General features: G+C 38.9%; 89 protein-coding genes, 19 tRNA genes, 3 rRNA genes, 3 pseudogenes and 1 riboswitch. Of the genes and pseudogenes, 22 read left to right on the plus strand and 92 right to left on the minus strand.

Annotation, left to right across the window (positions count from 1 at the left end):
- Nucleotides 1-601 precede the first annotated feature (601 nt).
- Entirely contained in the window at nt 602-1,741 is a 1,140-nt protein-coding gene (locus B7E07_RS17825; protein WP_080848164.1) for a zinc-dependent alcohol dehydrogenase, read from the plus strand.
- A 397-nt stretch (nt 1,742-2,138) separates the two neighbouring features.
- Here B7E07_RS17825 and B7E07_RS17830 read toward each other — a convergent pair whose 3' ends face one another.
- From B7E07_RS17830 to B7E07_RS17845, 5 genes are all read right to left on the minus strand, one after another.
- Nucleotides 2,139-2,987, minus strand: coding sequence for a PRD domain-containing protein (locus tag B7E07_RS17830; protein WP_080848167.1), 849 nt, complete (start codon nt 2,985-2,987; stop codon nt 2,139-2,141).
- A gap of 116 nt (nt 2,988-3,103) precedes the next feature.
- Nucleotides 3,104-4,507: a glycoside hydrolase family 1 protein gene (locus B7E07_RS17835; RefSeq protein ID WP_080848170.1), complete on the minus strand. Its 1,404-nt coding sequence runs from the start codon at nt 4,505-4,507 to the stop codon at nt 3,104-3,106.
- Nucleotides 4,508-4,533: 26 nt separating this feature from the next.
- The gene (locus B7E07_RS17840; RefSeq protein WP_080848172.1) at nt 4,534-6,411 is read right to left on the minus strand and encodes a beta-glucoside-specific PTS transporter subunit IIABC; all 1,878 of its coding nucleotides are present in this window, start codon (nt 6,409-6,411) and stop codon (nt 4,534-4,536) included.
- A gap of 660 nt (nt 6,412-7,071) precedes the next feature.
- On the minus strand, nt 7,072-7,197 hold the full coding sequence (locus B7E07_RS23965; RefSeq protein ID WP_306807580.1) for a hypothetical protein: 126 nt from the start codon (nt 7,195-7,197) through the stop codon (nt 7,072-7,074).
- Nucleotides 7,198-7,290: 93 nt separating this feature from the next.
- Nucleotides 7,291-8,175 carry an AraC family transcriptional regulator gene (locus B7E07_RS17845; RefSeq protein ID WP_139785656.1) on the minus strand — a complete coding sequence of 295 codons (885 nt, stop codon included), beginning with the start codon at nt 8,173-8,175 and terminating at the stop codon, nt 7,291-7,293.
- Nucleotides 8,176-8,447: 272 nt separating this feature from the next.
- Here B7E07_RS17845 and B7E07_RS17850 point away from each other — a divergent pair, with 272 nt between their 5' ends.
- A complete protein-coding gene (locus B7E07_RS17850) occupies nt 8,448-8,723 on the plus strand; it encodes an Atu4866 domain-containing protein (protein ID WP_080848175.1) in 276 nt (91 codons plus the stop codon).
- The gene (locus tag B7E07_RS17855; protein WP_080848178.1) at nt 8,723-9,454 is read left to right on the plus strand and encodes an SDR family oxidoreductase; all 732 of its coding nucleotides are present in this window, start codon (nt 8,723-8,725) and stop codon (nt 9,452-9,454) included. Before B7E07_RS17850 ends, B7E07_RS17855 begins: the two co-directional genes overlap by 1 nt.
- Nucleotides 9,455-9,685: 231 nt before the next feature.
- Here the strand turns inward: B7E07_RS17855 and B7E07_RS23970 are convergent.
- The 4 genes and pseudogenes from B7E07_RS23970 to copZ all read right to left on the minus strand — a co-directional run bounded on the left by B7E07_RS23970 (nt 9,686) and on the right by copZ (nt 12,941).
- A pseudogene (locus B7E07_RS23970) lies at nt 9,686-10,131 on the minus strand (alpha/beta fold hydrolase).
- Between the two features lie 147 nt (nt 10,132-10,278).
- A complete protein-coding gene (locus B7E07_RS17865; protein ID WP_080848181.1) occupies nt 10,279-11,706 on the minus strand; it encodes an MFS transporter in 1,428 nt (475 codons plus the stop codon).
- A 143-nt stretch (nt 11,707-11,849) separates the two neighbouring features.
- On the minus strand, nt 11,850-12,539 hold the full coding sequence (locus B7E07_RS17870; protein ID WP_139785657.1) for a hypothetical protein: 690 nt from the start codon (nt 12,537-12,539) through the stop codon (nt 11,850-11,852).
- Nucleotides 12,540-12,734: 195 nt separating this feature from the next.
- Nucleotides 12,735-12,941 carry a copper chaperone CopZ gene (gene copZ / locus B7E07_RS17875; RefSeq protein ID WP_080848184.1) on the minus strand — a complete coding sequence of 69 codons (207 nt, stop codon included), beginning with the start codon at nt 12,939-12,941 and terminating at the stop codon, nt 12,735-12,737.
- Between the two features lie 335 nt (nt 12,942-13,276).
- Here copZ and B7E07_RS17880 point away from each other — a divergent pair, with 335 nt between their 5' ends.
- The gene (locus tag B7E07_RS17880; protein WP_080848186.1) at nt 13,277-13,516 is read left to right on the plus strand and encodes a hypothetical protein; all 240 of its coding nucleotides are present in this window, start codon (nt 13,277-13,279) and stop codon (nt 13,514-13,516) included.
- A gap of 78 nt (nt 13,517-13,594) precedes the next feature.
- Here the strand turns inward: B7E07_RS17880 and B7E07_RS17885 are convergent, their stop codons facing one another.
- Nucleotides 13,595-14,005 (minus strand): Lrp/AsnC family transcriptional regulator, encoded by a 411-nt coding sequence (locus B7E07_RS17885; protein WP_080848189.1) that lies wholly within the window; start codon nt 14,003-14,005, stop codon nt 13,595-13,597.
- A 127-nt stretch (nt 14,006-14,132) separates the two neighbouring features.
- Between B7E07_RS17885 and B7E07_RS17890 the strand changes: the two genes are divergently transcribed.
- Nucleotides 14,133-14,894 (plus strand): MBL fold metallo-hydrolase, encoded by a 762-nt coding sequence (locus tag B7E07_RS17890; RefSeq protein ID WP_080848192.1) that lies wholly within the window; start codon nt 14,133-14,135, stop codon nt 14,892-14,894.
- Nucleotides 14,895-14,934: 40 nt separating this feature from the next.
- Nucleotides 14,935-15,342, plus strand: a complete 408-nt coding sequence (locus B7E07_RS17895; RefSeq protein WP_080848195.1) for an ester cyclase — start codon at nt 14,935-14,937, stop codon at nt 15,340-15,342.
- A 107-nt stretch (nt 15,343-15,449) separates the two neighbouring features.
- On the opposite strand, the gene B7E07_RS17900 is transcribed toward B7E07_RS17895, so the two are convergent.
- Complete coding sequence (locus tag B7E07_RS17900; protein WP_080848198.1) at nt 15,450-15,863, minus strand: YfmQ family protein; 414 nt, start codon at nt 15,861-15,863, stop codon at nt 15,450-15,452.
- Nucleotides 15,864-16,081: 218 nt separating this feature from the next.
- On the opposite strand from B7E07_RS17900, the gene B7E07_RS17905 reads away from it, so the two are divergent.
- Nucleotides 16,082-16,891 carry an AAA family ATPase gene (locus B7E07_RS17905; RefSeq protein WP_080848201.1) on the plus strand — a complete coding sequence of 270 codons (810 nt, stop codon included), beginning with the start codon at nt 16,082-16,084 and terminating at the stop codon, nt 16,889-16,891.
- Nucleotides 16,892-17,177: 286 nt separating this feature from the next.
- Nucleotides 17,178-17,495: a hypothetical protein gene (locus tag B7E07_RS23385; RefSeq protein ID WP_218970435.1), complete on the plus strand. Its 318-nt coding sequence runs from the start codon at nt 17,178-17,180 to the stop codon at nt 17,493-17,495.
- A 246-nt stretch (nt 17,496-17,741) separates the two neighbouring features.
- On the opposite strand, the gene B7E07_RS17915 is transcribed toward B7E07_RS23385, so the two are convergent.
- Together B7E07_RS17915 and B7E07_RS17920 are read right to left on the minus strand one after the other, a co-directional pair.
- Entirely contained in the window at nt 17,742-17,954 is a 213-nt protein-coding gene (locus B7E07_RS17915; protein WP_080848207.1) for a hypothetical protein, read from the minus strand.
- Nucleotides 17,955-18,162: 208 nt separating this feature from the next.
- On the minus strand, nt 18,163-18,426 hold the full coding sequence (locus tag B7E07_RS17920; RefSeq protein ID WP_080848210.1) for a CPCC family cysteine-rich protein: 264 nt from the start codon (nt 18,424-18,426) through the stop codon (nt 18,163-18,165).
- A 368-nt stretch (nt 18,427-18,794) separates the two neighbouring features.
- Here B7E07_RS17920 and asnA point away from each other — a divergent pair, with 368 nt between their 5' ends.
- The 3 genes from asnA to B7E07_RS17935 all read left to right on the plus strand — a co-directional run bounded on the left by asnA (nt 18,795) and on the right by B7E07_RS17935 (nt 22,570).
- A complete protein-coding gene (gene asnA, locus B7E07_RS17925; RefSeq protein WP_080849256.1) occupies nt 18,795-19,757 on the plus strand; it encodes an aspartate--ammonia ligase in 963 nt (320 codons plus the stop codon).
- A gap of 324 nt (nt 19,758-20,081) precedes the next feature.
- A complete protein-coding gene (locus B7E07_RS17930; protein ID WP_080848213.1) occupies nt 20,082-20,780 on the plus strand; it encodes a YetF domain-containing protein in 699 nt (232 codons plus the stop codon).
- 116 nt (nt 20,781-20,896) lie between these two features.
- Nucleotides 20,897-22,570 (plus strand): ribonuclease J, encoded by a 1,674-nt coding sequence (locus B7E07_RS17935; RefSeq protein WP_080848215.1) that lies wholly within the window; start codon nt 20,897-20,899, stop codon nt 22,568-22,570.
- Nucleotides 22,571-22,690: 120 nt separating this feature from the next.
- On the opposite strand, the gene B7E07_RS17940 is transcribed toward B7E07_RS17935, so the two are convergent.
- On the minus strand, nt 22,691-23,068 hold the full coding sequence (locus B7E07_RS17940; protein WP_080848218.1) for an SET domain-containing protein: 378 nt from the start codon (nt 23,066-23,068) through the stop codon (nt 22,691-22,693).
- Between the two features lie 241 nt (nt 23,069-23,309).
- Between B7E07_RS17940 and B7E07_RS17945 the strand changes: the two genes are divergently transcribed.
- Together B7E07_RS17945 and B7E07_RS17950 are read left to right on the plus strand one after the other, a co-directional pair.
- Nucleotides 23,310-23,792: a hypothetical protein gene (locus B7E07_RS17945; protein WP_080848221.1), complete on the plus strand. Its 483-nt coding sequence runs from the start codon at nt 23,310-23,312 to the stop codon at nt 23,790-23,792.
- A gap of 159 nt (nt 23,793-23,951) precedes the next feature.
- Nucleotides 23,952-25,031 (plus strand): aldo/keto reductase, encoded by a 1,080-nt coding sequence (locus B7E07_RS17950; protein ID WP_080848223.1) that lies wholly within the window; start codon nt 23,952-23,954, stop codon nt 25,029-25,031.
- A 57-nt stretch (nt 25,032-25,088) separates the two neighbouring features.
- Here B7E07_RS17950 and B7E07_RS17955 read toward each other — a convergent pair whose 3' ends face one another.
- The 5 genes from B7E07_RS17955 to B7E07_RS17970 all read right to left on the minus strand — a co-directional run bounded on the left by B7E07_RS17955 (nt 25,089) and on the right by B7E07_RS17970 (nt 28,004).
- Nucleotides 25,089-25,562, minus strand: a complete 474-nt coding sequence (locus tag B7E07_RS17955) for an SRPBCC domain-containing protein (protein WP_176215240.1) — start codon at nt 25,560-25,562, stop codon at nt 25,089-25,091.
- A gap of 92 nt (nt 25,563-25,654) precedes the next feature.
- Nucleotides 25,655-26,161, minus strand: coding sequence for a DUF1648 domain-containing protein (locus B7E07_RS17960; protein WP_080848230.1), 507 nt, complete (start codon nt 26,159-26,161; stop codon nt 25,655-25,657).
- Nucleotides 26,162-26,398: 237 nt separating this feature from the next.
- Nucleotides 26,399-26,575, minus strand: a complete 177-nt coding sequence (locus tag B7E07_RS23825; protein ID WP_176215241.1) for a hypothetical protein — start codon at nt 26,573-26,575, stop codon at nt 26,399-26,401.
- Between the two features lie 329 nt (nt 26,576-26,904).
- The gene (locus B7E07_RS17965; protein ID WP_080848234.1) at nt 26,905-27,369 is read right to left on the minus strand and encodes a hypothetical protein; all 465 of its coding nucleotides are present in this window, start codon (nt 27,367-27,369) and stop codon (nt 26,905-26,907) included.
- Nucleotides 27,370-27,497: 128 nt separating this feature from the next.
- Entirely contained in the window at nt 27,498-28,004 is a 507-nt protein-coding gene (locus B7E07_RS17970; RefSeq protein WP_080848235.1) for a CBO0543 family protein, read from the minus strand.
- A gap of 368 nt (nt 28,005-28,372) precedes the next feature.
- On the opposite strand from B7E07_RS17970, the gene B7E07_RS17975 reads away from it, so the two are divergent.
- Together B7E07_RS17975 and B7E07_RS17980 are read left to right on the plus strand one after the other, a co-directional pair.
- On the plus strand, nt 28,373-29,323 hold the full coding sequence (locus tag B7E07_RS17975) for an arsenic resistance protein (protein ID WP_080848236.1): 951 nt from the start codon (nt 28,373-28,375) through the stop codon (nt 29,321-29,323).
- A 298-nt stretch (nt 29,324-29,621) separates the two neighbouring features.
- The gene (locus B7E07_RS17980; protein ID WP_176215242.1) at nt 29,622-30,083 is read left to right on the plus strand and encodes a DUF2628 domain-containing protein; all 462 of its coding nucleotides are present in this window, start codon (nt 29,622-29,624) and stop codon (nt 30,081-30,083) included.
- A gap of 51 nt (nt 30,084-30,134) precedes the next feature.
- Here the strand turns inward: B7E07_RS17980 and B7E07_RS17985 are convergent, their stop codons facing one another.
- The 8 genes from B7E07_RS17985 to B7E07_RS18025 form a co-directional block, all read right to left on the minus strand.
- On the minus strand, nt 30,135-30,428 hold the full coding sequence (locus B7E07_RS17985) for a putative quinol monooxygenase (protein ID WP_080848238.1): 294 nt from the start codon (nt 30,426-30,428) through the stop codon (nt 30,135-30,137).
- Nucleotides 30,429-30,441: 13 nt separating this feature from the next.
- Nucleotides 30,442-31,086, minus strand: a complete 645-nt coding sequence (locus B7E07_RS17990) for a nitroreductase family protein (protein WP_080848239.1) — start codon at nt 31,084-31,086, stop codon at nt 30,442-30,444.
- On the minus strand, nt 31,070-31,537 hold the full coding sequence (locus tag B7E07_RS17995) for a MarR family winged helix-turn-helix transcriptional regulator (protein ID WP_080848240.1): 468 nt from the start codon (nt 31,535-31,537) through the stop codon (nt 31,070-31,072). The genes B7E07_RS17990 and B7E07_RS17995 overlap by 17 nt, the downstream gene beginning before the upstream one ends.
- A 240-nt stretch (nt 31,538-31,777) precedes the next feature.
- Nucleotides 31,778-32,248: an SRPBCC family protein gene (locus B7E07_RS18000; RefSeq protein ID WP_080848241.1), complete on the minus strand. Its 471-nt coding sequence runs from the start codon at nt 32,246-32,248 to the stop codon at nt 31,778-31,780.
- Nucleotides 32,223-33,287, minus strand: a complete 1,065-nt coding sequence (locus tag B7E07_RS18005) for a serine hydrolase domain-containing protein (protein WP_080848242.1) — start codon at nt 33,285-33,287, stop codon at nt 32,223-32,225. The genes B7E07_RS18000 and B7E07_RS18005 overlap by 26 nt, the downstream gene beginning before the upstream one ends.
- Nucleotides 33,288-33,641: 354 nt before the next feature.
- Nucleotides 33,642-33,956 (minus strand): DUF4181 domain-containing protein, encoded by a 315-nt coding sequence (locus B7E07_RS18015; protein WP_257391492.1) that lies wholly within the window; start codon nt 33,954-33,956, stop codon nt 33,642-33,644.
- Nucleotides 33,957-34,040: 84 nt separating this feature from the next.
- Nucleotides 34,041-34,253, minus strand: coding sequence for a PF20097 family protein (locus B7E07_RS24525; RefSeq protein WP_080848245.1), 213 nt, complete (start codon nt 34,251-34,253; stop codon nt 34,041-34,043).
- Nucleotides 34,254-34,403: 150 nt separating this feature from the next.
- Complete coding sequence (locus B7E07_RS18025; RefSeq protein WP_080848246.1) at nt 34,404-35,231, minus strand: TrmB family transcriptional regulator; 828 nt, start codon at nt 35,229-35,231, stop codon at nt 34,404-34,406.
- A gap of 139 nt (nt 35,232-35,370) precedes the next feature.
- On the opposite strand from B7E07_RS18025, the gene B7E07_RS18030 reads away from it, so the two are divergent.
- Nucleotides 35,371-36,000, plus strand: a complete 630-nt coding sequence (locus tag B7E07_RS18030) for a homoserine/threonine efflux transporter (protein WP_066451714.1) — start codon at nt 35,371-35,373, stop codon at nt 35,998-36,000.
- A 317-nt stretch (nt 36,001-36,317) separates the two neighbouring features.
- Here the strand turns inward: B7E07_RS18030 and B7E07_RS18035 are convergent.
- From B7E07_RS18035 to B7E07_RS18045, 3 genes and pseudogenes are all read right to left on the minus strand, one after another.
- Nucleotides 36,318-36,539: pseudogene (locus tag B7E07_RS18035) on the minus strand (cupin domain-containing protein); the annotation flags it as partial.
- 11 nt (nt 36,540-36,550) lie between these two features.
- The gene (locus B7E07_RS18040) at nt 36,551-36,943 is read right to left on the minus strand and encodes a DUF6979 family protein (RefSeq protein WP_080848248.1); all 393 of its coding nucleotides are present in this window, start codon (nt 36,941-36,943) and stop codon (nt 36,551-36,553) included.
- A gap of 170 nt (nt 36,944-37,113) precedes the next feature.
- Nucleotides 37,114-37,593, minus strand: a pseudogene (locus B7E07_RS18045) (GyrI-like domain-containing protein); the annotation flags it as partial.
- Between the two features lie 292 nt (nt 37,594-37,885).
- Here B7E07_RS18045 and B7E07_RS18050 point away from each other — a divergent pair.
- Complete coding sequence (locus tag B7E07_RS18050; RefSeq protein WP_257391554.1) at nt 37,886-38,503, plus strand: YdhK family protein; 618 nt, start codon at nt 37,886-37,888, stop codon at nt 38,501-38,503.
- Nucleotides 38,504-39,537: 1,034 nt separating this feature from the next.
- Here B7E07_RS18050 and B7E07_RS18055 read toward each other — a convergent pair.
- The 4 genes from B7E07_RS18055 to B7E07_RS18070 all read right to left on the minus strand — a co-directional run bounded on the left by B7E07_RS18055 (nt 39,538) and on the right by B7E07_RS18070 (nt 44,140).
- A complete protein-coding gene (locus B7E07_RS18055; protein ID WP_080848250.1) occupies nt 39,538-40,371 on the minus strand; it encodes a metal ABC transporter permease in 834 nt (277 codons plus the stop codon).
- The gene (locus B7E07_RS18060) at nt 40,317-41,030 is read right to left on the minus strand and encodes a metal ABC transporter ATP-binding protein (protein ID WP_373886059.1); all 714 of its coding nucleotides are present in this window, start codon (nt 41,028-41,030) and stop codon (nt 40,317-40,319) included. The genes B7E07_RS18055 and B7E07_RS18060 overlap by 55 nt, the downstream gene beginning before the upstream one ends.
- Nucleotides 41,031-41,371: 341 nt before the next feature.
- Nucleotides 41,372-43,042 (minus strand): metal ABC transporter solute-binding protein, Zn/Mn family, encoded by a 1,671-nt coding sequence (locus B7E07_RS18065; protein WP_080848251.1) that lies wholly within the window; start codon nt 43,040-43,042, stop codon nt 41,372-41,374.
- A 108-nt stretch (nt 43,043-43,150) separates the two neighbouring features.
- Nucleotides 43,151-44,140: a metal-binding protein ZinT gene (locus B7E07_RS18070; RefSeq protein ID WP_080848252.1), complete on the minus strand. Its 990-nt coding sequence runs from the start codon at nt 44,138-44,140 to the stop codon at nt 43,151-43,153.
- Between the two features lie 343 nt (nt 44,141-44,483).
- Between B7E07_RS18070 and B7E07_RS18075 the strand changes: the two genes are divergently transcribed.
- A complete protein-coding gene (locus B7E07_RS18075) occupies nt 44,484-45,323 on the plus strand; it encodes a YitT family protein (RefSeq protein ID WP_080849260.1) in 840 nt (279 codons plus the stop codon).
- A gap of 586 nt (nt 45,324-45,909) precedes the next feature.
- Here B7E07_RS18075 and B7E07_RS18080 read toward each other — a convergent pair.
- Nucleotides 45,910-46,347: an OsmC family protein gene (locus B7E07_RS18080; RefSeq protein WP_080848253.1), complete on the minus strand. Its 438-nt coding sequence runs from the start codon at nt 46,345-46,347 to the stop codon at nt 45,910-45,912.
- Nucleotides 46,348-46,610: 263 nt separating this feature from the next.
- On the opposite strand from B7E07_RS18080, the gene B7E07_RS18085 reads away from it, so the two are divergent.
- Complete coding sequence (locus B7E07_RS18085; protein ID WP_080848254.1) at nt 46,611-47,291, plus strand: GntR family transcriptional regulator; 681 nt, start codon at nt 46,611-46,613, stop codon at nt 47,289-47,291.
- A 79-nt stretch (nt 47,292-47,370) separates the two neighbouring features.
- Here the strand turns inward: B7E07_RS18085 and B7E07_RS18090 are convergent, their stop codons facing one another.
- The 12 genes from B7E07_RS18090 to B7E07_RS18145 form a co-directional block, all read right to left on the minus strand.
- On the minus strand, nt 47,371-47,604 hold the full coding sequence (locus B7E07_RS18090; protein WP_080848255.1) for a glutaredoxin family protein: 234 nt from the start codon (nt 47,602-47,604) through the stop codon (nt 47,371-47,373).
- A gap of 27 nt (nt 47,605-47,631) precedes the next feature.
- Complete coding sequence (locus B7E07_RS18095; protein WP_080848256.1) at nt 47,632-47,931, minus strand: rhodanese-like domain-containing protein; 300 nt, start codon at nt 47,929-47,931, stop codon at nt 47,632-47,634.
- A gap of 15 nt (nt 47,932-47,946) precedes the next feature.
- Nucleotides 47,947-48,306 (minus strand): rhodanese-like domain-containing protein, encoded by a 360-nt coding sequence (locus B7E07_RS18100; RefSeq protein WP_080848257.1) that lies wholly within the window; start codon nt 48,304-48,306, stop codon nt 47,947-47,949.
- Nucleotides 48,307-48,352: 46 nt separating this feature from the next.
- Nucleotides 48,353-48,649, minus strand: a complete 297-nt coding sequence (locus tag B7E07_RS18105; RefSeq protein WP_080848258.1) for a rhodanese-like domain-containing protein — start codon at nt 48,647-48,649, stop codon at nt 48,353-48,355.
- 66 nt (nt 48,650-48,715) lie between these two features.
- Nucleotides 48,716-48,976 carry a metal-sensitive transcriptional regulator gene (locus B7E07_RS18110; RefSeq protein WP_080848259.1) on the minus strand — a complete coding sequence of 87 codons (261 nt, stop codon included), beginning with the start codon at nt 48,974-48,976 and terminating at the stop codon, nt 48,716-48,718.
- Nucleotides 48,977-49,048: 72 nt separating this feature from the next.
- Nucleotides 49,049-49,828, minus strand: a complete 780-nt coding sequence (locus B7E07_RS18115) for a sulfite exporter TauE/SafE family protein (RefSeq protein ID WP_080848260.1) — start codon at nt 49,826-49,828, stop codon at nt 49,049-49,051.
- Between the two features lie 63 nt (nt 49,829-49,891).
- Nucleotides 49,892-50,119, minus strand: a complete 228-nt coding sequence (locus tag B7E07_RS18120; RefSeq protein ID WP_080848261.1) for a sulfurtransferase TusA family protein — start codon at nt 50,117-50,119, stop codon at nt 49,892-49,894.
- A 51-nt stretch (nt 50,120-50,170) separates the two neighbouring features.
- Nucleotides 50,171-51,301: an MBL fold metallo-hydrolase gene (locus B7E07_RS18125; protein WP_080848262.1), complete on the minus strand. Its 1,131-nt coding sequence runs from the start codon at nt 51,299-51,301 to the stop codon at nt 50,171-50,173.
- A gap of 82 nt (nt 51,302-51,383) precedes the next feature.
- A complete protein-coding gene (locus B7E07_RS18130; RefSeq protein WP_080848263.1) occupies nt 51,384-51,779 on the minus strand; it encodes a DsrE/DsrF/DrsH-like family protein in 396 nt (131 codons plus the stop codon).
- 12 nt (nt 51,780-51,791) lie between these two features.
- Entirely contained in the window at nt 51,792-52,343 is a 552-nt protein-coding gene (locus B7E07_RS18135) for a sulfurtransferase TusA family protein (RefSeq protein WP_080848264.1), read from the minus strand.
- Nucleotides 52,344-52,746: 403 nt separating this feature from the next.
- The gene (locus B7E07_RS18140; protein ID WP_080848265.1) at nt 52,747-53,064 is read right to left on the minus strand and encodes a DMT family transporter; all 318 of its coding nucleotides are present in this window, start codon (nt 53,062-53,064) and stop codon (nt 52,747-52,749) included.
- Nucleotides 53,065-53,415, minus strand: coding sequence for a DMT family transporter (locus B7E07_RS18145; protein ID WP_080848266.1), 351 nt, complete (start codon nt 53,413-53,415; stop codon nt 53,065-53,067).
- 40 nt (nt 53,416-53,455) lie between these two features.
- On the opposite strand from B7E07_RS18145, the gene B7E07_RS18150 reads away from it, so the two are divergent.
- Nucleotides 53,456-54,292 (plus strand): LysR family transcriptional regulator, encoded by an 837-nt coding sequence (locus tag B7E07_RS18150; protein WP_080848267.1) that lies wholly within the window; start codon nt 53,456-53,458, stop codon nt 54,290-54,292.
- A 134-nt stretch (nt 54,293-54,426) separates the two neighbouring features.
- Here B7E07_RS18150 and B7E07_RS18155 read toward each other — a convergent pair whose 3' ends face one another.
- From B7E07_RS18155 to B7E07_RS18185, 7 genes are read right to left on the minus strand one after another with little or no spacing between them, the layout of a single operon-like run.
- Nucleotides 54,427-55,020: an SCO family protein gene (locus B7E07_RS18155; RefSeq protein ID WP_080848268.1), complete on the minus strand. Its 594-nt coding sequence runs from the start codon at nt 55,018-55,020 to the stop codon at nt 54,427-54,429.
- Nucleotides 55,021-55,051: 31 nt separating this feature from the next.
- Nucleotides 55,052-58,726, minus strand: coding sequence for a multicopper oxidase domain-containing protein (locus B7E07_RS18160; protein WP_080848269.1), 3,675 nt, complete (start codon nt 58,724-58,726; stop codon nt 55,052-55,054).
- A 19-nt stretch (nt 58,727-58,745) separates the two neighbouring features.
- Nucleotides 58,746-59,054: a hypothetical protein gene (locus tag B7E07_RS18165; protein ID WP_257391493.1), complete on the minus strand. Its 309-nt coding sequence runs from the start codon at nt 59,052-59,054 to the stop codon at nt 58,746-58,748.
- 14 nt (nt 59,055-59,068) lie between these two features.
- On the minus strand, nt 59,069-59,389 hold the full coding sequence (locus B7E07_RS18170; protein WP_080848270.1) for a hypothetical protein: 321 nt from the start codon (nt 59,387-59,389) through the stop codon (nt 59,069-59,071).
- A gap of 21 nt (nt 59,390-59,410) precedes the next feature.
- A complete protein-coding gene (locus B7E07_RS18175) occupies nt 59,411-60,196 on the minus strand; it encodes a hypothetical protein (RefSeq protein ID WP_080848271.1) in 786 nt (261 codons plus the stop codon).
- Nucleotides 60,197-60,229: 33 nt separating this feature from the next.
- Nucleotides 60,230-60,700, minus strand: coding sequence for a hypothetical protein (locus B7E07_RS18180; protein WP_257391494.1), 471 nt, complete (start codon nt 60,698-60,700; stop codon nt 60,230-60,232).
- 16 nt (nt 60,701-60,716) lie between these two features.
- Nucleotides 60,717-61,130, minus strand: coding sequence for a hypothetical protein (locus B7E07_RS18185; protein WP_080848272.1), 414 nt, complete (start codon nt 61,128-61,130; stop codon nt 60,717-60,719).
- Nucleotides 61,131-61,308: 178 nt separating this feature from the next.
- On the opposite strand from B7E07_RS18185, the gene B7E07_RS18190 reads away from it, so the two are divergent.
- Nucleotides 61,309-62,148 (plus strand): hypothetical protein, encoded by an 840-nt coding sequence (locus tag B7E07_RS18190; protein ID WP_080848273.1) that lies wholly within the window; start codon nt 61,309-61,311, stop codon nt 62,146-62,148.
- Between the two features lie 96 nt (nt 62,149-62,244).
- Here B7E07_RS18190 and B7E07_RS23390 read toward each other — a convergent pair whose 3' ends face one another.
- The 7 genes from B7E07_RS23390 to solA all read right to left on the minus strand — a co-directional run bounded on the left by B7E07_RS23390 (nt 62,245) and on the right by solA (nt 68,989).
- Entirely contained in the window at nt 62,245-62,940 is a 696-nt protein-coding gene (locus B7E07_RS23390) for a hypothetical protein (protein WP_139785660.1), read from the minus strand.
- 161 nt (nt 62,941-63,101) lie between these two features.
- Nucleotides 63,102-63,833, minus strand: a complete 732-nt coding sequence (locus B7E07_RS18200) for a LytR/AlgR family response regulator transcription factor (protein WP_218970455.1) — start codon at nt 63,831-63,833, stop codon at nt 63,102-63,104.
- Nucleotides 63,834-63,850: 17 nt separating this feature from the next.
- Nucleotides 63,851-65,149, minus strand: coding sequence for a sensor histidine kinase (locus B7E07_RS18205; RefSeq protein ID WP_080848276.1), 1,299 nt, complete (start codon nt 65,147-65,149; stop codon nt 63,851-63,853).
- Nucleotides 65,150-65,240: 91 nt separating this feature from the next.
- Nucleotides 65,241-65,981, minus strand: coding sequence for an ABC transporter permease (locus tag B7E07_RS18210; protein WP_080848277.1), 741 nt, complete (start codon nt 65,979-65,981; stop codon nt 65,241-65,243).
- Nucleotides 65,982-65,996: 15 nt separating this feature from the next.
- Nucleotides 65,997-66,716: an ABC transporter ATP-binding protein gene (locus B7E07_RS18215; protein WP_080848278.1), complete on the minus strand. Its 720-nt coding sequence runs from the start codon at nt 66,714-66,716 to the stop codon at nt 65,997-65,999.
- A 266-nt stretch (nt 66,717-66,982) separates the two neighbouring features.
- Complete coding sequence (locus B7E07_RS18220) at nt 66,983-67,819, minus strand: MetQ/NlpA family ABC transporter substrate-binding protein (protein ID WP_080848279.1); 837 nt, start codon at nt 67,817-67,819, stop codon at nt 66,983-66,985.
- 30 nt (nt 67,820-67,849) lie between these two features.
- Nucleotides 67,850-68,989 (minus strand): N-methyl-L-tryptophan oxidase, encoded by a 1,140-nt coding sequence (solA, locus tag B7E07_RS18225; RefSeq protein WP_080848280.1) that lies wholly within the window; start codon nt 68,987-68,989, stop codon nt 67,850-67,852.
- Nucleotides 68,990-69,100: 111 nt separating this feature from the next.
- A riboswitch (SAM riboswitch) is annotated at nt 69,101-69,199 on the minus strand.
- Between the two features lie 225 nt (nt 69,200-69,424).
- On the opposite strand from solA, the gene B7E07_RS18230 reads away from it, so the two are divergent.
- Complete coding sequence (locus B7E07_RS18230; RefSeq protein ID WP_080848281.1) at nt 69,425-70,366, plus strand: hypothetical protein; 942 nt, start codon at nt 69,425-69,427, stop codon at nt 70,364-70,366.
- Between the two features lie 394 nt (nt 70,367-70,760).
- Here B7E07_RS18230 and rhaD read toward each other — a convergent pair whose 3' ends face one another.
- The 31 genes from rhaD to B7E07_RS18390 form a co-directional block, all read right to left on the minus strand.
- Entirely contained in the window at nt 70,761-71,588 is an 828-nt protein-coding gene (gene rhaD, locus B7E07_RS18235; protein WP_080848282.1) for a rhamnulose-1-phosphate aldolase, read from the minus strand.
- 58 nt (nt 71,589-71,646) lie between these two features.
- A complete protein-coding gene (gene dhaL / locus B7E07_RS18240; protein WP_080848283.1) occupies nt 71,647-72,276 on the minus strand; it encodes a dihydroxyacetone kinase subunit DhaL in 630 nt (209 codons plus the stop codon).
- Nucleotides 72,273-73,277 carry a dihydroxyacetone kinase subunit DhaK gene (locus tag B7E07_RS18245; RefSeq protein WP_080848284.1) on the minus strand — a complete coding sequence of 335 codons (1,005 nt, stop codon included), beginning with the start codon at nt 73,275-73,277 and terminating at the stop codon, nt 72,273-72,275. The genes dhaL and B7E07_RS18245 overlap by 4 nt, the downstream gene beginning before the upstream one ends.
- Nucleotides 73,278-73,511: 234 nt before the next feature.
- Nucleotides 73,512-74,888 (minus strand): PTS galactitol transporter subunit IIC, encoded by a 1,377-nt coding sequence (locus B7E07_RS18255; RefSeq protein ID WP_080848286.1) that lies wholly within the window; start codon nt 74,886-74,888, stop codon nt 73,512-73,514.
- A 26-nt stretch (nt 74,889-74,914) separates the two neighbouring features.
- Nucleotides 74,915-75,202 (minus strand): PTS sugar transporter subunit IIB, encoded by a 288-nt coding sequence (locus B7E07_RS18260; protein ID WP_080848287.1) that lies wholly within the window; start codon nt 75,200-75,202, stop codon nt 74,915-74,917.
- A gap of 30 nt (nt 75,203-75,232) precedes the next feature.
- Nucleotides 75,233-75,709 carry a PTS sugar transporter subunit IIA gene (locus B7E07_RS18265; protein ID WP_176215243.1) on the minus strand — a complete coding sequence of 159 codons (477 nt, stop codon included), beginning with the start codon at nt 75,707-75,709 and terminating at the stop codon, nt 75,233-75,235.
- A gap of 11 nt (nt 75,710-75,720) precedes the next feature.
- A complete protein-coding gene (locus B7E07_RS18270) occupies nt 75,721-76,743 on the minus strand; it encodes a zinc-dependent alcohol dehydrogenase (protein WP_080848289.1) in 1,023 nt (340 codons plus the stop codon).
- Nucleotides 76,744-76,788: 45 nt separating this feature from the next.
- A complete protein-coding gene (locus B7E07_RS18275) occupies nt 76,789-78,864 on the minus strand; it encodes a BglG family transcription antiterminator (protein ID WP_080848290.1) in 2,076 nt (691 codons plus the stop codon).
- A gap of 639 nt (nt 78,865-79,503) precedes the next feature.
- Nucleotides 79,504-79,584: transfer RNA gene (locus tag B7E07_RS18280), tRNA-Leu, on the minus strand.
- Between the two features lie 30 nt (nt 79,585-79,614).
- A tRNA-Leu gene (locus B7E07_RS18285) sits at nt 79,615-79,700 on the minus strand.
- A gap of 15 nt (nt 79,701-79,715) precedes the next feature.
- Nucleotides 79,716-79,789, minus strand: a tRNA-Cys gene (locus tag B7E07_RS18290).
- Between the two features lie 9 nt (nt 79,790-79,798).
- A tRNA-Gly gene (locus B7E07_RS18295) sits at nt 79,799-79,873 on the minus strand.
- A 3-nt stretch (nt 79,874-79,876) separates the two neighbouring features.
- A tRNA-Gln gene (locus tag B7E07_RS18300) sits at nt 79,877-79,951 on the minus strand.
- 10 nt (nt 79,952-79,961) lie between these two features.
- Nucleotides 79,962-80,037: transfer RNA gene (locus B7E07_RS18305), tRNA-His, on the minus strand.
- 44 nt (nt 80,038-80,081) lie between these two features.
- Nucleotides 80,082-80,157: transfer RNA gene (locus B7E07_RS18310), tRNA-His, on the minus strand.
- Nucleotides 80,158-80,168: 11 nt separating this feature from the next.
- Nucleotides 80,169-80,239, minus strand: a tRNA-Trp gene (locus tag B7E07_RS18315).
- Nucleotides 80,240-80,244: 5 nt separating this feature from the next.
- Nucleotides 80,245-80,328, minus strand: a tRNA-Tyr gene (locus B7E07_RS18320).
- An 18-nt stretch (nt 80,329-80,346) separates the two neighbouring features.
- Nucleotides 80,347-80,422: transfer RNA gene (locus tag B7E07_RS18325), tRNA-Thr, on the minus strand.
- A gap of 5 nt (nt 80,423-80,427) precedes the next feature.
- Nucleotides 80,428-80,503, minus strand: a tRNA-Phe gene (locus B7E07_RS18330).
- 25 nt (nt 80,504-80,528) lie between these two features.
- Nucleotides 80,529-80,605, minus strand: a tRNA-Asp gene (locus tag B7E07_RS18335).
- Nucleotides 80,606-80,608: 3 nt separating this feature from the next.
- A tRNA-Met gene (locus tag B7E07_RS18340) sits at nt 80,609-80,682 on the minus strand.
- 16 nt (nt 80,683-80,698) lie between these two features.
- A tRNA-Val gene (locus tag B7E07_RS18345) sits at nt 80,699-80,774 on the minus strand.
- A gap of 8 nt (nt 80,775-80,782) precedes the next feature.
- A tRNA-Glu gene (locus tag B7E07_RS18350) sits at nt 80,783-80,857 on the minus strand.
- Nucleotides 80,858-80,874: 17 nt separating this feature from the next.
- A tRNA-Ser gene (locus B7E07_RS18355) sits at nt 80,875-80,967 on the minus strand.
- Nucleotides 80,968-80,970: 3 nt separating this feature from the next.
- Nucleotides 80,971-81,045: transfer RNA gene (locus B7E07_RS18360), tRNA-Asn, on the minus strand.
- Nucleotides 81,046-81,065: 20 nt separating this feature from the next.
- Nucleotides 81,066-81,182: ribosomal RNA gene (gene rrf / locus B7E07_RS18365) — 5S ribosomal RNA — on the minus strand.
- A gap of 117 nt (nt 81,183-81,299) precedes the next feature.
- Nucleotides 81,300-84,233: ribosomal RNA gene (locus B7E07_RS18370) — 23S ribosomal RNA — on the minus strand.
- 111 nt (nt 84,234-84,344) lie between these two features.
- Nucleotides 84,345-84,420 (minus strand) — tRNA-Ala (locus B7E07_RS18375).
- Nucleotides 84,421-84,431: 11 nt separating this feature from the next.
- Nucleotides 84,432-84,508 (minus strand) — tRNA-Ile (locus tag B7E07_RS18380).
- A 106-nt stretch (nt 84,509-84,614) separates the two neighbouring features.
- Nucleotides 84,615-86,164: ribosomal RNA gene (locus B7E07_RS18385) — 16S ribosomal RNA — on the minus strand.
- Together the 16S, 23S and 5S rRNA genes with 19 tRNA genes alongside form the textbook arrangement of a ribosomal RNA operon.
- A 643-nt stretch (nt 86,165-86,807) precedes the next feature.
- A partial coding sequence (locus B7E07_RS18390) for a glucose PTS transporter subunit IIA (protein WP_176215244.1) occupies nt 86,808-87,626 on the minus strand: 819 nt, incomplete at its 5' end.

Consider the following 87,626-nt stretch of genomic DNA (forward strand, 5'->3'; position numbering starts at 1 on the left):
CAACTCCCTGTCAACCATCGAACTATATAGTAACAAGCCGTAATCGTGTGAGTCTAGAGAAACCTTTTTGACCGTTTTTATAAAAGATAGGAGAAGGTAACTAAGTTGGTTGAGGTCAAAACTGCTTATGTCAGAGTTTTTAGGGACAGGTTCCTCGGTTCATTCATATTAGTATCCATTTCAAGTTAAATAAGCGGAGATTTTCCGCCTATTTGCCATTTGGAGCTCTTTTTGGCGAAAATAAGCGGAGATTTTCCGGTTAAGTCTAGTAAAACCGGTCATTTTCACATATTTTGAGGAAATAGTCGGAATCCCTCCCTCTATTTTGGCTATTTTTTGAGCTTTCTTAGAAATAAGGGGAATTTCTCCGCTTATCGACAAAATCTCTATGTTTTTGTATTTTCGTGGACAGGTTCCCACGTTCATCCCACTTCTGCTCTAACTTCATCACTATTACAAATATAAAAAGTAGCCCTTCAATTAATTCCCCTTTAATTATTTGAATCATTTCAGTAGTTGATTACCTTGCGAAAATAAGGGAAGTAAGTGTTATAAGTTTCTATTTTATTAAAAATCACTTACATCAGGAGGAATTTTTAATATGAAAGCTGTTACTTTCCAAGGTGCAAAAGATATTCAGGTTAAAGAGGTAGCGAATCCAAAGATTGAAAAAAGTGATGACCTTATTATTCGAGTGACATCTACAGCTATTTGCGGATCAGATCTTCATATTTATCAAGGAGCTCTTCCGGCATCCAAAGATTATGTGATTGGTCATGAACCGATGGGAATTGTTGAAGAAGTGGGTCCAAGTGTGGAGAAAGTAAAAAAAGGCGATCGTGTTGTACTTCCTTTTAATATCTCCTGTGGACACTGTCATTATTGTGCCAATGATATGGAAAGTCAGTGTGACAACTCTAATACAAATGCGCATGTGGACACAGGCGGTTATTTTGGATTTACAGAACGATATGGAGGCTATCAAGGCGGACAAGCCGAATTGCTCCGTGTGCCATTCGGTAATTTTGTACCCTTTGTGATTCCTGAATCTGTCGAGCTTGAAGATGAGTCCCTGCTCTTTATGTCGGATGTGCTCCCGACAGCGTATTGGAGTGTTGAAAGCGGCGGTGTCAAAAAAGGAGATACCGTTGTGGTTTTAGGGTGCGGTCCAATCGGCTTAATGACACAAAAGTTCGCATGGATGAAAGGTGCAAAACGTGTCATTGCTGTGGATAATGTAGCGTATCGCTTAAATCATGCCAAGAAAATGAATCAAGTCGAAGTTATTAACTTTGATGACCATGAGGACACAGGTGCATATATTGCGGAAATCACAAAAGGTGGAGCAGATGTTGTCATTGATTGCGTCGGAATGGATGGCAAAAAGAATCCTCTGGAAGTGGTTGAGCAAAAATTAAAACTTTCAGGCGGTACAACAAGTGCAATTCGAATCGGAATGAAGGCCATTAAAAAGTTCGGCACCTTGCAGGTTACGGGTGTATATGGTTCCATGTACAACCACTTCCCGCTCGGCAATCTGTTTGAAAGAAATATTACCCTTAAAATGGGACAGGCTCCTGTCATTCATTACATGCCAATGCTCTTTGACATGATTAAGGAAGGCAAGTTTGACCCAACGGAAATTATTACACATAATCTGCCATTACACATGGCCAGTGAAGCCTATAAGACATTTAATGACCATGAAGATGAGTGTATTAAAGTGGTGCTGAAGCCTTAACTGATTTTATATTCAAGTATGTTTGTTCCATCTGGCTTTTGACTCTCAATATCAACGGGATTAGGCTTTTCCCTTGGCAACCCATCGGCGGATTAGGCTTTTCCCTTGGCAACCCATCGGCGGCTCAGCCTTTCCACTATTCCATCGTGTATTAATTGATAATAATTTAAAAATAGTAAGAGCCTTGCTGCAGTTAATGCAGCAAGGCTCTTACTAATATTTGCACCCCTAATAAATTTAGCTATAACTATTTATACATAGGGTCAGTATAACTGCTCAATGAAATATTTATTATTGAACTTTCTTAGAAGAAAGTCAGATTTTTAAATTAATTAATAGATCGATACTTTTGTCTTTCCTCAGTAATAAAAAAATTCTAATCGCTGCACAATGTCTTTTAAAGTTCATTATAATTAATTAACCGATGAATATGGACAGCTAAATACGCTAATTCCTCGTTAGGGATTGTTTTTTTATTTACTTGCTCAATATATTCTTTAATTTTAAATGCTCCTGACATTGCTTCCGGGTACAAAGTTGCTATTTGTTCAAATAGTACATTATCTTTGTCATCAATCATCTTATTTGCATAAAAACGTTCTACAAAAAATTTAACATGAGTAATAAATCTCGTATAATGTATATTTTCATTGTTTGTATTAATATTAAATGTATATCGGACTAAGTTAACGATGCTTCCAATCATCTTAGCAATTCTCATTCCATTGTTAGAGGAATCCTTTTTTTCTCCTTGAGCATTAATTAAATGAAAGGCGATATTCGCTGCTTCTTCTATAGGCAGTTCAAGTTCCAGTCTTTCGTTCAATAGATTAAGGGCAAATACACCAATTTCAAACTCCTCAGTATAATAATTTTTGATCTCCCAATAGACACGGTTCGTAATATTTATATTTTTGTTAAACCTTTCTACCGCAAAATTCAAGTGATCCATTAGGGTAAAATATATACCCGTATTAAGATTGGTATTCAATTTCTTTTCAGCATAAGACACAATTTGCTGAGTCAGTTCGATAAAAACTGGTGGAATAGAGTCCAATAAACCCAAAAATTCTTTTGCCTTTAGGTTTTCAATCGGAATAAACATTTGATCAACTTCTTGATCCGAAATTACGCTGCCAGCTTTCTTTCCATAACCAATCCCTTTTCCAAAGAGAATCGATTCTTTCTTATGTTCATCTTCTACTAGCACAACACTGGAATTCAACACTTTTTTTATTGTTATCATGGTATTCTCCTTTCAGTGGAAGGATTTCATAGTCGGTCCCTTAAGAACGGGGAAAAAGCAGCTATTAGCACAATTTTTCAGATCATACTAATAGCTACTTGCCTATGATTTTAGATTTATTCTAAATTCTCACCGTTTGTTTCAATCACTTTTTTGTACCAATAGAAGGAATCTTTCTTAATTCTTTTAAAAGTACCTTTACCTTCATCATCTATATCAACATATATGAATCCGTACCTTTTTTTCATTTCCCCCGTACTTGCTGCAATTAAATCGATAGGTCCCCACATTGTGTACCCCATGACTGGAACTCCGTCAATCTCAATTGCTTTCTTTATTTCACTAATATGTTCTCTTAAATATTCAATCCGATATGGATCATGGATACTTCCATCTTCAACTTTATCTACTGCGCCTAATCCATTTTCAACAATCATTAAAGGGATTTGGTAGCGGTCATATAAAAGATTTAATGCATAGCGAAGGCCCATAGGATCAATGGTCCATCCCCATTCAGTTGTTGGAAGGTGAGGGTTTTTATAGCCTGTCTTTACACCATTTAAACCTTCGAAGTTTAAATTTGTTTCCTTCCCAACCACGTGAGTTGCATAATAACTAAATGATAAGAAATCGACTTTTCCTTCTAATAATTCTTCTAGATCACCATCTTGAATTGGTAATACGATTCCTTTGCGTTCAAATTCCTTCAGTTTGTATGCTGGGTAATACCCGCGACACTGAACATCACAATAAAACAGCATTTTGTGCATAAAATCATTAACTGTCTGCATATCTTCCGGATCAGGGCTATTTGGGTAAGCAACATGTCCAGCATACATCATTCCAACCTGATTATCCGGATCCATTTCATGAGCTAGATGTACAGCTTTTGCACTTGCTAAAAATTGATGGTAGGCAGCGGTCATTCTTACTTGCTCATCATTTGACTTGATAGCACCAGCCATCCAAGGCTTCGTTGACATGACATTAATCTCATTAAAAGTAAGCCAATATTTCACTTTGCCTTTATATCGGTTAAAGAGAGTTTGGCAATAGCGAACATAAAAATCAACAACTTTTCGATTTTCCCATGACCCGTACTTTAGTAAACCTAATGGTGTTTCAAAATGCGATATGGTTACTAAAGGCTCAATTCCATATTGCTGGCACGTATCAAAAACCTCATCATAGAATTTTAATCCTTCTTCATTTGGTAATTCCTCATCTCCATTTGGAAAAATACGTGACCAGTTGATTGATAACCGATAGCATTTAAAACCCATTTCAGCAAACAATGCGATATCTTCCTGAAAACGATGGTAATGATCAATGGCATTGTGACTAGGATAGTATGTTCCTTCGATTACACCATTTGTGACTTCTCTTGGCACTCCATGCACACCAGTTGTCATGACATCAGCCGTACTTAATCCTTTCCCACCACTAAGATAAGCACCTTCAACTTGATTGGCGGCAGTTGCACCACCCCATAAAAAATTTCTTGGAAATCCTTTTGACATGTCTCTGTTCTCCTCCTACCCTGTGCCTATTTTGAAGCTACAGTCATTAACATTTCTTCCTTACCTGCATTTTCTGTTTCTGGAACGATTACTGAATAACGATCTTGATTCGTTACAACAATTACAGTCGTTGGATCGTAACCTTCTTCAATGATCTTTTCTATATCAAATTTCACTAATAAATCTCCAGCTTTCACTTCATCATCGACCTTTACCTGAGCTTCGAAATATTTACCGCCTAATTGAACTGTATCTATTCCAATATGGAATAATAGCTCAGCACCATTTTCCAACTCCATGCCCAGCGCATGGTTTGTATCAAATATCATTTTAATAACACCGTCAGCAGGAGCATATAATTCACCTATTGATGGGATTACAGCCATTCCATCCCCCATAATTTTTGTAGAAAACACAGCATCATCGACTTCTGATAGTGGGATAACTTTCCCTTGAACTGGTTGATTTAAAATCACTTCTTCACTAATATTTACACTTTTAATGGGTGTATTTTCCTTGTCTTGCTCTTTGCTGCTTGCTGTATGTTCGGGAAGTTCCTTATCTTTCCATGATATAAGAGTAATCAGAAAAGATGTTGCAAATGAGATAATCAAGCCAATAATTGCAAAAAGGATATTTTTTGGATTATCAGGCTGTACGAATATTGTAATGCTGGCAATACTAGGATTTGCTAATGCATAAGCTGCTACGCTTAATACTCCCAAACTAAGACCACCAATTAAACTTGAAATGATTACTCCAATTAATATTGGTTTTCTCTGCAGAGTTACACCATACAATGCTGGTTCAGTGATACCAAAGAATGCAGATATCCCCCCAGATAATGAGATAGATTTTAATGATTTGTTTTTTGTTTTAAAAGATAAAGCAAGGTTCGCACCTGACTCAGCCATATTGTGTGCTAATAAAGCAGGAATCACAAGTCCTTCGCTTCCTGATGAAGAAAGAGATGAAATACCATATGGAACAAGAACTTTATGCATGCCTGTGGCAATCATAAAAGGTAGAAGAGCTGCCACAAGGCCTACTGTGATCCATCCGATTTTTGCATATATGAATAAAATTCCTGAAGTCATAGCCGTTCCGAGTTGAAAACCTAATGGTCCTAATACTAATAATGTTAACGGAACTGTAACAAGCAGAGACATCATTGGTACAAAGAAGACACGAATTGGCTTCGGTGAAATTTTTGTAAAAAGTCTTTCCATAAAAGCATAAAGAATGACACCTAATATAGATGGAAAAATCTGTGATGAATAGTTAACATTTGTTATAGAAAAAGATAAGAAACTAGCTCCTTCTTGCATTAGGGTTAACATATTAGGAAATAAAAGCATACTCATTGCCGCCATTGCTGCAGTTATATGATCAACTTTTAAAGCTTTAGCTACAGTAAAAGCAACTAATATGGGTAAAAAGTAAAAAACAGAATCACTAATGTAAGTTAAGATTAGATATGTCTGCCCTTCAGCATTGACAAGATTCAGCGTTGAAAGCATAAGTAAAATAGCCTTTAAGATACCCGCACCAGCCATTGCAGGAACTAACGGCTGAAATACATTAACAATAAAGTCTAATACAACAGGTCCAATTTTTTTCTTTTTACTTGGAGAATTATTATTATCATTCTCCTGTTGTCCAAATTTACCCATTTTTATTAATTCATCATAAACTTCAAGAACATTGTTCCCTATTATGACTTGGAACTGACCTTTGTTTACTACCTCTAATACTCCTTGAACTTTTTTAAGTTCATCTATATTCACTTTGCTGTCATCAGCAAGTGTAAAGCGCAATCTCGTTGCACAATGACCTAAGTGAACCACATTATTCTCTCCACCAACGGACTTCAGTATGTCGGCTGCTGTTTTTTTGTAATCCATTTAAATTTCTCCTTTATTAAAAGCAAATTAATAATACGCTTACATTCTTAACAAAACAAAAAGGCAGGATCCAAAAAAGACATACATAAGAATATCATATAAGAAATATGATTATTCTAGTCTTTTAAAGGATCCTGCCTGCATTACCAGTCACATGTCCAGTTATTTAATTTGTTTTGTTAATTGTATTATATTTTATTTATGTTAAAAATACAATAAAAAAATAAAGCCCTTTCATTGGAAAATTTTCATATAACTTTCATACTCCTTATATAAATATCTTTCTCTTCATTAGCCAAATACCTACTTCGTATTTAGAATAAACCTCTAAGTTAAAACCTTTTTATTCAACAGACCTGCTGCATTTTTCAAATCGAAGAAGCTGCCTGATTGTCAGCTAAGTTTTAATTGTTTTCATGCTTGAAATAAAAAAATAATGTTTATCCCATTAAACAGTATGAGTAGGAGTTAATTTTTTCTTTTTCCTTTTTTTCATCCTGATTATTGAAATATACAGGACTCGGGTCTTCAGTTTCATTTAGGTTATGATCATTAAAATATATAGATTTAAACATAAATATCCGAATGATTAGGATTATTTAATTCCCATCCATTCGGATATATCATTAAATTTAATTCTTATGTCCGAGCCTCACTGGATTACCATTTAATCTTATATTTCCTAACAACCGGAATCCACATCTCACCATATACCAACCCATCCTTTTGTTCCATCACAACAGCTGCATTGGGACCTCCAACATAGGATACATCCGTTACTTCCATCAACACTTCTCCAAAAGCAATTCCTTCGCCCAAGGGGCAGTCGTTTTAAAGGTTTTCAAGTCAAAGACTTCTTATTCTGTACATGTATTTCTTTTACTGAAGCATTTTCCTCAGTTGGCGGATGTCTCTGATTGGGGACTGGCCAAACCTGCGGCTGTATTCCCTGCTGAAATGGGACGGACTTTCATATCCTACTTGGAATGCAGCCTCTGCTGCTTCCATATTTTCTGTTAATAGCAATCGGCGTGCTTCCTGCAATCGCAGCTGTTTCTGATACTGTATGGGACTCATGCCTGTAACATCCTTGAAGTGACTGTAAAACGATGAGGAGCTCATTCTAGCTTCTTTCGCCAGTTCTTCCACCTTTATAGGCTTTGCGAACTCCCGATTCAGAACTCCAATCACATCTGCGATCCTCTGGCCTTGACTGCCTACTAGTGCAAAGTGCTTCAATGAATTATTCTGGTCATTTTGCAGAATACGGTAAACAATTTCACGTTTGATATTGGAGGCTAGGACTGGTATATCCTGAGGAGTTTCAAGAAGCTTAATCAGCCGCAATACAGCTTCAAGAAGCGAATCATCCACCCGATTAATTTCCAGACCAAGACCAGGAGAACGGTTTGGTATTTCTTGATTTGAAGATTGTATAACTTCAAAAATCTGATTCATGTCAAGCTGCAGACTTATACATAGATATGGTTCTTCATGCGAGGCCGATACAACCTGCCCTTTGATCGGCAAATGAACGGAAGCAGTCAAATAGCTTGCCGAATCATATATAAAACTCTCTTTTTCGAGCATAACCAGTTTCGAACCCTGCGCAACAACACATAGGGAAGGCTCGTAAATAGAGTATATAGGTTCAGAGATTTGTGAAGCACGAATAATCTGCAAGCCTTGGATCGCCGTCTCATGTGTGCCATCACTTGCTGCTTCCCTATTCAGTAAATGAGCTAATTCCTTAACCTGGTCCATGAACAACCCCTCCATATTTTCCAATAACTGTTCATTCACTCTTTTTCTTCATCCTATCTCTTATTGGAGGATTAGGCAATAATTATATATCTTCCGGCTACCTCCTTCTGTTAGCTGCAGTTCATAATTAACTTATGGTCACACACTTCAATTGGAGGGAGTGAATTTGATCAGGTTTCTATTAGTGGCTTTCTTGTTCATCCTATCTGTCATTCCAATTCTGCCAAGATTGGACTGCAAGCCCTCTTGTAAACCTAAAAGGAGATGGAGAAATGAAAAAAGAAAATATGAATTCACATCCTTATGTGGGCATGTGGGTAACAGCGGACGGGTTTATTCGGCATGAATTGCTTCCAAATGGGAGATATGACGAAGCCCGCGGTAACCGCAAAAGCGCCTATCAAGGCGGATATACAGTCACAGGCAATCATATCGATTATATCGATGATACAGGCTTCACTGCGGACGGTGATTTTATCAACGGCGTTTTGTATCATGCCGGTATGGTGCTCTATCGAGAAGAACTGAAGGAAGGGAGCCAGGAATAATGTCTTTACTTAATGGAAAAGTGGTTGTAATAACTGGTGCTAGCAGCGGAATTGGTGAAAATGCTGCACGAATGCTCGCAAATCAAGGTGTTCATCTTGTGATTGGAGCAAGGCGCGTGGATAGACTAGAAGCATTGGCATCAGATATTCGTGCTGATGGCGGTTCTGTAGCTGTTCAGCTTCTAGACGTTACAGATTTAGAACAGATGCAGGCATTGATTGAACTAGCCAAAAATCGTTATGGACGAGTGGATGCGGTTATTAATAATGCTGGTGTGATGCCGCTCTCACCGCTGGAAGCATTGAAGATCGAAGAGTGGAATCGTATGATTGATGTGAATATTCGTGGTGTACTCCATGGCATAGCTGCAGGTCTTCCTGTTATGAAAAAACAGGGTTTTGGGCATTTCATTAATATTGCTTCCATCGGCGCCTATGAAGTATCGCCAACAGCAGCTGTTTATTGTGCAACCAAATATGCTGTACGCGCGATAACAGATGGATTACGTTTAGAGACTGCAGCTCAAGGCATCCGTGTTACTCTCGTATCGCCCGGAGTAACAGAATCCGAATTAGCCGAAAGCATTACAGACAATGAAGCAAAAGAAGTCATGAAGGAATATCGGCGTATCGCTCTGCCAGCCGCGGCTATAGCCAGCGCAATTGTCTATGCGCTGGAGCAGCCAGAAAATGTCGATGTAAGTGAAATGATCATTAAACCGGTTGTATGAGGAATGGCTTAGAGAGTGAAGGACAATATAGAAATAATATGTATCTGTGAGAATTTATAAGAGTAAAATAGATATAGTAACCAATACAGAATTGAGCTTTTTTAAGCACTGAAAATCATAATGAAGGTTTCCGTTATGATTTTCAGTGCTGTTTTCATATACTTTGTACAATCTTTGAAAATGAAATCCTATATATGTTAGTAACCATTAAGTACACTAGTCACTTTAAATTTATAACATCCGAACGTTTTCCAGCTCCAGTCTGTTTAACCAGTTAAGAACAAGTGCATGAAAGAGGTCCGGTTATTCAATTTGCAGATTGTGGCCAGCCATATCAAGCACGGCAAACGCTGCTCTTGGGTATTCCTCCATCAGCTCCCATGTATCCTGATATCCAACTATATGGTCCTGAAGGCCAGTGATGATTAGAGTGGGGTATTCCAATTTAAATGAAATGTAGAAACTAAAACCATATCCATTCTGTTGTATTTCGTGGCTTCTAACATATCATCCGAGTTTTGAATAGATGGCTGTGACGCGGACTTCCCCATCCCTGGAAAGTCTATGTATATTCTCTTCCACCCGGTTCGTTGATCAAATAACGGCTCCATTGCATGAAACATCACCTGATGATTCATACAATGGAGCTTTATAAATTCACCTGTATATTTTCGCATAAAAAGGATAAAAAGTTTTTTTGTTAAAAGTAAACAAGAATAAATTTTTTTTAAAAACCTTGTTTATATTATACTTTCTGAAGAAAGAAAAGACAGCTGAAGAAGAAGATCTTCTCATCAGCTGCCTTTAATAATCTTAATATCTGCTTAACCGTTCGGCTCAGTTTGCTTCCTTGAGCGAATAAATAGTAATGCTACAAGCGCACCAGCAAATGCCACGATTCCTAAATAAAAGAATGCTTGCTGATAGCCTTCATTAAGACTGGCTACAGTAGTTCCTCCTGTTGTTGAGGAAGCTGCAGCTGCAAGGGAAACCATGATGGCTAAGCCTACTGCAGAGCCAATTTGGTAAGTGGTATTGTATAATCCAGATGCAAGTCCTGATTCCTCTGACTTTGCCTCAGACACAGCCGCTGTAGTTGCCGGAAGATAGGCAAGTGCATTACCAAGTGCAGCCAATAACAGCGCAATAAACACATCACTCCAATAATCCCCGTTGACTGTATTCCCTGCAAGCAGCAGCCCGGACACTCCAAGGATGATAAAGCCTGCAGCCATTGTGATTTTCATGCCAAACTTCGCCATTACCTTTTCTGCTAGTACAATCATAAAAATAGCCATAAGAATTGGTGCAGGCAGCATGCCCATCGCAGCCATGAAAGGTTCAAACTTCAGCACCTGCTGCAAATACAGGATTAGAAAATAGATTAGCGGAAACCATGAAGCTGATAGCAAAACAAGTGAAATATTCCCTGCAGACAGGTTAGGTGTTTTAAAGATCCTGAAAGGAACGAGAGGTTCTTTTCTAGAGACCTGGATAAAGATAAAGATTATGAATAATACAGCTCCAATGACCAATGGCCATATAGTAGAGGCTGCCTGCCAGCCGCTATGCTCAGCAGTTACGATCCCATAAACGAGCAGCACTAGTGATGCTGTAATAGAAATAGCACCCGCATAATCGATGCGGCCCGCTTTAGGTGTACCTTTTTTCAAGAGCTTAGGAGCTAGTAAGAAAACGATAATACCGACAGGAACATAAAACAGCAATGTCCAGCGCCAGCTAAGCAGCTGCGTAAGAACTCCTCCAAGAACAATTCCCAGTGAACCTCCAGCAGCGCCGGAAAGTCCCCAGAAAGCTAACGCTTTGCCCAGTTCTTTCTTATTAGCTGAAAACAAAAGCATAATAATAGAAAGAGCGGCAGGTGCAATTAAAGCAGAACCGGCACCTTGGATCCCTCTTGCTATATTTAGTGACATCTCATTCCATGCTAAACCAGCGAATAAGGAGGATATTGTTAAAATTGTTACCCCCCACATAAAAATGCGGCGCTGACCCAGCAGATCGGCAAGCTTACCTCCCAATAATAAAAGACCGCCAAACATGATTAGAAATGCATTCATTACCCATTGCAAGTCAGCTTCTGTATAGCCTAGCGCATCTTTAATGGACGGCAAAGCGACTTGGATAATCGCAGAATCCATCATTACTAAGAAATTAGCAAAACATAGCAGAGCAAGTGCCTTCCAACGGTTAGGATCTGGCTGTGCAAGTGATTGTGTATGTGTTGACATGATTATTCCTCCTGTTCAAATTTACTAATATAAGATTTAAAGTTTGCTTCCGCTCACCACATACCGTATAGGGGTATATATATTCCAAAAAACTACTGCTTATATGAAAATAAGCAGTCTGGCATAAAGATAACTTTTTATTATTATTTGCTATTTCTCACTTCGATTACGTATGGATATGCATGAACTTGACCGCCAAATTTAAATTCCGCCCAAAGCTTATATAAACCCGGCTCATCAAACTGTGTCTGAAATACCGCTTTATCGGCTGAAGCTGGATGGACATGGATATACTTCTCTCCTGCTTCGTCTAAAATGACCACATGACCTAATGCACCTAAATACGCTTCTGGTTTCTCATCCTTTACATCAAAATGAAAAGCAATCTCTTTGTTGACTTCAAATGTGTGCGGTGTTAATTCAACGGCTTTCCCATTGATCGTCTTCACAAAATCTGTATCTGCAGCAAGCTTAGATTCACTATGACCATGGTGCCCTTCCCCTGCATGAAATTCAATAGGAGTTACTTCATATTGAAGTTCTGCTGGAGCAATATCAACAAATGCTTTATACGAATTGGGAGCTAAATGGACCTCCTTTTTATATACCCCTTCCCCTGCCTGCTGAGGATGCAAGTGATGATATTGTTCTAAATCTGAGCTTACAACAATCAGATGCATGTATTTTTCATGAGAAACCTCTAACTTTGGAATTTGGTTATGCCGATCCCTCAACTCAATTATAAGCTCACCGTTCACATAAGAAACCTTTGGCACAACTTCACTGCCAGTGCCCGTCTTATGGTTATGATTATGATGATGTTGATGATCCATGTTATTTTCCTCCTGATTATAGTTTGTATGTTTAGCGTTTTCCTGGGCTGTGCATTTATACCTGCAGAATCAGAAATAAAGCATTGATTTTAAAAAAATAGCTGCAGAGATATTCCCATTAACACACTTATATACCACCCACAGGTATAAATATTTGTTTTTGAAAACGTGCCACAAGCACGTTCCAAACCAATATTATTCAACTGTATATCCTTGTTCTTCTATTGTTTCTTTTATTTTACTAGCTGAAACCTCTGACGAGTTATATTCAATATCAACATTTCCTTCAGCTAAATGAACCTTTACATTATTTACACCCTGCAGATCTCCTACGCTGCCTTGAATTGATTTTACACAGTGACCGCAAGACATTCCATTTACTTTTAAAGTTGCATTTTCCATTTTGATAACGCCTCATTTTTTTTATAAGGTTTCCGTCCAGCTTCGCGATGCATGGTTCGAAATGAGAATGATGATTAGAAGTTTTGCTGTAACTTCTACACCAACAATATACCATACCCCCCCACCCTATGTAAAGAGCAAAAATAATTCATTAAATGAATACTTCAATTTAGCATTATTAAACACAATTGTTGGGTTCTTACCTTCTATTACAATAAAATACCCGCAAATTTTGTTTTTTAACTTCACTGAAAAATGAGATTTTCACCAAGAGGAGCTGACTGGAAGGAGATTACCATATGGCCAAGTAGGGTATTGAAGAATGGGTATTAAGTATGATGAAGGAGAAGGACATCATACAGTGTGAAATTCGCTCAGATTATGCTCATAAAGCGACCTCACAAACTTATGCTTTATCTAAAGAAATTTGTGAAGAATGCAGAAAGCGTAAAATTCATTGTGATGAAATGGTTTTTAAAACAGACGTTTGCAGTGTGACCATGCTGCATTGTTTTAACAGAGGGGACCTTAAAGATTGCAGCAAACAAAACGGATTGAAATTCATCAATGTATAGTGTGTTTTGCAGTTGTATCTCCAAGTTCTTCCCCCATTTTTTTAGAGATCGACCGTAAAACGACTCCTTTACGGTCCATTATTTATTTATAATGATGGATAATTTATAGTTCACATGTTTATTCAAACCCACCAAAAATTCATCCAATACTTCAGTAGAAGGAAATCTGCATTCTAAAAGATAACAGCTGTCACCGCTAATCTTATAATTATGGATAACAAATTCTTTTTGTGTATCTAAATATGTAAGATAAGGGTCATGGAACGGGCTATTTGTAATAATACTTATCATGGTATGGACAGGATAACCTAACTTATCTTGATTTATTTTAATGGTGTAACCTTCAATGATTCCTCTATCCTCTAATTTTGCCACTCGAGAAGAGGTGGCGGGTCCGGTCAAATGAACTTTCTCACCCAGATCCTTCATTGTTATCCGACTGTTCTTACAAAGTTCATCTAGGATTAGTCGATCTGTATTATCTAACATCTGTCTAATTCCTTTCATTATTAAAGTCAAACAAGCAAAAGACTTTATTTAATCCATGTATCGATTCTAACCCATAGTATAGAATAAATGTTGTTGAAATGAAACTAATACAAAAGGAGATAATAAAATGAATATAAAACACATTCGTAACGCAACCCTTGTAGTTGAATACGCGGGAAAGAAATTCTTAGTAGATCCAATGTTAGCGGATAAAGGTACAATTCCTCCATTCCCAAATTCACCAAGACAAGATCAAAATAACCCATTAATCAGCTTGCCTACATCTATTGAAAGCATTATTGAGAACATCGATGCAGTGATCGTTACTCATCTGCACTATGACCACTGGGATGATGCAGCAAAGAATGCACTGCCAAAAGATATTAAACTATTTGCTCAAAATGAAGATGACGCTGCAGAAATCGGCAAAGATGGCTTTACAAATATTGAGGTTCTAACAGAAGATACTGTGTTCGAAGGCATCCAATTGGTTAAAACAAAAGGTGAACATGGACGCGGTGAAATCCTTAAGCTTGCTGGTCTTGTATGCGGAGTTGTGTTCAAACACTCTTCTGAGAAAACTTTATATGTTGCTGGAGACACTGTATGGTATGATGCGGTTCAAGAAGTTATTGATACACACAAACCAGAAGTGATTGTTGTTAATGCTGGCGATAACCAGTTCTTCCAAGGCGGTTCTTTAGTAATGGGCAAAGACGATGTATATGAAGTATGCCAAGCTGCTCCAAATGCAAAAGTAGTTGCTGTCCACATGGAAGCTGTAAACCACTGGGGACTATCCAGAGAAGACTTAAAGAGCTTCTTAAATGAAAAAGGACTAACAGAAAATGTTCTTGTTCCAAATGATGGAGATGCTTATTCATTCTAATTGTAGAAGTTACTAAGACTTCCATGAAAGAAGGATCAATATGTCAGTTGAAGCAAATAAAGCACTAGTTCGCCGATTTTATGAAAATATTGAACTAGAAAATTATGATGCATTAAAAGAGTTTTGCCATGAAAAATTTGTGTTTTATCCACAGATAGATACACCTTTTCCTGGTTTAGAAGGTTTGGTAGAATCTGAAAAGAAAAACTTTGATGCATTCCCAGGCTTTAAAATGCCCATTCAATCGATAATTGCTGAAGATGATCAAGTAGCCGTATATCTGATTTTTGAAGGAACTCACACAGGTATCCCGTTTTTAAATGTTCCTGCCAGCGGGAAGGCTGTTCGATTCTCACTTATGATGAAACTGCGAATTGAAGACGGCAAAATTATTGAGAAAAGATCACATGTTGACGTGAACGATATTTTACGTCAGATAAAAGCATAATGAATTTAAATAGTTATAAAAATAAAGACCCTTTTTGGGTCTTTATTTATTAGGCAAATAGCTGTCTTCTAAACAAAGGCAGTTAGTAAGGTGATTTACCTTTATTTTCATAATATATTTTTATAGTCATTATTCTGTATTGAAAATGTTTGCAAGTTATTGGAACTAACCCGGTATGGAATCACTTTCTTTTTGTATTGCTTCACTACATCAATGTGCTCATTGTAACAATAAAGATTAAACTTTAATTCATCTTTTCCTCTTTTAGTCTGAATAACAAACGGTGTAATATTAGTCTCTGAATGTAATAATACTTTTTCAGTGCCCGTAATAAAAAAATACTTATTTAAAAAAGTAGCTTTATTAAAACCATCAATAAATTCTAGTTTCTCTCTCTCTTCTAATAACTTACCATTATATGTGACATTAACATCTTTTGGACTAAGCTTTGGCTGAAGCTCGAATTTCCTTAGTACCCATGCAACAATAGCACTCGGAGGATTTGTTGCAAATTTTAGGATTCAGGCAAGTATGATTGCAATTAAATACCAAATCATTTATATCAACCTCTTTTACTTGATGTATATAGTGATAGATGTGAATTTCTTCTTTATTATACCTCATAAACTAAGTAATCCTGAACTTAAGTTCAAGCTTACATTTACCCTTCACTCTATATTTGGGCAAATGTGGTAAAATAATGATAGCTTTTCATTTTACCAAAGGAAGGTTTCCCCATATGATCTATTTAAAAAGCTTTAAACTTTCCCCTCATACAGCCAGGAATCCCAATGCCTATCCATACAATGTGTTTAGGAAAATAACTGGAGAGGTGTTTGTCTTTAAAAATATTACAGTATTGTATGGCAATAACGGTTCTGGTAAGTCGACACTCTTAAATTTAATGGCAAACAAGCTGAATATTTCTGGAGCTGAAGAGCTTACGAATAATGGGTATAATACATATCCGACAGATTATATGATGGAATGTTCGTACAGTCTAGGTGAAATGATGAGTGACGGAGAGTCCGATCAAATACCGGCTAATAGCCAGTACATCAAAAGTGAAGATATTTTATATGAGATTAAGAAGATTCAGCAGGAAGCAGTTCTTAAGGAAGGCTACCTGTACCAGCATTCTAAATTGGGATATACAAAGGAAAACTTGGAAATGCTGAAAGACTCTTCAAAAATGTACAAAGAAATCGAGATTAGGAAGTTTGCTAATGAGAAGTATTCTAATGGTGAAACATCCATGCAAATATTTGATGAATATCTTGCACCTGATGGATTATTTCTGCTCGATGAACCTGAAACATCTCTTTCGCCTACAAATCAAATTCTGTTAGCTGAGGAAATCAATAAACTGGCTAGATTTTTTAACTGCCAGTTTATTATAGCAACACATTCGCCTTTTATGCTGGGAACACTAGATACTAAAATATATAATCTCGACGCTCCCCTTTTAAGAACCGATAGTTGGACGGAACTTGAAAATGTAAGGTATTTCTACGATTTTTTCAGAGAGCGGAAAAGTGAATTTGAATAAATGACCAAACTAATTTCGGAAGAAAAATAATAAAGGCACCTGCAAATTACTTTTGCAGGTGCCTTTTAATTAAGAATAGAATTTGAGAACTACTGCAGACTAAATAAAAACTAAAAGGAATGATAAAATGTCACAGCTTTTAATAAAAATTTCTCTATTTTTAATTTCGTGGTTTTCGGTCATCTTTTTCCCTCATAAAAAAAGAATATTAATTAAATACCTTCCAGTTGCCTTGTTTTCTTCTTTAAATTTAATGTGTATCATTTTTTATTTTACGAATCACAAATTGTGGAAAGTAAAAGGCGGGCGAAGAAATGTGACACATACTGCTTTCTTAGTTTTATTTGGACCTTACTTAGTTATGACTGTATGGGTTTTTTACTTATCAAAAGGAAAATTTCTTTTATACGCATTGATTAACATAATTGCAGATTTCATCTATGCTTATCCTTTAGTGGCTTTGTTAAAAAAGTTTAAGATTTATCATATTAAAGTGAAATCCTTTGTGTTTTTCTTAGTCATCTTTGCTGCAGCATTGTTGAACTATTCCTTTCAAAAAGCTGTTGAAAAATTATACCCGCAAACGAAAGATACTTTCGTTTAAATTCCAAAGTTTTTTTTTATGATTTTCCCTCCATAATTTAGGGCAAAATCATTCCTTAGTTTTTTATGTTTAAGTGATCGTGTATTCAGTTAGAAACAATTGATCCATTTGGTCGGTCAGCAGTGCGATCAACAGTCAAGAATTTCAAATAAAAAAGAGGAGAATGCGTTTGGACACGCTATTTTCTCCTCTTTTTTGTGTGCATTATTAACTGCTTTTTCTGCTAAATAAGCACAGAAAATCAGATCAAGTACAACCTTCACACTCATAATAAGTGTCTTTTAGTTCAATAGCTTTTAGTAATCTTCCTAATTTTATATCCTCTACATCAGTAAATTCTATATCTGCAATTCGCTCCACTGCTACATTTTTTGCATCAGCTTCATCCTTTGCTACTATGCTATGCTCCCTGGAAATACCGCTTGAGATAATTTCATATTCAAACAAGAACCTTTGCATGTCATTTAACCTCCCTTATGTCAACTGAAGATTTTCCCGTTTAATCTGTCATTAAAGGGATATGTCAATCTATCATTATGATATTTCTTAGAATATCATGGTTACATCATATGAAGCCAAAAATCAGCTTAAACTCTCCCCATTCCTTCAAATTTGAGACGAGATTACCGAATGAGATTCGAAATAGACATCCGCACCACTTTTTACATTATGGTTTTTTCCAAGCTGGATCTTTTAATTCTGAACCATTTGGGACTCTAACTGACTTTAAGTAGTCACAGTCACTCGCTCCAAATTTTATAAAATTTCGTTGACCTTGCCTTAAGGATACTATGTTCGCTCCTCCTTCATAGTCTGGATCTTCAAATTGAATGTGATCATCTTCCCAATAGCAAATTTCACATATAGTAAACGTTCCTGGCGGTTCTTCATATAGTGTTTTATACCCGCAGCATGGACAAGTAAATCTCATTTTTGCACCTCATGATGAAAACGTCTTACTACTCGGACGATTTCCAATTTTTATAGCATCTCCCCCCATAAAACAATGAGGGTTTCAGTAGCCATATTATATGATTTCTCTTCTATATTTTAATACCTTTATATCGAATGCTGCAGCATTTTTATTAAATGGTCTTTTGTCACAATTTTAATTCTTAGTTCATAATGTAATTTAGTTATTTGCATTAGTGCTTCTTTGTATTAATACATTAAAAATTAGAAACATATGGCGTATTAGACATTAAGAATTAATGTGGACGCTAATCATTTTCTGGGGGAGATTATGTGACTAAGACATTGGGAGTTCAAAAAGGTGGATATCGTTCTAAACTTAATTTAATGCATACTGAAATTGCCATTAATGAGGTCAAAAACTGCTTTGAGAATAAACTTTCGGAAGCTTTAAACCTAATAAAGGTATCCACACCTTTAGTGTTAAGTGAAGGCAACGGAATAAATGATAATTTAAACGGAGAAGAACGGATTGTTTCCTTTGATGCTTTAGATATTAAGCATAAACAAATTGAAGTTGTTCAATCTTTAGCAAAGTGGAAAAGAATGGCTCTTGGCAGGTATGGATTTACCATTGGCGAAGGACTTTACACGAATATGAATGCTATACGAAGAGATGAGGTTTTAGATAACCTTCACTCTATGTACGTTGATCAGTGGGACTGGGAGAAAGTCATTTCCAAAGAACAGCGCAATTTGGACACCTTAAAATCGGAAGTAAAGAAAATTTATGAGGCTATTAAAATGACTGAGGAATATATGTACGAATTTCATTCTGAATTAGAGCCTGTGTTACCAAATGACATTTATTTTATTTCTGCCCAGGAACTTGAAATCATGTTTCCTCAGCTCAATCCAAAGGAACGGGAAGATGCTATTACAAAGGAACATGGAGCTGTTTTTATTATGCAAATTGGTGATGTGCTAGCCTCGGGTGAAAAACACGATGGTCGTTCACCAGATTATGATGATTGGACATTAAATGGCGATATTAATGTTTGGAATCCAGTATTAGAAAGAGCATTTGAACTTTCTTCTATGGGCATCCGAGTAGATGAACATTCTCTGTTAAAACAATTAAAGATTGCAAATAATGAAGACCGTGCAGTGCTTCAATATCATAAATCACTTTTAGATGGAAAACTTCCTTATACAATTGGCGGCGGCATAGGACAGTCCAGATTGTGCATGTTTCTCTTAAAGAAGGTCCATATCGGTGAAGTCCAGGCTTCTGTTTGGAATGATCAGATTATAAAAGAATGCCAGGAAAGCAATATTACCCTGTTGTAAAAGATGCTTTGCATTCCTCTTTCAAGGCTAGTTCTTACTAGCCTTTTCCCTTTTATTTTTAGTATCCTCCCCAATTGATACACCCTCTATTTTTGTTGTACCACGTTTATCATCTCAGCTAACCATATTTTCACTGCTGACTAAGCCCCTTCGATATTCAGCTTGCTTTCCCACTATCAGCTTTAGAATTTAAAAACTGAAAAAGGAGCATCACGGGTGTCGCACATGGTCATCACTTTGATACTTTGTAGCATTATATGTGCCGAATACATTCTTTTAATGTTTTTTAGATCTTTTGACAAACTAACAAAAAGGAGGTTTTTTATGTCAATTTTAGAATTAGCACTCAGGATATTGCTTTCTTTCCTAACTATGCTAGTTATGACGAGGATCATGGGCAGGAAAGAAATTAGTCAAATGACATTTTTTAATTTTGTATCTGCAATCGCAATAGGCTCAATTGGTGCCAACCTGGCAGTGAGCCAAAATTTAAGTATTCGAAACGGAGTGCTCGCTTTGGTTGGATGGGGTATTATAACCATTATCATGGACTTATTAGATATCAAATCTAAAAAAACACGTATTGCTCTAGAAGGTGAACCCTTAATCGTTATTAAAGATGGTCAGATTATGGAAAAAGTTCTTCGAAAGGTACGATTAGATATTGATGCACTGAATGCAATGCTTAGGCAAAAAAATGTTTTCTCTTTGACTGATGTTAATTATGCAATATTAGAAAATAATGGTGAACTTTCTGTTATGAAAAAAGAAAATAAGCAATTTATAACCAAAAGTGATTTAAGCATCCAAAGCGATCCTAATAAGCTTTATCCTATTTCAACAGGTGTCATATCAGATGGTAAGGTTAATATCGAGAACCTTTCTAAGTTGAACCTTACAGAGGATTGGCTGGATCAGCAATTACGAAAAAATGGAATAACTTCAGTTTCAGATGTCTTTTATGCCGAGATACAAAATGATGGCACATTATATATTGATAGTAGAAACGATACGGTTCATTAAGACTCTATCACTAACTTCCAGTTTTTTAATGTAGTTTATTTTCCGTTACTTCTCTAATAAAAGAAGTCCCAATAGGAAATATTAACAAATAAACGTTAAAACTGGGAGGAACTAATTTGAGTGCAAAAATAAACGGAGTATCAATCTTTGCCTTAGGAGGGCTTAATGAAGTCGGGAAAAACATGTATGCAATTGAGTGCTCAGACCAAATCTTTATTATTGATTGCGGCAATAAGTTTCCTGATGAAAGTTTATTAGGGATTGATTTGATTATCCCCGATATTACTTACCTGCTTGAAAATAAAGAAAAGGTAAAAGCATTAATTGTCACACATGGGCATGAAGATCATATTGGAGGTATTCCCTACTTCTTAAAAAACATAAATGTGCCCGTCTATTCCACAAGGTTCACGCTCGGATTAATAGAATTAAAATTAACAGAGCATAAGCTTCTTGGGGACACAGAAATGATCGAAATTGACTCGAATTCAAACATACAATTTGATCAAATAGGTATTAGCTTCTTCAAAGTAAATCATAGTATTCCAGATTGTCTAGGAATTGTCTTTAACACACCTGAAGGCAAAATCGTACATACTGGTGATTTCAAGTTTGATTTAACTCCTGCAAATAACGAGCATTCGGATATTCATAAGATGGCTGAAATTGGCCGGGAAGGTGTCCATCTGCTATTATCTGAAAGCACAAATGCAGAGCGGCCTGGCTTAACACCTTCCGAGCAAATGGTAGCCAAACATGTCGAGGATGCTTTTGTGAAAGCAGAACGTAAAGTCATCCTTTCTACGTTTGCTTCAAATATTAACCGGGTCCAGCAAGTGGTGGACGCTGCCCAAAAAACGAATCGAAAGATTGCGCTGCTTGGGCGCAGTATGATCAATGTCGTCGATATCGCTTTAGAACGCGGTTATTTAACCGCTCCTGAAGACATGTTTATTGACCAGCAGAAAATTCATGAAATGCCACCTGAGAAAGTGGCGATTTTATGCACAGGAAGTCAAGGTGAACCGTTAGCAGCCCTTGCTCGGCTGTCTACTGGAAACTTTCGCGGTGTTGAAATACTGCAAGGTGATACCGTTATTTTTGCTGCCGGACCAATCCCTGGAAATGAACGGAATGTAACGCGGATCGTTGACAACTTTTTTGCACTCGGGGCCAATGTCATATACGGATCAGGCAGCACATCCGGCATGCATGTTTCCGGTCATGGCTATCAAGAAGATTTAAAGCTGATGCTTACACTGATGAAGCCAAAGTATCTTATTCCGATTCACGGTGAATATAGAATGCTGCATCATCATCAATTATTAGCTGAATCGGTTGGAGTGGATCCTGGGAACACATTTATTTTAAATAACGGTGATGTGATAGATATAGAAAACGCAACTGCCCGCCAGACCCGGCAAATTCCAGCAGGCAATACCTTCGTCGATGGAATTGGTGTTGGTGATGTGGGAGACATTGTGTTAAGAGACCGCAAACAGCTTTCTGAGGATGGAATGCTCGTCATTGTATTAACAATGAGCAGAAGAGAAGGAAAACTCATTTCAAAACCGGACATTATTTCACGAGGATTTGTGTACAATAGAGATTCCGATGACCTTCTAAAAGATATCAGTCGCCTTGTTACAAACACTGTTACCGATCTGCGAAAGGGAAACAGACAGCAATGGAGTGCAATTAAGCAGAGTTTAAGAAAATCAATAGGGCAATATTTATATGCCGAAACGAAGAGGAAGCCAATGATTCTACCTATCATTATTGAGATTTAATAACCAAACCCGAAAAGGAGTCAGCAGAATTTTGCTGACTCTGTTTCGCGTGAGTATTTCTCCTCGCTCGGAGATTGGAACATTGCTTAAAGGCAATGTTTTATTCATTTTCCTATTCTGTTAGTCCTGATTAAACCACAATGGATCATTGTCATCCACATCGCCATTATAGTTGATTAGAAGCTCTTCGCCTTTTTTTATGTTTGTGAAAGCATAGAAATCAAATGTATGATTACTAAAATTAATTTCATAATCTGTATTCGGTTCATAAGAATGGTTAAAAAGCATTCCGTAGCCTAGAAGGATCGCTGAATGGTTTTTACCATACTCGAATGCATAATCAGCGAGCAATGTTTTCTCGATATGCTGATGCTGGTCGTTGGGATAAGCAATGACGGGTGCTTCATGTAAAAGCTCTCCTTTTTGAATGTCACGTGTAGCAAATACCCCTCTATTAAATTCTCCATCACTAAGTGAAGATGTTTTAATTTCAATCATGTGTTCACCTACTCGCTTTTAGACTTGGTCTTTCTATCTTACCATTAATTTTAACATCAAACTGAAAAAGATTCCTCGCAACTCATTAACTTTTCACTTAAAAAGCTTCCCTCACTCTATAGAAGTATGTACATCTTCTTTCTTTGTCACTCCAACGCCAAACTAATTATTCATATTCTCCTTTGCATTTTTTCCCACAAAATGCTCAAACTATGGCTAGAACAGAAAAAGGAGAATCAGAATGTTTTCTACAGCCTTAGATAATCTCGATCTAGGAGCAAAGGGGTTATGGTTTCCGATCATTGTGAGCATTGCTCTTTTCTTAACACTTTGCTTTATCCCTAAAAAGAAAATAAATATTGTCGAAATATATATCATTTTTTGTATTGTTGCGTTTGTAACATGGTTATCGGACGGAATTGTTTTAAGAGTTTTCGATCTGATTGATTTAGGTGCTCCTGACAAACCAGGGTTAGGAGACATTTTATCTTATACCTTTATTCCTCCTTCCCTGGCGTGTATATTTTTATGTTATTTAGACAGCAGGAACAAGTGGATATTCGTCATATTGTTCTCTGCTATATCCTTTTTAATCGAATTAGGAATGGAATTCTCTGGTTATATGGATACTAATCATTGGTTCAAATACGTATCACTAATTTTTTATATCATTACTTTTGCTTTCTTATTGCCGCTTCAATTAAAAATTATTAGGCAGAGATGATCATTATATAGTCATTCTTTTTTGTACATGAATGTATTTCCTTGTACCGCTGTCATCATTCCAGTGATCCCTGCTGCAAATTAAGCCGTTTTAGCCGCTCTTTTTCCAGGGTATAGTCCAATTGACACCGCAATCCATTATAAAAAAGGAGGAATGGTGATGGATTATAATCTATTCGGTCATTCAGGTTTAAGAGTTTCAAAATATGCTTTAGGAACGATCCCTTTTAGCGGGACAAATGGATTTGAAAAGGCAGCTGACATGGATCAGGAAACAGCCAATTATATGGTCGATTATGCATTAGATCAAGGGATTAATCATTTTGATACGGCCAACCTTTATGCAAAAGGTGATTCAGAGATTGTCTTAGGCAAAGCCATTAAGGATAAGCGCCATAAGTTGGTCATCAGCAGTAAAACAGGTTTTCAGATAAACGATCAGCCAAATGATATTGGTGCAACCCGAAGCCAAATCGAGGCGTCCATTGATGCTTCCTTAAAACGGCTCGGTACAGACTTCATTGATTTATACTATGTTCATTTCTGGGATGGACAAGTACCCGTCTCTGAGACGATCCAAGTGATGAATGATCTGATTAAAAAAGGAAAAATCCGCTATTGGGGAGTGTCTAATTACAGCGGCTGGGCCCTTGCGAAAACACATACAATGGCAGTCGAAAACAAATTGATTCCGCCAATTTCACAGCAAATCTATTATACACCTGAGGCACGTGAAGCAGAATATGAACTACTGCCGGCAGGCAAAGAACTCGGCATGGCAAACAGCATCTGGTCTCCGCTTGGCTCCGGTCTTCTTACCGGTAAAATTACGAGAAATAAGAAAGCCGAACCTGGAACACGGCAAGGGGAAGGCTGGCAGGAACCGTATATTAAAGATCTGGATTTATTTTACGATCTGGTCGATGTCCTGCAGGATGTAGCATCCAAACACAACGCTACCGTGCCGCAAGTTGTTCTGGCTTGGCTGCGCGATCGCCCACATGTCGATTCAGTTGTGATTGCTGCAAGAAATAAGGAACAGCTGCATGAAAACATTGCATCATATAATGTTAAGCTAAGTGATGATGATTTTAGACAAATCAATGACGTAACAGCACTTGAACCGCTCTACCCGCTCTGGCATCGCGTGATGAATACAGCAGGCCGGGCTTCGAGTGCAGAGAAAGTATACTTCGAAGATTATAATAAACTGATGGAAAGCAAGGAACGGAATATTTAAAAAATAATGCAAAAAAGACAAACGCTCTATTCAGTAGCGTTCGTCTTTTTGCATACTTTAACCTCTTACGTCTCTTTCATATTGAACGTCGTAAACATATTCAATAAAACGCTTAAATTGGTCATCATAAATAAACTTAAAAGACCATTTCATCAAATTTGTTGCTGCTTTATAAAACCAATTAGATGGAACTAAGGTAACTCTTACAGTGAATAATGTTCCTTCAGAAAATTCTTTTAAGGTGTATTCTGTCCTGCTAACACCTTCTTTTGTTTCAGTTTCAACAACAGCATGATATGGCGGGTTATACTTTGAGTAGATACCATTTAATTCATAAATCTTTTTTTCTATTTTTTGTCTCGTTATGAACGTAGAACCTTCTTTTAAATCACTTTCACTGCCTTCGTATATATTTTCTATTATTTGTGTATTCCATTTTAGTACATGTTTATCTTTGTTTAGGCATTCAAATACTAACTGAATATCAGCTTCAATTTCGTTTTCAAATGTATAACACTCAATCTCTCTCAATTTTTTCCGTCTCCTACTCCCTATAAAATCAATGCTATTATCCTATAAATAACACAATTTACTAGTTTTAGGAAGCGGATTTTAATGAAGGTCTATTTAATTTTACTTTGCTTTACAAATCCGATCACAATCGGAATCATTGTACTCACTAGTACGACCGGCAAAAACCAAACTCCAAATCCATCTCTTTTCTCTAGTGCAATAGATGCGGATTCAAATAAAATAAAAGCAAAAATCATCAAACAAATGTTTTTGATTTGATTCAAAAGTTTTCGGCTGACTAGATAGAATGCTTTTGCATTGTTCTCGTTTAATCTTTCAGGATAATTATGAACCTCTGGAAACTTTTCAAGTACCTGCATCATTACGCCCATAAACACACCAATTGCCGGTAAAATCAACAGTTCCATTTTTGAACCCCAGCGATCCACTTCCCCAACCGCGTTATAATGTGCCGGGACCCTGTCTGGAATATCCTTCCAATGATAAATTAAAAAGATGATCGAACCTAAGAAGACAGTATATCCAATAATATCCCAGAACCATTCACTCTTTGTTTTCGGTAATTTTATTTTTGGTCTTTTTCCCGTATTGAACATTCTCGCTTCCCTCCTATCAAAAAAATTCATAAATCATTTATAATGGCATTTATTTAAAATACGTTTGATTTGTGAAAGGGTTTCATTTTTCACTTTACAGTATTCTTTTATAAAAAAATTAGATTAATTAAATAATCATCTTCTTTCCCAAATTAACTATACAGTTGCTCCGTTATTATTAGGCTTTTCCCTAAAAAAAGAGCCCTTCCGTTTGGAGGAACTCAATATGTACATGATCTATTTCTTTCTAAAAATCTCTGTATTTTCAATTCGAATCGAATCAACCTCGCCGCATTCTAAACAAAATGTATAGATTTTATTTCCGCCGCTCATAGACATTTTGCTGTTTTTGATCGGCATATAATCTGTACCCTCTTCAGTGCTGCCGCATTTTAGACATTCTCTGTTCTCCATCTCCGCATCCCTCTTCTATTGTTTAGTATCTTTACATCTTTATACGATCTAGAAGCAACAAAGATTCATAAAAGAGAGACTATTTTTTCTAATATGCTGATATGTATTACTTTACCTTTATTATCATTTATTAAAAACACTAAATACGAGGTTATCTTTTTCGTATGGTCATTTAGAGATAAGCGAAAAAGAACTTAAACAAATTACAGAGAAAATGATTAATAAAAAGGAGCTAGGACTAGACTAAAATTCAACTTTAAATCAAAGATACTTAACAACGTTACTATATATAGGCAAAATATTGAAAGCAGGTATACGAATCGCTGCTTTCATGACAGCCGCCCTTCCAATTTGGTTATCCACTTATAGTATTGCAGCAGGATCAAGAAAAGGATAGGGTCAATTACAGCCGCATGCCATAAGGTCCACCAGCCGTAGTTAAAGTATCCCCAAGGTTCCGGAAGTAAGGTAATTGCCTCATAAACCAATATACCTATGCTCCATAAAAGGATATAAACGATTTGTTTACTCATTTTTTTTCGTAAAGGGTACCAATTAAGAAACATCATATTAACCGGAGGAATTAGAATCGTATGAGGAATAAGGCCTTTCCAATCAATAGCCTTGTCAAAATACCAGTAGCCATGGTATTTAAATTCAACCATGATGTCAAATGCCTGTTGAAACGCAATGGTAAATGTCCAAATATGGACAATTTGATTAAGTGTTAGTCTTTTATTTGTTTTAAAAGCTATAAAGTTAAATGAGATAACTGCAGCTATTAGTCCAATCATAATAGAATCCTTTTACTCTTAGAATATCCCACATGACAGTTTGATTATACATCGTTTTCAAGGTGTTCTTTCTATTAGTGAAAAAAAAGCTCCTTAATGGATTATCATCTGTTTTTATTACTGCCATATTATTTCCATTCGCTAACCTTCACATCAAAAATACTTAACAGCGCTACAATAATAATGATTGAGAAAAACCAGGCTAACAAAGGTCTCTTGTGGTGTAAAGGCAGGATTACAAAAATGATAAGAGTAAACATTGCAGACCACCAGAAGTTCCAGCCATTATGGTATGTAATAAAGCCAAAGATACTGTTAACGTATTCAATAATTAAATAGACTCCAACCCAGAGTAAAAACCATAATGATCGTTTCATTTTACCTTCTGGCTGTCTTCCTACGTATATTAAGACGGTTGCGGTATAAGACAAGACCATCGTGCAGATTGTAATGAGGGTATGATTCGGCAAAAAAACGTCATGAAACAGCCACATTGATTTTTCATAGAGGAGAAAATTGTACAAAAAATCTCCAATAATAAAAAAGAGAATGGTTGGGTAATATTGATTCCAATTTTTCCAATCTCCCCATTTATACGCTGCGACAATATATAATATATTACTTAAAATATACATAAAATCATTCCCTTTAGAGTTGCATCCGTTACGAAAGAGCCTTTTAAACTCATATCTTACCGTGTATAGAGAATATTTCGATAAATGTTAACTTCTTGGGCATTTGTAAAAATATTAGGTTAAATATAATAACAGTTAGCAGTAAGAACCACATCCGCAACCTCACGTCCCTAAGGTTATTTTTTTACTAGATCAGATAAGTTATACTTGTTAATTTTTTAGGGATGTTTGCTTTTCTTCTTCATCCGTTTTCTCTTAATTCTTCTATTACAGGCTATTCTTAATGCAATCAACATTTTATTGGTGTACATTGTAGACAGCAGTGCTTCGTAATTACCTGCCCTTATTCTGTTAAAGGGGAAATAAAAATGACTTACATAGAAAAATTTCAAACACTTATCATTTTACTTGCTGTTGGTCTAGGACTGATATTAGGCCAGTTCTCAATTTTTGAACAACATGCTGAATTCTTCATCCTGCCTTTTCTGCTGTTTATGTTATTTGGACTCTTTTTAACGATTCCATTAAAAGGGCTAAAGAACGCTTTTAAAAATATTAAGTTTCTCAGTACGGATGTGATTTTAAACTTTGTATGGAATCCTTTATTGGCTTGGGGATTAGGGGCGACTTTTTTATCAGACCATCCTGCTCTATGGCTAGGTTTTATCCTCTTATTAGTAACGCCATGTACAGATTGGTATTTAATATTCACTTCCATTGCCAAAGGAAATTTGTCACTATCAACCTCTGTCCTGCCTGTTAATCTAATCCTGCAGGTTGTATTGCTGCCTCTCTATTTATTCATTTTTGCAGGAACAATGGAAGCTGTTGAATTTCAGTCACTTCTTGAAAGTGTCGTATTAGTCTTACTAGTTCCGTTTGGCCTGGCAAGCATCACGCGTTATTTCTTTAGAAAGAAGAAAGAAAAATTAGAGAAAAAAATCATCCCTTTCTTTGCTTCTACACAAATCCTGTTCTTATGTCTAGCGATTGTAGCCATGTTTGCATCACAAGGAGCTTACCTATTAAAAAATATCGATGTTATCTGGCTTATGCTCATTCCGCTTGCACTTTTTTACATCATCAATTTTATCGCAGCGCAAACAGCAGGAAGAGTATTTCGATACAATTATGAAGATACCGTAAGCTTGAGCATGACAATGATCGCGAGAAATTCACCTGTCGCACTGGCCATTGTTCTGACGGCTTTTCCTGACCAGCCGTTAATTGCTCTTGCCCTTATTATCGGGCCATTAATTGAATTGCCTGTTTTGGCTGTTGTTGCACAGATGTTGTTGAGAATGAGAGCACGATTGTAAGAGCAGAAGTTGCACATAAAAAGGGCCTTCCTACCCTAGGAAGGCCCTTACCTCACGTATACCCAGGAATCATCTGCTTTATTTCCTGTTCTGTATTTCCTAAACATGATAACCTGCTTCAACCACGTCTACAGGCTCAATATTCAAATCTTTTGCATATTCCGTTGCTGCTTTTGTAATGTATCTGAATGTTTTGTATTGTATGTTAAAATATAATGAACGAATTTAAATGACTTATATTTCTTTACTCTATATAAAATACATAAAATTATTTATGAGCAAAAAGGGAGAATTTCTTATGAATGAAAAACTGAAAGCGTTTGTTGGGCATGATCGATATGAAGATTATTATAAAGGTAAATGGCAGAAGGAATATTCATGGAATTGGGTAGCTTTTTTCTTTACCGTTCCTTGGCTGGGATACAGAAAAATGTTCGGTCAGATTTTTGCCATAGTTGCACTATATCTAATAACTGATTTTATATTTTACTTAACTGCTGATGAAGATACCATTGATTTACTTGGCGCTATTATAGGTCTGATTGTAAGTTTTATCTATGGATTTCTTGGTAATAAAATGTATAAAAATAAAGCCGAAAAGACAATAACTCATATTTCCAAGTTAAATTATAGCGAAGATGATGAATTGAATGAAATTAGTAAAAAAGGCGGAGCAAGCTCAGGTGGAATTTTCACTTCAATTGGTATTTATATCCTTTATTTTCTTGCAAGTTTAGTTCTATATAATATCGTTATATAAACGGTGCCTGACCCTCATCGCATTAACGCACTGAGGGCCAGGCACCAACAATTAATTTAATTTCTCGCCTTGATAAACATTTACTGCAAGTGGAGCAGCCAGTAATTCTTTAGCAGCTGTGCTGAATTTTTGGAAATGGTTGCTGGTATTATGGTTTTGAACAGCCTCCATGTCTTTCCAGTTTTCCACCATGATAAAGCTGCTAGCATCTTTTGGATCCTGGAATAGGTCGTAGTATTCATTGCCCTCTTCTGCACGGCTTCCTTCCAAAACTGCTTCTACTTCTTGAAGGAATTCTTCCCTTTTCTCTTCTTTCACTGTCATTCTAGCATGAATAATAATCATTGTTTTTTCCTCCTTATTTCCATTCCGCAACTTGTTCAACCGGCATGCGGTAGGATTGGTAGCCTGCATCTGCCGCTTTTCCGATCGAAAGCAGCATGACTGGAACATACCGGTCTTTATCTAAATCAAATGCTTCTGCAATTTGATCCTTCTCATATCCGCCAATCGGACATGTGTCATATCCAAATGCCTTTGCAGTCAGCATGATTCCCATGGATACTAAACCACTATCAATTAAGATGGTTTCCTTATTCGCCTGCTGAGAAATTCCAGAAAGCAGACCACGAATGGAAGGTACTTGCTTATCCTTTACATCTTGAGGCATTAACCCAAGCTCGACTGCCTTTCCGTAAATTTCCTCCAGGTAGTCAAGATTATTCAAATCAGCAAAAACAGCTATGACAGCAGAAGAAGTTTTCACTTGCTGCTGATTAAATTTGGCAAGCGGAGCAAGCTTTGCTTTTGCTTCAGGACTTTCAATCACAACAAAACGCCAAGGCTGCAGGTTAACCGAAGATGGCGCCTTCGTAGCTGCTGCGAGAATCTCAGACATCTCTTCTTTACTGATTTTTACATTTTCATCATATGTGCGGATGGAACGGCGATCCTGCATGATCTCCAAAAAAGCTTCTTTATTATATTTAGATATTTGGCTCATGATTTTCTCCTCCAAGTTGTTTCTTTGTAACACGGGACACATTTTCACTCACTTTACTCAGCATCTGCAGAAATTGTTCTAGCTCAGCTTCTGAAAAGCCGGCAAGAGTTTCATCTACAAATTGACTCTTTTCGTGAAAAGATTGCTGTATGTGTCTCTTCGCTTCTTCCTCCAGCTTTACCCATGTAGCTCGCTGATCATTTGCTTTTTTGTAGCGTATAATCGTACCTGCAGCCTCAAGCTGCTTCAAGTGTCGGGTAACAGCGGCAGCATCTATATTTACTTCGCCTTGCAGCGCGGATTGAGTCACTTCCTCATGCTGCAGCAAATAATGAAGAATCTCTATGCGAGATGGACTCGCTCCTAAGCAAGACTCGAACTTTGAACAGAGCTCCTTATTCACAGCCTGCAGCTGCAGGAAAATCTGCAATCGGACAGAACAAGCATTCACAGAAAGAACTCCTTTCTATATAATTGATACATCAATGTTTGATATATCAACTATTGATACGTCAATAATACAGTGCTGTTATTTAACTGTCAAACAAAGAGCACCGCAGAAACAAGTCTAATACGCATTTTGATTAAGCAGGGTATGTCTTCAAACAATAACACCTGCATAAAAAAAGAGATTATGTAACTCACACAAAATCTCTCTTACACTCATAAAATTCTTTGTCAGATTGCCTTTTCACCTTAAAGCAGACGTAGTTTGATAGTCAGCCTCTGCCTCTTTTTTCACCTTCTCACAAAACTTCACTACAACTCGATCGCCTGCAAAAAATAAAAATAGTTTGAGGAACGCTTTTAGCGGCTTATTTCTGGTAGTGTATGTAAACTGAGTTTTCTGATCGTTGATTTTTCTTAATTCATACTTTGCGGTAATTTCGAACATTTTTGCTAACGTGAAACCAACTTTCAGGTTTTTCTCGTCGGGAGTATTGAGGTATTCTAAAGTTTCAATATCGTATTCTTCTATTCTTTTGCCTTCTTTATATTTTTGGCGATAAATACTTCCTACCTTTTCTTCTGTCACTTTAACGGGTTTATTCTCGAGGACTCCCGGAATAATCCTCTGCATGTTCTCAACCGGCCCGTCTAAAAAGTTCCATACATAATCGATTGGTGCATCTATTTCAATGGTCTTTGTCCATTCTTTCAACGTATTTCACCTCGGAATATTTAGTTGATTTATACACAGTATCTCCAAAAGAGCGGATGTCACTAAGATAATCGTATCCTTCTGATGAACCATAACGATTCAACATTCTTACTGCGACAAGCTTTTCCTCTGGAATAACGAGCAAAGCTACGTTTGTATAGCCGAGGAATTGGTAGGAACCTTTTGGCAAAGAATCACCTATTTGGTTTGTTGCATCATTGGTATCCTTTATAAACCATAGAAATCCGTTTTTATGAATAGGTAGGCTCCTGTTCGGAGTCTGTATGGTTGTTGCCATTTGCATAATTTCTTTAGGAATAAGCTGTTTTTCCTTCCATTTCCCTTCGGTTAAATGAAGATATCCCCATAAAGCAAGCTCTTTTGCAGACACATACATATTCATTCCAGAACCATCTGTACTATCTGTTACAGTCCAAAATGGGTTGCCCTGATCCCGGATCGTTTCCGCAATCCTTGAATGTGGCTGACTCATTTTAACCCATTCTGTTGATTGAAAGCCCAGTGGCTCAATGATCTGCTCTTTAATAATTTGGGCAACAGATTTTCCTGTTGTTTTTTTAATAATCTCAGTCAACAGCTCAATGCTTGGACCTCTATATGCCCATGATTCACCCGGTTTATATTCACTGATCATCTGTCCTTCAGCTTTCCTTAATCCATGCGTGTGGGTTAAAAGATGTCGAACCGAAACTCCATTATATGCGGGTACATGAGCATGTTCAAAAAAACGCTGAATAGGATCATCAATGGAAAAGCAGCCCTTGTATACAGCGTAAGCCGCAGCAAAGCCGATATAGGATTTTCTTACAGAGGCAATGTGGAATTGAGTCTCTGCATCCACTTCTAGGGCATTAGCTGCATTCGACTGTTTCCCAAAATAAGACTCTGCCGCGACTTTGCTGTTATGGATAATATAAAGAGCACCGCCGCTCGAACCAAGAGTTTCTGCACTATCTTTCACATGAGTAATTACATCATTAAATAAATCAGTTTCATTGTTTACTAGCAGGTTGTCCATCCTCCTATAAAAATTGTATTGTGATCATTCTCACCTTCTTATTGTTTTAAGGTTTTACACATTAAGTAACTCACATAGGGATATAACCCTTAGTCAAATACAAATAAATAGCCACCGGAATAAAACTAAAAAACATCGCCAAATTGCTTAAAGCCAAAAATCTGTTATGGGCTAGGAAGCCAAAATAAAATCCTAGTGAGTTAAGGATAAAAGTTAACATCCCGAAAGGCTCTTGTATGTTAAAGATTAGATATGGAGTCCATGCGATTATTCCTGAAATCAAAAGGTATAGGGCAAGATAAAAATAGATTTTTGTTCTAACGGTGTTGGTTTCCATCTCTGATCATCTCCCGGCTAAATTAAGAACTCAATATGATAGATAATAGGTACAGTTAACAATAGAAATGTAAAAGTGATAATATATTGCTTATTCTTTTTTAAATACACCCACTCTATGACCATTTGAAAACCGAAAGAGATAATTAAGTAATAAATCAGAAACCATCTAATATCAAAATCCACCTCAAGCACAAACAGAAGTACACTTAGAAAGGCCACCAAAATAATGCCACGTCCCCATTGATCAATCTTTTTCCCGGCACTTTCAGAAAGGCTTTTCCTCTTAATTCCGAATACTTTAACCAGTCCTCTTTCAAGTGCAAAAAACACTAAAAAAAGGAATAAGAAGAATAAAAAAAATTCATCATAACTTTCCCCCCTACCTATATTGCTTTTTATATTTATCTACTGTACTTACTCATGTTTAAACAGTACTACCCTGCAATCTTCACATCTAATAGCGGGGATTTTTTTCATTTTAAAAAATGTATCTTTACTTAATGCTTCATGATCATCATCAGCAAAAATGGATTCCGGTGAATCGGACCAGCTAATTCGGCGAGACGAAAAAATATATCCGTGCTTCACATTATTATTGCATTGAGGGCATTGTGTCACATCAATCATGTAAATTCAAACCACCTTTTCCATTTCCTTATATTTAAATTCTATGTGACTTAGGAAGTAACCTCCCCTGTTATAAAATAAAAAAGCTGCCGAATGAGGCAGCTTAGCACGATTTAATTGGGGCAGACCTAATCCAATATCGTTCAATCATTATTTTATATAATGTTTTTTAAAGTCTGGATGCATGGAAAACTTGTGGCGTAAATGGATAAGGTTATCTCCAAAGCTTTCTTCTAATAGACCTCTGTGCTTCTCCATTATTTCCATGAGATACAAATCATGAATGATAACCTCTGTAATTGGCATCACTAAACCGACGTGTCTTGTCCATGCTGCACGGCTATCTTTTCCCAATGAAACAATTCCTGCTACGACTTCGGTATCATCTGAACTAATAACGATCCATCGCCCGCCATACTCTTCAGCAATCTCCTCACCCATATAGTGAAGGTACACATGAGCAAAATCAGACGTGATTTCACCATAAGAGATGATGGTTATATCTACACCCAGTTTGGCTGCCTGCCTTAGTTCAGGCTCCAACGCTGCATACTCCTCATCCCACACCTCTAAAAGAATTCTCTTTTTGGCAGAGCATATACAATCTTTGACCTTATCGAGGATTTCACTGCTTCCTGTGATATTCCAGATATTTTCCCTGTCATTAGCAGAACGCTCAAACTCAGCTAATGATTTTTCGGCCAATTCAAAATTCTCCTCCGCTTCCCTGCGGCGATTTTTAATTAACTCCTTAGCAGGAACAGGCGTATATTGCGGCGTGCTGCCAGGACTCACCAAAATATCTCCGCGTAAAGCGAGACTGTCCAGAACCTCATAAATTCTCGACCGAGGTACACCAGAGTTTTTCGCTACGGCATATCCTGTTAATGGAGATTCCTCCAATAAGGTTAGATAGGCTTTCGCTTCATATTCCGTAAAATGGAGATTTTTTAATGTTTCATAAATAACTTCTTTCATCATTTATTCACCCTCAGTATTAGTCGCTACTATAGTAACTAATATTTTATCAAAACGTATTGATCATTTCCAAATCCTTCTGCTATACTCATTAAGTAGTTACTTTGGTAGTCACTATTTAAAAAGGAGGGAATACATGATGGATAGTTTGCTTACATACATATCGATTGCTGCCATGATGGTCATTATTCCTGGTGCAGATACGATGCTTTTGGTAAAAAACACACTAAGCTACGGCACTAAAGCTGGAAGATATACGGTTCTAGGAATGGTCACAGGACTTTCTTTCTGGACGCTTATCGCTATTCTTGGATTATCTGTTGTCATTGCACAGTCTGTTATTCTCTTTAATACAATCAAGTATTTGGGAGCTGCTTATTTAATTTATTTGGGAATCAGAAGCTTCTTTGCTAAAAGTGTGTTTTCTCTAGAGGAAATGAAAGAACAAGCCAATTCACCTGTGAATTCTTCAAAGACCCACAATAAAGAATCCTTTATGCAAGCATTACTGAGTAATGTACTCAATCCAAAAACCGTACTGGTTTATATAACAATTATGCCTCAATTTATTGATTTAAACGGACACATTAATCAGCAATTAATTCTGTTAGCATCTATTCTTACCTTACTTGCTGTTTTATGGTTTTTAACCCTTGTCTATGTGATTGATTACGCCAAAAAATGGCTGAATAATTCTAAATTCCAAAAAGCATTCCAAAAATCAACAGGCATCATTTTAGTTGGGTTTGGTGTTAAGACAGGGATTTAAAATGCTAGTACAATACTAAAATACTAATTTCAATGTCATGGTTTGGTTATTGAAACAAGCCCGTTCCATTGCGCTGCGGACCCTCGCTTTCCGTGGGGAGGAAACTGAGCCTCCTCGAAGCAAAAGCTTCTGCGGGGTCTCACCCTTTCCTCTATTGCCCACAGGAGTCGAGGGTCCTCCGCTCCATTTCACTCATGTATTAAAAGATAATTAATAAAAAACCGGATGATTAGAAAGCGACACTTCCTAATCATTCAGTTCTATGGTCGTGTTAAATACTTAATTACCAAACCCTTTTTTCTACTGTTTCGAATAACTTAAAACGCTGGCGGAGTGACAGAAAAAAGAATCGAAGCATGCTCGCTGAACTGATTTTCCCATTTATGCTTCATATATGCTGGGATTTTGACACTATCTCCGGTGTCTAAAATATACTCCTGATCGTTTAGGTACACTTTACTTTTCCCCTGCAAGACATATGCTACTTCTTCTCCTTTATGTTCAAGAAGCTTTTCAGAAGATGATGAGTTAGGGGGAACATTCTCTCTATCTATATTCTAATGTATTTCTTTTCAATTAACGCTATCACAACATCTAATTGACCATTATGAGATTTTTTATTATCGTTTGTGACTTCTTTCCAAAGGTTACGTCGATCATCGATCATACTTTTGTTTTCTCTGATTATATTTACTGCTCTATTTGCATATTCTTTATTCTTTGATGTCTTCTTAAAGTTATAGTTCCCCTGAGGAATGGCCTCAATAAATCCTTCCTCACATAACCCTAGGAAAGCGTTTTTAGGACACCCTTTCTTTTGCCCCCAAGAACCATGACCAAATAATTCTGATGTTGCCCTATCCCAAGCTGCTTTTGGAGAATCTACAACACTTTCATTTATAAATTCAACGGCTTTTACAGCAGCTAATCCATACTTGCTCATAAGCTTTCCTCCCATCAAAATTCAACATATTTTTATAGAATAAAACTGTAGAATACTTTACAAAGTTTCTAGCACTTACTGAACTCCCAGTTTTTTCATTTATGCTCCGCTGTTTTTAATATCTAAAAATTTTCACTTCATCAGCTGGAATTTAACTTAGCTGCTGTATATTATTTATCTATAACAGGCACCCAAAGCTCATTACTAGGTTGACGTTCTGGCGGATAATAACACTCAATGCAAGGCACATTAGCCAGTTCGTAGCCAGAGCTTGGAGCCCATTCTGTATATAATCCCTTCCATGCAGTGGTTATGTCAGGAAAAACTGCCCAAGTTCGATGAGAAATAATTAGGGATTCCATATCACTTGGCACTTCACCATCGTATCTTACACCCATAAAGTATGAAAACTCATCATCTAGAATGACAGCCTCTTTTCCACAAACCCCCAACAGACCTTCCAGCTTACATTTAGGTTTTTCCCACGACAGATTCACCAATTTCTGTACAAAGCCATCCTTTGTTGCCGTATTCCAAATCGCTGGAATTGCTTGAAACGCTGTGCTTGTTTGAACCTGCGTTCCTCTGCCGATCAATTTTATATGAAAATCCAAATGTTCTATTCGATACTCCATTTCATTACCTCTCTTTTATTAAATTTTGAAGAGCACCTATTTTAACTGATCAATTCTGAATATAGTCATTTAATGTTTCTCTTAAAATTATTCAAATTCCTTCTCTCATTGTGCGAACCATGACTATTCGAGAGCTTTATTTTTTCAGGTAGTTCTTAACCGCCCCTGTCATGTTCTCATTTTTTGAGAGACCAGTTAGTCTTCTTATTAAACAAACCAGTGGTTATAAAGCCTTTTGACATTCATACCTCATGGGGGTATTATAAATAAAATAGCTTTTAGCTAACTAAAATGTTTGAATGGAGGAATTCAGTTGAACAAATATGTATTGATAGGAATACTGACCTTACTAACAGTGTTCGGCTTATCAGCTTGCGGCGGAAGTGATGAGAATGTCTCAGATGAAAATAACGGCAGCGGCTCTCATTCACATGAAGAGATGGATGCAGTGACAGATGAAGAGTCAGATGCTCATTCTGATCATGAAGGAATGAATCATTCTGGTTCTAGTGAAGTACCAGAAGGTTTGACAGAAGCAAAAAAACCAGCCTATCCTGTTGGCAGCAAGGCGATTATCAACGCACAGCACATGGCTGGAATGAACGGTGCTGAAGCGGAAATATCCGGTGCCTTTGATACAACAGTTTATTCTGTAACGTATACCTCAACAACCGACGGTGAATTAGTGAAAGATCATAAATGGGTAGTACATGAAGAGATTGAAAATGAGGGTTCCGCACCCTTTCAGCCTGGAGATGAAGTGGTTTTAAAGGCTGATCATATGGATGGGATGAATGGAGCAGCAGCGGTTATTGATTCTGCTGAGCACACTACAGTATATATGGTTGATTATATTGACACTGAAACGGAAGAAGCAGTTACCTATCATAAATGGGTGACAGAAGGCGAATTATCCTCGTTATAGCCAGGGTTACAGTTAAAGAGTGCCGTTGGTATTTTTAACCCTTAAATCTTCCTGTACATCTAACATTAAAATAGGAACCCTTCCACTGAACGGGTTCCTATTTCTGAAATTTTAATTCATTCACCAAACACAAACAATACAAGAAAGGCAACTATAAATATTACGAGAAATAAACCTAATGCGTAAAGAAAAGATGGTTTCTTCTTTTTTAAACTTGGTTCCATAAAAACAGCCCTTTTGTACAAGTTTCATAATTTCAGCATAACATTTTCACTAGTTATTTCATTCATAAGTGCAAGTGATTTTTATTATTCTCAACAATGACCTTATTACAATATATCTTAAATCTATTAAGAAAGTTCGGTTTCGCAACATCTTCAAAATGGCGGTTTCATTTAAACATTTTAAAGAATATCTTATCCGTGACCATTCACATATTCTACAATCATGCATATTTTACCTTTTGCTTTTGATAAACGGCGCCTAACAACTCTAGATTCCTATTCATAAGCGGAGAAATTCCGGTTAATGTGTAAAAAGAGGTTAAAATGGAGGAAATAAGCGAATTAACGGTGCCTGACCCTCAACATGCTAAAGCTTTAACGCAGTGAGGGTCAGGCACCAAAGTACCATACTTTCAAAATATCCTGACCAGTGATAAAATTGAATTATGTAACATTTTCCAAATAATAATACATCCTAGGTAAACTATTATTTGGTCTTTTAGTCATTATGAGAAAGGAGTTCTAATTGATGTCACTTGTTCGAATACTATCCTTATTGCTTTTTATTTTTTCGATATTAGGATTAATAGGGATCATTTTTGATAGACAATTAGTTCCTATTGCAATAAATTATATAGTCATATTCTTTTTGTCTTTAACGATTGCAATTCTTGCTTCTAATGTGAAGTATAAAAATTAACGGTGCCTGACCCTCAACATGCTAAAGCTTTAACGCAGTGAGGGTCAGGCACCCTTTATTTCTGCAATGAAAAAAATCTGCACAAAGTGCAGATTCATTCACATGATAATTTATGCCCTTTTCATACGGCCTAATCTTACCTGGCGCAGTATATATTTGAACAATGTCGTTGCAGCAAAGATGATCATTAAAATTAAGGTAATGGAAGCACCAGGCGGGGTACCTAATTCATAGGAAGCGACCAATCCGCTCAGCATGCCGGCAAGGGCGATAACCATTCCTAAAAAAATGACCCCCATGAAGCTTTTGCTTAGCCGCAGTGAGATGGCCGCGGGCAAAATGATGATGGCCGAGACCAGCAAAGCTCCGACGATCGGCATGATAATCGCGATCGTAACTCCTGTTAGCACATTAAACAATATGGACATCAGTTTAATAGGCAAACCAGCAGTAAAAGCTGTTTCCTCGTCAAACGTAAGAATGTACATAGGCTTTCGAAAAATAAAATAAAGGACACCAATAATAGCTGTTAAGGCGATTAACATCCAGATTTGCTGTTCACTAATGGTCACGATGGAACCAAATAAAAACTGTGTCATGCTCAGTGTTGCTCCACCATCGTTTAACCCCATTAAGACCAATGCCAGAGCCATTCCAGCAGACATTAATATCGCAACTGAAATTTCTGAATAGGTCCGGTACATTTGCCGTAAAAATTCTAATAAAATAGCAATAACAGCCACTACTAAAATATTGGTCCATGTAGGATTCACACCCATTAACAGACCAAGTGCCACACCCGCTAAAGAGATATGTGATAGAGTGTCCGCCATAAGCGATTGTCTGCGGAGAATCAAAAACAACCCTAATATGGGGGCAATGAGAGAAATTAGGATGGAAGCTTGGAAAGCTCTTTGCATGAATCCATAGAGAAACATCTCCAAGGCGAGCCCTCCTTCCGCAATAACTCAATATGCTTATTAGCGTAATGGCGAATTTCTTCATGATCATGTGTAACCATTAGAATCCCCTTGCCATGCTCTAGGCAATTGTGTCTTAATAATTGATAAAATTCTTCTCGGGAATGAACATCCATACCCGTAGTGGGTTCATCCAGAATAAATAGATCAGGGTCAGTTGCGAACACACGCGCAATAGAAATCCGCTGCTTTTGCCCGCCTGACAATTCCCCTATCTTTTTATGGCGCATGTCCCACATTCCAACAGATTCTAAAGAACGGCGAACATGCTCTTTGTCTGCTTGATCGAGTCGTTTAAACCATTTGCCTCTTTGATACCGTCCGGATTGAACCAGTTCCAGAACGGTACTCGGAAAACCAGCATTAAAAGAGGCAATCTGCTGTGATACATAACCAACTACCAGCTTCTCACCGTATTGATTTTTCTTTGAAAGCTGAACCCTTCCTTTTGATGGTTTTAATAGACCCAAAATATTTCGTAAAAGCGTCGTCTTCGCTGCACCGTTTTCTCCCGTCAGCATCACAAAATCTTTTGGACCTACCACAAAAGAGATATTCTCTAATACAGGTTCTTCTTTATAATGAAAGGCGAGGTTTTCTACTTCAATATAATGCACAATCATGCGACCTTTCTTTTATGGGATTCTAGTATATTTATATTTTGACTGAGGAGGAATATGACAAATTAGGGTAGTGGTGTAACTCCCCGACTTTGGGGAGTTACTAGGGTTCGGCTGTTATTAACTACCCAACTTTCGGTTTTCATGTTACTTCGGGCGTTTAAATTCCTGGTTAACTACCCATCTTACGACTTTCACCCGACTTCGGGCGTTTAAATCCTCGGTTAACTACCCATCTTACGACTTTCACCTGACTTCGAGCGTTTAAATCCTCGGTTAACTACCCATACCCCGGAATCCACTGGCCTTCAAGCGTTAGCCAGAATCCACGCCACCCTGCTCAATTACTGAACACTCAGCTGCAAAGATTCCAGGTTTTCCCGCATTGCTTCAATATATCCTAAATCATTTTCTTCCAATTCTTTTGACAGTACTTCTAAATCAAATAATGTAGCTGTCTCTGTTCCTGTTTCGGCTGCAACTGTTTCAGCAATGCTTGAGTTGGCACCCTGCTGATAGTAGATGATTGGCACTTTATGTTCTTTTACTAAGTCTCCAATCTCTGCTATACGGGAAGGACTTGGTTCCACTTCTGTTGATAAGCCGCCAATGGCAATCTGTTCTAAATCATATCGGTCTGCTAAGTAGCCAAAAGCTTGATGCTGTACGACAAACACACGTTTTTTTGCATCTTCTAAAGCACCTTCGTAGTCCTCATGCAATTCCTGCAATTCATTATTAAAAGCATCTGTATTTTTTTCATAGACTTCTTTTCCATCTGGATCTGCTTCGATAAGTGCATCACGGATGATTTTCACTTGCTCTTGTGCTAAAACAGGATCGAGCCAAATATGGGGATCCTTATTTTCATGATCGTCGATTAAAACGGAAACTGTTTCTGATTCGGCATACGTATTATGATCATCATCAAGCAGGACTGCTTTTACGTCAAAGCTTTCTCCTGTATTTTTATATTCAAAATGATCGGTTTCCTGGCCAGAAATAGCTTCCCATTCCTCATTTTCTCCTGAGCGTGTGTACCAATGCCAATGCTGATAGTCCGTCTCAGCTTGCAGTTGGGCAACAAGGGTTACAACATCACCCGTATGATAGTGGTCTGCTAATCCAATGATCTCTACTGACTGTGCACCTTCTGCACTTTCATGTTCATGATCGTGATTTGTTTCCTCGTCTTCACCATGACTGTGATCATGCCCAGCTTCATCACCATGCTCATGACTATGTTCTTGCCCCGCCTCATCACTATGATCATGATTATGACCTTGCTCTTCATCGCTATGCTCATGGCCTTCTTCTTCACCGTGAGCAGGTGTTTCACCATGGTTATCAATGACAATTTTTACAGGCTCAGACTCTGCAAGCTCTCTATGATTATCATCAAATAAGACAGCGCGTACTTCGAAATTGTCAATGGATGCTAAATATTCAAGCTCAGAGGAGAATTCATTTGGTATTGCTACCCACTCCTCATCAGCACTTTTTCTCGTATACCAGTGCCAATGTTCAAACTCTGCACCATTATCTGTTACTGCACTTAATTTGATCATATCACCAGTATGGTAATGTTCAGCAGCACCTTGAATTTCAATGTTTACAGGTTCTTGTTCCTCACCACCACTATGTTCATGGCTATGGGCTGATTCAACACCATCAGCTGTACGCGCAACAACTAATTTATCATTCTCAGTCGTCTCTATTAAGCTTTCAGCCCAATGTTCCATCTCTTCACTGCTATAGACAAAGACATCTGCTTCATTTACCCTTGCAACATCTTTAGCACTTGGCTCATAATGATGTGCATCTTCACCGGCAGATACCATTAGAGAGACATCTGCTCGATCTCCTGCTACTTGACGGGCAAATTCATACATCGGATAAAAGGAAGTGACAACAGATAACTTACCCTCCGTATTTTCTTCACTGTTTTCATCTGAATTTTGACAGCCATATAAAATAGTAGACATGACTAGCACCAAACCAAACCATTTTTTCATTTCCTCTTTCCCTCCAACTGCATAAAAACGTAATAATTACGATTTAATGTCTAGAATTCTCCTTATTTCAACAAATTTCTATGGTGTACTCTCTTTTATCTTATAAAATTAATGTGCTAACATGTCACGCACTAGACCGTCAGCATCCAAGTCGGAAGGATAGTAGGTTGGCCAATGATCCATTTCCTCTAATAGCTCTGCACGGTCATCTCCCCAATATAAATGGTAATGATGGGATTCAACCGGGAATATATTATGATCGCTAAATTGGATAAATTGAGGCATATTTTCGGCGCCATCTGTTAATTTAAAGATAAATCGTACTCCTCTGTTCCCTTTTTCATACTGAAGAATTTCATAGCCGTCTGACTCATATGTTCCAGAATTCTCTTGACCATTCTCATAAAAAGTGACGACGTTATCTTCAATCGTGATGGTGTCAACATCGGTTACATATCCTGTTGTGTAATACTCTTTGTATTCCTCTGCCGTCATATCTCCATGTTCAGCTTTATGTTCAAAAACAACATCTAAATCTCCAGATTCAAGATATGGATATACAGACTGCCAATCACCTTCCCAATCTGACAATGGGCGATCCTTTACTTGCTCATCTTCAAAATAACCATTATAGATTTGTTTGCTCGCTTCATCGTTTCCGTGATGATCATCAATTACGATTGTTACAGGAGCTGATTGTGCGCTTGGATTATGGTCATCATCTAGCAAAACGGCTTTAACTTCTAATCCATTAATCTCTGCTTCAGCCGTAAATACATCTGATTCCTGTCCTTCAATACTTTCCCATTCAGCATCAGCTGATTCTCTGCTATACCAGTGCCAGTGATCATATTCCGTTTCTCCATCCTGGACAGCCGTTAACTTAATTTCATCACCAGTATGATAATGATCACCAAGGCCTTCTATTTTTACAGTTTCAGGTGCATTTTGTTGATTCGTTTCTTCATCATGTTGATGTTCCTCTTCTTCATGTACCTCTGCTTCTGTTTCCTCTGTTCCATTAACCTGGTCATTCGATCCTTGGCATGCTGCTAAAAATAGACTTAGGAACAGCAAACTAAATAATAGTTTCCTCATCTTTCCCTCTCCCCATCTCATATGTATTTAAATCGTAATTATTACGTTTTAAAAATTAACACTTGATTACATCCTCTGTCAAGCTTTTTTAGAGGTGAAATGGTAAAAATAGCAAATTGAGAATATATGATCAAATAAGCCAGATTACAGATAGGGCCACTTATCCTGGGAAATACACTGGCAATTCTCTATGGTCCATACCCAAATCAATATTATGTCCTGAAATGATCATTTATGTTTTTTATTCTATAAGAAGGTGCTTGAGGTATTTCCGCCTGCTGGGGTCTGTAGTAAGATAGGTAAAGACTATATGAGATATACATCTTTAGAAGGAAGGTTAGCCGTGAAGAAAAGAGTTATTGATATAATTTATATTTTACTAGGTTCTTTTATTTTTGCATTAGCCGTGAATCTTTTTATTATCCCGAATGATCTAGGGGAAGGCGGAGTAACAGGTATTACTATTATTCTATTTTACCTGTTTGAATGGGCGCCTGGGTTGGTTAGTTTAATATTAAACGGAATATTAATTATTGCAGGATATAAATTTTTAAGTAAAATAACAACGATTTATACCATTATCGCTGTTGTTTTTCATTCCCTTTTTCTGCAGCTGACCATGTCGTGGAGCATCTCTTCAGATGAAATCATGATTAATGCCATTTTTGGAGGAATCTTTGCCGGAGTAGGGATCGGGTTAATTATCCGTGTTGGCGGCACAACGGCGGGAACTACTATTCTGGCCAGAATCACAAATAAGTATCTTGGCTGGAGCATCAGCTATGGATTATTATTTTTCGACTTGATTGTGGCGTTTTCATCCTACTTTATTATAGGTATGGAAAGTCTTATGTTTACGATTGTAATGCTTTATATAGGAACAAAAGTAATGGAATATATCATTGAAGGAGTTAATCCAAAAAAAGCGGTTACCGTTATTTCCGAATGTCCGGATATTATTGCACAGCAAGTAAACAGCTTAATGGACCGAGGAGTGACCGTTTTTTCCGGCCATGGCTATTACTCAAAAACATCGAAAGACATTTTATATATCGTCATCAGTAAACAGGAAGTTGTAAAATTGAAAAGAATTGTACAAAAAACTGATAAAAATGCCTTTTTGACCATCCATGATGTGCGCGATGTATTCGGTGAAGGTTTTCTGGATATCTCAAAGACGTAATTGTAACTGCCTCCTGTCAAAAACAAATGGAGGCAGTTTTATCTATGGCATTGTTCACTGATATTTTGCAATTAAATCTTTGCGAGAATCTTTGTTACTAAAATCCTCCTATAGTTCTTTCCCTGCAAAGAACCCGAATATTAGCAGACAAACAAAAACTATGAAGACAAATAAAAACCCCGGAACATATCGGGAGGCCGATATTTGTTCCGGGATAATCAGTTGTGCATGGATCTCTTAAAAGCCATTTTACAGATTTAAAGGTTAATAACTTTAAATTGCCCGCCTCCAAAAAATCCTTTAACATAATCAATTTTGACATTATTAAAATACACTTGATCTCTGTCATTCACTAAAAATTGAATGTCATTTACTTCTGTTATTTCATCATTCTCTAAAGCTGACTCTTCCAGAGCCAGACGAAGCTGTGGACCCCCTCAGCCAATGCCCATTGATAACCGAATCATCGGCTTTTTATCTTCATCAATTAGGTTTTGTATTTCTGTTGTGATTGCTGATATAGCTGCTGGTGTCACTTTTACCATGAATAATTCCTCCTTAATATCTTTTTACAGATGATTATTGATCAGTTTTGTACAGTAACTTTTCCTTCAATATCAATTTGTGCATTTGCTGCTTTTAGCAGGTTTCCAACTGCACATGCTTTATCAGCTGATACAAATGTTCTTTGTGCTGCCTGAACCTGTTCTTCTGTTGCTTCAGCAGACATTGTAATATGAGGGTAATGAGTTATTTTTAATCCTTCTTCTTTTGAAAGAGATGATTCTGAATCCACTGTTAACCCAGAGACTGGCAGCTTTCTAGCTTCAAGCATCGCCACCAAAGTCAACGTAAAACATGATGCTGCAGAACTTATTAGTAACTCTTTTGGTCCTGCGCCCTCTCCACTGCCGCCTAAAGATTCAGGTATTGCCACGTTTGTTTCAAGATTACCTGCTTTTAAACTTCCATTTCCTTTACTGTCACCATTCCAAACAATTTTTAAGTTAGCTGTATCTGCCATGTACTCCAACTCCTAAATAACAATTTTATTGGTTAACTAATTGATTAATTAACTATACATATATAATAGTTATTCATCCTGTTTTTTGTCAATAATTTCGTTTTACAAAGTGATGTGCATTTAAGAAGCATGCTTGATTTTATCAGGTCTTCCAACAGCCTGTACTCCGCATAGCCAAGCATGAATAACTTGATTTTTTCATTCTTCTTTATTAAGCTAAACATACCTAAACAAATAGTTAACCGAGAAAGTTGGTTGTACAAATGGATCGTTCAAGTTTACTTTTTACTATCGATGCCCAATCTCCCCTTCCGATCAGTGTACAGATCAAGGATCAGATCAAATGGCTCATCGGAAAAGATTTACTCAAACCGGGAGATACTCTTCCATCGACAAATCAATTAGCGGATCAGCTGTCCATTAATCGAAATACGATTCAAGGCGTCTATTCTCAACTGAAGGAAGAAGGTCTTCTGCAAATAAAAAAAGGACGCGGAACTCAAGTTGCCGACGAAAAGGAAATAGCAAATTTTAAAAGACAGAACCCCTATTTCTCTTTTGTGGAAAAAACGATAAAAGATGCTTTCGAATTTGGGTACGATATTGAAAATATGCTGCTGTCTGGATTTGCCTATATGCAGCTTTTCGGACAGCCGCTAGAACGCAAGCTCCGTTATCTTTTTATTGAATGCAAGGTCAACTCATGCATTTTTTATCTGGATGAAATCAAACGGATGACATCAGCAGAGATTGATACAATTGATGTATCTTCATCATCAGAAAATAACCTGATCGAGGCAATCAGCAATGCCGATGTCATTGTAACCAGAACAGATTTTGCTGAAAGAATACAAAAATTCGCCAGCCCAGCACAAAAAACAGTCATCACAGTTGGCTCAACAAATGATGTTTCATTGCTGCTAAATATGCTTAGGCCTAATTAGTTTATAGTAGGAGAAGAAAAGCGCTTTAGTTATAGGCAAAAACAGATCTAAGGCGAATGGGGGGTATTCTTCCCCTCCATTATTTAAGGGCAGCCATGATTTTCTCCGGAGCAAAGCCAAAAACCCATACTCCATTTATATTAGTCTGCGGAACAGAGAATCTGCGAGTTTTCGCTACTAGTTTTAGCATCGCCAACGGATTTATATCGACATTAACCTCTTTATATTCCATATTCATATGTGTTAAAAACTCCCTAACCATGGCACATACCGGGCACATGGCAGTTGTGTAAATGGTTATATCCTGATTCATTCAGCATAGCCTCTATTTCTTAGATTTTCACTCCGTTATTCCATTCCAATTATTCATGCCGCCTGCCATGTCCTCGACCTTATAACCTAATGCTTCCATTATTCCACAAGCTGCTTTGCTGCGGTTGCCTGATTGACAAGTAACAATATAATTTTTTTCCTTATCCAGTTCCGCCTTGCGCAATACAAGCTGGCCTAACGGGATATTTTTTGCTCCTGGAATTAAACCAGCTGCTGCTTCACTCTTTTCTCGAACATCAATAATATTCACTGCTTCACCATTCTGAATCCTTTTCGCTACTTCTTCAGGTGTTACTTGTTTTGCCATAACTATTTTCCTTTCCTACATCCAGGCACTCATTCCGCCTTTAACGTTGTAAATCTGATGAAAGCCATGTTTCTTAAGAGTTTTCGCTGCCTTAGCACTTCTCATTCCGCTTTGACATATGACAACAATCTCTTTTTCCTTATCCAGCTTATCTATTTGACTGGATAAGTTAGACAGCGGAATGTTATGAAATGGCTTGCGATGGTTTGATTTATATTCACCAGGTGTACGAACATCAATAAATTGTATCCCTTTTTCCTTAAATTTAGCTTTAGCCTCTTGAACACTTATATTCTTGACGCCTTTTACAGGCATAAAACGACTAACGAGAAACGCAAAAACAATGAACAACAGCATCCATTCAATGATCCCCATATGATCACTCCTATTTTGTAAATTTGACTGGAAGAGAAAAAGAGATCTACTCTATTTCTCCTTCCCACTCCAGCATGCCGCCTGCGATATTTGTTACATTAAAACCATTTTGAATGAGAAATTGACATGCTTTGCTGCTTCTCCCGCCTGAACGGCATACGATGTAGTAGTGCTCCTGTTTAACTAATTCAGCTATTCGAGCTGAAATCTGACCGAGAGGGATATGCTTTGCTCCCGGGATTATCCCCATTGCGACTTCTTCGTCTTCTCTAACATCGACAATATTTACTATTTCTCCTGTATTCTGTTTCAGTTCTAATTCTTTTGCAGTAATTTCTTTCATATATAGCCCTCCGTTTCAAAACGCACAACCATATACCCAATTGGGTATATTTTATTCTAAAAAAACTCATCTGCTTTTCACTAATAAATCAACTGCTTCTTTTACCACTTGTTTTGTGCTTTGGCCATTTTCTATATTTTCCCGAACACATTGCTCTAAGTTCGAGCTTACAATTAAGCCGATGGTACGATCAATCGCACTGCGCGAAGCTGATAACTGAGTTATCACTTCTTTACAATCTTGGTTCTTCTCAATCATACTTAATGCGCCTTTAATCTGTCCTTCAATTCGTTTTAAGCGATTGACAACCGCTTTATCATACTCCATTTACCATCTCTCCTGTACCTTGCACGGTCTGTTATTTATTCATTCAATAGCCACTTAGAGCTCAGACCGCTTTTACACTAAAATATCAAACCAAATTTTCACTGCTGTTCCTGCAATCATAAGTGCCAAAAGCATTTGCAGGATTTTCGTATTTATATTTTTGCCAGCCTTTGCGCCAAACGGAGCAGCTAACAGGCTTGCTGCAATCATAATGATTGCAGGCCAATAATCTACTTGGCCGGTAACGAGTTTCCCTATACTGCCGCCTATTGAAGATATAAACGTAACGGCGAGACTTGTTGCAATTGTCATTCGTGTTGGAATGTGCAGAAGTGTCAGCATGATCGGCACAAGCAGGAATCCTCCTGCAGCACCAACAATTCCAGATGCTATTCCAACGATTAGTGCTAAAATGGCTGCAAGTCCCTTATTAAATGTCACTTCATTTAGCGGCACATCATCTGCCTGCTTTTTAGGCATCATCATCATAACAGCTGCAATGACAGCAAGAATTCCATATACAATGTTCACTGTCTGCTCTGATAAATAGCTGGATCCAAAACTGCCGATTAGGCTGCCGATCAGAATGGATACGCCCATATAGATAATGAGCTGCTTATTTAAATATCCGCCTTTCCGATATGCCCAGACTCCGGCAATCGAAGCAAACAGCACTTGTACGGCACTTATGCCTGAAACCTCATGAGCTGTAAAAGCTGTAAGGCCGAATAATGGCGGAATATACAATAACATTGGATATTTAATGATTGAACCGCCAACACCTAACATACCGGATAAAAAAGAACCAATAAATCCAATAGCAAATACCACGATGAAAAATATTATGTCCATGATTCCGCCTTCTTTCCAGTATAGAAAAGCGAGCGATGATCCCTGCTCGCTATTTGATTTTCATCATGCTTTTTGTATATAAAAATATAGAATGTCTTCCTCTGTTTTTTGTTCTAAAATGATATGACCGCCTGATTTTGCCCAAGCTGGAATATCGCTCAGTGCGCCTTTATCCGTTGTCAGTACTTCGAGGATTTCCCCGGAATGAATAGTGTCCATTGCCTTTTTTGTTTTAACGATCGGCATGGGACATGCAAAACCTTTTGCATCTAATGTTTTGGTAATGTTCATGTGAATAGCCCCTTTTTTTTGCTTTTTTTTGGATCAGCTCCCGTTTTTTGCCTAGCGAACTGCACAGCGGTTCGGTCCAATTTCCATTTCGGTTTGTTCATCATGGTCAGGATTCATTTTCCCCATATTGACTTGACGAATTTGCTCGTACGCATTGGGCTGCGGAGGCAAATGATCTGTAACCGTACGGCGGAATTCCGCTTCGTCTTCAATGTTTAGACCATGGTTTTCTTTCAATAGATCACCTAAGCGTCTTGCTACCGACCCATCTTCATTTAATTCATCAATGATCATGAAATGCGCAGGCAATACAATCAGGTCCTCAGCAAGCTCTCGGTAACGGGAGTATAATGTTTCACGCAGATCTCCAACCCAATCTTCTGCAAGTCCCGCTAAGTCTGGACGGCCGATTGAGTCGATAAAGAGGATATCCCCTGTCAGCAAAAACTTATTATGGTCAATCACAAATGAAGTGGAGCCGATCGTATGGCCAGGTGAATATAGTGCACTTACGTTTATTTGTGATGAACCGATTTTCACGTTTAGATCATTGGTTAATGGTGTATATTCAAATACTGCTTCTGCAGCATCTTCCTGAGGCAGATAATAAACTGCACCTGTTTCAGCAGCAATATGTCTTCCTCCTGAAATATGGTCCGCATGCAGGTGTGTATCAAACACATGCTTAATTTTTACACCTTTTTCTTTTGCGAAATTGATAAACACATCTGTAAATCGTACTGCGTCAAAAATGGCAGCTTCTCCTTCTGAAATGAGCATATAAGAAAGACAGCCTTTTCCTAAACGAACAAATTGATATAGCTCTCCGCCATTTTCTAAATCCGCTGCTTTTATAGGCTCTAAATAGCTGCTCCAGGATTTCATTCCGCCTTCAAGGTAAGCAACTTCCTTGCCTGCTTCAGACAGCATTTCTGCTACCATCACAGAAGACCCCTCTTTTGCACATACAACTAAAATTTCTTTATCCTCTGGCAGTTTTGGCAGAATTTCTTCCACTCCATCCAGTAAATCAAAATAGGGAATATTTAAATATTCGAACTGATGGCCTTCAATTTTCCAATCTCCAAATGCATCCTCATTACGAACATCTAAAATAAACAGTTCTTCTTTATCAATTACTTTTCGGGCAACTTTTGCTGCACTCCATTTGTTTACAGTCATTTCTTAATTACCCCCATAGGTATATTATTGGTTATTTTTTTGCAGCGGAGGATACCCCGCTGCATGAAGTTAGTTCAGCAGATTAAAAAGATAATGTTGGTGCTGCATCTTTAGCAAATTCCAAGAATGTTACAGCTCCGCCAACCTCAATACCATCAATAAAATCTTCTTTTACAAGACCCATAACATCCATCGTCATTTGGCATGCAATCAGTTTAACGCCAATATCTTGTGCCATTTCCACTAGCTCTGGAATGGACGGGACATTAGCTTTTTTAAACCCTTCTGCAAAATGCTCTTTTCCAGCTGGCATTTCTAAAGCAAACATTGCTTGTTTGTGAATTAAGTTTAGACCTTCAAACGTGAAGAAGATTTCTACCTCTTTTTCAGACGCAGCTGCTGCTGTTGCGATATTAAATACCTTGTATGCATCAAACATTCCACCGTTTGCTGCGATAATAGCTACTTTATTTGACATATTAAATTCCTCCTAAATTTCTTTTGTTAGACTGCCGTTCCACTCATTCATACCAGGCAGAACATTATAAACTTTTGTAAAACCGTTTTTCGCTAATAGCTGTGCTGCCAAGTCAGAACGTTTCCCTGTACGGCAAATCACATAAATTTCTTCATTCTTATCTAATTCCCCGAGACGTGATTCCAGCTCACCCATTGGAATGGATTTGGCATCATCAATATGGCCAAATGCATATTCAGCTGCCTCACGCACGTCTAGAATCAACCCCCCTCGGGTATCTAATTCTTCCAGTGCAACAGTTTGCTCAAAAGCCTTTTCCACTTCTGGTTCATTGTTGCCCTTTCGAATATAGTGGTAAAGAAGATCGCCATCTTCTACTGTTCCGATATACTGATGTCCAACAGAATTAGCCCATGCAGCAAGATCTGCTTTTGAACCTTTGTCTGTTGCTAAAACTTCCAGTACTTGACCTTCTTCAAGTGCGGTCATGGCTTTTTTGGTTTTTACAACCGGCATAGGACACGCTAACCCTTTTGCATCCAGCTGTACATTTGCTTGGATCATCTAATTACCCCCTTAGGTATTTTTTTATTGTAAATTTTTATACCCATACAGGTATGTTTTCAACCAAAAAAATTTAGTTTTGTTGCTAAAATATTTTCTTAGTGAAAATCAATTACAAGACTCATATTATACCCCCTAGGGTAATATGTCAATCCATTTGTTTATTTTTTATAAATATCTGTTTTAAATGCGATACTGCTTCACTATTCAAAAAAAGTATATCTGCAGCAATGCCTCTACTCTAAATACCTAATCTATTAGATTGTAAATTCTTAAGACTTCAGCCGCTTTCCATTCTCGGTTTTAACTAATTTAATGAAGATCAAGAACTATAAAACAGCGCCTGACCTCATACACACTAGAGCTTTAATGTGTTAGAAGCCAGGCACTTGAGTTAAACCCTTTATACGTTTTGAAGGTGGAGAACCAGTACACCAGCAATAATAATTGCAACAGAAGTAATTTTTCGTTTACTGGCTGATTCATTAAAGAAGAGGATACCGATAATGGTCGTAGCTGCAATGGTTACCCCTGACCATATGGCATAGGCAACACCCATTTCGATCTGTTCAAAGCTGAGCGATAAAAAGTAAAGACAAATACTATAAAAGAGAAAAACAGCTATACTTGGCCATTTTCGTTGAAAGCCTTGAGATAATTTCACTGACAAATTACCAAGAACAGCAAAAAACAAACTGATCAACAAAAAAAGATAGCCCAATTACACCACCGCCTTTTTCATTTCATTACGCCGTTCAGGCAAGTTTAAGCCAATGACTCCCGCTACTATACAAAGAATGCCAATCAGCTTTATAAATGTTAGTGATTCATGGAAAAAAACAATACCGGTTACAGAGACTAACACGGTTCCTCCTCCAGCCCATAGTGTATTCACAATACCAAGCTCATGTTGTTTTGTTAGTAAAATATATAGTGATAAAGCTATACTGTAGGAGGCAATCACGATGATTGCAGCTCCCAGCTGGGTAAATCCTTCCGATATTTTCATAAAAGATGCCCCAACAATTTCAAGGATAATAGAAAAGCTTAATAGAATATAGTATCGTAACATAAAGATTCCTCCTGCTATTAATAAAAGGACGTGTAAACAGATGAATTTGCAAATGCTTGAATATTTTTTAACAATTACAAGGGAAAAAAGTATATCAAAAGCTGCCGATAAACTGTTTGTTTCGCAGCCTGCTTTAAGCAAACAAATAAAAAAATTAGAAGAAATATTAGGTTTTCCGCTTTTTGTTCGATTGTCAAAAGGAATTACGTTAACCAACAAAGGACAGCAATTTTACAATGATATTGAGCCAATTATTGGCCAATTAAAGTATCAGCTGCAAAAACATATGAATGATCATGTCGTTCATATAGGCAGTGATCCGCTCTTAGCTTCTTACTATTTTCCGGATTATATAAAAAATGAAAATGCCTTAAAAATAAAACTGACAAGTATTAAAGATGACACTATAGATCTAATACCATTGCTGGAGTCAGGTGAAATAGATGCTGCAATCATTCAAGATCATCCGAAACAAAAAGGATTATATTCAGTATTTTTATTTAGTGATCATTTTTATGCAGCTGTACCGGTAAACCATCCACTTGCAAACTTAAAAAGTGTTTCTCTGCTGGAATGCTTCAAATTCACACAGCTGCTGCCGCTGAAAACAACACAGCTATACAAAAAAATAACGTTACTTATGACGGAACTTTCCATCCCACTACCCGAAATTATTGAACTTTCCTATCATGCACTAGTTGGTTTTGTTGCTCAAAATCAAGGAATTTCATACCTGCCCTCCATGATGGTTGAGAAAATTGATTATAAAGGTGTAGTTTTTATCCCATTGAAAGATGCACCTCTAAAAAGAGACATGTATTTATATGCACATGATCAAGAAACATTAAAAGCGTTGAGAATACGATTTGATATATAAATTATAGGTGGGAATCTTGGCTGAAGGAAATATCTAAAATTCATGGTGTTATAACTTAAAGTTATATCATAGCTAAAAAGGGGGCCTGACCCCCGCCGCGTTAAAGCTTGAACGCAGTGGGGGTCAGGCACCCTTTAAAAATCAGCCAACAACATAATATCCTCTACTATATCATCTTTCTTCACCGGCTCATCCGCAAAGGCCATATCATATAATGCCCGGATGTTATTCTCTTCATCTACTAAATACATGGTTGTAGAATGATAGAGTACTGTTTCGGAGTCTAATTCATATTGCATCTGAAATTCGCCCGCAATTTTCTTTATTTTCTCGGGGGTGTCTCTTAACCACTTCCACCCTTTTGTATCCGTCTCAAAGATTTGTGCATATTCCTTTATGACCTCTTGGGTATCATATGCAGGATCGAGCGTAATGCTGACAAGCTCAACCTCGTCTCCAAACAAACCTTTATCTTTTAACATAGACTGTATTATTTTAAAATCCATCATCGTTAACGGACAAATATCCGGGCAGTTAGTATAAAAAAATGCAATCAATTTCACTTTGCCATTCTCAGAATGATAACGTTCTCCATGAACATTGTCTAACTCAAAGGCATCCACTTTATCAAGAATTGGCAAGCCATCATCACTTGGCCATAACCAGTAAACCAGGAAAAAACCAGCGACGATGACCAAAAGAATAAGGAACTTGTTTGTGATTTTCATCCTTCAGCACACTCCAGCATAGGAATCACAGTTAGATTTTATTTTCATTTTTATTTTTCTTTTTCAAGACAAAGAGATGGTTTTGCTTGGACTTGTGAACGCGGAAAATCCCCCACATTCCTGCCTCGATATCCCAGCGGATATTGCCGGAGCGGTACATATAATCTCCTGGATATTGATATAAGCTGCCTGCTCCGTAATGCAGCGGCAAGTCAACGGCATGACCTGCAACAATTTCACCTTCCACAGATCGCACTTCAGACGTAATGTCTTTGTCATCGTTATTCCAATAATGGCCATGAAGATGGAATGTGTGGGCACGCCGGCGTTCTGATGGATTAACTAAACGTATTGTGATGGGATCGCCAGGATATGCTTCAAATAACGGTGTCGACGGATCGCCAAACGCCCTCGAACTGAATAAATCCTTTAATACTGGGTGCTCTCGGAGACGGTTGATTAATCGTTCCGTCCGATAATTAAATCCTCTTGAGCCATTATCATACGTATCAACCAAATCATCACGATCTTCTGGATCTACTCCGCCTAGGATGGCATCTACCGGATCCACAATTAAATCACCTTTTTGATCTACCAGCCTTGCGCCATCATACAGAACAAGAACAAACTCACGGGTATCTGGCAAATAGGGATTACGCAGCACGACATTCGCACCTGTTTTCACTTCTTCTCCAGTTGAAGGATTCAAATACTTCGTTCCTTTCGCCTCAGCGATAAAGCAGCCGAATGTACCAAGGGAACGGTGGTTGCGAATATCGGTCATATCCCATAAACCGCAGGCGCCTACCGGATTGTCGACATACCATTTATACGTGATGATTTCACCGGGAGCTGCTGACTGATCAGGGTTAAACCCAACCGTTTCCCCCGCAGAAGTTCTCACATCATAATCAAGGAGCTGCGCATGCAGGGAGATCCTAACTGACGGCGGGTAAAAGGCCTGCTCTTTTACAGGAGGATAAGGCCAAATACCATCTGGAAACGGAAACTGATCAAACTGCAGCCGGGACGTCAGGTTAATTTCCACCACATCTCCCTGGTTGGCACGGATAATCAGCGGTTCAGGATTTTTCCCTTTTAAAATATCGTCTACATCTTCTTCGAGAGCAAAAATAATTCCAAAGGGATCACGTTCATCCCATTTGCTGTAAGTTATTGGTCTATGAAAGGCGACGATATTGAACGTTTTGACAGGTGCATTTACAGGTCCTGGAGATGGAACGATTTTTGCTTTCTCCGGCGGTTTTCCTGTCGGCTCCGGCAGCGCTTTGGTGCGTTCTGGAGGCGGTTCACGGTCAGGCAGCGGAATAAGAAAATCCACTTCTTCATCAAAGGCCCTAATTAGTCCCCATAAACCATTCCATAAGTCTTCTTCTGTTTCAAACGTCCATAAATAATCCCCAGACCTTGGAACATCCATTTCCAGTGTAAAAGATTCAGAGATTCCAATATGCTGCTGATCTCTAAACTTTGTTTCAGAGTCAGGGTGCTCCGCCTTCCAGCGCAAGCCATGAAGGTTAAAACTGTGCGACTCCTCATGAGACCCTTGAAGAAGTCTGACACGAATCGGATCACCTTCATAACAGAGCAGAATTGGCGTAACCGGATCACAATTAACATATGAACTAAAGGAATACGCTGGATCTTTGTCTTTTCCTAACCGGAATTGAAGCGGTTCATTTTTATAGTTGACTCCAAATAATCCTGGATCATCCTGGGAGCCAGGGAAGTCCGGCTGCTGAAGAGGACAGCCATCTTTGTCATATAGCATAGCAAAATCCTGAACCATCAGAACCATATCCCGGTAATCAGGAATGAGCGGATGAACCGCGGTAATTTGCACACCATGATCCACTTCTTCTCCTGTTTTTGAATCCAAAAACTTGGTGAAGCGCGGATGAACGACTCCTGTTCCAAAGACACCATGCTGCTGATGAAAATTCGCAAACAAATGGTCATGGAAAAACCATGCTTTTAACTCTACATCTGCAAAATATTCATAGCGGATTGTTTCGCCAGATAGAACACTAGAGTCATAGTTCCAGCCAACATTTGCACCATCGGATACAAGCACATCGAATTTAACAAAATGCACATGAACGCCCGCTTCATATGTTCTTGTCACAAGCTGGAATGCGCTGCCGCCCACCACTTCCGGAAGACGATTTGTAAAATTAATGCGCACGCACGTATTGGCTGTCATATGCAAAACTAATGGTTCCGGCTCTTTTCTTCCGCTTAACACATCCTCTATATCTTCATCTAAAACATAAATTCTTCCGATTGGATCGTTCCAGCCTTGGCGATTATACACAATCGGAAGCTGGATCAGAGAAACATTAAACTCCTGCACCACAGGGTTATCAGCAAGGGCACAAGGATCCACAAATACAGCACCTGGTCTGGCATTTGGCACCGCGGCGTTTCTTTCCAATTCGGTCATATCGCGTCCGCCCACGATTCCAAGCGGCGGCCGCGGTGCTTTACAGCCAAGCTTTCCTGGAATAAAGTTAGGGAATCCTGGTCTCTCTTTTGTTGGCTTCGGCGGACAAGGACGGTCAGGCAGCGGCTGCAGCGCCTGGATCGGCTCGCCGTTTGGATAACAGCCGGTTCCATCCTGGAGTGTATCAAAGATGCGGTTAATCCCCCACATTCCGACACCAAAGTGAGGATAAAGATGACAGTGAATGATTGCGTCCCCAATCGCCCCTTGAAGAGAGCCTAATCCATAATGAGGCTGAACTGTGTACCAGGATTGCGGGCTGACTGCCTGGGCATCCAAGATTTCTGATTCTGTATTTTTCGCATCTTTTGACCACTGATGCACATGATAATGCAGAACATGGGTCTCTTTCACACCCCCATGAACCAGCCTAAGTTTTACAGGGTCCCCGCGGTATCCCCGCAAAATAGGCGTTGCCGGATCGCCAAATACCCATGAATCGTGGTGTACCTCCTCTCCATGACCATCCGGACTAACGACTCCTTCTTCTAATAACCGGACCCGATTTTCCATCGGTTCATAGCGATAGTTTACCGCATGAGTAGATTCACGCTCTTGATTGGTCATTGGATCCAGCGGAGAATTTCCCGTTACATCCCTCGTTGGCATTTCATCATGAAAAATCCATCCATATTCCCGGTAGGATGGCAGAAAAGGATGATGGATATCGGCGTACACACCGCTGTTAATCGGTCCCCCTGTTACCGGGTCTGTCCACCATGAGCCGCGCGGCTGCACAAACAGACAGCCAAACATCCCGTTAATATTCGTTCCCTGATCACTGCTGTCCGGGTTTCCTAGATCTGTAAACATATACACACCTTCATGATTTACATTTAGCGTATAAGTAATTTTCTCACCAGGCTCTGCTAAGGAACTGGGATTGAAGCCAGCATTGGCGCCATCTGAATCTTGCGGATCATAATCAGCTTCCTGAAAATGCATGCCTGTTGCGTAATGGATCTGATTTTCAAATAAAATCTCCACCTCGTCCCCAACATTGGCCCGGATACAAAGCGGCTGCACTAAATCAACTGGTGTGAAAGGGTTTTTCTTGACTAAATCCTTCACCTTTTGTTCGTTTTCCTTTAAGACATACATGATGCCATTTCGGTTGTAGTCACCAAAGTTGTTGAGCACAATCCGAATCGAAATCGCCACAACATGATATTTGCGTTTCATAGCTGTCCCCCTTGATGACTCAGAAATTGGTCTTTAACTCAGGAATTCGCGGCATTCCTTTTTGTTGAATATAGAATACCTCGATTGAATGAATGTGAATAAACCACTGCCGATTTTCCAATTCAGAAATGGAGGTGACCTTCACATCTACCACCACCTGATCCTCAATCACATCTACCAGCTTTCCGATAAAAACAAATGGATAGGATGGAGTTAAAATAAAGATATTCTTGCCAATTCCCTCAACAAATGCCTCAATCAGCGCCTGATCATGGATGACATTGACAGTTGGGAAGTTCAATTCTGCCATACTATTTTCATGACTCATTTTCAGGTCCCTCCTTACGTTAATGGAATTCTTTCATTACAGTCAAAGTCAGGTGTAAAGTGAGCAATTTTCTCAAATGGAATACTAAGAGGTGTGGGAAAATTAAATTGTGGGGCATTTATTATTTTTATATTAACTGGGAATAAAGTTAGATGACCTGGCTGTACATCAATTATTTCGCCGCAAAAAACGGGACGAAACGTTTGGCCAAATAAATTGAGCTGATCGGATTCGGTGACAATTAAGACACTGGTGCCCTTTAAGGCCAATAGCTCTCTGAAAAAACGATCTTCCAACTCTCCAATGCTGCTGCGCGGATTGTTCTCACTCGTCATATGACATCCTCCCCCATTGTCCTACTTTTTATAGTAATTTTTAAAGCCATAAGTAAATACGCTTAACAACCGAATGGTCTCAATATAACGTATCTCATCAAATTGTATTTCTTCTTTCTTTCCCATAAACGCAATGATTAATTTGTCTTCGGAATCAATAATCTTACCAAGCTTTTTGATATCACTGTCGATCCAGACATTTACCCATGTGCCCTTCCAGGTGTTTAAATTCGTCTTTAATGTTTCTTCAATAAATTGCTGCTTTAGAAGATCACGTTTCGAAACGGTTTCCCCGAATTGCCGCAGCAGCTTCGTCCGCAAATTATTATCATACAGATAATGCTGATGGGTGTTGGAATAGTTCGGAATTCCGTACACAATATTAGCTGATTGAATGACAGAATAAGGAATCCACACCCGTTCCTTTAAGTTGGTCAGCATCACAAAATCACGGCCAACTGTACTGACTTTTCCTTCTTTGTAATGAGATTCAGAACCGATGTCAGAATAAATTTCCACCTGCTGATTTCGTTTTGATTTAAAGAATTTCCTAAGCTTTAACGACTTTCCGCGTTTTTCATTGTTCTCCAATAGGTGGAAGATATTTGCTCGGTCTATATATTCCATTAGTAACCGTGTTTCTTCTGTCGTCGTCATTGTTGAAGGAGAAGTAAGCCCCTCTCCTTTTCGTTCATTCAGTTCATTAACAGGATCCTTCTTTCTGACTTCATGCTTTCTTTGCTCTAGCAATCTTTCCATATATTCATTTAAGTGAATTCTTTTTTTTGCCTCCTGTCTGTTCTCCATTCAGCCTCCTCTCCTTTCAAATATCTATATTATTTATACTCGCAAGGAGTAAAATAACAAACCAAATGTGGCAAACACTAAACCTGTGCCAAATAAACTAAATAGAATCATATTATTCTCCACATCGTTAAAATAAGCAGCAGGCAATCCGCATAATGCTGGGTTTTCCACTACTGCTCCAACCATCGTTCCCATAATGGAGCCAATGCTGCCATGGGAGAAGCCAGCCAATAAAGACTGAAAGCGGACGAGTGCACCATACAGTAAGCCAATACTGCCGCCTATGACAGTGGATAAGATCGCCAGCACACCGATTTCAAAAGGAAAAATGAAGTGAAGAAGCATGGCCAGATTCATGCAGAAAATGCTGCTGCCTGCCGCGGCCATCACCATCCCGTAACGGTCCGCAAAGAGTTTCCTTTTTTTATACATGACAAAATATAAGAAAAACCCCATAAGACCATTTACAAGAAACAGCATAATAAATAGAGGGGATAATTCCACATTCATGACTCCTTACTTATGTATTTTTAGCAGACAGGAAAACAAGCAGAAGAGAAAGCAGGAATACCGCTTCAATAAAAATTATAAAGAGAATGCTCGTATTGGCCGCTGCTCCTACCATCGGTGCCATAATGCCCATCATTAGACCATTTATATATCCAGTTAATAGAGTCTGATAATCAAATAGCGCACCAAAAAAGCCGCCAATCAGCATCCCGATTACAGCAGTAATCATCGTGATGACAACAAATTTTAATGGAAACTGATAAATGAGGATCACTCCTGTGGCAATTGCACAAAAACCTCCTGCCAGCATTGAAATATTCATCCCCAGCTGAAAACCGATGAGTTTGCGGATTTTGTAAAGATATAGATAAAGAAATAAGATCAGTACAAGGTTTCCATATAACAAAAACCCTAAATAGCCCATGTCAAAAGTCTCCTCCAAGTTTTCGTTTGTAATTTTTATGACTCGAAATGCTTGGTCTATGACCCAATATGTATATTTTTACAATTTCATTTAGAAATGCACAGATCTTAGTCATTTGCCCAACCACAAATTAATGACCATCCATACACTAGGTATATGTACAGATAAAAGGAGGTTGTTGACCATTTCAGCTTATAAAAAGAGAAAAACTGCTGTTAAGGAACTGAGGAATATAAGGGTTTGGGATGAGATTGAATGTTTAGAAGAAGAGTTCATCCATGGAAAAACACCATTTCGCTGTCCAGAGATGGTGCCTGCGGGAGTAAAGGATGATGATTTTTGTGTACCTGAAGATTGTCCAAAAACGCTTCCGCAGCCGAAATTCACTTCCCCTTTCAGTTCCTTTCCACAGAATGAACTTGAGGAATTAGAAAGGTGCATTACCCTTGCGAATGAACTCCTGCTGGCCCTTTCTACTGAGGATGATGACGACGAAACGAATGCAAGAGCACTTCAAGTAAGCCTTCGTTCCTTCAGAAACCAATTTGTAACCGTCTATTATAGATGCAGGAAAAAAAAGGAAGAAGTCTGCGGATACTTCCTGGATGCAGGAAACGATTTTATTATTATTGAAAATGCAGATACCAACAATATCACCATTCTTCCAACGGGGAGACTTCTGTCTATTCACAATATGGACAGAAGAAAAAAAACGGATGATCACGAAGAACCAGAACTGCTCTGCATCAACCCATGCCTAAGACGAAACCTGACATTTCATTTCGGTGAAATCGTTACACGGAGTCCTTATTTGCTGAACATATTTTTCGGCTTAAAACTTAGCATGCTCCTTGAAAACTATGTTGGTTATTACGCCTACATTCAAACTGAAACAGACAAATTTGAACAGGATGGCACCTTAGAGAAAGTAGATGAGAGCGATCTGCTCCTCAAAAAATACGATGAAGAACAATGGATCGACTTTGAAGATATTTGTTTGATTGAGCTGGAGAAATAAAGGCTGAAACGCAAAGTTTACAATTGTAGGGCAAACCTAAGATGAAGCATCAAATATAAAAGGAAGGAACCTTTCCCGGCACCTTCCTTTTTTGAGCTAATCAAAGTGATCCGATAGATCCAGCTCCAGGACAACCTTACAGCCTTTGTGCTTGAATAGCTTGTATTGAAAGCTATCCGTCAATCCAGCTAACCGTAAATGAATCCGGTCATCACAGTAGGGAATAACAGGATCCTTGATGCGGTGGAACTGATTGCCGCAATGGCAGTTATGATGGTCTCTATGGCAATGGGAACAGTGTGAATCCAGGTATGAATCTATGAATTTTTCCCTAGCGCCCACACCACAATGACATTCTTGCTGATGTCGGCCGCAATGAGAGCAGTGCCCATCATGATGATCATAATCTCTTCCTATTTTATTGAAATCGGAATTGTTTTTGTGTTTTATACCACAGTGGCAATCTCGGTGATGCCGGTCGCAATGGGAGCAGTGCAGATCATTGTCTCTGCCTCTGCATGCCTTCTCAAAATCCACATGATCCAGGCATCTGTTTCGGCAATGATGATCGACCCAATGAATGTTCTTAATTCGTCTTGTTAACACCCTAACAACACTATGATCACTCTGCAGCAAATCTACATAATCCGTTCCGATTCTATGGATGATTCCGGCTTCTTTGTAAGAATGTTTTCTTTTATGGCTGTGTACTTTGAAACGCTTCGATTCCTGGACAGCTGGGGAATGATCGTGATGTGCATGGTTATCATCTGTTGATTGTTTGTTGTTCATGCTCGTCCCTCCTTTCAGTACTATAGGATATGATAAGGGGGGTGGGGGTGTTTATGTGATTGTACGGGGTTGTTTAAAAAACGGTGCCAAAAACGGTGCCTGACCCCCGCTGCGTTAAAGCTTTAACGCAGCGGGGGTCAGGCACCATAAATTTTATTCTATTACTTTTCCCAAACCTTTTGCAACCCTTTAAGAAAACGGGCAGATGAATAACAAACCTCTCCATTAACCATCGTAATCTCACGTGTTTTTTTATCTATAGCCGAAATATTTTCGATGTTGACGACAAAGGAATTGTGGCAGCGATAGAAATCTGCACTATTCTCTTCTATTTCCTTTAACTTTCCGTAAAATTCTACCTGCCTGGAATCAGTATGCATAATAATTTTATGCAGTTTGGAACTTGTTTCAAAGAATAGTATATTGTCGTAATCCTCGCTGATCACCTTATCGCCGTTTTTAATCTGAAATCGTTTTTTCGCCTCATTACTGCCAGACAAGTGACGTTCATTCGCCGTCACGATACAATCGATGACACGCTTCTGTAAATCCGTAAAATCGTCTTTGATAATATAGTCTAGTGCTTCCACTTTATATAAAAACGTCAAATAGGTAAGCTCTGAATGCGTGGTAACAAAGACAATCGATCCTCTTGCATCGTATTTTCTAATTTCAGCCCCTAACACGATCCCGCTTTTTTCATGCTTTAAATCCACGTCAAGAAAATACAATCCAGTGACCTTGTTAGACTTTACATAATCGATAATTTCATCTGGGTTATCGGTAGAAAGGGTGATTCTCATATCTAATTGTTCGATCATAATATAGTTTTTGATATAGTTTGTGATTTTTTCCTTTTGCTGTTGATCATCTTCACAAATAAAAATATCCAGCATATGTATTCCTCCGTCTAATCAGCAATCTCTAATTCCTGAAAAAACATTCTTCCCTTTATTTTCGTCTCCAGTGTCACATTTTCACATTTAGAGACGATTTCCTTTAAATTACTTAAACCTAACCCTCTGTTTTCCCCTTTGGTCGAATATCCTTGCTGGAATACTTTATAAAGCTTTGGTATTTCTCCGCCAATCGTATTAGCGACCACAATAAGCAAGGCATTTTCTTTTTGAATAAAAGCAATATGTATACTGCTTCCGTCAAACTGTTCCGCTTCTTCTATTGCATTGTCGAGGATGATTCCCAAACAGCGGCACAATCGGATATAATCCATTTTTATTTGATGTACTGGCTCCGTTGCCTCAAGGGCAATATCTATCCCTAAGTCCTGTGCCTTAATCAGCTTTGAGACTAATGTCCCCTTCACTTCAGTCACTTTCACATTTTGTAAGGCACCAAGCTTATAATGGTTCTTTTTGATCCCCTGGCCGGTGGGCATGACCTTTTCATTAAAATAGACTTCTAACCCATCCATATCTTTCGTTCTGATATACTCTGACATGGAAGATAAGATGTTTATATAATCATGCCTGAATTTTTGCAGCTCCCCATACATTTCTTCTAAATTCTCCGAGTACATACGCAATTGCTTATACTCCTCCTGCTTATTTTTCACTTTCATTTCTTTAATCACCGAAAAAAGCAGAAGTCCCAATATCGTGATAAATAATGCAAAATAGGCTAAAAATATGAAGCTGTTAAACTGGACAACCTCGCTTGAGAAACCTGATCTATCGGATACTAGAATATTAATATAAAAGAATGATACCGTCAGAACAGTTAAACTCATCAAGAATAAAAAATAATGCTTAAAAATAGGTACGAACTGCTTCAGTTTTCTTATCACCATATGGGTGATAAAACTGAGAAGAACTGAAAATAAGAAAAAGAAAAGCAAATGCATACCATAGTAGGACAGTTGAGCATGTACCATTTCCACGGAAATATCAAACAGAAAGGAATTCGCTAAGAAGCTTAAATGATCACTAATCACAAGAATGATCACAGCAAAAAAAGGTGCTGTTATACTGACAATGGGATCTTTTTTATATCTGTAATTAGAGTAAATCAATAGCAGCACAGGAATAACAATGCCGATAATGCCGATATAGACAAATAACACCGGTGCAAGGCAAGATAAGATCAATACAAAATAAAACCTTTCTTTTGCATGGTCAAAACCGTTGACAAAGAAGAAATTATTCAAGCATAGAGTAGCAATTTGTACGAAAGAACCGATAATTGTAACCAAAACAATAATGCTCCTTAAGAGTCTTTTAGGAGCATTTTACCACTATTTCACCTAATATTGAAACCTAATTTTTCCTATTATGGAAGCTGGTTTAAGCTGTCTTTCTATTAAGTCGGATTATTACCAATGAAGCGATAAACACTGCCAGCACTATTGCAATAGAAATATACGTTTGACCATCAAAAACGAGCTGCTGATTCCACACATCGATAAAAAGATGGTTCATATGATACATCGGATTTGCCTTTGCGACAATTTGAATGAAATCTGGCATTTGACTCACTGGAATCGAAAAATCACCCGTGAACATTACAACCTGGAAGATGAGGATCGAAAAAATCAATGCAGTTTTCATTTCCTTAAATAAAGAATAAATGGCAGATGAAATGACTAACAAAACAGCATTTAATAAAATAAAGAAGCCATAAGAACCTAAAAACATCAATGGTTCAAGATTGATTTCAAAAACAAATACGCCAATCATATTAATGAGCAAAAAACCAAAGCTCGTAATAATGATCGATTTTATAATATTTGAAAGCAGTAATGTCCGAACAGGCACAGGCGAAATACTGATCCTTTTTTCCACCCCTGTGGAACGGTTCATCACCTGGTCAAAACCAAACGCAAAGAAAACAACAGAAAAGGTAATCAATAAAATAAAAGAAGGCGTATACGTTTGGGCATAGCTCAATCCGCCCGCGAATGTATTCTCACCAACCATGTGCCCCAAAAACACGTATGTGACCGGCGGAACCACAATGGAGAATATTAAATAAAACAGCTCCCTCGAAAACATAATTAAATCATATTTTAACTGTGTGGCTAACATACTGATCTCCTCCTCCTATACCGGCACTTTAGAAAGGTAAAAGTCATTCATCGATTTGTACCCTAGTGACAAAATATTTTCCGTACTCTCAAACATTTCATTCTTTCCGTTTTCAATTAGCATCACTTTATCGCAATACATCTCAATTTCATCCATATAATGCGTCGTTAAAATCACAGTCCCGCCTCTGCTCTTGTTATAGTCAACAATATAGGACCAGAGCACATTGCGCATATGAGGATCCAAACCAGTCGTTGGCTCATCCAAAATAATCAGCCTTGGCTCCGACAAAAAAGCAATCGCCAAACTAACCTTCTGCTTCCACCCGCCAGACAACTTCTCAAAATACGATTTACGATGAGGCTCAAGCTTAAAATCAGCCATAATCTCCTCAATCTCTTTATTCGACTTATAATAAGCTTTAAACAGCTTCAACAGCTCTTCCACTTTTAATGACTTATAAAAGTGCGTCGGCTGCAGCACAACCGAAATATCTCTTCTGATTTCTCCCAGCTTATCAAGCGTGATCTTCTGCAAATTCTCATTAAAAAGCACAACCTCACCCTCATCAAAATCTTTAATTGTCATTAATACCTCAAGAAAAGTTGACTTGCCGGCACCATTTTTACCGATGACGCCAATAACCTCCCCTTCATTTGCTTCAAAATCCAGGCCTTTCAGTACCTGATTTTTTCCGTAGGACTTTTTCAGGCCTTTTACACTTATGATTTTCATAGTCTGACCTCCAATGCAATTTGCAGCAGCTTGTGTGTGGTTATTCCCTTACACTGCTTTTATTGCTTATGGGGTAAGTATATCGGCTTCTTCATGAGAATAATGTGATTGTTCATAACTACTCTTTTTATTCACTTTGGTGTGCGGTTTGGAGTTGTGGGGATACAGTTGCGTATTCATAAGTGTGTGATTTTTTACTATTGAGTTTTATACCATCATCTCTTCATAAAAAAATACTAGCCCTATTAGCAGGCTAGTATCCAAAATCAATTTTGCTCGTAATCATCTAAAAATGAAATAGGTTCTTTAACCGGAAGTGCAGCTCCTCCGAATTCTTCTTCAATGAAACTTGATACTTCATCCGTATGGTAGATTTCTACAATCTTATTTAAAACTTCATCATCTTTGTTTTCTGTTTGAGCTGCAATAATATTAATATACGCTTTATTACTTGAATCCTCTCTAAAGATTGGATCATTCGTAGGATTTAGCCCTGAGTTAATGGCCATATCTGAGTTTATAATGGAAATAGCCGCGTCATCTAAACCGCGTGGAGTTTGCCCCGCATCGACTGGAATAATTTCTAAGTTCTTAGGGTTTTCTACTACGCTTTCTACTCCCCCAGTTCCATCAAAGTCTTCTTTTAGCTTGATCAATTCAGCTTTTTCCAGGAGTGAAAGTGCTCTTCCTAGGTTTGTAGGATCCTTGGGAATAATGACCTGGTCCCCATCTTGCAATTCACTGACATCCTTAATCCTATTAGAGTAAATCCCCATTGGCCATATAGAAGTAGTTCCAATTGCAGATAAATCAAGATTTCTATCCTCTATAAAGCTATCAAAATAAACAATGGTCTGAAAGGCATTTAAGTCAATTTCACCGCTATCTAATGTGAGATTCGGCTGTACATAATCATTAAAATTAATGATTTCGATTTCAATATCTTCCTCAGCCGCCAGCTCCTTAACAAGTTCCCATGTTGGCGCTTCTGCAGAAGTGGTTCCAACCTTTACAACACGATCACCAGAGCTGCTTTCTGATCCACACGCTGCAAGTATTGCTGTTAAAATAAGTATTAAAGCCATAAGTTTGTTTTTCACCATATTTTCCTTCTTTCCTCATAAGATGTATGATTATTTAAATCGATCCGGGCTAAAAATATCGATTGCTAACTCTGGAGTTTCACCAACAGCTAATTCTGCACCTATTTTCCCGATAACCGGTGCGAATTTAAACCCATGCCCTGCCATTGGTCCAAGCAGAATAACATTTGATAACCCTGGTGCTTCACCAAGAATAAAATGCTCATCCGGTGTATTTGTATAGAAGCACGTCTTCACTTTCACAGGTGTAGGTATAAGACCCGGCAGGTATTCCCTCACAAGTCTCGTCACAGGCTCCACATCTTTTTCGTGGATTTGCCGATCTACTTCACTTGGATGATCAATCAGATCTCCTCCACCATGATGAATGGCCACTTTCACTGTTTTTCCATCAAGACTTGGGAAACCATAAAACCCTACTCCATCCACTACTCTCGAAAAAATTGGGAATTTATCAGAAGTAAATTGCTCAGGATTTTTCACATCATACCAAACCAATACCTGACGCTCTAATTTAAGTGGAAAATTAAGCTGAGGTAAAAGACTATTCGTCCACCCGCCAGCAGATACAATCACCTTTTTCACTCTAAATTGCTGTTCTCCAGTGGAAATAGTTACTCCATCCTCATCATGCTCAATTGAGGTTACTGCTGTATCTGAATAGACTTTTCCTCCCAATTCCTCTCCACGCTTTACCGCTGTTTCAATCGCTAATTCTGGGCGAACATATCCAGCATATTCTTCATATATGACCTTTTGGTCTTCCTTAAACTGTATCTGAGAAAATTCGTTCCTAGCTTCTTCCACACTCAATGCTTTATGCGGAAGATTATATGTATGAACACTTTCTTCAACCGTTTCAATAAAAGCATCACCTGCTGGGCCAAACATTGTTCCTCCATTTTCAGTGTATAGCTCCACATTGGTTTCGGCTTCTAATTCCCGCCAAAGGGTACGTGCTTCCTGCAGTAATGGAACATAATCTACTCCCTCACCATAAGCCGTCCGAAAAATTCTTGTTTCCCCATGGCCAGCACCTTGATCATGCCCTGGCTTAAATTGTTCGAATCCAATCACCTTCTCATTTCTTTTTGCAAGCTGCCAAAAGGCAAAACTTCCCATGGAACCTAAACCAACAATTGCGAAATCAGCATCAAAAGAATTACTCATGATTGTATCTCCTTTTCATAATGAATTTTTCTATCTACTCTTCAAACTCAAAAAAAAGATCTCTTCTGATATCAGAAGAGATCTTTGCTTTAAAATAAATAAAACCTACTCTTCTTATCTATCAAGCATTGCTTGCTGGAATTGGCACAGTACAAATTGTCTGTTGCCGAGGTATCATAGGGCCAGTCCCTCCACCTCTCTGGATAAGAAATATTATTAAGTTGTTAATAGTATAAAGTGCGATGGACTTAGTTTAGCGATAATTTATATGGAGGTCAAGTGTTTTTTTTTGATTGTTCTTAATTATATATAAAACTAAAAATATATTGCCTTTTGTTAACTGTTATCCAAATAGGCGTAGGATTCCCTGCAAATTTGAAACCTTATTCTGCCATTTCCGTATATACAATAAAGAGCTGTTTAGGGGGAGCGCCAATGTTTACTGAGCTGAATGAAAAGTTACTCATTGTGAAGGATGATTTAAGGAAAAAAGAGAAGTATGAGGACCATTTGGAACGCTTAAAGGCCGATTTACAGCTAGAAATACAAAAACGGGACATGTATATGCATATGTTAGAAGAGAAAAAAGAAGATGTTAGCCGTTTTGAATCTTTCACCCTTGCCAACATTTTTTATTCTTTAATTGGCAAAAAACTTGAAAAGATTGATCAAGAAGAACAGCTAATTGCAGCTATGAAGCTAAAGTATAAGGAAGCGATGGAAACCATCGCTGACATGGAAGATGAGATACGAAAGTTTGAAATAGAGCTTACATCTGTAGCAAATGCTGAGTTGGAATACGAAACAATCTTAAAAGAAAAAGAACGTCTAATCCGCGATACTGATTCATTTTGGAACGACCAATTATACACCCTTTCAGAAAAAGAAGCAGAGTTGTTTGCAGGTTTAAAGGAGTACAATGAAGCGATTGAGGTCGGACAAAAAGCAAAGCACCAGCTAGATGAGGCACTGGACGAATTAGAATCTGCACATAATTGGTCGACCTTTGATATGTTCGGCGGCGGCACCATTTCGACTTTTGTCAAACATAGCCGCTACAATAGTGCCCAGGATCTCATCCATGATGCCCAGCACACCCTCCGCCAATTTCGAGAAGAGCTGCTGGATCTCAAAAAGCATTTTGACCACGATTATGATATCGGCAACATGCTTACGGTTGCCGATTACTTCTTTGATGGTATCGTTGTCGATTGGATGGTCCATGGAAAAATTACCGATGCCATGTCACAAACAGAAAAAATGTATGACCTTGTGAAATCCACTTTGAAGGAAATTAAATTGCAAAGGGATGAACTGGAGAAAGAGTTAACTAACGTGCATTGGGAGAGAATTGAGTTGTTTGAGTCTTGTTCTTAAAACTGAGGGCAAATTGAGGATTGGGAAAGTGACAAAGTCGGAAATTAGCTTTGTCTCTATGCTTTTTAGTGGGAGTTTTGATTTTGTGTAGAATGAAATGATTTTATATCGGTTGTTATGAATAGTTTGAAAAGAAAAAAGCTCATGATTCTTGTAGTTTGTAGGATTATGAGCTTGATTTTATATTAACGACCTAAATTTTCTCTTTACACCAGTGAACGGTACACGACTACATACGTATCATTCTTCCTGAAAAACCAATGCTTTGTTGTTTAATTTAACGACCATATAGAAAAAGGGCACCACTAGTTATTTATCACTAGTGGTGCCCTTTTAACGTTTCCATGTAGATCAGTACTTGCTAATCACGATATTTATTCTTTATACATACTATCTAATAAACCAAGTTGTTAAGTATGCCCGTTTTTGGTTTAAGATTAAACGCTTTAGCTAACTCCTCAATTTGTTGATCTGTCATACATTGTTTTACCTTGCCCTCTGTGACAACATAGACTTGCGCGGCTTTTTCAACGGTTTCAATTAACCCTAACGCTAAATCTACTGATTTGCCTGCAGCAAGAATACCATGGTGTGGCCAAAGAACAATTCGATATTCGTTCATCTTCTTAGCAGTTGCTGAGCCGATCTTACCGTTTCCACAAACCATCCACGGTAATAATCCTATTCCTTCCGGGAAAACAAGAATACATTCAGAATTTAGAGACCACATAGTCTTTATAAAAGCACTCTCATCCAACTGGTGAATAAATGTCATGGCAATGGTGTATGTTGGATGGCAATGAAGGATAATTCTGCTCTCTGGGTCCTGTTTTATTCTTTCATTTTGACAAAGTAGGTGTGTAGGTAACTCGCTTGTTGGTTTACGTCCCTCCCGAAATCCCCAGATAACTTTATAAGCACTCCCTTTGTCATTGATTTGAATAATGCCCAAGTGTATATCAGGGTTATATTGGACATTTTTGAAGGGGCTTCCAGAAGCAGTTACCAAGAAAAATTCGTTACAAAGCTGAGGACAAGGATTCTCAAGCTGATATTCGGTACTTGGCTCCCAATCCCTATCAATGTATGTTTCTTTTTCCTTTTCTGTCAGACGATAACTTAAATTCCCTGCATGATTTTCACCCCATCCTACTTGATAAATAGTAGAGCAGGCTCTAATAACTTCAATCATAAACGGTGCTTGCAAAATGGAATCAGACAATGATCATTCCTCCTTGGTATATCCTTTTGACTAAGAGATTTAGTTAGAAACTTATTAGTCACTTCATGGAAACATATTCGTACATAGCTTTAAATATCAGTAAAACGGTGGTTGCACCTGCGTCTTGAACACCAACGGACCGTTCATATAGAAATTTCGCTCTTCCGTGCTTAGCCATATATTCTTTCGTCTTGTTAACACCTTCTTCTGCTGCATGAACTGCGTGTCGAAGGGAAACCTCTAAATCAGTGTCAAGATATTGCTCCAGTGCATTTACAGCTGGTTCAAACGCGTCAACCATCGTTTTATCCCCAAGCTCTGCCTTCCCTTTACCTTTCACTTTTTCAAGTCCCTTACGCATCATTTCAAAGAGAGATTTGGTATTTAGAGTTTCAAAGACCGGCAATGGACTAACACCCAGAAACATACTTGAAAATATGACTCCTGATGCTCCCCCCATCGAACGAAGCATCACCATACCTATATCCTTATAAATCTCGTTAATCGTTTCATATGATTTACTAGAGATGGTTTGTTTGATTGCCTGAAAGCCTCTTTCAATCCCAAATCCATGATCTCCATCACCAATTCTCCCGTCAATTTCGCATAAAGATTCTTTACTATCAATTAATTGATCAGCAACATACAAAAACATTTCTTTAGTATCTGCCACTGTTAATTGTGTCATTTATAGTAACCCCTCTTGTAGAAATATGGAGTGTAAGCAGGCTGGTCATAAAGTTGTTCTAATTCACCATCGAGTTTTAGAAACGAAATGGAGACTCCAGCCATTTCCAATGATGTACAATGGTTTCCAATAATTGTGTCATGGATCTGTACACCTAGCCCTTCTAATAGCTTTTGGACTTTCCGAAAAACAATATTTAACTCTAATATTGTTGTTGCACCAGTCCCATTAACTAAAACAACCACTCTATCCCCACTTTGTAATTCAATATCATCAACTAGCGCATCCGTCATTTCTGTAACAATTTCATCAGCCGCTTTGAATTTATTTTTCTTAATCCCTGGTTCACCATGAATACCCATACCAAATTCATATTCATCATCGGCAATGGTAAAGTTAGGCTTACTTCCAGGTAGTGAACAAGGTGTTAAGGCGATGCTCAAAGTACGCGTATGACTGTTTGCCTTTTCTGCAAGGACTTTTGCCTGTTTAAGTGAATAGCCATGTTCAACAGCGGCACCAGTTACTTTTGTAACTAGCAAGAGTCCTGCTACCCCTCTCCGTTCGTTCTCCTGTCCTTTCGGTGCAGAAGCAATATCGTCGTGTACAATGGCCGTTTCCAAATGTATCCCTTCAACATCCGCTAATTCAGATGCCACACCAAAATTCATCGTATCACCGGCGTAATTTATGACTAAACAAAGAACGCCTGCTTCGGATTTTACTGCCTTTATTACTTCTAAAATGGTATCTGGATCAGGTGAGGCAAAGACACTGCCAAGTGCTGCACCATCAGCCATCCCTTCCCCAATCAGTCCTATGAAAACAGGTTCATGCCCACTTCCTCCACCAACAACAATACTTACTTTTTGATTGGAAGAATCCTTTCGAATCAGTCCATTAATCCCGCTTACTTTCTGATGCGTCCGTTGGTTAGCAGCAACAAACCCTTCCAAACTTTCTGAAACAACATCCTCAGTCTTATTAATTATTTTTTTCATTGTACTCCCTCACTTATTTCCACCTCGGACTTTTGTGAATGTATATTTTTGAGTTCTTTTTTCAACTCTTTACTACTATATCTTCCAGTTATACCTGCATCGTCTAGGAATCTAGTAAGACCGATTGCGATCACAAATGAACAGGCACCCAGTAATAAGTTCCAACTGATTAGACTAACTATGAAAAAGATGATACTTAATCCAAGGAGCGTGAAGAATAGCCATTTCCGCATATTAAGACACCCCTTTATCAGTTGAATCTATCCCTAACTCAACTTTAAATTGCTCTTCGTCTTTCTTCATACCTTTATAATAGAAAATAGATAGGAATATTGTTGCTACAAATAGGATGATACCTGCTAATGAAAGTTGTGATACTTCAGCAAAAATGTATCGCAGCTCTGAAATATCCATACCAAACCACGCAAGCATTTGACCCTCTGGTGTTTCAACTCCACCAGTTTTACCAGCAAGGGCAGTGAAATGTGGCGCAAAGTAGGTCGCAACGTATAATTGCATGGGGATACTAATGATTGTACCTATTGCCATTTTGACAAGATTCCCTTGTGTAAGGAAGAAGAATGGTACAACTATACAGATATTCATTAATCCTCCAAAAGGCAGAACTAGATTTCCGGGAAGAATTAGTGCATAGACTAAGAGAATGGGAATCGTTAATATCATAATTAGCCAATGCTCAGGACGACCAGCCATGATTGGCCAATCTAAGCCAATTGAAAACTCACGATCTTTAAAACGATTCTTCATGAAACTGGTGGCAGATTCACTAATTGGAGTAAGAGCGGTTGTAAATAGCTTTGCTACTAATGGGAATAATGTTAATGCTGCACCTGCTTGAACACCTAGGGTGAGAGTCTCTTTATAACCGTAACCACCGAATAACCCGATCAGACATCCAACGATGAAACCCATAATGTGATTTTCACCGAATATTCCGACTTTTTCACGTACTTTTTGTGCATCTAGATTAGCAGTTGCAGGTATTAATTTATCCATAATCTTTACAATTGGATAGATCCAGATTCCTGTTAAAAACATCGGGTGAGGCATGGAAACCCCAGGAATACCTGTTAGCTTTTGCAGTCGATACTTAGTAATATCCGCGTTAATAAGTTCTAAAACTGCTTGGAGAGTTGCAAATAATAAACCAAGCCATGCATGGCCCGATACATACGAAACTAGAAACGCTGTACATACCTTGTTTCCAACATTCCACATATCTACGTTAACGCAAGAAGTCCATCTAAATGCCAGCATAATGATGTTGACAATAATCTGAATTGGGAACATCAAGAATGCAAATTCCCATGTCCAAGCAAGTCCTAATGCTGGTGGCCAGCCCATATCAAGGGCACCAAGCTCAATCCCTGTATTTTCAACAAACTCTTTTGATGCAGTACCTACGTTAGTTATCATAAAGTCAACAACTAGACTAATTCCTACTAGAGCAACCCCCAGCGTAAGACCAGCTGACAATGCCCGGCTGACCTTCATACGGAAAATGATACCAATCAATGCTAAAATTATAGCTAGAAATACTGGCGCTCCCATATCAACTAATCCCTGAAAAAATGATTGAAGAAAACTCATAAGATCTCTCCTCTTCTAATGGATTTTCATGCCTTCAAAGCTTCAATTATTTTGTCTAGCTCTTCATTAGCTCCGATACCAGTTAGGAAAGGTATTCCATTAAATACAGGAATATCATAACCTCCCTCACGAACTTGGGAAATAGTTACATATATATCAGCAATTTTGATATATGTGGACAGGGAATTAATATTAATCGCCTCAATATTTATCTTGCTTCCATAACCTCTTTCATTTAATAGATTTTCTAACTTTACAGCAACCGTCTGGGAGGTAGCGACCCCTCCACCACAAGCTACAATAATTGTCTTCATATCTAGACCCCCTAGTATAATATGAAAAATTTATATATACATTGATTCAAGAATAACATTTAACAAGTCTTCTTTATTGTCTGATTTCTTAAGTTTCTTCATAACTTCTCCATTGGAAAATAAACCAATAAGGCGTTGAATAACACCTAAATGATTCTTACCGTCATTAAGAGCCAATGTAAAGACTAGTTCAACGTCCACAGTCTGATCATGGTTACCCATTTCATTAAACTGTACCGGTTTATTTAACCTTGCAATACTAATCACTGACTTATTCACATGCTCAGGGTCGGTATGTGGAATGGCTACTTTTATAATTTCTGTTTGCAGGCCTGTTGGATATTTTAATTCCCTTGCCTTAATAGCATCCTTATAACTATTTTTTACATACTTTTTTGTTTCTAGTTCGATTGACACTTTTTCCAAAAATTCTTCCTTCGATTTCACTTCTAAATCATAGAAAACTAAACTTAGGTCAAATAACTCTGAAAAATTCACCGCATTCACTACTCCAATCCTCAAGGATAGATAATACAATTTTTAATTACTTCACCTCGAGCATGTTCAAGGATGGCTTGCTCAGTCTCTTCGATGGAAAATTCATTCTGAACAAAGTCATCCGCTGTAATCGCATTCATTTTAAGTAATTCAAATGCTGCATGAACATGAATCGGTGTAGTATGAAAAACTCCTTTGACCGTTATTTGCTCATAGTGGAGCCTAGTACAATCAAATGTAACAGTTGTATCCTTTTTTGTTCCTCCAAAACAAAGCACTGTTCCGCCAGGACGAACCATGTCAAAGGCCATGTTCCATACAGCAGTAACACCTGTTGCTTCAATTGCAATATCCACCCCACGTTCTTCCTCAGTTAACTTGCGTACTTCTTGAACTTGATCAATATCCTCACTAATATTTACGATTTCCTGGGCACCCATCTTCTTTGCTAAAGTAAGTCTGTTCTCCTTCATATCAACAGCAATCACTCTTGCACCACGTAGGTAGCTTAATCGGATAAACATCAACCCAATCGGTCCACACCCATTGACTACTACCGTATCTCCTAATTCAATCGGAACCTCTGATGTCCCATATACTGCGCAAGCGAGCGGTTCCAGCAGGGCAGCCTGTTTATAATCCATGTCGTCTGGTAAGAGAAACATAGTTTCTTCTACAATTCGTTTTGGTATAAGCTGATATTCCGCATAACTTCCTAGATTGGAAGGTAAATCAATGCACATGGAATGTTGACCTTTTTTACAGTAGTAGCATTTATGACAGGGTGCCGTGTTATGAGCAACTACTCTATCTCCTACTTTAAACTTTTCTACTCCCTCACCGACTGCACAAATGACACCTGATGCTTCGTGACCGATAAGGTGTGGAGGTTGATAACGATAACCCCGCATATACATTTTTGCATCTGTCCCGCATGTTAAAGTAACATGATTTTTAACAACTACTTCCCCATAACTAGGAACTGGTATGTCAGTTTCCTCCAAACGTAAATCTTGAATGCCATGATAAACGACTCTTTTCATTAGTATTCTCCTCTCAATCTTTATTTTTATTTCTATTACTAATGATTAAACAGACATTCTCATTGAGAAGTCTTCTAACCATAAATGAACATCTTTAGGAGTTGAAGAACTTATTATGTTATCTATAATTTCTGGTGACTCGGATAATTTAGAAAGTTGTATGAGTGCACGAAGATGTAAATTCTTATTAATTGGTGCTAAGACAACAACTAGTTTTACAGTTTGTGTGCTTGATACCTTTACACCATCAGTAATAATTAATAAACTCATCCCAAGTTTTTTTACACCGTCCTCCGGTGTAGCGTGTGGGAGTACTATATCGGAACCGTACACGATATATGGCTGTTCCACATCATGAAGTTCCACCATTTTTGTTACGTAATCTTCTGTAATATACTGTTGGTCTAATAACGGTTGAGAAGCCATTTGGATTGCATGTCTCCAGGACTTTACTTTTTGTTTGATAATAATATTCTCTATCGGAATAAGAGCAGCTAAATCTGGTTTTTCGTCATCATTTGAAATATGGGAATCCACAACACAACTTTGCTTTATCAAGTTATTAATTTCTCGTTTTAATGCATTTTCATTTTTAATATCAGCATATTTACTAATAATTTTCATGAGCTCTTCCGAATTAAATACAGGTGTGTTAAATCCATAAATAGCTTGCATCACTTGTCTTCGAAGGAACTCTTTTTCTTTGTTTTCCATAAAAGGCTTGATAACATATAACTTTTTATCCGTATCTAGGTAAATTGGAGAAAAAACAACATCAAAATCCAAGCGATACTCTTTAAATTCTCTTACAGAAAGTGCATCCATAAAGACAAACTCTGGGAATAATTGACTTAAGGTACTCTTCATTAGTTTTGACACGGACATTCCATTTGGACATACAACCAGAGCTTTAATCCGTTGCTGCAGTGAATCCCCTTTTAATTCCATCCATCCACCCAAAAGCATAGTTAGATACTTAATTTCTTTTTCAGGAATAGGCTTACCGATCGCAAGCTCTAGAGGGGAAATCGACTTTTTCACTAAATGGTGGAGTTCTTTTAATTCCAAATCAAACATTAGATTAAAGGCATTTTCATCAAAGGACATATCAGTATCAGTGACTACTCCATACTTGATTCTATAAAAAGCTGGCCTTAAATGAAGAATTAGTTTTTCAATCAACTCTTCGCGCTCAGAGAGAAATAGACACGTCGTTTGTTCAAAGGAATCTAACATATCATGAATTCCACGAATAACAATATGTTCGACCATTACTTTTTCTTCTAAGGAATCAGAAAGGCTGGCTGTAAGCAATTGTAGGGTTAAAAAGGAAAGCTCTTCTCTATAAGTCTCGCTTCTTATATTAATTAACTCTGATAATATCCGATAGCCTCCCTTATTAGTCAGATCTATACTTTTCTTTTCAAGTGTTAACCCGATTTCAACCCTTTTCAATATACTTGCAAAAATATAAGGGAGGGAATCATGCTTTTCATCAGTGAAGAGGATCTGTAAGTTCCTTTCACAGATGGAGATTACATTAGCCATCCTTGTTATTTCTTCTTTGTCCAGTCCCCCATAAATCTCAATAAATAAGGACCCCTTAAGATTCTTTATAAATGTTTCAATTAAAGCAATTAAAAATAAACGCTTATTCCACTCTTTCCCCTCGACATAATAACCTTCCAATCTAGAATAGCCAATGTTCACTGAAAAAGAAGAAGCAATTATTCTTGCTTGATTCAAATCAGCTAGTACTGTATTCTTACTTACTTGTAGTTCCTTTGTCAGATGAAAGAGGGTTAAGTACTCTGTTTTGCATAACAGAATATAACAGAGGAGTTGTGCCCTTTCTATAGGAGTGAGAATAAAGTTAGCTTTTTTTTCCTTTTGTTCCTTTGTAAGTAGCTTTTTAATAAGTGCTTTACTTTTATAATGACCATTGGCATCTTTCGTAATAATAGGAAGATTATTTACTTCCAGCCAATCGTTGATCTTCTTAAAGCTATAATTAATTTGGTCTTTACTTAATCCATACTTGGATGAGAGATATTCAGATTGTACACTTGGGAGAACTGCTACTTCTTGAAGAATTAACATACTACGTTCATCTAAACTCAAATGCTCACCTCCTTCTTGTAAATTATGATAGCACACAGGAAATTAATATTGTATGCGTTTTCATCCCAACTTTTCCATATAACAATCCGAGCTATTGGGATGCAATTGTGCTCTCATTTATTGATTATAGGCATAGTATTATTAGTTGTGGGTGAATGAGGTATTACACAAAATGTAAGGTTTTGTCGTTGTTTTGTATATTAATGACAAAATGAACATCTTCAAAACTAGTTATGATGGAGCCTTATTAAAAAAATTATATTGAATATAACCAATCTTATTTTCAACTTTCTTTTTTCATTCCCACTCCTAGGATTATATGCCTGACCTCATAACCATATAAATTTTGAAAGGTAAGAAATTCAGCTGTAAGTTGGCTTCTTCTGTTTGGAACGAACTTTTTTACGGCAGGTGATACATTTCTTTTGTTGAATAACAGTTATTCAGCAGCACTTAATATATTCTTTCGTCTACTCATAAGCTGGCTTCCCTCCAATCTATGCACACGATTAATTCATACGATTTGAAGTTATTCAGTAAAAGAAATTTATTAAAAATAAACACAAAAAACCGTTTCCCACACTGTGAGAAACGGTTGATATTACAGTATATTCACGTTTAAATTGCTGAAAGAATTGATACCGGTGGTCGGGGTCGAACCGACACTCCAGAGGAACACGATTTTGAGTCGTGCGCGTCTGCCAATTCCGCCACACCGGCATAAAAAATATTAAATGGCACTTCTAAAAGTGCCGAGGACCGGAATCGAACCGGTACGGTAGTCACCTACCGCAGGATTTTAAGTCCTGTGCGTCTGCCAGTTCCGCCACCCCGGCGTTTCTGAACAATTATGGAGGCGGCAACCGGATTTGAACCGGTGATCAGGGTTTTGCAGACCCATGCCTTACCACTTGGCTATGCCGCCATAAATAATTGGAGCGGAAGACGGGATTCGAACCCGCGACCCCCACCTTGGCAAGGTGGTGTTCTACCACTGAACTACTTCCGCGAATGGCTGGGCTAGCAGGATTCGAACCTACGCATGATGGAGTCAAAGTCCATTGCCTTACCGCTTGGCTATAGCCCAATAAAATATATGGGGCGACTGATGGGAATCGAACCCACGAATGTCGGAACCACAATCCGATGCGTTAACCACTTCGCCACAATCGCCATAATGTATAGTATGAATATCTAGTTTGTCTTGTGAAAATAAATGGGGCGACTGATGGGAATCGAACCCACGAATGTCGGAACCACAATCCGATGCGTTAACCACTTCGCCACAATCGCCATAAAGATTACAGGGGTAGTAGGAATCGAACCCACATCAAAGGTTTTGGAGACCTTCGTTTTACCATTAAACTATACCCCTAAAAATGGTGGAGGGGGACGGATTCGAACCGCCGAACCCTAAGGAGCGGATTTACAGTCCGCCGCGTTTAGCCACTTCGCTACCCCTCCGGATTATATAAACACTGCTGGTGCCGGCTAGAGGACTTGAACCCCCAACCTACTGATTACAAGTCAGTTGCTCTACCAATTGAGCTAAACCGGCAGTAGTGGTGGCTCAGGACGGAATCGAACCGCCGACACAAGGATTTTCAGTCCTTTGCTCTACCGACTGAGCTACTGAGCCATATGTATTGATTTCTTTTTAAAAATGGCGGTCCGGACGGGACTCGAACCCGCGACCTCCTGCGTGACAGGCAGGCATTCTAACCAACTGAACTACCGGACCAAATTGCGGGGGCAGGATTTGAACCTGCGACCTTCGGGTTATGAGCCCGACGAGCTACCGGACTGCTCCACCCCGCGATAATAATAATAATAATGGTGGAGGATGACGGGATCGAACCGCCGACCCTCTGCTTGTAAGGCAGATGCTCTCCCAGCTGAGCTAATCCTCCGAAATGCATGGTGACCCCTACGGGATTCGAACCCGTGTTACCGCCGTGAAAGGGCGGTGTCTTAACCGCTTGACCAAGGGGCCATATATATATTTTAGAATGGCGGAGAGCAAGGGATTTGAACCCTTGAGACAGCTATAAACCGCCTACACGATTTCCAATCGTGCTCCTTCGGCCACTCGGACAGCTCTCCATATGGCTCCGCAGGTAGGATTCGAACCTACGACCGCTCGGTTAACAGCCGAGTGCTCTACCACTGAGCTACTGCGGAATAATAGGATAATTTGTTTCGCCCGGCAGCGTCCTACTCTCACAAGGGGACAGCCCCTAACTACCATTGGCGCTGAGAAGCTTAACTTCCGTGTTCGGGATGGGAACGGGTGTGACCTTCTCGCTATCGCCACCGGACTTTTTAAAGACATTTATTATTATAACGTCTTTTTAAGAAAAGTCAAGAACATTTTATGAAAAATTGTTCCTTCAAAACTAGATAATGTTAGAAGAAGAAAATAGTAATGCCATTGTGTGGTTAAGTCCTCGAACGATTAGTATCAGTCAGCTGCACGTGTCGCCACGCTTCCACCTCTGACCTATCAACCTGATCATCTTTCAGGGTTCTTACTAGCTTGACGCTATGGGAAATCTCATCTCGAGGGGGGCTTCATGCTTAGATGCTTTCAGCACTTATCCCTTCCGCACATAGCTACCCAGCGATGCCTTTGGCAAGACAACTGGTACACCAGCGGTGCGTCCATCCCGGTCCTCTCGTACTAAGGACAGCTCCTCTCAAATTTCCTGCGCCCACGACGGATAGGGACCGAACTGTCTCACGACGTTCTGAACCCAGCTCGCGTACCGCTTTAATGGGCGAACAGCCCAACCCTTGGGACCGACTACAGCCCCAGGATGCGATGAGCCGACATCGAGGTGCCAAACCTCCCCGTCGATGTGGACTCTTGGGGGAGATAAGCCTGTTATCCCCGGGGTAGCTTTTATCCGTTGAGCGATGGCCCTTCCATGCGGAACCACCGGATCACTAAGCCCGACTTTCGTCCCTGCTCGACTTGTAGGTCTCGCAGTCAAGCTCCCTTGTGCCTTTACACTCTACGAATGATTTCCAACCATTCTGAGGGAACCTTTGGGCGCCTCCGTTACTTTTTAGGAGGCGACCGCCCCAGTCAAACTGCCCACCTGACACTGTCTCCCGCCCCGATCAGGGGCGCGGGTTAGAATTTCAATACAGCCAGGGTAGTATCCCACCGACGCCTCCACCGAAGCTGGCGCTCCGGTTTCTCAGGCTCCTACCTATCCTGTACAAGCTGTACCAAAATTCAATATCAGGCTACAGTAAAGCTCCACGGGGTCTTTCCGTCCTGTCGCGGGTAACCTGCATCTTCACAGGTACTATAATTTCACCGAGTCTCTCGTTGAGACAGTGCCCAGATCGTTACGCCTTTCGTGCGGGTCGGAACTTACCCGACAAGGAATTTCGCTACCTTAGGACCGTTATAGTTACGGCCGCCGTTTACTGGGGCTTCGATTCAGAGCTTCGCTTGCGCTAACCCCTCCTCTTAACCTTCCAGCACCGGGCAGGCGTCAGCCCCTATACTTCGCCTTGCGGCTTCGCAGAGACCTGTGTTTTTGCTAAACAGTCGCCTGGGCCTATTCACTGCGGCTCATCAAGGCTTTAACACCCTAATGAGCACCCCTTCTCCCGAAGTTACGGGGTCATTTTGCCGAGTTCCTTAACGAGAGTTCTCTCGCTCACCTTAGGATTCTCTCCTCGCCTACCTGTGTCGGTTTGCGGTACGGGCACCTAATCCTCGCTAGAGGCTTTTCTTGGCAGTGTGGAATCAAGAACTTCGGTACTATATTTCCCTCGCCGTCACAGCTCAGCCGTATGCAAGCGGGATTTGCCTCACTTGCAGCCTAACTGCTTGGACGCGCTAATCCAACAGCGCGCTTACCCTATCCTCCTGCGTCCCCCCATCACTCAAACGGATTTTGGTGGTACAGGAATATCAACCTGTTGTCCATCGCCTACGCTTTTCAGCCTCGGCTTAGGTCCCGACTAACCCTGAGCGGACGAGCCTTCCTCAGGAAACCTTAGGCATTCGGTGGATGGGATTCTCACCCATCTTTCGCTACTCATACCGGCATTCTCACTTCTAAGCGCTCCACCAGTCCTTACGGTCTAGCTTCAACGCCCTTAGAACGCTCTCCTACCACGGACACCTAATGGTGTCCATCCACAGCTTCGGTGATACGTTTAGCCCCGGTACATTTTCGGCGCGGAGTCACTCGACCAGTGAGCTATTACGCACTCTTTAAATGGTGGCTGCTTCTAAGCCAACATCCTGGTTGTCTAAGCAACTCCACATCCTTTTCCACTTAACGTATACTTTGGGACCTTAGCTGGTGGTCTGGGCTGTTTCCCTCTTGACTACGGATCTTATCACTCGCAGTCTGACTCCCATGGATAAGTCTTTGGCATTCGGAGTTTGTCTGAATTCGGTAACCCGATGAGGGCCCCTAGTCCAAACAGTGCTCTACCTCCAAGACTCTTACTACATGAGGCTAGCCCTAAAGCTATTTCGGAGAGAACCAGCTATCTCCAAGTTCGATTGGAATTTCTCCGCTACCCACACCTCATCCCCGCACTTTTCAACGTGCGTGGGTTCGGTCCTCCATTCAGTGTTACCTGAACTTCAACCTGGACATGGGTAGATCACCTGGTTTCGGGTCTACGACCACATACTCATTCGCCCTATTCAGACTCGCTTTCGCTGCGGCTCCGTCTTATCAACTTAACCTTGCATGTAATCGTAACTCGCCGGTTCATTCTACAAAAGGCACGCCATCACCCGTTAATGGGCTCTGACTACTTGTAGGCACACGGTTTCAGGAACTATTTCACTCCCCTTCCGGGGTGCTTTTCACCTTTCCCTCACGGTACTGGTTCACTATCGGTCACTAGGGAGTATTTAGCCTTGGGAGATGGTCCTCCCTGCTTCCGACGGGATTTCTCGTGTCCCGCCGTACTCAGGATCCACTCTGGAGGGAACGAAGTTTCAACTACAGGGCTTTTACCTTCTATGGCCGGCCTTTCCAGACCTGTTCACTTACCTCGCTCCTTTGTAACTCCGTGTAGAGTGTCCTACAACCCCAAGAGGCAAGCCTCTTGGTTTGGGCTAATCCCGTTTCGCTCGCCGCTACTCAGGGAATCGCGTTTGCTTTCTCTTCCTCCGGGTACTTAGATGTTTCAGTTCCCCGGGTCTGCCTTCAATACCCTATGTATTCAGGTAAAGATATCATCCCATTACGGATGATGGGTTCCCCCATTCGGAAATCTCCGGATCAAAGCTTACTTACAGCTCCCCGAAGCATATCGGTGTTAGTACCGTCCTTCATCGGCTCCTAGTGCCAAGGCATTCACCGTGCGCCCTTTCTAACTTAACCAGTGTTTATGGTTATTGCTCTTACTTAAAATAAATAAGAGAGAAAAAACTAAGATGGCGATTACTTGGTAATCTTCTTCTATATTGCATTATCTAGTTTTCAAGGAACAATTGGTGGAGCCTAGCGGGATCGAACCGCTGACCTCCTGCGTGCAAGGCAGGCGCTCTCCCAGCTGAGCTAAGGCCCCGTTAAAGAAAATGGTGGGCCTAAATGGACTCGAACCATCGACCTCACGCTTATCAGGCGTGCGCTCTAACCAGCTGAGCTATAGGCCCACATAACGGTAAAGTTATATGCTTTTCAATAAGAGATTACTCTCTCAAAACTGAACGAACAAATAAAGACGTCTTTTAATGAAGATAAACTTCATTTCATCCTTAGAAAGGAGGTGATCCAGCCGCACCTTCCGATACGGCTACCTTGTTACGACTTCACCCCAATCATCTGTCCCACCTTAGGCGGCTGGCTCCAAAAGGTTACCCCACCGACTTCGGGTGTTACAAACTCTCGTGGTGTGACGGGCGGTGTGTACAAGGCCCGGGAACGTATTCACCGCGGCATGCTGATCCGCGATTACTAGCGATTCCGGCTTCATGCAGGCGAGTTGCAGCCTGCAATCCGAACTGAGAATGGTTTTATGGGATTGGCTAAACCTCGCGGTCTTGCAGCCCTTTGTACCATCCATTGTAGCACGTGTGTAGCCCAGGTCATAAGGGGCATGATGATTTGACGTCATCCCCACCTTCCTCCGGTTTGTCACCGGCAGTCACCTTAGAGTGCCCAACTGAATGCTGGCAACTAAGATCAAGGGTTGCGCTCGTTGCGGGACTTAACCCAACATCTCACGACACGAGCTGACGACAACCATGCACCACCTGTCACTCTGTCCCCCGAAGGGGAACGTCCTATCTCTAGGAGTGTCAGAGGATGTCAAGACCTGGTAAGGTTCTTCGCGTTGCTTCGAATTAAACCACATGCTCCACCGCTTGTGCGGGCCCCCGTCAATTCCTTTGAGTTTCAGCCTTGCGGCCGTACTCCCCAGGCGGAGTGCTTAATGCGTTTGCTGCAGCACTAAAGGGCGGAAACCCTCTAACACTTAGCACTCATCGTTTACGGCGTGGACTACCAGGGTATCTAATCCTGTTCGCTCCCCACGCTTTCGCGCCTCAGCGTCAGTTACAGACCAGAGAGTCGCCTTCGCCACTGGTGTTCCTCCACATCTCTACGCATTTCACCGCTACACGTGGAATTCCACTCTCCTCTTCTGCACTCAAGTCCCCCAGTTTCCAATGACCCTCCACGGTTGAGCCGTGGGCTTTCACATCAGACTTAAAGGACCGCCTGCGCGCGCTTTACGCCCAATAATTCCGGACAACGCTTGCCACCTACGTATTACCGCGGCTGCTGGCACGTAGTTAGCCGTGGCTTTCTGGTTAGGTACCGTCAAGGTACCGGCAGTTACTCCGGTACTTGTTCTTCCCTAACAACAGAGTTTTACGATCCGAAAACCTTCATCACTCACGCGGCGTTGCTCCGTCAGACTTTCGTCCATTGCGGAAGATTCCCTACTGCTGCCTCCCGTAGGAGTCTGGGCCGTGTCTCAGTCCCAGTGTGGCCGATCACCCTCTCAGGTCGGCTACGCATCGTTGCCTTGGTGAGCCGTTACCTCACCAACTAGCTAATGCGCCGCGGGCCCATCTGTAAGTGATAGCCGAAACCATCTTTCAGCTTAAGGACATGAGTCCAAAAGCATTATCCGGTATTAGCTCCGGTTTCCCGAAGTTATCCCAGTCTTACAGGCAGGTTGCCCACGTGTTACTCACCCGTCCGCCGCTGACTTCAGGGAGCAAGCTCCCATTCGTCCGCTCGACTTGCATGTATTAGGCACGCCGCCAGCGTTCGTCCTGAGCCAGGATCAAACTCTCCAAGAAAGAGTTGATTAGCTCTTGTGTACATAATGTACATTGTTGATTCCGAAGAATCTTTTTTAAACGTTGACGTTTTATTGTTCGTTCAGTTTTCAAAGAGCAATTTTTCGCCGCTTCGTTAGCGACTTTCTTATCATAACAGCTATCATCGTGTAAGTCAACAACTTTTTTCTCAGCTTTTTTCTTAGCTGTTTATGACTCTTGATTAACGACTGCTAAAATATAATAACATCACACACCCAAATAGGTCAATAGAAATCCAATACTTTTTTAAAAAAATATTTCAATAAAGTATATAGCTTCAATAAAAGTACTTATAATTAGCTTATTCTAATTACACTCATGCTGTAAAAACTATTACAAAAGAGGTTAATAATCTATATACCCTTATGAATGATTTTTAAACCTCTTCCTCATACAGATTCTATACTACTTTAATCACTATGTCCCTAAGTATTTCGCTTTTTACATCATAGTTCATTGAGTAAGAATTACCGCGAAAGGTACTGCATATGAGGGAAACGCACCAGTATTTTTGAGGAACTACACCATTTGTAATCATTTACCTTCTACTCACTACTATATGTTTTAAAAACCAAACGGCCAGCTCCCACAAGGGAAACTGACCACTTTCTTCTATTATATATTATTTTTCAATCTTAATAATATCTTTATCATTTAGATCAACATTGCCGGGTTTATTGATAACCACGTTTTCTCCTGATTGCAGATTGGTAAATACAATCGGAGTCATGATTGAAGGAGCGTTTTGTTTTACATAGTCAAGATCGACTTGCAGAAGCTGCTGCCCTGCTTTGATCATGTCCCCTTCTTTAACGAAAGTTTCAAAACCCTGCCCTTTTAACTTAACAGTGTCGATACCAACATGGATAAGAATTTCTCTTCCACTGTCAGACAGTATGCCAATGGCATGTTTGGTTGGGAATAAATTAACGATCTTCCCATCAACAGGTGAAACTATTTTCCCATTGGAAGGAATAATTGCAAATCCATCACCCATCATTTTCCCAGAGAATACAGCATCCGGAACTTCTGTTATTGGTTTGATTTCACCTTTAATCGGCGATACAAAAGAGTCTTCCTTATGTTCTGTTTGCAATGCTTTTGGGTTCACTTCTTCGATTTGCTGCTCTACTCCGCCTTCAGGTGCCTTTTCAACCACACGCGGTCTTTTACCGTTCATAATATCTTTCATTTGACCTTTTATTGTTTCAGAACGTGGGCCAAAGATAGCTTGAATATTATTTCCAACTTCCAGCACACCTGAAGCACCAAGTTTTTTTAGACGGTTTTTATCAACGGATCCGATGTCATTTACCGATACACGGAGACGAGTGATACAAGCATCTAAATGCGAGATATTTTCTTTCCCGCCCATTGCTTCTAAAACATCATAAGGAAGATCTCCGCCTTTTCCTGAACCAGCTGCTTCTTCCTCTTCATC

The organism is Cytobacillus gottheilii, from assembly GCF_900166665.1.
GTDB lineage: Bacteria > Bacillota > Bacilli > Bacillales > Cytobacillaceae > Cytobacillus > Cytobacillus gottheilii_A.

Coding starts and splice junctions, on each gene's coding strand:
- B7E07_RS17825 (WP_080848164.1), top strand. CDS start 602: ATGAAAGCTGTTACTTTCCAAGGTGCAAAAGATATTCAGGTTAAAGAG.
- B7E07_RS17830 (WP_080848167.1), bottom strand. CDS start 2,987: ATGATAACAATAAAAAAAGTGTTGAATTCCAGTGTTGTGCTAGTAGAA.
- B7E07_RS17835 (WP_080848170.1), bottom strand. CDS start 4,507: ATGTCAAAAGGATTTCCAAGAAATTTTTTATGGGGTGGTGCAACTGCC.
- B7E07_RS17840 (WP_080848172.1), bottom strand. CDS start 6,411: ATGGATTACAAAAAAACAGCAGCCGACATACTGAAGTCCGTTGGTGGA.
- B7E07_RS23965 (WP_306807580.1), bottom strand. CDS start 7,197: ATGGAAGTAACGGATGTATCCTATGTTGGAGGTCCCAATGCAGCTGTT.
- B7E07_RS17845 (WP_139785656.1), bottom strand. CDS start 8,175: ATGGACCAGGTTAAGGAATTAGCTCATTTACTGAATAGGGAAGCAGCA.
- B7E07_RS17850 (WP_080848175.1), top strand. CDS start 8,448: ATGAAAAAAGAAAATATGAATTCACATCCTTATGTGGGCATGTGGGTA.
- B7E07_RS17855 (WP_080848178.1), top strand. CDS start 8,723: ATGTCTTTACTTAATGGAAAAGTGGTTGTAATAACTGGTGCTAGCAGC.
- B7E07_RS17865 (WP_080848181.1), bottom strand. CDS start 11,706: ATGTCAACACATACACAATCACTTGCACAGCCAGATCCTAACCGTTGG.
- B7E07_RS17870 (WP_139785657.1), bottom strand. CDS start 12,539: ATGGATCATCAACATCATCATAATCATAACCATAAGACGGGCACTGGC.
- copZ (WP_080848184.1), bottom strand. CDS start 12,941: ATGGAAAATGCAACTTTAAAAGTAAATGGAATGTCTTGCGGTCACTGT.
- B7E07_RS17880 (WP_080848186.1), top strand. CDS start 13,277: ATGATGAAGGAGAAGGACATCATACAGTGTGAAATTCGCTCAGATTAT.
- B7E07_RS17885 (WP_080848189.1), bottom strand. CDS start 14,005: ATGTTAGATAATACAGATCGACTAATCCTAGATGAACTTTGTAAGAAC.
- B7E07_RS17890 (WP_080848192.1), top strand. CDS start 14,133: ATGAATATAAAACACATTCGTAACGCAACCCTTGTAGTTGAATACGCG.
- B7E07_RS17895 (WP_080848195.1), top strand. CDS start 14,935: ATGTCAGTTGAAGCAAATAAAGCACTAGTTCGCCGATTTTATGAAAAT.
- B7E07_RS17905 (WP_080848201.1), top strand. CDS start 16,082: ATGATCTATTTAAAAAGCTTTAAACTTTCCCCTCATACAGCCAGGAAT.
- B7E07_RS17915 (WP_080848207.1), bottom strand. CDS start 17,954: ATGCAAAGGTTCTTGTTTGAATATGAAATTATCTCAAGCGGTATTTCC.
- B7E07_RS17920 (WP_080848210.1), bottom strand. CDS start 18,426: ATGAGATTTACTTGTCCATGCTGCGGGTATAAAACACTATATGAAGAA.
- asnA (WP_080849256.1), top strand. CDS start 18,795: ATGCATACTGAAATTGCCATTAATGAGGTCAAAAACTGCTTTGAGAAT.
- B7E07_RS17930 (WP_080848213.1), top strand. CDS start 20,082: ATGTCAATTTTAGAATTAGCACTCAGGATATTGCTTTCTTTCCTAACT.
- B7E07_RS17940 (WP_080848218.1), bottom strand. CDS start 23,068: ATGATTGAAATTAAAACATCTTCACTTAGTGATGGAGAATTTAATAGA.
- B7E07_RS17945 (WP_080848221.1), top strand. CDS start 23,310: ATGTTTTCTACAGCCTTAGATAATCTCGATCTAGGAGCAAAGGGGTTA.
- B7E07_RS17950 (WP_080848223.1), top strand. CDS start 23,952: ATGGATTATAATCTATTCGGTCATTCAGGTTTAAGAGTTTCAAAATAT.
- B7E07_RS17960 (WP_080848230.1), bottom strand. CDS start 26,161: ATGTTCAATACGGGAAAAAGACCAAAAATAAAATTACCGAAAACAAAG.
- B7E07_RS23825 (WP_176215241.1), bottom strand. CDS start 26,575: ATGGAGAACAGAGAATGTCTAAAATGCGGCAGCACTGAAGAGGGTACA.
- B7E07_RS17965 (WP_080848234.1), bottom strand. CDS start 27,369: ATGATTGGACTAATAGCTGCAGTTATCTCATTTAACTTTATAGCTTTT.
- B7E07_RS17970 (WP_080848235.1), bottom strand. CDS start 28,004: ATGTATATTTTAAGTAATATATTATATATTGTCGCAGCGTATAAATGG.
- B7E07_RS17975 (WP_080848236.1), top strand. CDS start 28,373: ATGACTTACATAGAAAAATTTCAAACACTTATCATTTTACTTGCTGTT.
- B7E07_RS17980 (WP_176215242.1), top strand. CDS start 29,622: ATGAATGAAAAACTGAAAGCGTTTGTTGGGCATGATCGATATGAAGAT.
- B7E07_RS17985 (WP_080848238.1), bottom strand. CDS start 30,428: ATGATTATTATTCATGCTAGAATGACAGTGAAAGAAGAGAAAAGGGAA.
- B7E07_RS17990 (WP_080848239.1), bottom strand. CDS start 31,086: ATGAGCCAAATATCTAAATATAATAAAGAAGCTTTTTTGGAGATCATG.
- B7E07_RS18005 (WP_080848242.1), bottom strand. CDS start 33,287: ATGGACAACCTGCTAGTAAACAATGAAACTGATTTATTTAATGATGTA.
- B7E07_RS24525 (WP_080848245.1), bottom strand. CDS start 34,253: ATGATTGATGTGACACAATGCCCTCAATGCAATAATAATGTGAAGCAC.
- B7E07_RS18025 (WP_080848246.1), bottom strand. CDS start 35,231: ATGAAAGAAGTTATTTATGAAACATTAAAAAATCTCCATTTTACGGAA.
- B7E07_RS18030 (WP_066451714.1), top strand. CDS start 35,371: ATGGATAGTTTGCTTACATACATATCGATTGCTGCCATGATGGTCATT.
- B7E07_RS18040 (WP_080848248.1), bottom strand. CDS start 36,943: ATGAGCAAGTATGGATTAGCTGCTGTAAAAGCCGTTGAATTTATAAAT.
- B7E07_RS18060 (WP_373886059.1), bottom strand. CDS start 41,030: ATGATTGTGCATTATATTGAAGTAGAAAACCTCGCCTTTCATTATAAA.
- B7E07_RS18065 (WP_080848251.1), bottom strand. CDS start 43,042: ATGAAAAAATGGTTTGGTTTGGTGCTAGTCATGTCTACTATTTTATAT.
- B7E07_RS18070 (WP_080848252.1), bottom strand. CDS start 44,140: ATGAGGAAACTATTATTTAGTTTGCTGTTCCTAAGTCTATTTTTAGCA.
- B7E07_RS18080 (WP_080848253.1), bottom strand. CDS start 46,347: ATGGCAGATACAGCTAACTTAAAAATTGTTTGGAATGGTGACAGTAAA.
- B7E07_RS18085 (WP_080848254.1), top strand. CDS start 46,611: ATGGATCGTTCAAGTTTACTTTTTACTATCGATGCCCAATCTCCCCTT.
- B7E07_RS18090 (WP_080848255.1), bottom strand. CDS start 47,604: ATGAATCAGGATATAACCATTTACACAACTGCCATGTGCCCGGTATGT.
- B7E07_RS18095 (WP_080848256.1), bottom strand. CDS start 47,931: ATGGCAAAACAAGTAACACCTGAAGAAGTAGCGAAAAGGATTCAGAAT.
- B7E07_RS18100 (WP_080848257.1), bottom strand. CDS start 48,306: ATGGGGATCATTGAATGGATGCTGTTGTTCATTGTTTTTGCGTTTCTC.
- B7E07_RS18105 (WP_080848258.1), bottom strand. CDS start 48,649: ATGAAAGAAATTACTGCAAAAGAATTAGAACTGAAACAGAATACAGGA.
- B7E07_RS18110 (WP_080848259.1), bottom strand. CDS start 48,976: ATGGAGTATGATAAAGCGGTTGTCAATCGCTTAAAACGAATTGAAGGA.
- B7E07_RS18115 (WP_080848260.1), bottom strand. CDS start 49,828: ATGGACATAATATTTTTCATCGTGGTATTTGCTATTGGATTTATTGGT.
- B7E07_RS18120 (WP_080848261.1), bottom strand. CDS start 50,119: ATGAACATTACCAAAACATTAGATGCAAAAGGTTTTGCATGTCCCATG.
- B7E07_RS18125 (WP_080848262.1), bottom strand. CDS start 51,301: ATGACTGTAAACAAATGGAGTGCAGCAAAAGTTGCCCGAAAAGTAATT.
- B7E07_RS18130 (WP_080848263.1), bottom strand. CDS start 51,779: ATGTCAAATAAAGTAGCTATTATCGCAGCAAACGGTGGAATGTTTGAT.
- B7E07_RS18135 (WP_080848264.1), bottom strand. CDS start 52,343: ATGATCCAAGCAAATGTACAGCTGGATGCAAAAGGGTTAGCGTGTCCT.
- B7E07_RS18145 (WP_080848266.1), bottom strand. CDS start 53,415: ATGTTACGATACTATATTCTATTAAGCTTTTCTATTATCCTTGAAATT.
- B7E07_RS18150 (WP_080848267.1), top strand. CDS start 53,456: ATGAATTTGCAAATGCTTGAATATTTTTTAACAATTACAAGGGAAAAA.
- B7E07_RS18155 (WP_080848268.1), bottom strand. CDS start 55,020: ATGAAAATCACAAACAAGTTCCTTATTCTTTTGGTCATCGTCGCTGGT.
- B7E07_RS18160 (WP_080848269.1), bottom strand. CDS start 58,726: ATGAAACGCAAATATCATGTTGTGGCGATTTCGATTCGGATTGTGCTC.
- B7E07_RS18165 (WP_257391493.1), bottom strand. CDS start 59,054: ATGAGTCATGAAAATAGTATGGCAGAATTGAACTTCCCAACTGTCAAT.
- B7E07_RS18170 (WP_080848270.1), bottom strand. CDS start 59,389: ATGACGAGTGAGAACAATCCGCGCAGCAGCATTGGAGAGTTGGAAGAT.
- B7E07_RS18175 (WP_080848271.1), bottom strand. CDS start 60,196: ATGGAGAACAGACAGGAGGCAAAAAAAAGAATTCACTTAAATGAATAT.
- B7E07_RS18185 (WP_080848272.1), bottom strand. CDS start 61,130: ATGGGCTATTTAGGGTTTTTGTTATATGGAAACCTTGTACTGATCTTA.
- B7E07_RS23390 (WP_139785660.1), bottom strand. CDS start 62,940: ATGAACAACAAACAATCAACAGATGATAACCATGCACATCACGATCAT.
- B7E07_RS18210 (WP_080848277.1), bottom strand. CDS start 65,981: ATGTTAGCCACACAGTTAAAATATGATTTAATTATGTTTTCGAGGGAG.
- B7E07_RS18215 (WP_080848278.1), bottom strand. CDS start 66,716: ATGAAAATCATAAGTGTAAAAGGCCTGAAAAAGTCCTACGGAAAAAAT.
- B7E07_RS18220 (WP_080848279.1), bottom strand. CDS start 67,819: ATGGTGAAAAACAAACTTATGGCTTTAATACTTATTTTAACAGCAATA.
- solA (WP_080848280.1), bottom strand. CDS start 68,989: ATGAGTAATTCTTTTGATGCTGATTTCGCAATTGTTGGTTTAGGTTCC.
- B7E07_RS18230 (WP_080848281.1), top strand. CDS start 69,425: ATGTTTACTGAGCTGAATGAAAAGTTACTCATTGTGAAGGATGATTTA.
- dhaL (WP_080848283.1), bottom strand. CDS start 72,276: ATGACACAATTAACAGTGGCAGATACTAAAGAAATGTTTTTGTATGTT.
- B7E07_RS18245 (WP_080848284.1), bottom strand. CDS start 73,277: ATGAAAAAAATAATTAATAAGACTGAGGATGTTGTTTCAGAAAGTTTG.
- B7E07_RS18255 (WP_080848286.1), bottom strand. CDS start 74,888: ATGAGTTTTCTTCAATCATTTTTTCAGGGATTAGTTGATATGGGAGCG.
- B7E07_RS18260 (WP_080848287.1), bottom strand. CDS start 75,202: ATGAAGACAATTATTGTAGCTTGTGGTGGAGGGGTCGCTACCTCCCAG.
- B7E07_RS18270 (WP_080848289.1), bottom strand. CDS start 76,743: ATGAAAAGAGTCGTTTATCATGGCATTCAAGATTTACGTTTGGAGGAA.